This window comes from Rouxiella sp. Mn2063 (genome assembly GCF_049319665.1).
Taxonomy (GTDB): Bacteria; Pseudomonadota; Gammaproteobacteria; order Enterobacterales; family Enterobacteriaceae; genus JBMOUD01.
Window position 1 is genome coordinate 115,344 of the sequence record NZ_JBMOUD010000005.1, and the last position, 115,343, is coordinate 230,686.

The 115,343-nt window shown below is 49.1% G+C and carries 95 protein-coding genes, 1 riboswitch and 1 other annotated feature (2 of these 97 cut by a window edge); of the genes, 34 read left to right on the plus strand and 61 right to left on the minus strand.

The features are described from left to right. The 3 genes from aceF to pdhR all read right to left on the minus strand — a co-directional run. Positions 1 to 612: the beginning of a pyruvate dehydrogenase complex dihydrolipoyllysine-residue acetyltransferase gene (aceF, locus tag ACL9RG_RS09930; RefSeq protein WP_422792436.1), read on the minus strand. The gene continues 1,281 nt to the left of window position 1, outside the view; the window shows 612 of its 1,893 coding nt (coding positions 1-612); its start codon is at positions 610 to 612; its stop codon lies beyond the left edge, outside the window. A 13-nt stretch (positions 613 to 625) separates the two neighbouring features. Beyond that, positions 626 to 3,289, minus strand: coding sequence for a pyruvate dehydrogenase (acetyl-transferring), homodimeric type (gene aceE / locus ACL9RG_RS09935; RefSeq protein ID WP_422792437.1), 2,664 nt, complete (start codon positions 3,287 to 3,289; stop codon positions 626 to 628). Positions 3,290 to 3,438: 149 nt separating this feature from the next. Continuing rightward, the gene (pdhR, locus tag ACL9RG_RS09940) at positions 3,439 to 4,209 is read right to left on the minus strand and encodes a pyruvate dehydrogenase complex transcriptional repressor PdhR (RefSeq protein ID WP_422792438.1); all 771 of its coding nucleotides are present in this window, start codon (positions 4,207 to 4,209) and stop codon (positions 3,439 to 3,441) included. Positions 4,210 to 4,638: 429 nt separating this feature from the next. On the opposite strand from pdhR, the gene ACL9RG_RS09945 reads away from it, so the two are divergent. Further along, on the plus strand, positions 4,639 to 5,994 hold the full coding sequence (locus ACL9RG_RS09945; RefSeq protein ID WP_422792439.1) for an amino acid permease: 1,356 nt from the start codon (positions 4,639 to 4,641) through the stop codon (positions 5,992 to 5,994). Between the two features lie 222 nt (positions 5,995 to 6,216). Continuing rightward, complete coding sequence (locus ACL9RG_RS09950; RefSeq protein ID WP_422792440.1) at positions 6,217 to 6,990, plus strand: HNH endonuclease; 774 nt, start codon at positions 6,217 to 6,219, stop codon at positions 6,988 to 6,990. Between the two features lie 74 nt (positions 6,991 to 7,064). Here ACL9RG_RS09950 and ampE read toward each other — a convergent pair whose 3' ends face one another. Then, entirely contained in the window at positions 7,065 to 7,919 is an 855-nt protein-coding gene (gene ampE / locus ACL9RG_RS09955; RefSeq protein WP_422792441.1) for a beta-lactamase regulator AmpE, read from the minus strand. 100 nt (positions 7,920 to 8,019) lie between these two features. Continuing rightward, positions 8,020 to 8,592 (minus strand): 1,6-anhydro-N-acetylmuramyl-L-alanine amidase AmpD, encoded by a 573-nt coding sequence (gene ampD / locus ACL9RG_RS09960; RefSeq protein WP_422792442.1) that lies wholly within the window; start codon positions 8,590 to 8,592, stop codon positions 8,020 to 8,022. A gap of 301 nt (positions 8,593 to 8,893) precedes the next feature. On the opposite strand from ampD, the gene ppdD reads away from it, so the two are divergent. Genes ppdD through hofC form a run of 3 tightly spaced genes read left to right on the plus strand, consistent with a single transcriptional unit; the run spans position 8,894 to position 12,038 of the window. After that, positions 8,894 to 9,343 carry a prepilin peptidase-dependent pilin gene (ppdD, locus tag ACL9RG_RS09965; RefSeq protein ID WP_422792603.1) on the plus strand — a complete coding sequence of 150 codons (450 nt, stop codon included), beginning with the start codon at positions 8,894 to 8,896 and terminating at the stop codon, positions 9,341 to 9,343. Then, positions 9,340 to 10,830 (plus strand): type II secretion system protein GspE, encoded by a 1,491-nt coding sequence (gene gspE / locus ACL9RG_RS09970; RefSeq protein ID WP_422792443.1) that lies wholly within the window; start codon positions 9,340 to 9,342, stop codon positions 10,828 to 10,830. Before ppdD ends, gspE begins: the two co-directional genes overlap by 4 nt. Then, positions 10,827 to 12,038 (plus strand): protein transport protein HofC, encoded by a 1,212-nt coding sequence (gene hofC, locus ACL9RG_RS09975; protein WP_422792444.1) that lies wholly within the window; start codon positions 10,827 to 10,829, stop codon positions 12,036 to 12,038. Before gspE ends, hofC begins: the two co-directional genes overlap by 4 nt. A 51-nt stretch (positions 12,039 to 12,089) precedes the next feature. On the opposite strand, the gene ACL9RG_RS09980 is transcribed toward hofC, so the two are convergent. Continuing rightward, on the minus strand, positions 12,090 to 13,133 hold the full coding sequence (locus tag ACL9RG_RS09980) for a GMP reductase (protein ID WP_422792445.1): 1,044 nt from the start codon (positions 13,131 to 13,133) through the stop codon (positions 12,090 to 12,092). 306 nt (positions 13,134 to 13,439) lie between these two features. Between ACL9RG_RS09980 and coaE the strand changes: the two genes are divergently transcribed. Genes coaE through yacG form a run of 3 tightly spaced genes read left to right on the plus strand, consistent with a single transcriptional unit; the run spans position 13,440 to position 15,024 of the window. Continuing rightward, entirely contained in the window at positions 13,440 to 14,048 is a 609-nt protein-coding gene (coaE, locus tag ACL9RG_RS09985) for a dephospho-CoA kinase (protein ID WP_422792446.1), read from the plus strand. Positions 14,049 to 14,061: 13 nt separating this feature from the next. Continuing rightward, on the plus strand, positions 14,062 to 14,814 hold the full coding sequence (gene zapD / locus ACL9RG_RS09990) for a cell division protein ZapD (RefSeq protein ID WP_422792447.1): 753 nt from the start codon (positions 14,062 to 14,064) through the stop codon (positions 14,812 to 14,814). A gap of 9 nt (positions 14,815 to 14,823) precedes the next feature. After that, a complete protein-coding gene (yacG, locus tag ACL9RG_RS09995) occupies positions 14,824 to 15,024 on the plus strand; it encodes a DNA gyrase inhibitor YacG (RefSeq protein WP_422792448.1) in 201 nt (66 codons plus the stop codon). A gap of 53 nt (positions 15,025 to 15,077) precedes the next feature. On the opposite strand, the gene mutT is transcribed toward yacG, so the two are convergent. The 3 genes from mutT to secM form a co-directional block, all read right to left on the minus strand. Continuing rightward, a complete protein-coding gene (mutT, locus tag ACL9RG_RS10000) occupies positions 15,078 to 15,479 on the minus strand; it encodes an 8-oxo-dGTP diphosphatase MutT (protein ID WP_422792449.1) in 402 nt (133 codons plus the stop codon). 69 nt (positions 15,480 to 15,548) lie between these two features. Next, a complete protein-coding gene (gene secA, locus ACL9RG_RS10005; protein WP_422792450.1) occupies positions 15,549 to 18,263 on the minus strand; it encodes a preprotein translocase subunit SecA in 2,715 nt (904 codons plus the stop codon). Positions 18,264 to 18,355: 92 nt separating this feature from the next. After that, positions 18,356 to 18,880, minus strand: coding sequence for a secA translation cis-regulator SecM (gene secM, locus ACL9RG_RS10010; RefSeq protein ID WP_422792451.1), 525 nt, complete (start codon positions 18,878 to 18,880; stop codon positions 18,356 to 18,358). 27 nt (positions 18,881 to 18,907) lie between these two features. On the opposite strand from secM, the gene ACL9RG_RS10015 reads away from it, so the two are divergent. Then, on the plus strand, positions 18,908 to 19,432 hold the full coding sequence (locus tag ACL9RG_RS10015) for a DUF721 domain-containing protein (protein WP_422792452.1): 525 nt from the start codon (positions 18,908 to 18,910) through the stop codon (positions 19,430 to 19,432). A gap of 12 nt (positions 19,433 to 19,444) precedes the next feature. On the opposite strand, the gene lpxC is transcribed toward ACL9RG_RS10015, so the two are convergent. From lpxC to ilvI, 19 genes are all read right to left on the minus strand, one after another. Beyond that, a complete protein-coding gene (lpxC, locus tag ACL9RG_RS10020; RefSeq protein ID WP_422792453.1) occupies positions 19,445 to 20,362 on the minus strand; it encodes a UDP-3-O-acyl-N-acetylglucosamine deacetylase in 918 nt (305 codons plus the stop codon). A 111-nt stretch (positions 20,363 to 20,473) separates the two neighbouring features. Then, entirely contained in the window at positions 20,474 to 21,631 is a 1,158-nt protein-coding gene (gene ftsZ, locus ACL9RG_RS10025) for a cell division protein FtsZ (protein WP_422792454.1), read from the minus strand. A gap of 72 nt (positions 21,632 to 21,703) precedes the next feature. Next, positions 21,704 to 22,960, minus strand: coding sequence for a cell division protein FtsA (gene ftsA, locus ACL9RG_RS10030; protein ID WP_422792455.1), 1,257 nt, complete (start codon positions 22,958 to 22,960; stop codon positions 21,704 to 21,706). After that, positions 22,957 to 23,793, minus strand: coding sequence for a cell division protein FtsQ (gene ftsQ, locus ACL9RG_RS10035; protein WP_422792456.1), 837 nt, complete (start codon positions 23,791 to 23,793; stop codon positions 22,957 to 22,959). The genes ftsA and ftsQ overlap by 4 nt, the downstream gene beginning before the upstream one ends. Before the next feature lies 1 nt (position 23,794). After that, complete coding sequence (locus tag ACL9RG_RS10040; RefSeq protein WP_422792457.1) at positions 23,795 to 24,715, minus strand: D-alanine--D-alanine ligase; 921 nt, start codon at positions 24,713 to 24,715, stop codon at positions 23,795 to 23,797. Further along, entirely contained in the window at positions 24,708 to 26,183 is a 1,476-nt protein-coding gene (murC, locus tag ACL9RG_RS10045) for a UDP-N-acetylmuramate--L-alanine ligase (protein WP_422792458.1), read from the minus strand. Before murC ends, ACL9RG_RS10040 begins: the two co-directional genes overlap by 8 nt. An 81-nt stretch (positions 26,184 to 26,264) precedes the next feature. Beyond that, positions 26,265 to 27,341, minus strand: a complete 1,077-nt coding sequence (gene murG, locus ACL9RG_RS10050) for an undecaprenyldiphospho-muramoylpentapeptide beta-N-acetylglucosaminyltransferase (RefSeq protein ID WP_422792459.1) — start codon at positions 27,339 to 27,341, stop codon at positions 26,265 to 26,267. Further along, positions 27,341 to 28,552, minus strand: coding sequence for a cell division protein FtsW (gene ftsW / locus ACL9RG_RS10055; RefSeq protein WP_422792460.1), 1,212 nt, complete (start codon positions 28,550 to 28,552; stop codon positions 27,341 to 27,343). Before ftsW ends, murG begins: the two co-directional genes overlap by 1 nt. Beyond that, positions 28,552 to 29,868, minus strand: a complete 1,317-nt coding sequence (murD, locus tag ACL9RG_RS10060) for a UDP-N-acetylmuramoyl-L-alanine--D-glutamate ligase (RefSeq protein WP_422792461.1) — start codon at positions 29,866 to 29,868, stop codon at positions 28,552 to 28,554. The genes ftsW and murD overlap by 1 nt, the downstream gene beginning before the upstream one ends. Before the next feature lie 2 nt (positions 29,869 to 29,870). Next, positions 29,871 to 30,953, minus strand: coding sequence for a phospho-N-acetylmuramoyl-pentapeptide-transferase (gene mraY, locus ACL9RG_RS10065; protein ID WP_422792462.1), 1,083 nt, complete (start codon positions 30,951 to 30,953; stop codon positions 29,871 to 29,873). Continuing rightward, on the minus strand, positions 30,947 to 32,308 hold the full coding sequence (gene murF, locus ACL9RG_RS10070) for a UDP-N-acetylmuramoyl-tripeptide--D-alanyl-D-alanine ligase (RefSeq protein ID WP_422792463.1): 1,362 nt from the start codon (positions 32,306 to 32,308) through the stop codon (positions 30,947 to 30,949). Before murF ends, mraY begins: the two co-directional genes overlap by 7 nt. Next, positions 32,305 to 33,792, minus strand: a complete 1,488-nt coding sequence (gene murE / locus ACL9RG_RS10075) for a UDP-N-acetylmuramoyl-L-alanyl-D-glutamate--2,6-diaminopimelate ligase (RefSeq protein WP_422792464.1) — start codon at positions 33,790 to 33,792, stop codon at positions 32,305 to 32,307. Before murE ends, murF begins: the two co-directional genes overlap by 4 nt. Then, on the minus strand, positions 33,779 to 35,542 hold the full coding sequence (locus ACL9RG_RS10080) for a peptidoglycan glycosyltransferase FtsI (protein WP_422792465.1): 1,764 nt from the start codon (positions 35,540 to 35,542) through the stop codon (positions 33,779 to 33,781). The genes murE and ACL9RG_RS10080 overlap by 14 nt, the downstream gene beginning before the upstream one ends. 40 nt (positions 35,543 to 35,582) lie before the next feature. Next, a complete protein-coding gene (ftsL, locus tag ACL9RG_RS10085) occupies positions 35,583 to 35,903 on the minus strand; it encodes a cell division protein FtsL (RefSeq protein ID WP_422792466.1) in 321 nt (106 codons plus the stop codon). Then, a complete protein-coding gene (rsmH, locus tag ACL9RG_RS10090) occupies positions 35,900 to 36,841 on the minus strand; it encodes a 16S rRNA (cytosine(1402)-N(4))-methyltransferase RsmH (RefSeq protein ID WP_422792467.1) in 942 nt (313 codons plus the stop codon). Before rsmH ends, ftsL begins: the two co-directional genes overlap by 4 nt. Positions 36,842 to 36,843: 2 nt before the next feature. After that, the gene (gene mraZ, locus ACL9RG_RS10095; protein WP_422792468.1) at positions 36,844 to 37,302 is read right to left on the minus strand and encodes a division/cell wall cluster transcriptional repressor MraZ; all 459 of its coding nucleotides are present in this window, start codon (positions 37,300 to 37,302) and stop codon (positions 36,844 to 36,846) included. Positions 37,303 to 38,112: 810 nt separating this feature from the next. Next, complete coding sequence (gene cra, locus ACL9RG_RS10100; RefSeq protein WP_422792469.1) at positions 38,113 to 39,117, minus strand: catabolite repressor/activator; 1,005 nt, start codon at positions 39,115 to 39,117, stop codon at positions 38,113 to 38,115. 208 nt (positions 39,118 to 39,325) lie between these two features. Then, positions 39,326 to 39,805: an acetolactate synthase small subunit gene (ilvN, locus tag ACL9RG_RS10105; protein WP_422792470.1), complete on the minus strand. Its 480-nt coding sequence runs from the start codon at positions 39,803 to 39,805 to the stop codon at positions 39,326 to 39,328. Between the two features lie 2 nt (positions 39,806 to 39,807). After that, positions 39,808 to 41,526, minus strand: a complete 1,719-nt coding sequence (ilvI, locus tag ACL9RG_RS10110; protein WP_422792471.1) for an acetolactate synthase 3 large subunit — start codon at positions 41,524 to 41,526, stop codon at positions 39,808 to 39,810. 1,074 nt (positions 41,527 to 42,600) lie between these two features. Here ilvI and leuA point away from each other — a divergent pair. The 4 genes from leuA to leuD are packed head-to-tail and all read left to right on the plus strand — an operon-like array spanning position 42,601 to position 47,309. Continuing rightward, positions 42,601 to 44,172, plus strand: coding sequence for a 2-isopropylmalate synthase (gene leuA, locus ACL9RG_RS10115; protein ID WP_422792472.1), 1,572 nt, complete (start codon positions 42,601 to 42,603; stop codon positions 44,170 to 44,172). A 28-nt stretch (positions 44,173 to 44,200) separates the two neighbouring features. Beyond that, positions 44,201 to 45,292, plus strand: coding sequence for a 3-isopropylmalate dehydrogenase (gene leuB / locus ACL9RG_RS10120; protein ID WP_422792473.1), 1,092 nt, complete (start codon positions 44,201 to 44,203; stop codon positions 45,290 to 45,292). Position 45,293: 1 nt separating this feature from the next. Beyond that, positions 45,294 to 46,694 (plus strand): 3-isopropylmalate dehydratase large subunit, encoded by a 1,401-nt coding sequence (gene leuC / locus ACL9RG_RS10125; protein WP_422792474.1) that lies wholly within the window; start codon positions 45,294 to 45,296, stop codon positions 46,692 to 46,694. A gap of 12 nt (positions 46,695 to 46,706) precedes the next feature. Then, entirely contained in the window at positions 46,707 to 47,309 is a 603-nt protein-coding gene (leuD, locus tag ACL9RG_RS10130) for a 3-isopropylmalate dehydratase small subunit (RefSeq protein ID WP_422792475.1), read from the plus strand. A gap of 80 nt (positions 47,310 to 47,389) precedes the next feature. Here leuD and ACL9RG_RS10135 read toward each other — a convergent pair whose 3' ends face one another. Further along, positions 47,390 to 47,686 carry an I78 family peptidase inhibitor gene (locus ACL9RG_RS10135; protein ID WP_422792476.1) on the minus strand — a complete coding sequence of 99 codons (297 nt, stop codon included), beginning with the start codon at positions 47,684 to 47,686 and terminating at the stop codon, positions 47,390 to 47,392. Between the two features lie 341 nt (positions 47,687 to 48,027). On the opposite strand from ACL9RG_RS10135, the gene ACL9RG_RS10140 reads away from it, so the two are divergent. After that, positions 48,028 to 48,948, plus strand: coding sequence for a nucleoside hydrolase (locus ACL9RG_RS10140; RefSeq protein WP_422792477.1), 921 nt, complete (start codon positions 48,028 to 48,030; stop codon positions 48,946 to 48,948). 224 nt (positions 48,949 to 49,172) lie between these two features. After that, positions 49,173 to 50,261: a nucleoside transporter C-terminal domain-containing protein gene (locus ACL9RG_RS10145; protein WP_422792478.1), complete on the plus strand. Its 1,089-nt coding sequence runs from the start codon at positions 49,173 to 49,175 to the stop codon at positions 50,259 to 50,261. 67 nt (positions 50,262 to 50,328) lie between these two features. Here ACL9RG_RS10145 and ACL9RG_RS10150 read toward each other — a convergent pair whose 3' ends face one another. Both ACL9RG_RS10150 and ACL9RG_RS10155 read right to left on the minus strand, forming a co-directional pair. Beyond that, the gene (locus tag ACL9RG_RS10150; RefSeq protein WP_422792479.1) at positions 50,329 to 50,550 is read right to left on the minus strand and encodes a hypothetical protein; all 222 of its coding nucleotides are present in this window, start codon (positions 50,548 to 50,550) and stop codon (positions 50,329 to 50,331) included. A 140-nt stretch (positions 50,551 to 50,690) separates the two neighbouring features. After that, positions 50,691 to 51,614, minus strand: a complete 924-nt coding sequence (locus ACL9RG_RS10155) for an aromatic alcohol reductase (RefSeq protein WP_422792480.1) — start codon at positions 51,612 to 51,614, stop codon at positions 50,691 to 50,693. Between the two features lie 84 nt (positions 51,615 to 51,698). Between ACL9RG_RS10155 and ACL9RG_RS10160 the strand changes: the two genes are divergently transcribed. Then, the gene (locus ACL9RG_RS10160) at positions 51,699 to 52,115 is read left to right on the plus strand and encodes a winged helix-turn-helix transcriptional regulator (RefSeq protein WP_422792481.1); all 417 of its coding nucleotides are present in this window, start codon (positions 51,699 to 51,701) and stop codon (positions 52,113 to 52,115) included. Positions 52,116 to 52,253: 138 nt separating this feature from the next. On the opposite strand, the gene ACL9RG_RS10165 is transcribed toward ACL9RG_RS10160, so the two are convergent. Next, a complete protein-coding gene (locus ACL9RG_RS10165; protein WP_422792482.1) occupies positions 52,254 to 52,607 on the minus strand; it encodes a helix-turn-helix domain-containing protein in 354 nt (117 codons plus the stop codon). Between the two features lie 380 nt (positions 52,608 to 52,987). Here ACL9RG_RS10165 and ACL9RG_RS10170 point away from each other — a divergent pair, with 380 nt between their 5' ends. After that, on the plus strand, positions 52,988 to 54,199 hold the full coding sequence (locus ACL9RG_RS10170) for an efflux RND transporter periplasmic adaptor subunit (protein WP_422792483.1): 1,212 nt from the start codon (positions 52,988 to 52,990) through the stop codon (positions 54,197 to 54,199). A 24-nt stretch (positions 54,200 to 54,223) separates the two neighbouring features. After that, positions 54,224 to 57,373: an efflux RND transporter permease subunit gene (locus ACL9RG_RS10175; RefSeq protein ID WP_422792484.1), complete on the plus strand. Its 3,150-nt coding sequence runs from the start codon at positions 54,224 to 54,226 to the stop codon at positions 57,371 to 57,373. Between the two features lie 245 nt (positions 57,374 to 57,618). Here ACL9RG_RS10175 and ACL9RG_RS10180 read toward each other — a convergent pair whose 3' ends face one another. The 3 genes from ACL9RG_RS10180 to sgrT form a co-directional block, all read right to left on the minus strand. Beyond that, positions 57,619 to 58,095 (minus strand): RrF2 family transcriptional regulator, encoded by a 477-nt coding sequence (locus tag ACL9RG_RS10180; protein WP_422792485.1) that lies wholly within the window; start codon positions 58,093 to 58,095, stop codon positions 57,619 to 57,621. Between the two features lie 240 nt (positions 58,096 to 58,335). Continuing rightward, on the minus strand, positions 58,336 to 59,499 hold the full coding sequence (locus ACL9RG_RS10185) for an MFS transporter (RefSeq protein WP_422792486.1): 1,164 nt from the start codon (positions 59,497 to 59,499) through the stop codon (positions 58,336 to 58,338). A gap of 275 nt (positions 59,500 to 59,774) precedes the next feature. Then, a complete protein-coding gene (gene sgrT, locus ACL9RG_RS10190) occupies positions 59,775 to 59,975 on the minus strand; it encodes a glucose uptake inhibitor SgrT (protein WP_422792487.1) in 201 nt (66 codons plus the stop codon). 102 nt (positions 59,976 to 60,077) lie between these two features. On the opposite strand from sgrT, the gene sgrR reads away from it, so the two are divergent. The 4 genes from sgrR (at position 60,078) to thiQ (ending at position 65,301) form a co-directional block, all read left to right on the plus strand. Continuing rightward, entirely contained in the window at positions 60,078 to 61,739 is a 1,662-nt protein-coding gene (gene sgrR / locus ACL9RG_RS10195) for an HTH-type transcriptional regulator SgrR (protein WP_422792488.1), read from the plus strand. Positions 61,740 to 61,777: 38 nt separating this feature from the next. Further along, a riboswitch (TPP riboswitch) is annotated at positions 61,778 to 61,949 on the plus strand. A gap of 46 nt (positions 61,950 to 61,995) precedes the next feature. Continuing rightward, the gene (gene thiB / locus ACL9RG_RS10200; protein ID WP_422792489.1) at positions 61,996 to 62,982 is read left to right on the plus strand and encodes a thiamine ABC transporter substrate binding subunit; all 987 of its coding nucleotides are present in this window, start codon (positions 61,996 to 61,998) and stop codon (positions 62,980 to 62,982) included. Positions 62,983 to 62,993: 11 nt separating this feature from the next. Next, positions 62,994 to 64,610: a thiamine/thiamine pyrophosphate ABC transporter permease ThiP gene (gene thiP, locus ACL9RG_RS10205; protein WP_422792490.1), complete on the plus strand. Its 1,617-nt coding sequence runs from the start codon at positions 62,994 to 62,996 to the stop codon at positions 64,608 to 64,610. Next, positions 64,594 to 65,301 (plus strand): thiamine ABC transporter ATP-binding protein ThiQ, encoded by a 708-nt coding sequence (gene thiQ, locus ACL9RG_RS10210; protein ID WP_422792491.1) that lies wholly within the window; start codon positions 64,594 to 64,596, stop codon positions 65,299 to 65,301. Before thiP ends, thiQ begins: the two co-directional genes overlap by 17 nt. Here thiQ and ACL9RG_RS10215 read toward each other — a convergent pair. Beyond that, complete coding sequence (locus ACL9RG_RS10215; protein ID WP_422792492.1) at positions 65,294 to 66,061, minus strand: DedA family protein; 768 nt, start codon at positions 66,059 to 66,061, stop codon at positions 65,294 to 65,296. The genes thiQ and ACL9RG_RS10215 overlap by 8 nt on opposite strands. A gap of 365 nt (positions 66,062 to 66,426) precedes the next feature. Here ACL9RG_RS10215 and ACL9RG_RS10220 point away from each other — a divergent pair, with 365 nt between their 5' ends. The 3 genes from ACL9RG_RS10220 to rluA all read left to right on the plus strand — a co-directional run bounded on the left by ACL9RG_RS10220 (position 66,427) and on the right by rluA (position 72,779). Next, entirely contained in the window at positions 66,427 to 68,793 is a 2,367-nt protein-coding gene (locus ACL9RG_RS10220; protein ID WP_422792493.1) for a DNA polymerase II, read from the plus strand. A 321-nt stretch (positions 68,794 to 69,114) separates the two neighbouring features. Next, positions 69,115 to 72,012, plus strand: a complete 2,898-nt coding sequence (gene rapA, locus ACL9RG_RS10225; protein WP_422792494.1) for an RNA polymerase-associated protein RapA — start codon at positions 69,115 to 69,117, stop codon at positions 72,010 to 72,012. Positions 72,013 to 72,077: 65 nt separating this feature from the next. After that, the gene (rluA, locus tag ACL9RG_RS10230; RefSeq protein ID WP_422792495.1) at positions 72,078 to 72,779 is read left to right on the plus strand and encodes a bifunctional tRNA pseudouridine(32) synthase/23S rRNA pseudouridine(746) synthase RluA; all 702 of its coding nucleotides are present in this window, start codon (positions 72,078 to 72,080) and stop codon (positions 72,777 to 72,779) included. On the opposite strand, the gene ACL9RG_RS10235 is transcribed toward rluA, so the two are convergent. Together ACL9RG_RS10235 and djlA are read right to left on the minus strand one after the other, a co-directional pair. Then, a complete protein-coding gene (locus ACL9RG_RS10235) occupies positions 72,757 to 73,035 on the minus strand; it encodes a hypothetical protein (RefSeq protein WP_422792496.1) in 279 nt (92 codons plus the stop codon). The genes rluA and ACL9RG_RS10235 overlap by 23 nt on opposite strands. A gap of 540 nt (positions 73,036 to 73,575) precedes the next feature. Next, a complete protein-coding gene (gene djlA, locus ACL9RG_RS10240; RefSeq protein ID WP_422792497.1) occupies positions 73,576 to 74,391 on the minus strand; it encodes a co-chaperone DjlA in 816 nt (271 codons plus the stop codon). A gap of 198 nt (positions 74,392 to 74,589) precedes the next feature. On the opposite strand from djlA, the gene lptD reads away from it, so the two are divergent. The 6 genes from lptD (at position 74,590) to apaH (ending at position 81,389) form a co-directional block, all read left to right on the plus strand. Beyond that, entirely contained in the window at positions 74,590 to 76,947 is a 2,358-nt protein-coding gene (gene lptD, locus ACL9RG_RS10245) for an LPS assembly protein LptD (protein ID WP_422792498.1), read from the plus strand. Between the two features lie 73 nt (positions 76,948 to 77,020). Further along, a complete protein-coding gene (gene surA, locus ACL9RG_RS10250) occupies positions 77,021 to 78,316 on the plus strand; it encodes a peptidylprolyl isomerase SurA (protein WP_422792499.1) in 1,296 nt (431 codons plus the stop codon). Between the two features lie 6 nt (positions 78,317 to 78,322). Beyond that, positions 78,323 to 79,315: a 4-hydroxythreonine-4-phosphate dehydrogenase PdxA gene (gene pdxA, locus ACL9RG_RS10255; RefSeq protein WP_422792500.1), complete on the plus strand. Its 993-nt coding sequence runs from the start codon at positions 78,323 to 78,325 to the stop codon at positions 79,313 to 79,315. A 2-nt stretch (positions 79,316 to 79,317) separates the two neighbouring features. Next, positions 79,318 to 80,181, plus strand: a complete 864-nt coding sequence (rsmA, locus tag ACL9RG_RS10260) for a 16S rRNA (adenine(1518)-N(6)/adenine(1519)-N(6))-dimethyltransferase RsmA (protein ID WP_422792501.1) — start codon at positions 79,318 to 79,320, stop codon at positions 80,179 to 80,181. Between the two features lie 3 nt (positions 80,182 to 80,184). Beyond that, positions 80,185 to 80,562 (plus strand): Co2+/Mg2+ efflux protein ApaG, encoded by a 378-nt coding sequence (apaG, locus tag ACL9RG_RS10265; RefSeq protein WP_422792502.1) that lies wholly within the window; start codon positions 80,185 to 80,187, stop codon positions 80,560 to 80,562. Between the two features lie 5 nt (positions 80,563 to 80,567). Beyond that, positions 80,568 to 81,389 carry a bis(5'-nucleosyl)-tetraphosphatase (symmetrical) ApaH gene (gene apaH, locus ACL9RG_RS10270; protein WP_422792503.1) on the plus strand — a complete coding sequence of 274 codons (822 nt, stop codon included), beginning with the start codon at positions 80,568 to 80,570 and terminating at the stop codon, positions 81,387 to 81,389. 712 nt (positions 81,390 to 82,101) lie between these two features. Here apaH and folA read toward each other — a convergent pair. From folA to ACL9RG_RS10305, 7 genes are all read right to left on the minus strand, one after another. Then, positions 82,102 to 82,584, minus strand: a complete 483-nt coding sequence (gene folA / locus ACL9RG_RS10275; protein ID WP_422792504.1) for a type 3 dihydrofolate reductase — start codon at positions 82,582 to 82,584, stop codon at positions 82,102 to 82,104. A gap of 426 nt (positions 82,585 to 83,010) precedes the next feature. Beyond that, complete coding sequence (gene kefC, locus ACL9RG_RS10280; protein WP_422792505.1) at positions 83,011 to 84,846, minus strand: glutathione-regulated potassium-efflux system protein KefC; 1,836 nt, start codon at positions 84,844 to 84,846, stop codon at positions 83,011 to 83,013. Next, positions 84,839 to 85,390, minus strand: a complete 552-nt coding sequence (gene kefF, locus ACL9RG_RS10285) for a glutathione-regulated potassium-efflux system oxidoreductase KefF (RefSeq protein WP_422792506.1) — start codon at positions 85,388 to 85,390, stop codon at positions 84,839 to 84,841. Before kefF ends, kefC begins: the two co-directional genes overlap by 8 nt. A gap of 135 nt (positions 85,391 to 85,525) precedes the next feature. Continuing rightward, positions 85,526 to 88,750, minus strand: a complete 3,225-nt coding sequence (carB, locus tag ACL9RG_RS10290) for a carbamoyl-phosphate synthase large subunit (RefSeq protein WP_422792507.1) — start codon at positions 88,748 to 88,750, stop codon at positions 85,526 to 85,528. 20 nt (positions 88,751 to 88,770) lie between these two features. Further along, entirely contained in the window at positions 88,771 to 89,919 is a 1,149-nt protein-coding gene (carA, locus tag ACL9RG_RS10295) for a glutamine-hydrolyzing carbamoyl-phosphate synthase small subunit (protein ID WP_422792508.1), read from the minus strand. A 477-nt stretch (positions 89,920 to 90,396) separates the two neighbouring features. Next, on the minus strand, positions 90,397 to 91,218 hold the full coding sequence (dapB, locus tag ACL9RG_RS10300) for a 4-hydroxy-tetrahydrodipicolinate reductase (RefSeq protein WP_422792509.1): 822 nt from the start codon (positions 91,216 to 91,218) through the stop codon (positions 90,397 to 90,399). A 407-nt stretch (positions 91,219 to 91,625) separates the two neighbouring features. Next, entirely contained in the window at positions 91,626 to 91,751 is a 126-nt protein-coding gene (locus ACL9RG_RS10305) for a hypothetical protein (RefSeq protein WP_422792510.1), read from the minus strand. 79 nt (positions 91,752 to 91,830) lie between these two features. Between ACL9RG_RS10305 and ACL9RG_RS10310 the strand changes: the two genes are divergently transcribed. Further along, on the plus strand, positions 91,831 to 92,982 hold the full coding sequence (locus ACL9RG_RS10310) for a porin (protein WP_422792511.1): 1,152 nt from the start codon (positions 91,831 to 91,833) through the stop codon (positions 92,980 to 92,982). 79 nt (positions 92,983 to 93,061) lie between these two features. On the opposite strand, the gene ispH is transcribed toward ACL9RG_RS10310, so the two are convergent. The 5 genes from ispH to ribF form a co-directional block, all read right to left on the minus strand. Next, positions 93,062 to 94,012 (minus strand): 4-hydroxy-3-methylbut-2-enyl diphosphate reductase, encoded by a 951-nt coding sequence (gene ispH, locus ACL9RG_RS10315; protein ID WP_422792512.1) that lies wholly within the window; start codon positions 94,010 to 94,012, stop codon positions 93,062 to 93,064. After that, on the minus strand, positions 93,993 to 94,463 hold the full coding sequence (gene fkpB, locus ACL9RG_RS10320) for an FKBP-type peptidyl-prolyl cis-trans isomerase (protein WP_422792513.1): 471 nt from the start codon (positions 94,461 to 94,463) through the stop codon (positions 93,993 to 93,995). The genes ispH and fkpB overlap by 20 nt, the downstream gene beginning before the upstream one ends. 5 nt (positions 94,464 to 94,468) lie before the next feature. Then, complete coding sequence (lspA, locus tag ACL9RG_RS10325) at positions 94,469 to 94,975, minus strand: signal peptidase II (protein ID WP_422792514.1); 507 nt, start codon at positions 94,973 to 94,975, stop codon at positions 94,469 to 94,471. After that, positions 94,975 to 97,791, minus strand: coding sequence for an isoleucine--tRNA ligase (gene ileS, locus ACL9RG_RS10330; protein ID WP_422792515.1), 2,817 nt, complete (start codon positions 97,789 to 97,791; stop codon positions 94,975 to 94,977). Before ileS ends, lspA begins: the two co-directional genes overlap by 1 nt. A 72-nt stretch (positions 97,792 to 97,863) precedes the next feature. Beyond that, complete coding sequence (gene ribF / locus ACL9RG_RS10335; protein WP_422792516.1) at positions 97,864 to 98,802, minus strand: bifunctional riboflavin kinase/FAD synthetase; 939 nt, start codon at positions 98,800 to 98,802, stop codon at positions 97,864 to 97,866. Between the two features lie 565 nt (positions 98,803 to 99,367). Between ribF and rpsT the strand changes: the two genes are divergently transcribed. Then, entirely contained in the window at positions 99,368 to 99,631 is a 264-nt protein-coding gene (rpsT, locus tag ACL9RG_RS10340; protein ID WP_422792517.1) for a 30S ribosomal protein S20, read from the plus strand. Positions 99,632 to 99,750: 119 nt separating this feature from the next. Here rpsT and nhaA read toward each other — a convergent pair whose 3' ends face one another. From nhaA to tal, 6 genes are all read right to left on the minus strand, one after another. Beyond that, positions 99,751 to 100,935, minus strand: coding sequence for a Na+/H+ antiporter NhaA (nhaA, locus tag ACL9RG_RS10345; protein ID WP_422792518.1), 1,185 nt, complete (start codon positions 100,933 to 100,935; stop codon positions 99,751 to 99,753). Between the two features lie 230 nt (positions 100,936 to 101,165). Beyond that, positions 101,166 to 102,299, minus strand: a complete 1,134-nt coding sequence (dnaJ, locus tag ACL9RG_RS10350) for a molecular chaperone DnaJ (protein ID WP_422792519.1) — start codon at positions 102,297 to 102,299, stop codon at positions 101,166 to 101,168. 100 nt (positions 102,300 to 102,399) lie between these two features. Further along, entirely contained in the window at positions 102,400 to 104,301 is a 1,902-nt protein-coding gene (gene dnaK / locus ACL9RG_RS10355) for a molecular chaperone DnaK (RefSeq protein WP_422792520.1), read from the minus strand. Between the two features lie 227 nt (positions 104,302 to 104,528). Then, complete coding sequence (locus tag ACL9RG_RS10360) at positions 104,529 to 105,854, minus strand: MFS transporter (protein ID WP_422792521.1); 1,326 nt, start codon at positions 105,852 to 105,854, stop codon at positions 104,529 to 104,531. 123 nt (positions 105,855 to 105,977) lie between these two features. Then, on the minus strand, positions 105,978 to 106,565 hold the full coding sequence (gene mog, locus ACL9RG_RS10365; RefSeq protein ID WP_422792522.1) for a molybdopterin adenylyltransferase: 588 nt from the start codon (positions 106,563 to 106,565) through the stop codon (positions 105,978 to 105,980). Positions 106,566 to 106,716: 151 nt separating this feature from the next. After that, positions 106,717 to 107,670 carry a transaldolase gene (tal, locus tag ACL9RG_RS10370; protein WP_422792523.1) on the minus strand — a complete coding sequence of 318 codons (954 nt, stop codon included), beginning with the start codon at positions 107,668 to 107,670 and terminating at the stop codon, positions 106,717 to 106,719. Between the two features lie 411 nt (positions 107,671 to 108,081). On the opposite strand from tal, the gene yaaA reads away from it, so the two are divergent. Next, the gene (yaaA, locus tag ACL9RG_RS10375; RefSeq protein ID WP_422792524.1) at positions 108,082 to 108,858 is read left to right on the plus strand and encodes a peroxide stress protein YaaA; all 777 of its coding nucleotides are present in this window, start codon (positions 108,082 to 108,084) and stop codon (positions 108,856 to 108,858) included. Between the two features lie 755 nt (positions 108,859 to 109,613). Here yaaA and thrC read toward each other — a convergent pair. From thrC to ACL9RG_RS10400, 5 genes are all read right to left on the minus strand, one after another. Beyond that, complete coding sequence (gene thrC / locus ACL9RG_RS10380; protein ID WP_422792525.1) at positions 109,614 to 110,903, minus strand: threonine synthase; 1,290 nt, start codon at positions 110,901 to 110,903, stop codon at positions 109,614 to 109,616. A 3-nt stretch (positions 110,904 to 110,906) separates the two neighbouring features. Beyond that, complete coding sequence (gene thrB / locus ACL9RG_RS10385; protein WP_422792526.1) at positions 110,907 to 111,836, minus strand: homoserine kinase; 930 nt, start codon at positions 111,834 to 111,836, stop codon at positions 110,907 to 110,909. A gap of 1 nt (position 111,837) precedes the next feature. Then, positions 111,838 to 114,297, minus strand: a complete 2,460-nt coding sequence (gene thrA / locus ACL9RG_RS10390; RefSeq protein ID WP_422792527.1) for a bifunctional aspartate kinase/homoserine dehydrogenase I — start codon at positions 114,295 to 114,297, stop codon at positions 111,838 to 111,840. Positions 114,298 to 114,337: 40 nt separating this feature from the next. Next, positions 114,338 to 114,458 (minus strand) — a sequence feature (Thr leader region). Beyond that, positions 114,394 to 114,465 (minus strand): thr operon leader peptide, encoded by a 72-nt coding sequence (gene thrL / locus ACL9RG_RS10395; protein ID WP_422792604.1) that lies wholly within the window; start codon positions 114,463 to 114,465, stop codon positions 114,394 to 114,396. Its footprint overlaps the feature before it by 65 nt. A gap of 215 nt (positions 114,466 to 114,680) precedes the next feature. Next, positions 114,681 to 115,343 carry the 3' portion of a tRNA/rRNA methyltransferase gene (locus ACL9RG_RS10400; RefSeq protein WP_422792528.1) on the minus strand. 45 nt of this gene lie beyond the right edge of the window, so only the last 663 of its 708 coding nucleotides appear in the window; the start codon falls outside the window, past its right edge; the stop codon is at positions 114,681 to 114,683.

Below are 115,343 nucleotides of genomic sequence, written 5' to 3' on the forward strand. Positions count from 1 at the left end.
ACCAGAAGCCGCTGGTGCTGGTGCCGCTGCAGGTTGTGCTGGCGCCGCGCTTGCTGCAGCCGCTGGAGCCGCAGAACCTGCAACTTCGAAGACCATGATCAGAGAACCGGTGCTGACTTTGTCGCCCGCGTTCACTTTAATCTCTTTAACCACACCAGCGAAAGGCGCTGGTACTTCCATTGACGCTTTGTCGCCTTCAACAGTCAGCAGTGACTGTTCAGCCGCAACGGTGTCGCCAACTTTAACCATGATCTCGGTAACTTCTACTTCATCACCGCCGATATCTGGTACTTGAACGTCTTTGCTTGCGCTAGCCGCTGCAGCAGCAGGTGCCGGAGCAGCCGCTTTCTCTTCAGCTTTAGCTGGAGCCGCAGCCCCCTCAGCAGATTCAAATACCATGATCAGTTTGCCAGTCTCGACTGTGTCGCCAACCGCAACTTTAATCTCTTTAATCACACCAGCTTGTGGTGAAGGCACTTCCATAGAAGCTTTGTCGCCTTCGACAACGATCAGCGATTGCTCAGCGTCAACTTTGTCGCCCACTTTCACCAGGATCTCGGTGACTTCTACTGCATCTGCGCCGATATCCGGTACATTAATTTCAATAGCCATCTGTCTTTACCTCTTACGCCAGACGCGGGTTAACTTTGTCAGCATCGATGCCAAACTTGGTGATGGCTTCAGCCACAACCTTCACATCGATCTCGCCACGTTTAGCCAATTCGCCCAGAGCTGCAACAACCACATAAGAAGCATCAATTTCAAAGTGGTGACGCAGGTTTTCACGGCTGTCAGAACGACCGAAGCCGTCAGTACCCAGCACGCGGAAATCGCTAGCAGGAACGAAGTTACGAATCTGCTCAGCGAACAGCTTCATGTAGTCGGTTGAAGCAACAACCGGCGCATCGTTCATCACTTGAGCAACGTAAGGTACGCGTGGTGCTTCAGTTGGGTGCAGCATGTTCCAACGCTCACAATCCTGACCATCACGAGCCAGTTCGGTGAACGAGGTTACGCTGTACACGTCAGAACCTACGCCGTAATCGTTAGCCAGGATCTGAGCCGCTTCACGTACGTGACGCAAGATTGAGCCAGAGCTCATCAACTGCACTTTACCTTTGCTACCAGACAGGGTTTCTAACTTGTAGATACCTTTACGGATGCCTTCTTCCGCGCCTTCTGGCATGGCTGGCATGTGGTAGTTTTCGTTCAGTGTCGTGATGTAGTAATAGATGTTTTCTTGTGCATCACCATACATGCGACGCAGACCGTCTTGCATGATAACCGCAACTTCATAAGCGTAAGCTGGATCGTAAGAGATACAGTTAGGGATAGTCAGAGACTGAATATGGCTATGACCATCTTCGTGCTGCAGACCTTCACCGTTCAATGTAGTACGACCAGAAGTACCACCGATCAGGAAGCCACGAGCCTGTTGGTCACCCGCTGCCCAGCACAGGTCGCCGATACGTTGGAAACCGAACATTGAGTAGTAGATGTAGAACGGGATCATTGGCAGATCGTTGGTGCTGTAAGACGTTGCAGCAGCCAGCCATGAAGAACCTGCGCCCAGTTCGTTGATCCCTTCTTGCAGGATCTGGCCTTTTTCGTCTTCTTTGTAGTAAGCAACTTGCTCACGGTCTTGCGGAGTATATTGCTGACCGTTCGGGCTGTAGATACCAATCTGACGGAACAGACCTTCCATACCGAAGGTACGTGCTTCATCGGCGATAATTGGCACAACGCGCTCTTTGATAGAGTCGTTCTTCAACATCACGTTCAGGGCACGAACGAAAGCGATAGTGGTAGAGATTTCTTTCTTCTGCTCTTCCAGCAGCTGAGAGAACTCAGCCAGCTCTGGGATTTCCAGTTTCTGAGTGAAGTTAGGCAGACGAGTCGGCACATAACCTTTCAGTGCAGCACGACGCTCATGCAGGTATTTGTACTCTGCAGAATCTTTGTCCAACTGGATGAAAGGCAGTTTTTCCAGATTTTCATCGCTGACAGGTACATTGAAACGGTCACGGATGTAACGCACGCCGTCCAGGTTCATTTTCTTAACCTGGTGAGCGATGTTTTTACCTTCCGCCGTTTCACCCATGCCATAACCTTTAATGGTATGTGCCAGGATTACAGTTGGTTGGCCTTTGGTTTCCTGCGCTTTTTTCAGTGCAGCAAAGACTTTCTTAGGATCATGACCGCCACGGTTCAGGGCCCAGATCTGCTCATCAGACCAATCTTTCACCAGCTCAGCGGTTTCTGGGAAGCGACCGAAGAAGTGCTCACGCACATAAGCGCCATTTTTAGACTTGAAGGTCTGGTAGTCGCCGTCAACGGTTTCGTTCATCAGTTGGATCAGTTTACCGCTGGTATCTTTACGCAGCAGTTCATCCCAACGATCGCCCCAGATAACTTTAATCACGTTCCAGCCAGCACCTGCAAAGATACCTTCCAGTTCGTTGATAATTTTGCCATTACCAGTAACCGGGCCATCAAGGCGCTGCAAGTTACAGTTAATCACGAAGCACAGGTTGTCCAGTTTCTCACGGGTAGCAATGGTGATTGCACCTTTAGATTCTGGCTCATCCATCTCACCGTCACCCAGGAACGCATAAACGCGCTGAGCAGAGGTTTCTTTCAGGCCACGGTGTTCCAGGTATTTCAGGAACTTAGCTTGATAGATAGCACCGATTGGACCCAGACCCATTGAAACGGTAGGGAACTGCCAGAATTCAGGCATCAGTTTAGGGTGCGGGTAAGATGACAGACCTTTACCGTGAACTTCCTGGCGGAAGTTGTTCATTTGCTCTTCGGTCAGACGGCCTTCAAGGAAAGCACGTGCGTACACACCAGGAGAGATATGGCCTTGGAAATAAACCAAGTCGCCGCCATCTTTCTCGTTGCGCGCACGGAAGAAGTGGTTGAAGCACACTTCGTAGAAGGTCGCAGAAGACTGGAAGGATGACATGTGGCCACCGAGTTCCAAATCTTTCTTCGAGCCGCGCAGAACGGTCATGATTGCGTTCCAGCGGATCGCAGAACGAATGTTACGTTCAAGCTCCAGGTTACCCGGATATTCTGGTTCTTCTTCAACAGGAATAGAGTTGATGTAGTCACGGTTTGCTGCACCAGCAGCAACTTTGACGCCACCTTTACGTGCTTCACCCAGTACCTGGTCGATCAGGTATTGTGCACGTTCAACGCCCTCTTCACGGATGACCGATTCGATCGCTTGTAGCCAGTCGCGAGTTTCGATCGGATCCACGTCATTATTTACACGTTCTGACATGGTACTTTTCCTTATCTGTCTCTAATACTTAGGTTTATCTGGAGCCTGTCTTCCTGTGCTGTCATAGATATATCAACACACGAAGACAGGCCCGCCAGTTTAGATGCTGCGCACTCTCAATCAATAAGAGCTAAAATTTAACCCAAAGGTTAGATTTCATCCCTACGCTGCTGCAGACGCCTTAATGATCGATCCCGGCGACTGTGTTCTCTGGTGAGATCCAGCAAAACTTCTTCAATAAATGCCAAGTGGCGATGTGATGCTTCGCGTGCCTTCTCAGGCTCACGCGCAACAATTGCCTCAAAAATCCTGGCGCGGTGACTGCTCACCATTGCCAACATTTCACGGCGTGAATAAAGCAGTTCAAAGTTTTGTCGAACATTCTTTTCAAGCATCGGCCCCATACAGCGGAGCAGATGCAGTAGAACCACATTATGTGTTGCTTCTGTTACAGCGACTTGATACTGCATAACCGCATCGGCTTCTGCATCAAGGTCGCCGCTATCTTGTGCCTGCTGAATCACTACATGGCAATCACGGATACGTTGAATATCCTCATCGGTGCCTCGTAGCGCAGCATAATAAGCAGCAATCCCCTCGAGCGCATGACGCGTCTCCAGCAGATCAAATTGTGATTCAGGATGGTCGGCGAGTAACTCAGTTAGCGGATCGCTAACGCTCTGCCATAGATTAGTTTGCACAAATGTGCCCCCGCCTTGGCGGCGCAACAGCAATCCTTTCGCCTCTAGGCTCTGGATAGCTTCACGTAACGAAGGCCGCGAAACATCGAACTGCTTCGCCAGCTCACGTTCAGGCAATAGCTTTTCGCCGGGGCGCAATGTCCCTTCAAGGATCAAAGATTCAAGCTGTTTCTCGATCACATCGGATAGCTTTGGCTGTCGAATTTTGCTGTAGGCCATGTACCTATTGCGCCTGCCTTTTTTTTGCGTTTTACCGGGCGGAGTAAATTGGTAATACCAATTTAATAAATCGTGGCCGTAAAGTAACAAAGTATTTACCGAGTGTCCATATCATGCCTTTCTAAAACCCCTTTGCCGGGCACCTTTTAACAAAAAATTATCATCTCTATTTTTGCTGTGCTAACCCTCACATTTTGAAGATATCATCACAATTTCGCATGATTTGTTTATTAGTTAGACAATTAGCGAATAAAGCAGATGCAAACTTCGCCGCTTATCATTATTCTTGGCAAAACGGTAGGCCGTGCTAATTTTTTTACCTATGGCAACCGTAAATAATTGGATACATCAGGTGTAATCATTGCCTTACATCATAAAAATAGCCCTGTAGGGTTTCCTGCTCGGCGTATTAGAAACAGAGGATAGAAAATGGATGATCGGCAAAAAGGCGATGAACTGAAGCGCGGCCTCAAGAACCGACATATTCAGCTAATTGCTTTAGGCGGTGCCATCGGTACCGGACTTTTTCTGGGTATTGCTCAGACCATTAAAATGGCCGGGCCTTCGGTTATTTTGGGTTATGCCATTGGTGGATTGATTGCTTTTTTAATCATGCGCCAACTTGGAGAAATGGTTGTAGAAGAGCCGGTTGCCGGTTCCTTTAGTCATTTTGCTTTTAAATACTGGGGTAATTTTGCAGGCTTCGCATCTGGCTGGAATTACTGGGTACTTTACGTTCTGGTGGCAATGGCAGAACTGTCAGCCGTCGGGATTTACGTACAATATTGGTGGCCAGAGATCCCAACCTGGGTCTCTGCACTCGCTTTCTTCGTGCTAATCAATGTCATCAATCTTAGCAACGTCAAGATGTACGGTGAGATGGAGTTTTGGTTTGCGATTATCAAAGTGGTCGCTATTGTCGGCATGATAGTCTTTGGTGCCTGGTTACTCGCCAGCGGCCACGGCGGCCCAGAAGCAACCGTCACCAATCTGTGGGCGCAAGGTGGCTTCTTCCCGAACGGTGTTCAGGGATTAGTTATGGCAATGGCCGTAATTATGTTCTCCTTTGGTGGCTTGGAATTAGTCGGTATCACCGCAGCAGAAGCGGCCGATCCTGAACGCAGTATTCCAAAAGCGACCAATCAGGTTATTTATCGTATTCTGATTTTCTATATTGGTTCTTTGGCTATCCTGCTTTCTCTCTATCCATGGGGTAAAGTCGTCGAAGGCGGCAGTCCGTTCGTCCTGATTTTCCATGCGTTAGATAGCAATGTTGTCGCGACCATCCTAAATATCGTGGTACTAACAGCGGCGCTGTCGGTTTATAACAGCTGTGTTTATAGCAATAGCCGCATGTTATTCGGTCTTGCTAAGCAAGGTAACGGGCCAAAATCGCTATTAAAAGTCGACCGTCGCGGTGTGCCAATTGTGGCGATTGGCATTTCAGCCTTGGCCACAGCGCTGTGCGTATTGATTAACTACGTAATGCCGGGCAAAGCCTTTGAGCTGTTGATGGCGTTGGTAGTCTCTGCGCTGGTTATCAACTGGGCGATGATAAGTTTAGCTCACTTGAAATTTCGTCAGGCCAAAGAGCGTGAAGGCGTTACCACCAAGTTCAAAGCATTACTTTATCCATTGGGTAACTATATTTGCCTGGCGTTTGTCTGCTTTATCTTGATTATCATGTATATGACGCCGGGCATTCGTATCTCGGTGATTATTCTTCCGGTATGGCTGCTGATATTGGCAGTCGGTTATTGGTTCAAAGGCAAAGCCAATAAATAAAACGACCAGCGTGAAAAATCTATAGCGGATGTATTTACTCAATACTCTGCGCGCATGAATCAAACGCCCGGTAAGCAATTATCGGGCGTTTTGTTTGTTAGCAACTCACCCAATACCGATAAATATAAGAGACATAGAGAGACACAGTAGGTTTTCTTAAGCTAGCCTGGCATAGTTAGCTAAATCGATAACATGATGCGCTAACATCTGGATGATATTCGCATGGCTGCTGTCAACCGCTGGACACACGAGCAATTACTGGTCGCTTTTACTTTGTATAGCCAAATCCCTTTTGGCAAACTCCACGCCAGAAACCCCGATATTATCCACTACGCCAATCTGATTGGGAGAACCCCCTCAGCACTCGCTATGAAACTGGTCAATATAGCTAGCCTGGACCCGTTTATTATTGAATCGGGGAGAAGCGGATTAAAAGGGGCATCCAATGCAGACCGTGAACTCTGGATAGAAATGGATCAAAATGCCGACGTTTTTACCCAAAAGTGTCAACAGGCAATGCAGTATTTCGAAAAACCTGCTCCAGAATTAACATTGCATGACAGTGAGATAAAAGATTTTAGCGGCAGAGAAAGAACAACAATTATCAGAGCACGCGTCGATCAACAATTATTCCGCAAACACGTGTTGGAAGCCTACGAGCATCGCTGCTGCCTGACTGAATTAGAAGAACCCGCGTTATTAATTGCCAGCCACATTCGTCCGTGGAGTCACAGCGTTGAACATCGCTTAAACCCAAGTAATGGGCTGTGCCTATCCAGCCTGCATGACAAAGCCTTCGACCGCGGCTTAATGACCTTCAACGAACATCTTGAAATGGTGTTATCACCGCAGATCAAGAAGTTAAAAAGTTCTATCAGCGAAGAAAACTTCGCCAAATATGAAGGAAAGCGACTGCGTTTACCCGTGCGGTATTTGCCAGATGATAAGCAACTGGCCTACCACAGAGAAAACATTTTCTTGAGCGGTAATGAATAAGCACAGAGACAAAAAAGGCGCAGTCATACAATATTCTGCGCCCTCTTCTCATTATGATTGTCTAAACATAGTCACTACATCAACGTGCCATAAATCGTCAGTAATGCGACTACCACCAAACTAATGATGGTCACTTTGCGCGCCATGCTGACCGCTAAACGTGGGGTCTGCACCGGGTCGATATGAGTATCTCGCGCCAGTGAGAACTGCGCTAATCGAGTCAGTACCTGATATTGCGAAGAGTGGATATCGCCCAAAGAGGCAAACCAGGCTGGCAAGGCTCTTTCACCATGCCCAATCAAAGCATAAGCCACGCCGACCAAGCGTACAGGCACCCAATCGAGAATATGCAGGATGCTGTCTACACCAGACTTCGCACGTTTTAGCGGTGTCGAATGGCGTGCTAACCAGGTCTGGTAGCCACGCAATGCCGCGTATCCTCCTAGCGCAATCGGGCCATAAGGACCTGCTACCATCAGCCAAAATATCGGGGCGATATAATAGCGGAAGTTAATCCACAACAACGCATTCTGTAACTCGCGTAAGCGGTCTTCTTGTGTACAGTCAATCGGCAAACCGTGTATCAAAGCCAGTTCTTCAGCCATCTGTGAGCAGGCATCAACGTCGTTTTGGCGGGCAGACTTAAGATAAGCACGATAATGTTTGCGCATAATCCCTGCACCGATACATAACAGGCCAATAACCACCCATAACACCAGATGTGGTACACCAAACATTATCCCGTCTACCGTACGCAATAATGCCCAAATGATCGCCATCCAAATAATGATTATTGCCAGGGTTTTAGCCAGAGACGTCTGATGCCCCCAACGAAATACTCGTTCAAAACGATGATCCAGTTGCCAATGTTCACCGAGCTTAAACAAACGCTCCCAGGCCAAGACCAGCAATAAAGTAAATAACGTCATGTGATCGCCACTCTCTCTTATGACTGCTTACCAAGTAAAAACCAGGCTTAATGCGCTGAAAATTTACGACTTATTAATTCATAACAAATTGATTGATAGACTATTTATCCAGAACATTGAATGTATTGTTCACAACATTCAATGTCGCACGATAACGAAGCCAATCGAACTCCGGGCCAGGATCGGTTTTACGTCCCGGAGCGATATCACTGTGCCCCGTAATCTGGTCAAGTGTAATCGGATAGTTATCGATCAACAAATCAGTCACTTCGCTCAGGCATTGATATTGCGCATCAGTAAAGGGCCGATCGTCAGTCCCTTCCAGTTCAATACCTATCGAAAAATCATTGCAGCGCTCACGGCCTTGCCAGTTCGATACCCCCGCATGCCAGGCACGTTTATCGAAGGCGACATACTGCACCAGTTCACCATCTCGACGGATGAGACAATGTGCCGCGACACGCAGATGTTTAATTTGCTCAAAGAAAGGATCATCATCCGGGTTTAGCGTACCGGTAAATAGCTGATCAATGTAAGGCCCACCAAATTTACCCGGCGGCAAACTTATATTGTGGATAACGAGTAATGAAGGGATTTCATCTTCAGGACGAGAGTCGTAATGAGGAGAGATAACTCGCCTGGCACCGATAATCCATCCTTGTTCTAACTGCATCACTGACCTCACTACAGACTCATTTTATTATTAGGTAATAGTAATCCTAACCACAGGTTAGCATGTTTTCCAACTCGTCCAATCTGCCATTTCAACGTTTTAGCCCTTCATCTTGAGTAACCGCATTGAAGGTTCAATTTTCCAAACCTCTCGCAATTTTTCTGTATCACTTGTCGACCCACTTTTTATTTTGCGTGATGTCGCGCAACGCCAAAACCTCAGTCTGGTGGTTGGCTGACGACTAGGCTAACTTTCCTGAGCCATCACCAGGGCAATTATCTATCTCAAGGAAAGGAGACATATCATGCAACAACAGGGATTCTCGCTGATCGAATTAATGGTCGTGATTGGCATTATTGGTATCCTCAGCGCAATTGGCATTCCTGCCTACCAAACCTACACCCAAAAAGCGGCGCTCACCGATATGCTGCAAACGATGGTGCCTTATAAAACCGCCGTCGAACTTTGTAGCATTGATCGCGGTACATTGAGCGTGTGTGAAAATGGCGTACAAAGCATCCCAGACAATAAGTCATCGCGCTACACCAGTTCTGTGGCAGTAAAAGCTGGGGTTATCTCACTTATCGGGCAACAGACGCTAAATGGATTAACCGTGGTCATGACGCCAAAGGTCAATACCAAAAGCGGCGAACTTAGCTGGCAGCGCAGCTGTAGCAACGCGACCAACGAAGGAATGGCCGACGCGTGCAAACAAGTCTTCCACTTCGGTGATACCGGTGACAGCAAATGAACGCGCCATCAATAAGCCCCAAAATAGCCCCCGCCAGTAAACGAAATGTACAGGCACAACGCGAACTCCAGGCAACGCTATCTGAAGTCTGTCATCGTTATCGCGCCATCTTTTTAACCAACGACTCATATCGAGTACGAATCGCCTGTCCTGAGGATATGCCTGAGATTAGCCAACTGGCGGAAGCTTTGCGCTTTGCAAGCGGGTTGAAAGTTGATATTGAGCAATGGCCACCAGCCCGAATAGAACAAGCCATGCAACAAGCCGGTTCTTCCGCTGAAGCATCAGCTAGCGCCGAGCCACAAGCGCATGAAGGGTTGGAAAATGATAATGAAACGCCGGTCGTCACCTTTATCAACCAAACATTGAAGATGGCTATTATGCGGCGAGCTTCGGATGTTCACATTGAAAGTTATGAAAATCACATTCGGATAAGAGTCCGTATTGATGGAGTATTACAGGTTCTACCGAGCCCCGACTTTTCACTGGCGGCGAGCCTATGTGCGCGACTGAAGATTATGGGGCAACTCAATGTGGCGGAGCGCCGTTTGCCGCAAGATGGTCAACTCTCGGTTGCCTTGGATAACCAGCGCTATTCCATGCGTATCGCCACCCTGCCAACGCAACACGGTGAAAAAATTGTACTGAGGATCCTGCATATGACTCAGCAGGATTTATCAATGGAACAGTTGGGGCTATCGACGGAGGATCTTAAAAACTATCTCAATGCGCTGAATACACCACAAGGCTTAATTTTAGTTACCGGGCCGACCGGTAGTGGCAAAACGGTTACGCTGTACAGCGGGTTAAGGTATCTCAATACCCCAGAGCGTAATATTTGTAGTGTCGAAGATCCGATTGAAATCCCGGTTAGCGGGATCAACCAAACGCAGATCAACATCAAAACCGATCTCAACTTTGCCAAAGTACTACGTGCTCTTCTACGCCAAGATCCTGATGTGATCATGGTTGGTGAGATACGCGACAGCGAAACGGCCGATATTGCGGTGAAAGCCGCACAAACCGGGCATTTAGTTTTATCCACGCTGCATACCAACTCGACTATTGATACTTTAAGCCGTCTGGGGCAGATGGGCGTTGAGGGTTACCACATCGCCGCCAGTCTGCGATTAGTCATTGCCCAAAGGCTGGTTCGTAAACTTTGCCCACATTGCCGCCAACCACACCAACATATCGTCGGTATTGAATCCAATGGCCAACCGCGCCAGCAAGAAGTGTGGCAGGCAGTAGGATGTGATCGCTGCTTTTCTGGTTATTACGGAAGAGTGGGGATTTACGAAATATTGCAAATTAGCACAGAGCTACAAAATGCGTTGGTATCCGGCAGTAATAGTAAGCAACTGCGAGACATTGCGCGCCAGCAACACCAAATTAGTTTATTTGATGCAGGAATGGCGTTAGTTGAACAAGGAGTCACCTCGTTAGAGGAGCTATATCGAGTGATCGGGGAAAATAGCGAATCATGAACCGGGCTTCTCAACGTCTACGCTTATTTCACTGGCAGGCGATAGATGGGCCAGGCAATCTGCACTTTGGTGACAGCATTGCCGAAAATCCACAACGCGTATTGCAACAGCTCACGCTTGCCGGGATGCAACCCATCTCGGTAAAAAGTAGACAAAAGCTGAATCGACAATATTGGCAAGGTACAGAACGCATCGCCTTTATCAGACAGCTTGCCACTCTGCTACAAACCGGTTTACCGTTGGTCAATAGCCTGGAGCTGCTGGCAAAAGATCATCCTAAACCAGCGTGGGCATGTGTACTCATTGAAATATCCAAAGCAGTAAAGCAAGGCCAACCGCTATCACAGGTGCTTAAGGAATATCCTCAGGTCTTCCCCAATATCTTTCGCCAGGTTATTTCTATTGGCGAACTGACCGGCCAGCTAGAAAACTGCTGCTTACAGCTGGCGTTACAGCAAGAACAACAAAGCAGGCTACAAGCCAAAGTCAAAAAGGCGTTGCGCTATCCGCTGATCGTAAGCGTTATTGCCTTGCTGGTAACCTTGCTGATGCTAACTATGGTGCTGCCAGAATTTGCTAAAATCTACGCCTCTTTTGGTGCAAAACTCCCTTGGTTTACTCAGGCTTTGATTACCTTGTCCGGCATACTCATTCATTACGGGCCTTATCTCGGCTTACTGCTCGGCCTGCTATGTAGCGGCTATTTACGCTATTGGCATCCACAGAAACAGTGGCAATGGCGCGAACAACAGCTGATGCTGCGCTTACCCGTCCTCGGTAGATTAATCAGTCATAGCAACCTATCGCAGTTGTTTCAAACCTTGGTGCTGACACAGCACGCAGGTATGACGCTGAGTGCAGGGCTGACTGCCGCTGCACAATCTGCCTCCAACCTACATTTTCAGCAGGCTATTGATGCTGCGAAAACGCAGTTAATGCAAGGTATCGCGCTACATATTGCGTTAAGAGATTCACCGCTCTTCCCACCGCTATGCCAGCAGCTAGTGCGCATTGGTGAAGAGTCAGGGTCGCTAGATGTGCTGCTAGAAAAACTGGCCCAGTGGCATAATCAACAGGCTAACGAACTGACAGATAATCTGGCCGAGATGCTCGAACCAATGATGATGGTGATAATGGGGGTCATTGTCGGTGGGCTGGTTATTGCGATGTATTTGCCGATCTTTCATATGGGGTCGGCAATGGGATAGCGGTAGCAGAATTTGCTACCGCATGATGTTCATAGACGATTTCGCAGACGATCAGTTACTGCCGAACAGACGGTTTTCCTGCTCTGCTACACGAATAAAGGTGGTGCGTTTAGTCAGCTCTTTCAACCGTTCTGCGCCGACATAGGTGCATGCTGAACGCAGCCCACCGAGAATATCCCGCACGGTATTGTCAACCGGGCCTCGCAACGGCAGCTTAACGGTTTTACCTTCCGCCGCTCGATATTCGGCAACACCGCCAACGTGGCGTTTCATCGCAGACTCTGAGCTCATCCCGTAGAACAACATAAATTTGTCGCCGTTCTCTTCAACAACGGTACCTTCACACTCTTCATGCGCTGCCAGCATACCGCCAAGCATCACAAAATCTGCTCCGCCACCGAATGCTTTGGCAACGTCACCAGGAACCGCGCAACCGCCATCACTAACAATTTGTCCGCCCAGACCATGCGCCGCATCAGCACATTCGATCACCGCAGACAGCTGAGGATAACCTACGCCGGTTTTCACTCTGGTCGTACAAACTGAGCCAGGGCCAATACCCACTTTTACCACATCAGCACCGGAGAGGATCAGCTCCTCGACCATTTCACCAGTCACGACATTACCCGCACAGATCACTTTATTTGGATAGGCTTCACGCACGCGTTGCAGGAACGCAACGAAATGTTCGGAGTAGCCGTTAGCGACATCGAGACAGATAAATTTTAACAATGGCGATAAAGCCAAAATCTGCTGCAATTTAACGAAGTCAGCATCAGATGTCCCGGTTGAGACCATAACATGGCGCAACACGGGTTCGTCATGTGTCGTAATAAAGGCCTGCCATTGTTCGACGCTGTAATGTTTATGGACTGCCGTCAATAAACCGAAGCTTGCCAGCACTTCCGCCATACGGAACGTCCCCACCGTATCCATATTAGCTGCGATAATGGGCGTGCCAGTCCAGCTATAGCCAGAGTGTTTGAAGGTAAAGGTACGTTCTAATTCAACTTCAGAACGGCTTTTGAGGGTTGAGCGCTTAGGGCGGATTAAAACATCTTTGAAACCGAGCTTCAGATCTTCTTCAATACGCATGGCTTGATTTGTCCTGGTTTGGGCTAAGACGATGTGAAAATATCGCCAGTGGGTTTAAAAATTGCACCATTTCCAGTGGTTTTATCATACTCAAGAATGGCTACACGGCAAGGGGCATTTTCTTACTTTGCTTTTGTGTAGCGCTGTAGCACAACATAAGAAAAGCGCGACTGTCGCGGCTTGCACTTATCGTCGATCTCTTTATCATTTAATCAGGCGACGTTGAGATCCCGGCATTAACCAGCTCACATCGGCGCATCTTGGACTATGATGGACACATTTAATGAATCATTTCAGAGCTAAACTATGAGCTATATCGTTGCGTTGACCGGAGGTATTGGCAGCGGCAAAAGTACTGTCGCCAACGCTTTTGCGACGAGAGGAGCCGCTATTGTCGATGCTGATGTTATTGCTCGCGAAGTCGTACAACCAGGCGAACCGGCATTGGAGGCATTAGCTCAACGATTTGGTAAACAAATTATTCATTCTGACGGCTCATTGAACCGTCCGTTACTGCGTGAAAAAATATTCAACAATAGCGAAGATAAACAATGGGTTAATAATCTTCTACATCCATTAATTCACGCAAGAACGCAGCAAATTTTCCGCGAAGCATCGGCCCCCTATATACTTTGGGTTGTGCCGCTACTGGTAGAAAATGGATTACAATCCAAGGCTAATCGGGTACTTGTGGTAGATGTTACGCCTGAAATTCAGCTATCACGAACCACGAAAAGAGATAACGTGAGCTTACAACAAGCTCAACAAATTATTAGTGCGCAGGTTTCAAGGCCACAGCGACTGGCCTATGCCGACGACATAATCGATAACAATAGTACTCCTGACACGATCGAACCCCGTGTTAAGGCATTACATAATTGTTATCTGAAATTAGCGGCTTCAGTGCCACGATAGGATATTGCCAACAATGAGTGATGTGGTTTCTACCGTTCTCTTTGAACATCCTTTAAATGAAAAAATGCGCACCTGGCTGCGGATTGAATTCTTATTGCAACAGTTACATGCCAACAATCAAATAAGCTCAATATCTTCCGCGCTGATTTTTTTCCGCACCGCGTCAGATCTACTCGATGTACTTGAGCGTGGCGAGATGCGTACCGAGCTTCTAAAAGAGCTGGAACGCCAACAACAGAAGTTATTGTCATGGGCTGACCTACCTGGTGTAGATATGTCAGTCGTCGATGGCTTGCGCCAGGAACTCAAACAGACAGCTACCACGTTGATGGCGGCACCACGTATCGGTCAGGCATTAAGAGAAGACCGACTTATCGCCCTGGTGCGTCAGCGTTTGGGTATCCCTGGTGGCTGCTGTAGTTTTGATTTGCCTACCCTGCATATCTGGCTACATCAGCCACAATTGCAGCGCGATCGTGATGTTCAGGAATGGTTAAATGGCTTACAACCGCTCAATAAAGCCTTAACCAGCGTGCTGGACTTGATTCGCCAGGCTGCACCGTTCCGCCAACACATCAGCCTGAATGGTTTTTTCCAAGATAATGCGGAAGGTGCTGACCTGCTTCGATTACGCTTGTCTTTGGATAATCAGCTTTACCCGCAAGTTTCTGGTCACAAAACCCGTTACGCCATTCGCTTCTTGCCACTCGATAGCGAAAAGGGCCAGGTTCCAGCCAGACTTACTTTTGAACTTGCCTGCTGCTAGGAGCTGCACATGAGTACCGACATCGTAGAAGTGAACTGTCCAACTTGTAGTAAACAGGTTGTTTGGGGTGAACAGAGTCCCTATCGTCCTTTCTGTAGCAAACGCTGCCAGTTGATCGATCTGGGAGAATGGGCGGATGAAGAAAAACGTATCCCTAGCAAAGGCGATATCAACGAACTCGACGAGTGGAGCGAGGACGATATTAAGTAAGGTGCTAAAGGGCAAGTAAAAGGGCCGTAAGGCCCTTATTGTTATGTAACTTTTTAAATTTCATTATTTTTCAGAGCACGAACCATTGGCACATTGGCTTCTGGGAAATCTTCATCTTTCAGTTCGAACTGACTCACCCAACGCATAGGTTGTCCCTCTTTACCGTAAGGCTCTCCTGCCCAGTTCTCCACCAAGAAAAAGTGTAGGTTAACAACACGATCTGGATAGTGGTGCGATAAGGTATGGAGAAATTGCGGCTCACTGACTTCAATACCCGTCTCTTCAAACAATTCTCTAATCAGAGCTTCGGCCGGCGTTTCTCCCGCTTCAATTTTGCCGCCTGGGAATTCCCAAAAACCGGCCATATGTGAAGAACCACCGCGCTGAGTGATAAAGATTTCATTTTTATCGTTACGAATAACGCCAACGGAGATATTCAGCTGTTTGACTGACACGTTACTTCCCCTTAAAGAATATGCGTAAAAAAGGGCGGTGATTAGCCGCCCTGCTTGCCTTACGTTTGCTTACTTCTGCAAACGTCCGTGGCACTGTTTGTATTTTTTGCCTGAACCACAAGGACATGGATCGTTACGGCCAACTTTGCGCTCACCAGAAGCCGCTGAACTTTCGCTTTCATCTTCGAGCAGCGACACTTCCTGATGGCTCAAAAATTGACGCTGCGCCAAACGTTCAGCTTCTTCACGACGTTGCTCTTCCATCGCTTCCACTTCTTCTGGCATACGTACCTGAACTTTGCTCAACACGCTGACTACTTCGTACTTCAGCGACTCAAGCATTGAGGCGAACATAGCGAAAGATTCGCGCTTATATTCCTGCTTTGGATCTTTCTGCGCGTAGCCACGTAAATGGATACCTTGACGCAGATAGTCCATCGCCGCCAGATGCTCTTTCCACAAAGAATCCAGCGTTTGCAACATCACGCCTTTTTCAAAGTTACGCATCATCTCAACGCCAACCACTTCTTCTTTGGCAGCATAAGACTCTTTAGCCAGTTGCAGAATACGTTCACGCAACGTCTCTTCATGCAATTCAGGCTCTTTTTCCAGCCATTCTGAAATTGGCATCTCGAGCTCAAAGTCGTTTTTCAGACGCTGTTCCAGACCTTCGATATCCCACATTTCTTCCAGAGATTGTGGAGGAATGCAGCTATCGATTGTCGCCTTAAACACATCCTCACGAATGCTAGTAATAGTTTCGCTTACATCAGATACGTCGAGCAGTTCATTACGTTGGCTGTAGATAGCACGACGTTGATCGTTGGCAACATCATCATATTCCAGCAACTGCTTACGAATATCGAAGTTACGGCTTTCAACTTTACGCTGTGCGTTACCGATGGCCTTAGTAACCCAAGGATGCTCAATTGCTTCGCCTGGCTTCATCCCCAGTTTACGCATCATGCCCGCAACGCGGTCAGAAGCGAAGATACGCATCAATTGGTCTTCCATTGACAGGTAGAAGCGTGAAGAACCCGCATCACCCTGACGACCCGCACGGCCGCGCAACTGATTATCGATACGGCGAGATTCGTGGCGCTCAGTACCAATGATATGCAAACCACCTGATGCCAATACGGCTTCATGGCGAATCTTCCATGCTTCTTTGATACTGGCGATTTGTTCTTCAGTCACTGCTTCGCCCAGGTTTTCAATCTCAACCTGCCAGCTGCCACCCAATACAATGTCAGTACCACGGCCAGCCATGTTAGTCGCGATGGTTACACGGCTTGGTTGGCCTGCCTGTGCAACGATATCTGCTTCTTTAGCATGGAATTTGGCGTTCAAGACGCTGTGTGCAATCCCAGCTTTGGTCAGCTCAGCAGAGACAACTTCAGATTTTTCAATCGACGCAGTACCAACCAGAATCGGCTGCCCTTTGCTCGAACGCTCTTTGATGTCTTCAATAATCGCACCAATTTTTTCCATTTCAGTCATGTAGACCAAATCAGGCAGGTCTTTACGCTGCATTGGGCGGTTAGTTGGCACAACAATAGTATCCAGCTTATAGATTGAGCTGAATTCAAAGGCTTCGGTGTCCGCAGTACCGGTCATACCGGCCAGTTTTTCGTACAGGCGGAAGTAGTTCTGGAAGGTGATGGAAGCCAGCGTTTGGTTCTCGTTCTGAATTTCCACGCCTTCTTTTGCTTCCACAGCCTGGTGCAGACCATCGGACCAGCGGCGACCTTGCATGGTACGGCCGGTGTGTTCATCAACGATGATCACTTCGCCATCTTTCACAATGTAGTCAACATCACGGGTAAACAGCACGTGCGCACGCAGCGCCGCTGTCACGTGGTGCATCAGCATAATATTGGACGGGGAATACAGTGATTCGCCCTCATCCATAATGCCCGCTTCCATCATCAGTTCTTCAATCAGGATCAGGCCGCGTTCAGTCAGGTGAACCTGACGCGCTTTTTCATCAACAGAAAAGTGGCCTTCACCCTGGAAGGTGTCTGAATCTTCTTTTTCCTGACGAATCAGTTGCGGGATCAGTTTATTGACTCGGATATACATATCAGAGCTATCTTCAGCCGGGCCGGAGATAATCAAAGGGGTACGAGCTTCATCGATCAAGATGGAGTCAACCTCATCCACCAGCGCGTAGTGCAGTTTACGCTGGACGCGCTCTTCCGGGCTGAAAGCCATGTTGTCACGCAGGTAGTCGAAACCGTATTCGTTGTTGGTACCATAGGTAATATCAGCAGCATAAGCTTCACGCTTAGCCGGTGCCGGCATACCTGGCAGGTTGATACCGATGCTCAGACCTAGGAATTCAAACAGTGGGCGGTTGTTTTCCGCATCACGCTGGGCCAGATAGTCATTGACGGTAACAACGTGAACACCTTTACCGCTCAGCGCATTCAGATACGCTGGCAGAGTTGCGGTCAGCGTTTTACCTTCACCGGTACGCATCTCAGCGATACAACGCTCGTTGAGCACCATGCCGCCTAGCAATTGTACGTCAAAGTGACGCATACCAAACACGCGCTTACTTGACTCACGTACGACAGCAAAGGCTTCAGGAATCAGGCTTTCCAACGCTTCGCCTTTTTCCAGACGCGCGCGGAATTCATTGGTTTTCGCTTTTAACTGATCGTCAGTCAGTTTTTGAACTTCAGGTTCCAGACGGTTGACTTGATCAACCACTTTACGCATACGACGCAATGTACGGTCGTTACGGCTACCAAAAACTTTGGTCAAAATTTTAGTTAACATAATTCTAATATCTCTTGGAGGCTGCTGGCGCAGCCACTATTTATTAATCATTTTAGCTGGATCGAATCGGTGACCCAAAAGGAAAATATATTTTAAATCAGAGAGAAAGGCCCGGCACGAATGCCTTTCTTCTGCGCCAGCCATAAGCCCGGCTGATATGTTTGCGAAGACGGGATGACGTAATGCGGCCCAGAAGAGGCAATAGTTACCGGACGAGATTCGTGAGTAAGCAGCGCATTAAGCGTATGGAGTAGCGCTAGCTGCTGTACGTGTAATGGTTCAACTTCAGCAGCAACAGCTAAAGGCGCAACGGTATAATTTACCGGTGGAGCCATAGCAAAAGAGAGGTGGCGAATAACCGTGCGCAGCGCATGCTGCTGCCAATAATCAACGCCATAACCTGGGCGGCGATGCGCCTGAAGCAGAGCAAGGTTACTTAGCCCTGTACTCCCAATGTTAAGACGGTTTAGACTGCACGACGTACTTGATGTGGTCGCTAGCTCAGAAGCTGACAAACTTGTCGAGACGCCAAGGCTCGCCGCGACCATCCCCAATAGGAGATGCGGCCAGAAATACCTTCTGCCAAATTGTCGCCAACGATTTAGAATACCAATCACAAGTTTAGAATCCGCCGGAGCTCGTCAATGCGTAATAGCCGCCCACAATTATTAGATATCCTGTTCGACGACGCCAGTGCAGCAGACAAAAGTCCACTACGAGTTGTTCAGCAACGCGCGGCCGCTCTACTCAAGCTCAATCGCGCTGTGAAAAGTCTTTTACCTGCGCCTATGCAAAGCTGTTGCCGCGTAGCAAATTATCGTCAGGGTGTATTAGTGCTAGAGGTGGCTAATGCTAGCTGGATGATGCGGTTACGTTATGAACAACCGGCATTGCTCTCTGCACTTCGAGGGCAAATATTACCATCATTGTCTTCAATCGACATCAGGATTAATCCCTCGCTGATGGCGAAAATGGAAAACATTTCGCAAAACACCTCAAAAAGTAACCAATCAGCCAGTGAAAAAACGCCGGTTAGACAGTTAAGTGAGCAAAGTGCGGAAGAATTACGAGGTCTTGCGAGCAGAAGTCCGGAAAAACTAAGAAAGGCATTAGAACGACTGGCTAACTTGGCCGGAGAGAGTACCAAACCAGCCAGTCGTAATAAGTAATATCAGTACCGATTAAGCCAATACTGTGGAAGGCGCTTTGAATGCCACAGGCATTTCAGCTTCATCCTGGAAGGTGACATATTCCCAGGCTTCCTGCTTAGCTAATACAGCTTGCAATAACTTGTTGTTCAGTGCATGACCAGATTTGAACGCGGTGAACGCGCCAATGATATTGTGGCCACAAATAAACAGGTCACCGATAGCATCCAACATTTTGTGACGAACGAATTCATCTTCAAAACGCAGGCCATCGTCGTTAAGCACGCGGTAATCATCCACAACAATGGCACAATCAAAGCTGCCACCCAGGCACAAACCACGTGACTGCAGATACTCGATATCACGCATAAATCCGAAAGTTCGGGCTCGGCTAATTTGGCGAACAAAGGACTCCGCAGAGAATTCCATTTTGTAACGTTGCGAACTGCCATCAATTGCCGGGTGATTGAAGTCGATAGTAAAGTCGAGATTAAAACCGTTGTAAGGTTTAAATTCAGCCCACTTATCACCGTCTTCAACACGAACCGTTTCTTTGATGCGCAGGAATTTCTTCGCGCAGTTCAATTCTTCAATCCCTGCATCCATCAACAGATAGACGAAAGGTGCGGCACTCCCATCCATAATCGGCACTTCAGGTGCGTCAACTTCGATAATAATGTTATCGATGCCTAAACCTGCCAATGCAGCATTAAGGTGCTCTACCGTCGAAATACGTACGTCATGCTCATTGACCAGGCAGGTACAGAGCATGGTATCACGCACGGATTTGGCATCTGCCGGAAAATCGACCGGTGGATTCAAGTCAGTGCGACGATAGATGACCCCGGTATTAGCCGCAGCAGGTCGCAAAGTCAAGGTGACTTTCTTACCGGTATGTAAACCGACACCTGTCGCCTGAACGATACGTTTTAATGTACGTTGTTTGATCATCGTTTTAATCTCGCAATGTTATCCATCCAACCGACCAAAGAATACACCAAGGTCGGCGGAGCAGTTTAGCACAAAGAGCGAAGAAGCCCAAATTTCAGAATATTCGGGCTATCAGTCCGCCTGCTTACGCAGGAAGGCTGGAATATCCAGATAATCAGGCTCTTTATTCGATTGCGTACTCTGATCGTTCACCACTTTGGCAGCAGGTTTGTTTTCCTGCGGCAATGGCGTCATACCGTGTTGCTGGTAGCGATGGTCCATAACTGGCTGGCTGCTCGCCTGCTTATTAGTGACCAAAGTGATCTCAGGACGCTTATCCATGCCGATGCCGGTTGCGACGACAGTAACACGCAACTCATCGTTCATTTCTGGGTCAAGAGAGGTACCGATAACCACGGTGGCATTATCAGAAGCAAATGCACGAATGGTGTTACCTACAGTCTCGAACTCATCCAAACGCAGGTCGAAGCCCGCGGTGATGTTAACCAGCACGCCACGTGCGCCAGACAGGTCGATATCTTCCAGCAGTGGGCTGGAGATCGCCATTTCAGCCGCTTCTTCTGCACGGTCTTCGCCAGAAGCAACGCCTGAGCCCATCATGGCATAACCCATTTCAGACATCACAGTGCGCACGTCAGCAAAGTCGACGTTCATCAGACCAGGACGTGTGATCAGCTCGGCGATACCTTGTACTGCGCCTTTCAGAACGTCATTAGCTGCACCGAATGCATCAAGCAGAGAAATACCACGGCCCAGAACTTTAAGTAATTTATCGTTCGGGATGGTGATCAGTGAGTCAACATGCTTGGACAGTTCAGCGATACCCTGTTCAGCGAATGCCATACGCTTCTTGCCTTCAAAGTTGAAAGGCTTAGTAACGACAGCAACGGTCAGGATACCTAAATCTTTTGCAACTTCTGCAACAACAGGAGCAGCACCCGTACCGGTACCGCCGCCCATGCCTGCGGCGATAAAGACCATATCTGCGCCTTCAAGCGCTGCGCGCAGGGCTTCACGGTCTTCTTCTGCAGAATTGCGACCAACTTCAGGGTTAGCGCCAGCACCCAAACCTTTGGTAATACCGCTACCAATTTGGATAGTCTGGCCTACAGCCGTTTTACGCAACGCCTGAGCATCGGTGTTAACGGCAAAGAATTCAACACCTTCGATGCGCTCACGCACCATGTGTTCTACGGCGTTACCGCCGCCGCCGCCGACGCCGATGACTTTAATCACCGCGTCATTGGTAAGTTCCATAGGTTCAAACATAGTTTCTCTCCGTTTTGTGCCTGTCGCTTCGGGATCATTAATAAGTAACAGCATGATCCCGTTGTTAAAACATTAAAACTCTTTTCTCAGCCAGCTGTTGATTTTTTTGAACCAAGTGCTCACTGAGGCGCGTTTTTCCACTTCTGACTCACCGCTAAGGTGAGATTCTTTACCATAGTGCAGTAGCCCTACAGCAGTAGAGTAGTAAGGTTCCTGCGCATAATCTGTCAGCCCGGTGATGTTCAAAGGTTGACCGATGCGCACCTGGGTATGAAATACCCGTTGCGCACAAGCTGCCAGACCATCAATTTGCGCTGCGCCGCCCGTTAATACGATGCCAGCGGCCAGATGATGTTTTACGCCCTGCTGGCGTAACTGCTCCTGCAATTGCAAAATTTCATCATTCACTAAATTCAGCAACTCGGTATAACGTGGTTCTATTACTTCCGCTAACGTCTGGCGTTGCAGGCTGCGAGGAGGACGTCCCCCAACGCTTGGCACTTCAACATTTTCATCTTTGCCGACGATGGAACCTAATGCACAACCGTGACGCACTTTAATCGCTTCTGCGTCCGTTGGAGGTGTTCCAAAGGCGTAAGCAATATCGCTCGTCACTACGTTACCCGCATAAGGAATAACTTTAGTATGACGCAATGCACCGCCGGTATAAACGGCTATATCCATTGTGCCACCACCAACGTCAACGACACAGACGCCCAGCTCGCGCTCATCTTCGGTAAGTACGGCATAACTGGAAGCCAAACCAGCAAAAATTAACTGATCGACTTTCAATCCACAGCGCTCTACCGCTTTAACAATGTTCTTAGCCATATCATTATGGCAAGTAATCAGATGAACCTTGGCCTGCATACGCACGCCAGATAAACCCACCGGATTTTTGATACCTTCCTGATAATCAATGGCATATTCCTGCGGAATAACATGCAATACGCGGTGTTCGTCACGAACACGTACCGATTTAGCGGTATGTACGACATTCTCCACATCTTCCTGCGTCACTTCCTCTTCAGAAATAGGAACCATCCCTATCTCATTCTGGCAACTAATATGCTTGCCAGACAAGGCCAGATAAACGGAAGAGATTTGGCAATCAGCCATCAATTCGGCCTGATCTATAGCACGCTGTACGCATTTAACTACAGATTCCAGGTCATTGACGCCGCCTTTATCCATGCCGCGTGAAGGGCAACTGCCCACACCGATAATATTGACCATGCCATCAGGCAGAACTTCCCCTACCAGTGCAGCAACTTTCGCTGTACCGATCTCCAGCCCAACTACCAGTTTTCTGTCCGTTGACTTGATCATTGTTGTTTAGCCTGTGCCTGATTCTGATTACTGTTTTGCTGATCGATAAACTCTGGAACCCAACCTACTGCAGCGCCGGAGTCATAACGTAAGTCGACATAACTGACGCGCTTTTTATCGGCTTCACCCTGTTGCTGGAATCTTGGATAAAGCTCGATAAAGCGTTGCAAACGTGCCGTACGATCGTCGCGCCCAAGATCAAGGCGGGTATCGTCATCCAAGGTTACCTGCCAAGAGTGTCGTGCCGTCATCGAGACAGATTTCACCGTGAACTTACCTGCAGCCAGCACCTGACTAATTTCTTGATAACCTTGTAAAACATCTTGCTCGCTACCTTCTGGACCATAAAGCAGCGGCATTTTCTGTTTGGCAACTCTTTCCAGCGGCAGGCTGAATGATTCACCTTCAGCATCAACCATATGCACATCATTCCAATGTGCGACTGGAACATACTCCACCAAATGAATCTTCAACTCATTTGGCCATTGTTTGCGAACGCTGACCTGTTTAATCCACGGCAGACGTTCAATCTGCTGCTGGATAACATTGACATCCTGAGTCATGAACGTGCCCGGTTCACCTAATGACAGTATCGCCTGACGGATATCATCATTGGTGGTGTAGTGACGATCGCCGGTCACCACCAACTGCGATAGCGGTAAACGCTTGGCATCATCCATCCAACTCAGCACCGCTATGGTGCTCCAGATGATAGTTGCCACTACCAGCAGAAGGAAAACAATCCCCGCCAGTTGCACACCGTTACTGCGACGTCCATTGCTAGACGTTGCCTCGGATTCACGCTCACGAGCATTCAGGGCCGCTTGAGACATATCAGTCGGCTAGCTCCAAAATACGCGCCACCAGCTGAGAGAAGCTCAGTCCGGCATGTTTAGCGGCCATCGGCACTAAACTGTGGCTGGTCATGCCCGGGGAGGTATTAACCTCCAGTAAATTGAATCCACCGTCGCTGTCTTGCATCACATCAACGCGTCCCCAGCCGCTGCAATCGAGCGCCTGATAGGCCTGTAACGCAATTTCTGACAATTGTTTTTCTTGCTCAGCGCTTAACCCACTTGGGCAGAAATATTGGGTCTCATCAGAGATATATTTCGCCTGATAGTCATAAAAAACACCGGCTGGCTGAATACGAATAGAGGGCATAACATTGTCACCAATAATTGCCACCGTATATTCTGGGCCACTCAACCATTTTTCGATCAACACATTGTCGTCGTGACGGAAGCCTTCTTCTAATGCCGGGAGCAACTCCTCAGCACTCGATACTTTGCTCATACCGACGCTCGAACCTTCACGGCTCGGCTTAACAATCAACGGTAAACCCAGTTTAGCGATGTTCTCCGCGATTGGGCCTTGCTCAATCAGGGCAAGTTGCTTACGGTTCAACGCCACGAAAGGTGCTACCGGTAAGCCCAGCGCCTGCCAAACCAGCTTGGTACGGAATTTATCCATAGTCAGCGCAGAGGCCATCACACCACTGCCTGTATACGGCAGACCAATCTGCTCTAACGTGCCTTGCAGCGTGCCGTCTTCGCCACCGCGTCCGTGCAAGGCGATAAAGACTTTCTCAAAACCCTGCTGTTTTAACTGCGTAACATCAAAAGTTTTAGTATCAATGGCGTGCGCATCAATACCCGCCTCTTTCAGTCCAGCCAACACAGCAGCGCCAGAATTCAGGGAAACGTCACGCTCAGCAGAGGTTCCGCCAAATAATACGGCGACTTTCTCAGACATGATGTTCCTCCCCTTTTTTCAACGGCTGTAATTTTTGATCCGCTAACTTGCGCGCGACTTTACCGACATTACCTGCCCCCTGAACCAAGACCAGGTCATCGGCATTCAACACCTGCGCCAGGCTCTCAGGCACGGTATCAATATCAGAAACCAGAATCGGGTCTAGCTTGCCTCGTGCGCGTATGGTGCGGCATAGCGAACGGCTATCTGCTCCTGGGATTGCAGCTTCACCGGCAGGATAAACATCGAGCATGATCAGCAAATCCACCTGCGACAACACATTAGCGAAATCATCATAGAGATCGCGGGTACGCGTATAACGGTGCGGCTGGAAAATCATCACCAGACGCTTATCTTGCCAACCAGCACGTGCCGCCTTAATAGTGGCGTCAACTTCAGTCGGGTGGTGGCCATAATCGTCAACCAGCATCGCTTTACCCGCTTTACCGTTAACCTGCTCCAGCGGGAATTCACCGAGGAAGTCAAAGCGGCGGCCAGTGCCCTGGAAGCCTGCCAATGCACTCAAAATCGCGTCGTCGTCAATGCCTTCATCCGTCGCCACAGCAATCGCAGCGGCAGCATTCAGCGCGTTATGACGACCCGGTGCATTCAGCACCACTTCAATCGGCATTTTGTCCTGACGGCGCACGGTAAAACGACCTTGAGAGCCGGTCTGGCTATATTCTTCAATAAATACGTCAGCATCTTCGCTGAAACCGTAAGTGGTGATATGACGCCCAACGCGTGGCAGCAGCTCACGGATCACCGGGTCATCAATGCACATCACGGCACGGCCGTAGAACGGCAAATTGTGCAAGAAATTAATAAACGTCTGCTTAAGTACCTCAAAGTCACCTTGATAGGTGTCCATGTGGTCAGCTTCAATATTCGTCACAATCGCAACCATCGGCTGCAAATGCAGGAACGATGCGTCGCTTTCATCAGCTTCAGCAATCAGGAAACGGCTTGAACCCAAACGAGCATGAGTGCCCGCGGCCTTCACCAATCCACCGTTAACAAAAGTCGGATCTAATCCGGCCTCAGCATAAATACTGGTTACCATTGCCGTAGTAGTGGTCTTACCGTGCGTACCGGCAACGGCGATGCCGTGACGGAAACGCATCAACTCAGCCAACATCTCGGCACGGCGTATCACCGGGATACGCGCTTCACGAGCGGCAACAATCTCAGGGTTGTCAGCAGAGATAGCGGTTGAGACCACAACAACGCTGGCATCCAATACGTTTTCTGGGCGGTGATTAAAATAGATTTGAGCGCCCAACGCAGACAATTGCTGCGTCACAGGGTTCGGAGCCAGGTCCGAACCGCTAATTTGATACCCTTCATTTGCCAACACTTCGGCGATACCACCCATGCCGGCACCACCGATGCCAACAAAGTGTATGTGCCGGACGCGATGCATCTCGGGCACGAAGGTACGCAGTTTCGCCAATTGTTGTGTATTCACGTTTTTCTTCACTATTCTCTGGTTACGAATTATTACTCACGCTCGGTGCCTTCTGGCACCAGCCTTTGCTTCATGTACTCTTTACTGCTTTTTCTTTATTGCGGCGGCAACCACTTCTGCTGCCACGCGCTCTGTCGCATCTGGAATAGCAGCGGCACGCGCATTACCCGCCATTTTCAGCAGCGTCTGGCGGTCCCAGCTCGCTAATAGCGTGGAGATAGCCTCAGCGGTAACATCCTGCTGTTCAATAATTTTCGCGGCACCGGCCTTCTCAAGCGGCAACGCATTCCAATACTGTTGGCGATCTTTATGCTGGAAAGGCACAAAGATAGCAGGTAATCCAGCGGCAGCAATTTCGCTGACGGTTAATGCGCCGGAGCGGCAAACTACCACATCTGCCCACGCGTAGGCCTGCGCCATATCATCAATAAACTCGGTGACGCGATGTTGGGTTTGACCAACGCTCTGATACGCCTGATTGACCGACTCCAACGCGCCTTTACCTACCTGGTGCCAAAGGGTGGCTTTATCGCCCAGCAACGCGGCAACCTGCGGCATTGTCTGGTTAAGCACCCGAGCGCCCTGACTGCCACCCACAACCAGAACGCGAGTCGGCCCTTCACGTCCATTCAAACGCTCTTCGGGTAACGGCAGTGCTAACACATCGGTACGCACCGGGTTGCCCACAACATCGGCGTGAGGAAAAGCACCGGGAAACGCCTGTAACACTTTTTTGGCAATTCGCGATAACCAGCGGTTGGTTAATCCGGCAATGCCGTTTTGCTCATGCAATACTACCGGGATACCACAAGACCAGGCAGCTAAACCGCCCGGACCGGAAACGTACCCGCCCATGCCTAAAACCACATCAGGCTGAAAACGGCGCATGATGGTTTTCGCTTGGCGCCACGCATGATATATGCGAATTGGGGCGGTGAGTTGCGCTTTCAGACCTTTCCCACGTAATCCAGAGATATTAATAAAATCAATCTCAATACCATTCTTTGGTACTAGGTCCGCTTCCATGCGATCGGCAGTACCCAACCAGCGGACTTCCCAGCCTTGCGCTATCAAATGATGGGCGACAGCGAGACCGGGAAATACATGCCCGCCAGTTCCGCCAGCCATCACCATTAAACGCTTGGTCTTGCCACTCATCAGGCGCTCCTTACAAACGCCTGAGCTTTAGCCAGACGCGTTTCAAAATCAATACGTAACAGTAATACCAGCGCCGTTGACATAATTAACAAGCTGGAACCACCATAACTAATAAGAGGTAATGTCAGACCTTTGGTCGGCAACATGCCGGCTGCCGCACCTACGTTAACTAATGCCTGGAAACTGAACCACACTCCGATAGAGCAGGCCAAAAACCCGGAAAAACGCTGGTCAAGTTCTAACGCACGGCGTCCGATGGACATCGCGCGAAAAGCGACGAAGAATACCATTAACAATGATAAAACCACACCGAAATAGCCTAACTCCTCGCCTAAAATAGAGAAGATAAAGTCGGTATGTGCCTCGGGTAAATATTCAAGTTTTTGTACTGAGTTTCCAAGCCCTTGTCCCCAAAACTCACCGCGACCAAAGGCCATCAATGATTGGGTCAACTGGTAGCCACTGCCAAAAGGATCGGCCCATGGATTCCAGAACGATGTTACGCGGCGCATACGATAAGGTTCAGCAACGATAAGCAGACAAACTGCGAAAATACCTGAGCCGATAATCGCCAGGAACTGCCACAATTTAGCCCCCGCTAAGAACAACATCGCCAGCGTTGTGACAAACAGTACAACTACGGTTCCAAGGTCAGGCTGTGCCAGCAGTAATACCGCCAGTACGACCATCACGCCCATTGGCTTACAAAAACCCCAGAAGTTACTGCGCACTTCATCGACTTTACGCACCAAATAGCTGGCCAGATAACAAAACAGCGACAACTTGGAGAACTCGGCTGGCTGAATGCGCAACGGTCCAAAAGCAATCCAGCGCGATGCCCCGTTGATTGAGCTGCCCACCACCAATACCACCAGCAGCATCACCACCGAGATCAACAACAGCACGTTGCTATAACGCTGCCAGAATGCCATTGGCACTCGTAATGTGACCATCGATAATCCAAAGGCCAATCCCAGGTAGATAGCGTCACGCTTTGCGAACATAAAAGGATCGTCAGCCATACGCTGACCGATAGGCATTGAGGCTGATGTCACCATCACAAAACCGATAATCGCCAATCCCATCGTCAGCCAAAGTAATGTCCGGTCATACAGCACCATTGTGGCGCTGTCATTGTCGCGGGAACCCATCACCCAATCATTACTTTTGCCAATCAATCGCCCGATAAGGCCTAACCCTGGAATGCGCATCAGCCAAGCTCCTTAGCCAGAGCGGTGAATATATCGCCACGCTGTTCAAAATTACGGAACTGGTCAAGGCTGGCGCAGGCTGGTGACAACAACACCATATCGCCCGGTGCTGTGCGTGTCGCAATAGCACGCATAGCTTGTTCTAACGTCTCATAGAGCGAAGATGCATCAGCACGTAATTCTGCCAACTCAGCGCCGTCGCGACCAAAGCAGTAAACATGGACATTATCGCCCTGTAGATAGCGCGTCAGCGGGCTGAAATCAGCTGATTTGCCATCGCCGCCAAGCAACAAATGCAATTGGCCTTCCACTTGCAGGCCGTTCAGTGCAGCTTCAGTGCTGCCAACATTAGTTGCTTTAGAATCATTAATCCAACGCACGCCATTGTTAGCCCACGCCAGTTGGAAGCGATGTGCTAAGCCACCAAAAGTCGTTAATGCTTTCAGACAAGAAGCACGCGGTATTCCTACCGCTTCAGCTAACGCCAATGCCGCCAACGCATTGGTGTAGTTATGTTGGCCGCTTAACTGCATCTCTTTGGTATTCAATACTTTTTCGCCACGCACCCGCAGCCAGATTTCATTTTGTTGACGGCTAAGATGATAGTCACCCACATCAACACCAAAACTGACACAGCGGCTATCAGCGCCGCGAATTGGCATAGTTAAGCCATCATCTGCGTTAACCACACAGGTTTTAGCATTTTCGTAAATTTTCAGCTTGGCGGCGCGGTATTGCTGTAAACCAAATGGATAGCGATCCATATGATCTTCGGTAATATTTAAGATCGTTGCCGCCGCCGCATGCAGGCTATAGGTGGTTTCCAATTGGAAACTGGAGAGCTCCAATACAAACAGTTGGTACTCTTGTCCCAGCATGCTCAACACCGGAAGACCAATGTTGCCGCCAACGCCGACTTGCCAACCTGCTGTTTTAGCCATTTCGCCTAGCAGCATGGTCGCGGTGCTTTTACCGTTTGAACCGGTAATGGCCACGATAGGAACCTGCACTTCGCGGCAAAACAGCTCAATGTCACCAACAATTTCTATGCCCGCATCAGCCGCTGCGCTCAACGCTGGCGTCGCCAGCGCGACACCAGGACTGGCAACAATCAAGTCGGCATCAAGTAGCCAGGCTTCATTCATTGAACCAAGATGACGCTCGATGTTATCCGCCAGCTTATCCAAGCCAGGAGGACTCACACGGGTATCTATTACGCGCGGCGTAACGCCACGCGCAACAAAGAAATCAACACAGGAGAGACCGGTTAGCCCCAACCCGATAATGACCACCTTTTTACCCAAATAGTCAGCCATCGTTAGCGCACCTTCAGCGTCGCCAGGCCAATCAGCACCAGCATCAGCGAAATAATCCAGAAGCGCACGATAACGCGCGGCTCCGGCCAGCCTTTAAGTTCGTAGTGATGATGAATCGGCGCCATACGGAAAATACGCTGACCACGTAACTTAAAGGACCCAACCTGTAAAATTACCGACAGGGTTTCAACGACGAACACACCGCCCATAATCAGCAACAAGAACTCTTGACGCAGCAGCACAGCGATAGTACCCAACGCGCCGCCCAGAGCCAATGAACCCACGTCACCCATAAAGACTTGCGCTGGATAAGTGTTAAACCACAAGAATCCAAGGCCTGCGCCGACAATAGCGGTACAGACAATCACCAATTCCCCTGCATGACGCAGGTAAGGAATATGCAGATAGTTAGCAAAGTTCATGTTACCAGTCGCCCACGCCACCAGACCGAAACCTGCGGCGACGAAAACCGTTGGCATAATTGCCAGGCCGTCTAAACCATCGGTCAAGTTAACGGCGTTGCTGGTTCCCACAATGACAAAGTAGCTGAGCAGGATATACAGCAGGCCCAGTTGCGGCATGATGTCTTTAAAGAACGGCACCACCAGTTCGGTTGCCGGCGTATCTTTACCGACAGCGTACATAGTGAAGGCCACCGCCAGCGCGATCACCGACTGCCAGAAGTATTTCCAACGCGCAATCAGGCCCTTGGTGTCTTTACGTACGACTTTGCGGTAGTCATCAACAAAGCCAACGATGCCATAACCCACCAGCACGAACAGCACGCACCACACGTAAGGATTCGAAGGATAAGCCCACATCAACACCGAAATCGTGATGGAGGTGAGGATCATCAACCCGCCCATGGTTGGCGTACCACGTTTGCTAAAGTGCGATTCAGGGCCATCGCTACGAACAACCTGCCCGAAAGACATTTTCTGCAGGCGGGCAATAACACGTGGGCCCATCCACAGGGAGAGGAACAGAGCGGTCAGCAGGCTGACAATGGCGCGAAACGTCAGGTAAGAAAAGACGTTAAAGCCGGAATAGTATTTGACCAAATGTTCGGCCAGCCAAACTAACATGTTGTATTCTCCTGTAATGCCCGTACTACCTGCTCCATCGCGGCACTACGTGAACCTTTAATTAATACGGTAATGACTGGGTGTTCAGACAGTAAACTCGTTAAACGAGCTGTCAGAGCCGCCTTATCCTGAAGATGTTCACCGCAGCCGCTGGCATCGCTTAATGCCCGGCTGAAGTGACCAATGCTTAATACTTTATCAATGCCAGCAAGGCGAATCGCATCGCCTACCTGGCGGTGACAAGCTTCGCTCTCATCGCCAAGCTCTGCCATATCGCCCACCGCCATCACACGATAACCAGGCATTTCCGCTAGCACTTGCGCACCCGCAGTCATTGAGCCAACGTTGGCGTTATAGCTGTCATCAAGAATAATTTTGTTTTTACTCAACGCTATCGGGAACAACCGTCCCTTCACCGCTTGCAGCGTTGCTAATCCATCACGTACCGCCTCAAGCGACGCGCCGACGGAAAGCGCCAGTGCCGTTGCGGCCAAGGCATTGGCAATATTATGGCGGCCAGGCAACGGCAAATTAATCGCGATATCACCTTGTGGAGAATGCAGCGTAAAACGCGTGTTAAGCGGGCTGACTTCAACCCCGGAGGCATAAAAATCGATGCCATCAGCGGCTTCTGGCGAGAAACGCCAGACCTTTTTATTCACCAGTATTGATTGCCAGTGTGGCCAATCGTTACTGTCGGCATTCAAAATCGCGACGCCGTCAGCAGGCAGGCCTTGGAAAATTTCACCTTTGGCCTTGGCGACACCGGCCAGCGAGCCAAAACCTTCCAGGTGCGCGGCAGACAGATTGTTAACTAACGCCGTTTGTGGCCGTGCTAAATCCGTGGTGTAAGCAATCTCACCCAGGTGATTAGCCCCCAGCTCAATCACAGCAAAATCGTGTTCTGGCGTCAGGCGCAGTAAAGTCAGCGGCGCGCCAATGTCATTATTGAAGTTACCGGCGGTATAGAGCACATTGCCGCATTGACGCAAAATAGCGGCGGTCATCTCTTTTACGGAAGTTTTGCCCGAGGAACCGGTCAGCGCAACCACGCGAGCGGGTACCTGTTGACGCACCCAGGCGCCAAGCTGACCTAACGCAATACGCGTATCCGCAACAATTAACTGTGGCGCATCAACATTAACGGGTTTACTCACTACCAGCGCGGCCGCACCGGCTTTTACTGCGTCAGCAGTAAAATCATGCGCATCAAAGTTTTCGCCTTTCAGAGCGATAAATAGACAACCGGCGGTGATCTGGCGAGTATCAGTCGTGACGCTATCGATGTGAGCATCGTTACCGACTAATTGCGCATTGAGTACATCGCGTAACGTTTGCAGAGAGACAGAGATCATGCGATCACCCCCAGCAAACGTGCAGCAGTGACGCGATCCGAATAATCGAGACGTTGATTGCCAACAATTTGATAATCTTCATGGCCTTTACCGGCAATCAGTACCACATCATCAGGTTTAGCCTGCATGATAGCGCTGGTTACGGCTTCAGCACGGCCATGAATCGCCTGCGCACGGCCTGCATCAAGCAGACCGGCAAGAATATCAGCAACAATAGCGCGAGGTTCTTCGCTACGCGGGTTATCGTCAGTCACGACCAGACGGTCAGCGTATTGTTCCGCGACACTGCCCATAAGTGGGCGCTTACCTTTGTCGCGATCGCCGCCACAGCCAAAGACACACCAAAGCTGCCCTTTACAGTGTAAGCGTGCCGCCGCTAAGGCTTTTTCTAATGCGTCTGGCGTGTGCGCATAGTCAACCACTACCGTAGGCTTGCCCGGAGCACTGAATACTTCCATGCGCCCACAAACCGGTTGCAGTTGGCTGGCGGTTGCCAGTAATTCTTGCAAGGAATAGCCTAATGACAGCAACGTAGCCAGTGCTACCAACAAGTTGCTAACGTTGAACGCCCCCATTAATGGGCTTTCAAGCAGGCCTTCGCCCCAGCTTGAATCGATATTGATGCTTGCTCCGCGGTCGTGATAATTCACGCTACGAGCCAGCAACCACTGCCCTGCCCTGCCGGCCGGAATATTATCTTCCATGCTCACTGCAACAGCATCAGGCAGTTTTGCTAACCAGCGCAGGCCAGTAGCATCATCAACATTAATAATTTTCTGACCGCTGCTATGGGTGGAAAACAGCTGCCATTTGGCCTGCTCATAGTTTTCCATATCGCCGTGATAGTCCAAATGGTCGCGGCTGAGGTTGGTGAATGCAGCTGCAGCAAAGGGTAAAGCGGCAACGCGGTGCTGAACCAAGCCGTGGGAAGAGACTTCCATCGCGGCAAAGGTTGCGCCTTGTTTTAGCAGATCGCGTAAAACCTGCTGCACCTGAACGGCAGAACCGGTGGTGTTCTCCGCTGGCACAACATGATTAAGCAGTCCGTTACCAACTGTGCCCATTACTGCACTGGTTTCGCCTAACAATTGGCTCCACTGCGCCAATAATTGCGTAGTTGTTGTTTTACCGTTGGTCCCCGTCACACCAACCAAACGCAGCGCTGCACCTGGCTGCGCATAAAAGCGTCCTGCCAGTTGCGACAGCTGAACGCTAACATTATCGAGGTAAATCACCGGTACACCGTGCATCGTTGTCACAGTGCCCGAGACAGATTTTCCTTCAGCCTCAGCGATTACCGCAGCAACACCTTGAGCAATTGCCTGTGGGATAAAGTCGCGCCCGTCGCTGTTGTGCCCTAAAATCGCGACGAACAGATCTCCGGCAGCCGCAATACGGCTGTCTAAAACCATCTCTTTTAGCTCAACCTGTGGGGCATCACTCACCCAAGGTGCTAGAAGGTCGCGTAAATTACGATCTGTCACCAGAAGCCTCTTTGTTGTTATTGGCCGTTACGTCATTTTCAGGGGATGGCAATGCATCCGGTTCAATGTTCATTGTTCTCAACACGCCGCCCATAATGGCGCCGAATACCGGTGCAGAAATCGCACCCCCATAGTATTTCCCGCCTTGAGGGTCGTTTATAACCACCACCAAGGCAAAGCGTGGATTACTCGCAGGCGCTACGCCGGCGGTATAAGCAATGTAGCGATTGACATATTTGCCATCTGGGCCGACTTTCTTCGCGGTACCGGTTTTAATCGCAATCCGGTATCCCTTGATTGCCGCTTTAACGCCGCCGCCGCCCGGCAGTGCCACGCTTTCCATCATGCGCACTACGCTGCGAACAAGAGGTTCAGAGAAGACGCGCTCACCAGAAACAGGTGGGTCAACCTTAGTAATGGAAAGTGGGCGGTAAATGCCCAAACTGCCGATCGTTGCATAGACTCGCGCTAACTGAAGTGGTGTCACCATTAGCCCGTAGCCGAAAGAGAAGGTGGCCCTCTCTATGTCAGACCACCGTTGTTTTTTGGGATATAAGCCACTGCTTTCTCCGACCAGCCCCAAATTGGTCGCTTTCCCCAACCCGAATCGCGAGTAAGTTTCTACTAACTCCGAGGAGGGCATCGCTAACGCCATTTTTGATACACCGACGTTACTCGACTTCTGTAAGACACCCGTGACTGAAAGCTCAGGGTATCTCGCCACATCTTTGATTTCGTGGCCATTAATATAGTAAGGCAACGTATTAAGTACGCTGTTTTCCTTCACTACGCCTTGTCTAAGCGCCGTCATCACCACCATAGGTTTAACCGTTGAACCCGGCTCAAAAATATCGGTAATGGCGCGGTTACGCATCGCTTCTTGTGGCGTATTAGCTAAGTTATTTGGGTTATACGATGGGCTGTTGGCCATCGCCAGTACTTCGCCAGTGTTAACATCCACTAGCACTGCAGTACCAGATTCGGCTTTGTTAAATGCCACAGCATTGTTTAGCTCGCGGTAAACCAGCGCCTGTAAACGCTCATCAATGCTTAATGCCAAATTGTGTGCAGCCTGGCTGTCCACTGAGGAGATATCCTCGATAACACGGCCCCAGCGGTCTTTACGGACGGTGCGTTCACCAGGCTGGCCGGTTAGCCAACGGTCAAAACTTTTTTCAACGCCTTCAATACCTTGCCCATCAATGTTAGTGACACCAATCACATGTGAGGTCACTTGCCCTGCCGGATAATAACGACGCGACTCTTGGCGCAGGAAAATCCCAGGCAGTTTTAATTTATGGACGTATTCACCAATCGCGGGGTCAATCTGGCGAGCCAGATAAACAAAACGCCCGCGAGGATTAGCATTGATACGGCTAGAAAGTTGGTCCAAAGGCATTTTCAAGGCGTCGGCCAAGGCTTTCCACTTTGGATCCAGCGTGATACCACCGCGATCGTTAACTTCTTTAGGATCAGCCCAAATCGCATTGACCGGCACACTTACCGCCAACGGCCGCCCGGCGCGATCGGTAATCATCCCGCGGGAAGTTGGTACGGTTTGTACGCGCAAAGAGCGCATGTCGCCCTCTTTGACCAGCCGGTCTGGATTGATTACCTGTAAGTAAGCCATTCGCAGCATCAATCCAAGCAGAGCAAGCAGAATACAGCCGCATAGCAACGCAAAACGCCAGCTTACAAAGCTGGCTTGATTTTCCTGGCGCTTATATTTCGCGGCACGTTTGGCTTTCATCTGGCGCTTATCATCTCCATGAGCGTGATGGTTTTATCTTTTATTGTTGAACCACAATTATTTCCTGAGATGGATCAACATGTTGCATATGTAATTTATCATTGGCGATACGTTCGACTCGACTGTGATCTCCAAGAGCATTCTCTTCCAAAATCAAGTTACGCCATTCAATATCTAGCGCATCTCGCTCCAGCACGAGCTGTTCACGCTGCGCCGTGAGTAAGCGAGTTTTGTGCGATATGGTCACTACCGCCAGGGCGCTGCCTAATACGGAGATCAGCAGCAACATCGGCAATTTGCCATGGCGAAAGATATCGCCAAAGATGACACCGACTAAACCATGGCGCTCGTTACCAATCACTGCGCGGTCCTCGCTGCAAAGCGTAATACTGAGCTACGTGCTCGGGTGTTTTCAGAAACTTCAGCTTCTGAAGGCATCATCTTGCCCAATGCTTTCAAGCTACGGCCACCTAAGCTAGAAATCTGCGCTTCCGTCATCGGGATACCAGCGGGAACCTGTGGGCCACGGCTGTGTTGGCGAATAAAGCGCTTCACAATGCGGTCTTCTAACGAGTGGAAGCTAATCACAGACAAGCGACCATCTTCCGCTAACACTTCAAGAGCACCATCAAGCGCGCGTTCGATCTCTTCCAACTCACTGTTGATGTAGATACGAATAGCCTGGAAGCTACGCGTTGCCGGATGTTTATGTTTCTCTCTGACTGGCGAGGCGTTAGCAATCAAATCAGCCAGTTCTTTGGTGCGTGTCATCGGCAATTCACGATTACGTTCCACAATGGCGCGAGCAATACGCTTAGCAAAACGCTCTTCACCAAAGGTTTTTAGCACCCAGGCAATGTCATCAGCTTCGGCTTTCATTAGCCATTCAGCTGCGGAATAACCTCGGGTCGGATCCATACGCATATCCAAGGGTCCATCGCGCATAAACGAGAAACCGCGTTCTGGATCATCAAGCTGCGGCGAAGACACACCAAGATCGAGTAATACGCCGTCAATACGCCCAACCAGTTCAAGATCGTGTACGTATTGTGAAAGATCGGAAAAAGGTCCGTGAATGATCGAAAAACGCGGATCGTCGATCGCTTCTGCTGCTTTGATCGCCTGAGGGTCACGATCGATTGCCAGCAAGCGTCCGGCCGGCCCAAGTTGGGACAGAATCAGACGCGAATGGCCACCTCGGCCAAAAGTTCCATCGATGTAAATCCCGTCTTGACGGATGTTGAGGCCGTTAACGGCCTCATCGAGCAACACGGTAGTATGTTTATAATTTTCTGACATGCTTATAGCGACAAGTCCTGTAATCGTTCAGAAAGCGGTTCCTGAGACGATTGTTCAGTGTCAATGTCTTCCTTAACTTGTTGATACCAGGTCTGTTCATCCCACAGTTCAAACTTATTGAACTGTCCAACCAGCATCACTTCTTTGGCAAGCCCGGCGTGTTGCCTCAACGTGGTAGCAATCAATAACCGGCCTGCGTTATCCATCTGACATTCACTGGCATGGCCCAAAAGCAGGCGTTGAATACGACGCTCAACTGGATTCATGCTCGACAGACGGGACAATTTTTGTTCGATAACTTCCCATTCAGGGAGGGTATAAAGCAGAAGGCAAGGGTGATGGAGGTCTATGGTACAAACCATTTGACCTTGTGATTCCTCGTTCAGTAAATCCCGGTATCGGGTGGGCACCGCAAGACGCCCTTTACTGTCGAGATTAACCATCGTTGCACCACGAAACATCGTCGTGTTACCCCTTAATGACCTTTTTCACCACTTTACTCCACAAATTCCCACTTAAAAGAGTTTACGGATGGTTTTAAAACCTTGTCAAGCCAGACCGACAGCGGTTTGATAATATTTACAGGGCCTGACGATGAGTTTGCACAGTGATAAGGGGGAGTGAGGTGAAAGAATAAAAAATAACGTCATGATAAGTTGAGGAAATTTCTTTAAACCTATTACTTTCGATTAAAAAAAAACCAAACTGAACATTATTTATCTATTTATATTCTGCCGCTACCGCTTTCTCAATTCTTAGCCAAGAAGTTTAAAGACGGTTGATTTTTCGCACCGCCTCCTTCTCTTACCCCCCTAACAATGGTTAGTTTCACTTTATAACGTGAGTTTTCTGCGCCTTAGAGTGGCAGCCACACTTACTTAGCAAAAAAGCCATACAAAGCGGGGGCGGAATTCTACAGCAGAATATTCATCGGCATTAACGTATTTTGAAAATTAATATTACTTAATTAAGTAGCAAAAATTGTTGCTGACAATTAACTCATTAAGATTATTCTCAAACTTTCAATAACAACAATATTACAAAGGGATTAAGAATAGCTTTACGTTAGAAAGCAGAGAAATAATCAACATGAATCGAGAGATGATGAAATAAGAGTGACAATAGCGGCGGGGATAAGAACAAGATAACGCGAGTTTTTAGCCCTCAATAACGGAAAAATGGGGCTCAAGGAACTGCGCTGAGGCAGGCAAATCTACAGCGGAATTAGGGGACATCAAAGGCGGCACATTGATATCCCCAATATCAGAAAACTAATTGCGACTCAGGCGGCCACGATGGAACAAGTTACGACGGATACGCGTCAAACCTGACTTCGGTTTTTTCGGCTCATCAAGGCAAGCCAATACCAGTTCTAACACCCTTTCAGCGACATCCCGATGGCGTTGTGCGACCGCCAACACTGGGCATTCGAGAAAATCGAGCAGCTCATTATCACCAAAAGTGGCAATTGCCAAATCAAGCGGTAAACGCCCTTGCTGTTTTAATGTGACATCCATTACGCCTTGCAGCAGTGCAAACGAAGTCGTAAACAAGGCATTAGGCATCTCATGAGTTTTCAACCATTCGGCGAAAACCAGTGACGCTGATTCTCGATCATAGGCGTTGGCATAAAGATAATTTGGCTGACGCTTATCTCCTTCCCAAGCTTGGCGGAATCCTTGTTCACGCAAAAAGCTAACCGATAGTTCTGGCAGCGCGCCCAAGTAAAGCACCGATTCGGCTGGGAATTCACGCAGTTCTTTAGCCAGCATATGCGCATCGTCCTGGTCGGCACCCACCACGCTAATGAAATGCTCCGGGTCTAATGCGCGATCGAGCGCAATTATCGGGAACGGATCGTTAGCCCAACGCTGATAGAATGGATGTTCAGGCGGTAATGATGTCGAAATAATAATCGCATCAACCTGACGCTGTAACAGATGTTCAACGCAGCGCATTTCGTTATCAGGCTGATCTTCAGAACAGGCAATCAGCAATTGATAGCCGCGCTGACGAGCTTGTCTTTCGAGGTAATTGGCTATTCGTGTGTAGCTGGTATTTTCAAGATCCGGGATCACCAACCCAATTGAGCGAGTCCGCCCGGCACGCAGCCCAGCAGCGACAGCATTAGGGTGATAGTTATGCTCCTTCACGACGGCCATGACTTTCTCGACCGTTTTATCGCTGACACGATACTGCTTCGCCTTGCCGTTAATAACATAACTGGCCGTTGTGCGCGAAACACCCGCTAACCTCGCGATTTCATCCAGTTTCACCGGAAAACCTCTTAGTGAATGAAAAATTATTTAGGATATGTAACCTGATAAAACCTTGCTGAGCAAGGTGTTTTAGAGAATCGAGTCAACAGTAAGTAATAAAAAAGCCCAACTCAAGGTTGGGCTTAATAGCAGTTATGATTGTAGATATAAGGCTTTAGGAATAATACGTAAGTAATAATATTCCTCTAGGCCGCCTCTCACATCATTACGCGCCGCGCGATACGCCAACGACACCAGAACGAGCCACTTCAACAATTTCAGCAACTTCACGCATTGTTTTCAAGAATGCATCGAGTTTATCGCTAGTACCAGCAAGCTGAACCGTATAAAGCGTTGGTGTGACGTCAACAATCTGGCCACGGAAAATCTCAGTGGTACGTTTAATTTCTTCACGCCCCTGACCCGATGCCTGCAATTTGACCAACATAATCTCACGTTCAACGTGAGCATCTTGCAGCAGCTCATTAACACGCAGAACATCCACGAGTTTATGTAATTGTTTTTCGATTTGTTCCAACACCTTGGCATCACCGACAGTTTGAATTGTCATGCGCGATAAGGTTGGATCATCGGTTGGCGCAACCGTCAGACTCTCGATGTTGTAACCACGTTGTGAGAACAGGCCGACAACACGCGACAGAGCGCCTGATTCGTTTTCTAATAAGACTGATAAAATCCGGCGCATGATTAGGTCCTCTCCGTTTTGCTTAACCACATATCGTCCATACCACCGCCACGGATTAACATTGGGTATACGTGTTCGGTTCCATCAACGCTGATATCAACAAATACCAGACGATTTTTCTCTGCTAACGCTTGCTCAAGTTTGCTTTCCAGTTCGTCAGGATGACGAATAGCAATCCCGACATGGCCATAAGCTTCTGCCAGCTTGACGAAATCAGGCAGTGATTCCATGTAGGATTGCGAGTGACGGCCAGAATAAATCATGTCCTGCCACTGCTTAACCATGCCCAGATAACCGTTATTGAGGTTAATGACCACCACCGGCAGATTATATTGCAGCGCAGTAGACAGCTCCTGAATGTTCATCTGGATACTGCCATCACCGGTAATACAGATGACGGTTTCATCCGGCAATGCCAGTTTCACGCCTAGCGCCGCAGGCAAGCCAAAGCCCATGGTGCCCAAGCCGCCAGAGTTAATCCAACGACGTGGTTTATCAAATTGATAATGCAGCGCAGCAAACATCTGATGCTGGCCTACATCGGAGGTAACATACGCATCACCGTGAGTCAGACGATGCAATGTCTCAAGCACCGCCTGCGGTTTGATGGTGCCACTATTTTTATCAAAGCTCAGGCAGTTGCGCGCACGCCACTGCTCAATGCTTTGCCACCAATCGCGCAGCGCATCAAATTCTTGCTTATCATCAGATTGCTCTAACAGCTCAAGCATTTGAACCAGTGTTTGCTTGGCATCACCAACGATCGGAATATCAGCATTGACGGTTTTAGAAATTGACGTTGGGTCAATATCGATATGCATCACGGTAGCATTTGGACAGTACTTAGCCAGATTATTGGTCGTACGATCGTCAAAACGCACGCCGATGCCGAAAATCAGATCGGCATTATGCATGGTCATATTGGCTTCATAAGTACCGTGCATCCCCAACATACCGACGCTTTGGCGATGCGTACCAGGGAAAGCGCCCAGCCCCATCAACGTGCAGGTCACCGGCAGGTTCAGTTTCTCGGCCAGTTGCAAGATTTCAGCGTGGCATTCTGAGTTAATGGCACCACCACCAACGTACAACACAGGTTTTTTCGCTGCGAGCAGGGTTTGCAAACCACGTTTAATCTGACCGCGGTGCCCTTGTACCGTTGGGTTATATGAGCGCAGGCTAACCTGTTCTGGATAGGTGTATGGCAGTTTAATTTGTGGATTGACCACATCCTTTGGCAAATCGATCACCACCGGACCTGGACGCCCGGTTGCCGCAAGATAAAACGCCTTTTTAATGGTGGCAGGAATATCTTCAGCGCGTTTTACCAAGAAGCTGTGTTTCACCACTGGGCGGGAAATCCCCACCATGTCACATTCCTGGAAAGCATCAGAACCGATCAATGCGCTATGCACTTGGCCTGATAGCACCACCATCGGGATAGAATCCATGTAAGCGGTAGCAATGCCGGTAATCGCGTTAGTCGCACCCGGACCAGAGGTGACGAGTACTACGCCGACTTCTCCGGTTGCGCGTGTATAGCCATCGGCCATATGCACCGCGCCCTGCTCGTGTCGGACCAACACATGATCAATCCCGCCGACGGTATGTAGCGCATCGTAAATATCCAATACCGCGCCGCCGGGATAACCGAATACATGCTTAACGCCCTGATCGATCAACGATCGGACGACCATCTCCGCTCCTGATAACATCTCCATGGGTTTGCCTCCAGGCTTTTGCTTCTCATTTAACTAGTATGATTTGTTTTTATGTGAGGGTGGAAATCGTTTCCACGCGCTCTAAGGTAAGTGGGCAATGCCCCGATGTTCTTACACCCGATATGGTTATGTACCTTAACGTGAGACATTAAGGCAGGCAAACAGCAAAAAGGAATAAAATTGGCCAACTTTCATTCGGCGACTGTTAAAAATGAAACAATCCAGATAAACCACTGAATAGCGGCGTGACCATCTCACAAAAATCAGGGGTAAATAAGAAAGAACAGGATTAAATTATTCTTACTGCATGGCACCACAATAAAGTGACACAGATCACATTTAGCTATTCCACAGCAATAATCAGCCATCGTGCAGATTAAGGTTGATAGAAAAATACCCGGCAATTCCATTCAACACTCAGCTCGCTTTTCTGTGAGATTTTACAAAATGTCATACTCTATCTTTTTTTAATCCCCAAAAAACACAGCAGTTAAAAGCTCCAAAAAACAAAACAAAAGCAGTCAAACAAACCAGAATTCACGATCCACGAGTGCTGAAATCAGAGTTATTCAATAGCAACGTTCTCACAATGACATATTGATAAAATGCGTAGTTATCTCCTGATATAAAAGAATTTTTTTACCCATCCATTTGTAGAACTTCGCCAGTTGTCGCAAATTCATTTCTGAGCTTAATTTTTCTCATCGATGTTAATGAGCGAAATTTTTAAAGAATATTGCTCTAAATGATAACTACTTTCATTTATGGTAATTAGGGACTTATTTCCTGCCGTGCGGTTGACATAACAGACGCATTCACGTATCAATTTAAGCCAACGGCAAATACCAACCGCTTTTCCTAAGATGAAAAGCCAAACAAACAAGCGAGAATCTGAATCCAATGTCAATGACTACCCTCCTCCTAGGCCTACTACTCAACGCAGAAACTTTGCGCGGTATGCCAGTGGGCGGAAATCAGAACTGATTCAGGCTCCACAGACAACAAACCCGCGCTAATGCGCGGGTTTTTTTTTATCCGCAAAGCGCGAAAGTAAACGAGACAAGGAAACAAACCATGAGCGATCAAGTCATTATTTTCGATACCACGCTGCGTGATGGTGAACAGGCTTTGCAAGCCAGCCTGAGCGTTAAAGACAAAATTCAAATAGCGATGGCGCTGGAAAGAATGGGCGTTGACGTAATGGAAGTCGGCTTCCCAGTATCTTCTCCTGGCGATTTCGAGTCGGTGCAAACCATCGCTCGCCAGATTAAAAACAGCCGCGTCTGTGGTTTGGCTCGCTGTGTTGACGGCGATATCGACGCGGCAGCAGAAGCATTGCGCGTCGCAGAAGCCTTCCGTATTCACGTGTTCTTGGCAACGTCAACGCTGCATATCGAATCGAAATTAAAGCGTTCGTTTGATCAGGTATTGGACATGGCGGTGCACTCTGTCAAACGTGCGCGTAATTACACTGATGACGTTGAATTCTCTTGTGAAGATGCGGGCCGTACGCCATTAGATAACCTGTGCCGCGTAGTAGAAGCGGCTATCAAGGCCGGTGCCACCACTATCAATATTCCTGATACCGTCGGTTACACCACGCCGCACCAGTTCAGCGGGATTATTACCAATCTGTATGAGCGCGTGCCAAACATCGATAAAGCCATTATTTCCGTACACTGCCATGACGATTTAGGGATGGCTGTCGGTAACTCCATCGCCGCTATTCAGGCTGGTGCTCGTCAGGTTGAAGGCACATTGAACGGTATCGGTGAACGTGCAGGTAACACCGCACTGGAAGAAGTGATCATGGCTATCCGCACCCGCTCGGAATTCATGAATGTGCACACCAACATCAATCACAAAGAAATCTATCGTACTAGCCAAATCGTTAGCCAGATTACCAACATGCCAATACCTGGCAACAAGGCTATCGTCGGCTCTAACGCTTTCGCGCACTCTTCAGGTATCCACCAAGACGGCGTGCTGAAAAATCGCGAAAACTACGAGATCATGACCCCAGAATCTATCGGTCTGAATCAAGTACAGTTGAACCTGACTTCGCGCTCAGGCCGTGCGGCGGTAAAACACCGCATGGAAGAAATGGGGTATAAAGAATCCGACTATAATATGGATCACCTGTACACAGCCTTCTTGAAGCTGGCGGACAAGAAAGGTCAGGTCTTTGATTACGATTTGGAAGCCTTGGTCTTCATCAACAAACAGCAAGAAGAGCCAGAGTTCTATCGTCTGGACAACTTCACCGTACAGTCTGGTTCTAACATCACCGCGACCGCTTCAGTCAATCTGGCCTGTGGCGAAGAGATTAAAACCGAAGCAGCAACCGGCAATGGCCCAGTCGATGCAGTATATCAAGCCATTAACCGCATCACGGGTTACCAAATTGAGTTGGTGAAATATCAGCTGACCGCCAAAGGCCAAGGCCGCGATGCGCTGGGTCAGGTTGATATTGTGGTCTCTTACGAAGGTCGCCGCTTCCACGGCGTCGGTTTAGCAACAGACATTGTTGAATCCTCGGCGAAAGCGATGGTTCACGTACTGAACTGCATCTGGCGCAGTAAGCAGGTCGAAAAAGAGAAACAACGCCTGCATAACGATCAACAGCAAAAATTTACCACAGTATAAATAATTAGAGACAGGAAACGGTGTGAACATGAGCAAGACCTATCATATTGCCGTCTTACCCGGAGACGGAATCGGCCCTGAAGTAATGGCACAAGCTTATAAAGTATTGGACGCTGTGCGTCAGCGCTTTGGCCTGAAAATTACCACAAGCGAATACGATGTTGGTGGCGCAGCCATCGATAAACATGGCAGCCCATTGCCACAGGCAACCGTTGCAGGCTGTGAACAAGCCGATGCTATCCTGTTTGGCTCCGTTGGCGGTCCAAAATGGGAACATTTGCCACCAAACGATCAGCCAGAGCGTGGTGCGCTGCTGCCACTGCGTAAACACTTTAAGCTGTTCAGCAACTTGCGCCCTGCTCGCCTGTATCAAGGTCTGGAAGCGTTCTGTCCGCTACGTAGCGATATCGCCGCCAAAGGCTTTGATATCCTGTGTGTACGTGAATTAACTGGCGGTATCTACTTCGGTCAGCCTAAAGGTCGTGAAGGCCAAGGCATGCACGAAAAAGCTTTCGATACCGAAGTGTATTACCGCTTCGAAATTGAACGTATTGCGCGTATCGCCTTCGAGTCAGCACGCAAACGTCGCAGCATCGTGACCTCTATCGATAAAGCTAACGTATTACAGACGTCGATCATGTGGCGTCAAATCGTCAACGAGATCGCCAAAGAATACCCAGACGTTACGCTGAGCCACATGTACATCGATAACGCCACCATGCAGCTGATCAAAGACCCATCGCAATTTGACGTGTTGCTGTGCTCTAACTTGTTCGGCGACATCCTGTCTGACGAATGCGCCATGATCACCGGTTCAATGGGGATGTTGCCTTCTGCCAGCATGAACGAACAATCATTTGGTCTGTTTGAACCAGCAGGCGGTTCTGCACCAGATATCGCGGGCAAAGATATCGCAAACCCAATCGCTCAGATCCTGTCTGCTGCCCTGCTGTTGCGTTACAGCCTGGGTGAAGATGAGGCAGCTAATGCTATCGAGCAGGCCGTGAATACTGCATTAGAACAAGGTCATCGTACCGGTGATTTGTCTAACGGCGGCAGTGCAGTTGGTACCAGTGAAATGGGTGATATTATCGCCCGCTTTGTGACTCAAGGGGCATAACATGGCCAAGACCTTATATCAGAAATTATACGATGCGCACGTGGTGTTCGAAGCACAAAACGAAACGCCGCTGTTGTATATCGACCGCCACTTGGTACATGAAGTGACCTCGCCACAGGCCTTTGATGGTCTGCGCGCGATGAACCGTAAAGTGCGTCAGCCGGGCAAAACCTTTGCCACCATGGATCACAACGTTTCAACGCAGACCAAAGATATCAATGCCAGCGGTGAAATGGCGCGTATTCAGATGCAGGAGCTGATCAAGAACTGTGCTGAATTCGGCGTACAACTGTATGACTTGAATCACCCGTTCCAAGGTATCGTGCACGTTATCGGTCCAGAACAAGGTATGACCTTACCGGGTATGACCATCGTTTGTGGTGACTCGCATACTGCGACTCACGGTGCGTTTGGTTCACTGGCTTTCGGTATCGGCACCTCCGAAGTAGAACACGTTCTGGCGACGCAAACCCTGAAACAGGGCCGCGCTAAAACCATGAAAATCGAAGTCACTGGCGATGCGCCAGCGGGCATCACGGCTAAAGATATCGTATTGGCAATTATCGGAAAAACCGGTAGCGCTGGCGGTACCGGCCACGTTGTAGAATTCTGCGGCAAGGCAATTGAAGCCTTGAGCATGGAAGGCCGCATGACCTTATGCAATATGGCCATCGAGATGGGTGCCAAAGCGGGCCTGGTTGCACCGGATGAAACCACTTTTGCTTATCTGAAAGGCCGCCAGTTTGCGCCTAAAGATCAAAATTGGGACGAAGCGGTTGCTTACTGGAACACCCTGAAAACCGATGCTGATGCTAAGTTTGACAGCGTAGTCACTTTGAATGCTGCGGATATCGCGCCACAAGTGACCTGGGGAACCAACCCAGGCCAGGTAATGGCAGTGAATCAGGTTATCCCTAATCCAGAATCCTTCAGCGATCCAGTTGAACGCGCTTCAGCTGAGAAAGCCTTGGCTTATATGGATTTGCAGCCAGGTATCCGTCTGACTGACGTGTCTATCGACAAAGTGTTTATCGGTTCTTGTACCAACTCACGTATCGAAGATTTACGTGCAGCCGCGGCGATTGCCAAAGGCCGTAAAGTCGCGAATGGCGTACAGGCTATCGTCGTACCTGGTTCAGGCCCGGTGAAAGCACAGGCTGAAGAAGAAGGGTTGGATAAAATCTTTATCGATGCCGGTTTTGAATGGCGTCTGCCGGGTTGCTCAATGTGTCTGGCGATGAACAATGACCGCCTGAACCCAGGCGAGCGCTGTGCCTCTACCAGCAACCGTAACTTTGAAGGTCGTCAAGGCCGCGGTGGTCGTACTCACTTGGTGAGCCCGGCAATGGCAGCAGCGGCAGCGGTTACTGGTCGTTTCGCCGATATCCGTGAATTGAACTAAGAGGGAAATACCATGGCTAAATTTACTCAACACATCGGTCTGGTGGTTCCTTTAGACGCAGCAAACGTCGATACCGATGCGATTATCCCAAAACAGTTTCTGCAAAAAGTGACCCGCACTGGTTTTGGTCAGCACCTGTTTAACGACTGGCGTTTTCTGGATGATGCAGGCAAGCAGCCTAACCCAGATTTCGTGCTGAACAAACCACGCTACAAAGGTGCGAGTATTTTGTTAGCGCGTGAAAACTTTGGCTGTGGCTCATCGCGCGAACATGCGCCTTGGGCGCTGACTGACTACGGTTTCCACGCGGTGATCGCTCCAAGCTTTGCCGATATCTTCTACGGTAACTCATTCAACAACCAACTGCTGCCGATCACCCTGAGCGAAGCGCAGATTGATGAGCTGTTCCAACTGGTAGAAGCCAACGAAGGCATTACCTTCACGGTGGATCTGGAAGCACAGACCGTGCAAGCTGGAGATAAAAGCTATCCGTTTGAGATCGACGCCTTCCGCCGCCATTGCATGATCAATGGCTTGGATAGCATCGGTTTGAGCTTGCAGCATGAAGAGAACATCTCAGCTTACGAGCAGAAACAACCGGCGTTTATGCGCTAAGTAACAACATAGCCTTTATGTGCTGCGGGGTGATAAACACCGCAGCACATTATCAACACTCCCTTTCCCCATTTTCGCTATCAGCCGCAATAAACCTGGCTAATCACGCCTTGCTGGTCAGAAACAATATTCAAACGTTCAGCGTTGAAATCCATCGTTACCCCGGTATTCGGTACAATATGGCGCATGGGTTTGGCAAAACGCATACCATCTAATATCGATGCAGGTTTGCCGACTAGATAATGGAAAGAAGCGGCCTGACACATATCCGGCGGCTGTGAATTATCGATATTTTTCACGCTATCAGCGTGATTTTGACAGCCAGCGAGTGATAAGAAAGCCAGAGAGGTAAGGAGAATAATTTTCTTATTGATCATAGAAATACTCACGCTTCAAATGGAAAAAGATGACATTGTGACATAGTCATATGCATTGTTGTCGCGTAATAGAATAGCAGCCAAACTTAAAGTATGACCGCGATAGCATCGATACTTCCTGTCTGAGGTGTGATGTAAAAAGAGTAAACAGACATGGATCTGGGTAAGAAAAGACACCATCGCCATGATATTATTCCCTCTCATAGGGTAATTTTTTACTTTCTCCCCTGCCTCGTTTAATCCTATGCACTAAGCAGTTTTTTACATCCCAACGCTCTCTGTTCAGTAAACACTCTCCGTGATAGAACTAGTTTATATAAAACAGTTGCTGAGAGAGACCGATGAGAAAAATCATCATAGATACAGATATTGGTGTGGATGATGCATTTGCCATCGCGTACGCAGCAAAGCATTTTGACCTGCTCGGTTTGACTACCATTTTTGGTAATGTTCAGGTCGGACAGGCTGTGAAGAATGCTAAATTCTTCAGCCAGAAAATGCATATCGATGTGCCCATTTTCCGCGGCTGCTCCCGTCCACTGGCATTACCCCCCGATCACCCCAATGTCGCAGTACATGGCGCAGATGGCTTGGGAGATGCATACGATAACCCTTGTGACGACCACGCGGGCGATGCTATCCGATTTATCATCGACACAGTAAAAGCCTTTCCCGGCGAGGTGACACTTGTCGCTATCGGCCCGCTGACCAACCTTGCTACGGCCATTAACCTAGCGCCGGAAATTATCCCATTAGTCAATGGCGTGGTGATTATGGGAGGTGCGTTCGGCACCGATGGCAATAGTGGTAACGTAACGCCTCATTGCGAATTCAATATATGGAAAGATCCACACGCTGCTGATCAAGTGCTGACAGCCAACTGGTCTGTCACCTTATTGCCATTAGATGTCACTCATAAAGTATTACTGCTCGGCGATGAAGTTCGTCAAATCAACCAACAAGTGTTGAGCGACATCTCGCGTAATTATATGAATTACAGCCTAAAGCGTGAAGGCTTTGAAGGCATGGCGCTGCATGACACATTAACGATTTCTTGGCTGATTAATCCGCAGTGGTATACCACCGTAGAATCACCGGTACGGGTGGTGACTGAAGGTATTACTCGCGGCCAGACACTTTATCGCCAAACACATCTGGGTTCTCGTTTTAATCCTTTTGATGGATTAAAAGCGCAGCGCCTGTGCATAGGCGTAGATTCTGAAGCAGTGAAAGCTCACTTTATTCAATCTATGTCGGCATAGCCTCCGACAATATACCAGCACCCAATACAGGATTATTTTTATACGGTTAACCATAACCGTATAAAAGCTTACTGTTGCTATAAAAATAAAATAATAAATTAACATTCGACACCAGAGGAGTACCGCATGAAGTATCTCATCGCTATTTTAGGAATTATTGCCTTTCTTTTATTGGCATGGGCCGTAAGTTTCGACAGGCAAGCTATTAAAAAAAGGCCATCCCATTGCTAACTTGTTTGATTATTCAAGTTTTACTGGCCGCATTTTTAATTAACACTTCTCTTGGTGTATCTATTATCAGTTCGATCGTATTTGTCTTCACCCAAATAATGACCAGCGCCTCAGTTGGCATAGATTTTGTGTTTGGTGGACTACTCAACAAAGGCGAATGGAGCTTCTTGCTGAGCGCATTAATGCCCGTTGTTTTTATCTGTGCACTCATCGGTATTTTAAAATACTTTAAAATCATCCAGTATGCGATGGCAGGCCTTGGCTCGGTACTCAACTATGTCACGCGGGTTGGCAAGATGGAGTCTTTTAGCATCCTGTGTTCTACCTCGCTAGGCATGGCCGCACCTTTTATTACTGTTCGGGAATACTTCGACAGCCTGAACCGCAAACAAGTTTATGCTTTAGCGGCTGCATCGATCTCCTCAATCGATTTGAGCATTTTGGCTTCTTATATGAAGATCATTAATCCAACTTATGTTGTGTTGGCATTATTCCTCAATGTATTTAGCTTCTTTATTATCTTAACGCTTATTGCTCCAGCAAATGAAGATACTGCACCTAATTTCGATATTATGCACACTGAAGAAGGCATTGGATTTTTTGAAACACTGACAGAGCATATTTGGGATGATTTTAAAATTGTTGGTGCTTGCGTAGCAATGTTAATTGCCTTTATTGCATTAATTGATTTATTCAATGTTATTTTCAATGGAATATTTGGCGTCTCTTTCCAGAATATCCTTGGCTATGTTTTCTCTCCATTAGCATTCCTGATGGGGATTCCATGGCATGACTGTGTTAAAGTCGGCGGTATTATTGCGACCAAGCTGATAGCAAATGAATTCGTCGCGATGATGAGTCTGAAAGATATAACCGCACAGTTATCCCCAAGAAGCCTGGCAATTACCTCGGTATTTCTGATTTCATTCGCTAATTTCGGCTCTATTGGCATCATTGTTGGTATCGTCAAAGGGCTGAGCCAGGCGCAAGCGAAAGTAGTGGCAGGATTTAGCCTGCGTTTGATTTACGGTGCGTCATTGGTCAGTTTACTAACGGCAACTGTCACCAGTTTGGTGCTGTAAGCGATAACAACAGAGGAGGCATGATGCCTCCTCTAATGAATAAAACCTGATGAGTGATGTAGCGCTTTTATTTCGTTAACGCAACAATGCCCATAGTTACCGCGGCAACGGCGGCAGCACCACCAGCTATCGCACCTGCAGTTTCCCAGTTATCCTGCGTTGTGCCTTTCATGCAGGTATTCGTATGCACTAAACGGCCTTGATCATCGTAGACCGGCACGCATGGCGAGTTAGTTGCACACCCAGCAAGTAGAGTAGTTAAAAGCCCAGCGATAATTAATTTGCTCATGGTATTACCTTTATGGTTTCACCCTCTGCAATGGCAGTTTGAGTGATTATCGTTCGATTTTATCATCAAAAAATCGAGCCCATTAATGGTGAATATTTACAAATTATGTTTGATGTAAAGATACGAGAAAAACGGTGAAGTTACTTATGGTTGCGTTGCAACCACTGCTCAACATTGGTCAGTGGGATATTGTGCTGCACATTAAAGCTCTGTTCCATAGGCCATGAAACACCTTTCCCTTTCGCAAAAGCAACGCGGTATTTCGCCACAATGTCCTCTGGAGAATTAGCCAGATCCTGACTTAATTTAGCCAGGCTCCATGCAATACGCTTCACCTTTTTCCCCAGTACCTTGTCTAATAAATCCGCCAGTTGTTGATAAGTAATGGTCTCACCAGCGGTATAAACCACCTGATTCACCAACCGTGGCTGAACAAGTAAAATTTCCCGGGTGAGCACACCAATATCATCAGGCGTTGTCAGTGTCACCGCATTATCCCAAGCGCCTAATGCGTTAACGCTGTTATCGGAAAAGTTGACGATGCCAAAGGCCGGATCAAACAGATAGCTGGTAAACATCCCGGTGGATACAATCACCCATTCAGTTGAATTTTGCCCACGCAACATAGCGCGTACATCGAGTTGTTCGTCCCACGTTGTTTGGCCGCTGCCTTTTCCCACCAGGTCGTAGTCCACACCAAATTGCCAAGGGACATAGCGCTTAACTCTAGCTTCCAATACGGCTTGCGTAATTTTGATCTGCGTTCCGCTCCCTGCAATAAAACCAGTACAACAGATCACCGTATCAAACGGTGCAAAACAGTTAGCCAATGTACCAATCGATTCATCTACCAAATCGCCCGCGACCAGGCCAATACCCAAATCACGTATCTGCTGAATATGGGCGACTTTTTCCGGATTTGAACTCTCAATCGTCGATGAGCGTAATAATACGGATACCCTTGTCCCAGTCGTATTGGCCAGGCTGCGTAACATGGCCATACCAAGCTCTCCCGCGCCAAGTACCAGAATAGAATGAAGATTGTTTTTAGCGTTGACGTTCATGGGCTTCTCCTGTGTAGTTGCCGATAGCGTTACATCTCTAAAAACTAAGAACAAGAAGGCACACCGATGATACCGGGGAGTAAAATGGACCGAAAAAGTTTGATCGCCAGCTCGCAGGCCGCGTGCGACGCGCTCAGCGCCGATGATGATGGTTTGAAACGAGAAGTGCTATCGCACGCAGGGAACCGCTGGTCATTAGGCATTGTTTACGCACTCGGCGTCAGCGGTAGATTACGTCATGCAGAAATTGGCAGAAGGATGGAAGGCGTCACACAACGTATGCTGACCCGTACTTTACGCCAGTTGGAACGAGATGGCCTGATTCTTCGTTATGACTACCAAGAGAAAGCTCCGCGCGTCGAATATGAACTCTCGGAGGTTGGTTTCGGGCTGTTGGAGCAGATGATCCCGCTATGGGGCTGGGTTATCGACAATGCGAATGAATTTCGTCAGGCGCGAACGGCTTTTGACAAAATCAATCCACAGCAACGCGTTGAGTAGTAACAACTATTATGCTAATTGCTGTCGCTAAATAACACGCCCGGCTAAAACGGCCAGGCATTGCTATAACGCGACAAGGTATGACGATATGCAGAGCAGCAATATTCACTGTTCATCAATACAAATCAGTCATCAGTATTAGCTATGCGCCGCACATTCCGTTTGACGATGTAAAGCCTTACGCCAATCTCCCGGTGTCTGACCAAACTGACGCTTGAAACTGCGGTTAAAAGATTGCTTTGACTCATAGCCTAATGCAATCGCCACATTGGCAATCGGCTCACCGCTGTTAACCAATCTTTGCGCAGAAATATTCAGCTTTTTGGCGCGGATATATTCACCAAGCGTTGAGCCAGTATGTTGTTTAAACATCCTTTGCAGATACCATTTTGAGTAGCCAGCTCGTTCGGCAACCGTATTAATGTCTAGTCGCCCTTCCAGATTTTTATCAATCCAGCTAGTTAAATCATGAATAAAATCAGTCGTGTTCATGCTCTTTCTCCCGTTTAGGGACGCCAGTGTATGTCCCGCTCTTTTTTTAGACTGCGGTGATCTGAAGATAAATGCAAGTATTATTGTTGCATTAAATTTAGCAATCTGTAGAGTCATCGTCCTCGCCAGAACGTCGTAACGAAAAAGAGCACTTAAAGTGTAACAATAATTCTTGCACTTTATTACACGCCTCCCTACAATCCCTCGCAGTTAATGTATCAACAATTGATACTTTAATCTTATTGACCTTCATTTCTCGCTGCAAAGTTGCATCTCTGAAAGATGCAAATCGGACCAAGCCCATTCAGGAAAAGGACATCACTCGGATAACAGGGCCGAGTGGATTACCTGACTGCGCATACTCATTGGAAATAAAAATAATGCTAAGCCTGCAACGTTACCTGCTTAATCAGAACCGTCGTGTTCCTGGAACGCGCATTGCACTGCAATTTTCTGCCGTGGCGCTGTTTGTTACCTTGCTCAGTGGTTGCGACAACAGCGTGGCGCAAAATGCCCCACCTCCGCCCCCTGCGGTGAGCGTCGCTGACGTGATAATTAAGCCTATTAGCCAATGGGATAACTTTAATGGCCGCATAGAAGCGGTACAGAGCGTGCAGCTGCGACCACGGGTTTCAGGTTATATCGATAAAGTGAATTACACCGAAGGCCAGGAAGTGAAGAAAGGTCAGGTGCTGTTTACCATTGATGACCGTACCTATCGCGCTGCGCTTGAGCAGGCACAAGCTGAGCTAGCGCGCGCTCGTAACCAGGCGAATCTGACCCACAGCGAGTCTGGACGTACCGAGAAACTGATTGGTACACAAGCGGTATCAACCGAAGTATGGGAACAGCGTAAAGCTGCCGCAGCACAGGCACAATCCGATGTATTGGCAGCACAGGCTCAGTTGGATGTTGCCCAGTTAAATCTGGATTTTACCCGTGTAACCGCCCCAATTGACGGTCGCGCCAGCCGTGCACTGATCACCGCCGGTAATCTGGTGACCGCCGGTGACAGCGCCAGCGTATTAACCACGCTGGTATCGCTGAACACCGTTTACGTCTACTTCGATGTTGATGAAGAAACCTTCTTACGTTATCAAGCTCAAGCTCGTAATGGGCAACCCGTTGCCACGCCGGGTAGCAAATTACCGGTACAAGTTGGGTTAGCTGGAGAAACAGGGTATCCGCACAGTGGTTATGTTGATTTTACCGACAACCAGTTAAACGCGGGCACCGGCACAATTCGCATGCGCGCCGTACTCGATAACAGCCAACGTCTGTTTACGCCGGGACTATTTGCCCGCGTCCAGATGCCAGGCAGCGCGCAGTTTGATGCCACGCTAATCAACGACAAGGCTGTATTGACCGATCAGGATCGTAAATACGTTTATGTCGTAGATAAAGACGGTAAAGCCCAGCGCCGCGATGTTGAGTTAGGTCGACTGTATTCCGGTCTGCGCATTGTGAAAAAGGGCTTGGTCAGCGGAGACAAAGTGATTGTTGATGGCGTACAGAAAGTCTTTATGCCGGGTATGCCAGTTAGCGCGAAACCCGTTGCTATGCTTGCTGCCGCTCCTGCTGCTTCCAACTAAGTCATAACCAGAGAATCCTGAATCATGGACTTTTCCCGCTTTTTCATCGACAGACCGATTTTTGCGGCGGTGCTGTCGATACTGATTTTTGTTGGTGGTGCGATCTCCATCCCACTGCTGCCGATTAGCGAATACCCGAACGTGGTACCGCCGAGCGTGCAGGTGCGTGCTACCTATCCGGGCGCCAACCCGAAAGTGATCGCTGAAACCGTGGCTACGCCGCTGGAAGAGTCGATCAACGGCGTCGAAAACATGATGTACATGAAATCCGTTGCCGGTTCTGATGGCGTGCTGGTGCTGACCGTAACCTTCCGCCCGGGGACTGACCCGGATCAGGCACAGGTTCAGGTACAAAACCGCGTGTCTCAGGCGCAAGCAAGGCTGCCGGAGGACGTGGTTCGCCAAGGGATCACAACCCAGAAGCAGTCTCCGACGCTGACGCTGGTCGTTCATCTGGCTTCCCCTTCCGGCAAATACGATTCGCTGTATTTAAGTAACTACGCGACGTTGAAGGTAAAAGACGAGTTGGCTCGTCTGCCGGGCGTGGGTCAAGTACAGATTTTCGGTGCTGGCGAGTACGCTATGCGCGTGTGGTTAGATCCGAATAAAGTCGCCGCTCGTGGGCTGACCGCCTCGGATGTGGTTGCCGCGATGCGCGAGCAGAACGTGCAGGTTTCTGCCGGTCAGCTCGGTGCCGAACCGATGCCAACCAAAAGTGACTATCTGCTGTCAATCAACGCACAAGGTCGCCTGAAAAACGAAGAAGAGTTCGGCAATATCATTCTGAAAACCAGCGACGATGGTACCATTGTGCGTCTGCACGATGTGGCACGTATCGAAATGGGTTCAGGCAGTTACGCGTTACGTTCACAACTTAACAATAAAGATGCGGTCGGGATTGGTATCTTCCAATCACCGGGTGCTAACGCCATTGATTTATCTGATGCCGTACGTGCCAAAATGACCGAGCTGGCAACCCGTTTCCCAGATGGCATGACCTGGCAAGCGCCGTATGACCCAACCGTATTCGTACGCGACTCCATAAGCGCGGTTATCCATACGCTGCTAGAAGCCGTGTTACTGGTTGTACTGGTCGTTATTCTGTTCCTGCAAACCTGGCGCGCCTCGATTATCCCACTGCTGGCTGTGCCAGTATCGGTAATCGGTACCTTTAGCATCTTGTATTTGCTTGGTTTTTCACTCAACACGTTAAGTCTATTCGGGTTAGTGCTGGCGATAGGGATAGTGGTCGATGACGCCATCGTGGTGGTGGAAAACGTCGAGCGAAACATCGAGGAAGGACTGGCACCGCTAGCGGCGGCGCATCAGGCCATGCGTGAAGTTTCAGGGCCAATCATCGCTATCGCGTTGGTACTGTGCGCCGTCTTCGTCCCGATGGCTTTCTTGTCCGGCGTAACCGGCCAGTTCTACAAACAATTTGCGGTAACTATCGCCATCTCCACGGTGATTTCAGCCATTAACTCACTGACGCTCTCCCCGGCGTTGGCGGCACTGTTGCTGAAACCACACGGCGCGAAAAAGGATATTCCGACTCGTATTATCGATCGTTTATTCGGTTGGCTATTCCGTCCGTTCAACCGCTTCTTCAATAAAAGCTCCGAACGCTATCAGAATGCGGTATCTCGTGCGCTGAGTCGTCGTGGTGCGGTATTTGTGGTCTATATCCTGCTGTTATGTGGCGCAGGCTTTATGTTCAACAAAGTACCGGGCGGCTTTATTCCCACTCAGGATAAACTGTACCTGATTGGCGGCGTGAAGATGCCGGAAGGCGCATCGCTGGAACGTACCGATGCGGTGATCCGAAAAATGAGCGCCATTGGTCTTAGCGTTGATGGTGTCAGTGATGCCGTTGCCTTCCCAGGCTTGAATGCGTTGCAGTTTACCAATACGCCAAATACCGGTACGGTGTTCTTTACTCTGAAACCTCTGAGCGAACGGACCCGCAGCGCGGTGGCGATCAACGCCGAAATCAACGCCAAGATCTCGCAAATTCAAGAAGGTTTCGCCTTCTCGATTATGCCACCGCCAATACTGGGGTTAGGTCAGGGTTCAGGGTATTCGCTGTATATTCAGGACCGGGCTGGTTTAGGTTATGGTGCATTGCAGACGGCAATAAACACCATGTCAGGCGCCATCATGCAAACGCCGGGAATGGGCTTCCCGATCTCCTCTTATCAGGCCAACGTTCCACAGCTTGATGCGCAGATCGACCGCGATAAAGCCAAGGCGCAGGGCGTTTCGCTTGATGAGTTGTTCGGTACGTTGCAAACCTATCTCGGTTCAACCTACGTCAATGACTTCAACCGTTATGGCCGTACCTGGAAAGTCATTGCCCAAGCCGATGGCCCTTACCGCCAAAGCGTAGAGGACATTGCTAACCTGCGTACTCGCAACGATAAAGGCGAAATGGTGCCAATCGGCAGTATGGTTAACATTACCACGACGTATGGACCAGACCCGGTGCTGCGTTACAACGGCTATCCGGCAGCTGATTTAATTGGTGATGCCGATCCTCGCGTGCTTTCATCTGCACAGGCAATGAGCGAAGTTAGCGCGCTGGCACAGAAAGTTCTGCCAAACGGTATGAACATTCAATGGACTGACTTGAGTTATCAGCAATCCACTCAAGGGCATGCGTCATTGATCGTCTTCCCGGTGGCTATCTTGTTAGCCTTCCTGGTACTGGCTGCCTTGTATGAGAGTTGGACGCTGCCGCTAGCGGTTATCTTGATTGTCCCGATGACCATGCTCTCCGCTCTGTTCGGCGTGTGGCTAACCGGTGGCGACAATAACGTCTTCGTGCAGGTTGGATTAGTCGTATTAATGGGGCTAGCTTGTAAGAATGCCATCTTGATCGTCGAATTTGCTCGCGAGTTGGAAATGCAAGGTCGCGGCATTGTTGAAGCCGCATTGGAAGCTTGTCGCCTGCGTCTGCGTCCGATTGTGATGACCTCCATTGCCTTTATCGCCGGGACAATCCCGCTGATCCTTGGTCATGGTGCCGGTGCAGAAGTGCGTGGCGTAACCGGGATCACGGTGTTCTCCGGGATGCTTGGCGTCACACTGTTTGGCCTGTTCCTGACGCCGGTGTTCTACGTCGCACTGCGCCGTCTGGTGACGCGCAAGCAATCAGCAGCGAGTGTCGAAGCCTAATAGAGAGTGTAAAGCAAAAAGGTCGAGCACTAGCTCGACCTTCAGACTACTGACAAAGCTGGTTATTAGGGAGAGTACGCCGTTGGGGTCGGAGCGGCTTGTCCGTCGAAGCGCCCCTAGGCGAACTATGCCCGGGTATCTCGGTACACCAGACAACTTTGTCATCAAACTCAGGTCGAGCATCAGCTCGACCTTTTTTATACGCGGAATTTAGAAAGGGAAAAGAGATGCGGAAGCAAACGCCATTAATTGGACTTTGCTAACCCTTTAGATTTTATGTCGTCACAGCCAGCCGGCGTGCCATTCTTCTCAAACTCTTCTAGCGCTTCAGCTACCGTGTGGCGAGACAGCACATCCAGCGAGGCTTCTTCCGCTTCACTCACAATAGATTTGAAATACCAGCAGGCGTTGGCACTCACCAAGCAGCGCGGCTCACCTTCGGGGCGTGCTGCCCAGATATGTTTATCATCAATCACCGCGCAATAAATATCACGCAAGGTAATCTCGTGAGCAGGACGACTAAGGGAAATAGAACCGGTACGCCCCAACGTTGAGACGATAATACCGTTACGTGTCAGTGGAACCATCAGTTTGCGAATAAAGCTCGGATTAGCTTCCAGACATGTCGCCAGTGTGGCACTGGTCGAGCGTATCCCTGCCTTTTCAGCCAAAGCAACGCTGAATACTATTTGCATAGCTGTCGGAAAGCGAAAATCTAACATGTCATTGTCCTGAGAGACGAGGTTCTTAGGGCTAAACTGGCGAACGTCTATCGCCAGAACCATGAACACCAATTGCGCAATAATATAACAAACATAGTTGCATTTTTGAAGTTTTGCGCTGGTTGACCACACAGATTGACCACCGCTGCTAACCTATTTGCTACAGCAATCGCAAATACGCCCTTCTTATTCTCATCAGACAATCAGGCTCGCGAATCATTACAGCCACATATAAAAAAACTACACGTCCTTCACCCGGAACATCATCACCAAGGAGAGTGAACACAACGCCAGCGCCGCCCAATACACTTGATAATGGCTAAAATACTGCACGATGCTGCCCTGTAGTACGCCAGCCAGAATCACGCCGGTCGAGATACTATTAGTAAATAAAGTGGTAGCGGAACCGGCACGCCCCGGCATTAAATCCTGAAAATAGAGCATACCAATAGCAGCAACAATACCGATAAACATCGCGTTAAACAGCTGCATCAACAACAAAGCCGTTTTGAATTGGAAAGCGATAATACCGGCATAAAACAGCACGCCGCTGAAAACAGCGAACAGCATCAAACGTTTTTTACCCAGGCGCTTTACCAGATAACCAGCAATCAGCATCGCCGGAATCTCAATTCCCGCCGCCGTCCCCATCAAGATCCCAGCCAAACCTTCTGGTAATCCCATATCATGGACAATATGCAACGGCATATCGATCAGATACATGGTGTTGGCCGTCCACATCAGTAAAGAGGCGAAGAACAGCAGGCGAACGTTCTTATTCTTCCAGGCACTTACCGGCGGCACCGCGTTATCAAGAGGTTGTTCAACACGCGCCACTGAAGGCAGGAAGAACCACACCATCAATGCACTAAGGACAAAGACGCCCATCGCGCTGAGATACATAAAAGTAAAACCATATTGCGTGGCTAAAACAAACGCCAGCGGCGGGCCTAATACCCATGCCAGTGATAATGTGGCACGCATCATCGAGCTGAACATCACCACTTCTTTAGCCGAGCGATCCGCATACTCACGCGCCAAAGCGAACAATTGCGGCATCGCGGCACTGGCCATCGCGGCTAACAATACGCCTAAGGTAATCAGCACCAAATAATCGCGGCTAAAGGCGAAGACTACACTGTTGCCAATTGCCATCAATGTACAAAAAACTAACAGCTTACGCCGATCGCCCCGGTTATCAGAACGTTTGGCAAGTAAAAAGCTTACCGCAATCCCTGCAACGGCATTGACGGTATAAAACAGTCCAACCCATATCGGTTTGGCATGAACCTCATTGGTCAGAAACAAACTCAAGGTTGGGTTTTGCAAAGCACCAGCGATGCCCGTCAAAAAAGAACACAGCAGGAAAACGACAAACACAGAATTAAAACGGGGCTTATGCATGATTCCTTCCCAGAAAGCGCTAGCGCCAATAAATAAAGCCAACAGTGTAGAGATTTTTTATTCAGATGACAGAGCAATAATGGCAGATAAGTATCCACCAATAGAATTAAAAAAAACCAGTGAGTTGCCCCACTGGTTGGCGAATTGCACCATTACTCAGAAAATTTCACGATACCCAAAATAATTGGCGTTGCATCAAGGCGGCAAGGAACCCCATCCCGAAACTTACTTAAGTAAGTTTCGGGTAAGTCACCATGGCCAACGCAGAAACGACGTTAAGTATGACGGGTATAGGTATGTTGGCAGCACTGCTCGTCATCAAGAGACTCAATATTCCACTGCATCAAATGTTCCAGTGTCTGCATGCGGAAGTTTTCAGGAATAATCGACAGACAATTAGCTTTGCTTTGGCTCTCCTGCGCAGCTATCGCAGCAAAATAACGCTGATAGAAACGGGCAATCAATGTGCTATTCATCTTTCTCTCCCGGGTTTCACTCGCCTGCTTACATAGCGCAAATTATCAGCGTATTATGAGGAAAAATAAATTGAACACTTGCTCTTACGGAGTTCCTCTTTTATGCCTTCATCTCGTCTACAGCAGCAATTTATTCGGTTATGGAAAAGTTGCCAGGGTCAGCAAATTGATACCACATTGCAGGCACTATCAGAGGTACTCAGCTGCTCGCGTCGCCACGTGCGCTCACTGCTAAGCAGCATGCAGGAAGAGGGTTGGCTCACTTGGCAAGCCGAGGCTGGGCGAGGAAAACGCTCGCGGCTGACTTTCCTGTTCACTGGGCTTTCTCTGCAACAACAGCGGGCTGAGGAGCTATTGGATCAGGATCGCATCGAGCAGTTAGTACAATTGGTTGGCGATAAAAAACTGGTGCGCCAAATGCTGTTATCACAAGTGGGGCGCAGTTTCCGCCAAGGCAAGCATATCCTGCGGGTACTCTATTACCGTTCATTACTTAATCTCCAGCCCGGCACCATGCTACGCCGTTCTGAAACTCACTTAGCTCGGCAGATATTTAACGGTCTGATTCGAATAAATGAGGAAAATGGGGAAATAGAAGGCGACCTCGCTCACCACTGGCAGCAAATCAGCCCGCTACATTGGCGCTTTTATTTACGCCCGGCGATCCATTTTCATCACGGCCGAGAGTTGGCAATGGCCGATATCACCAGCACCTTTGCTGAATTGCGCGAACATCGACTGTTTACTCACCTCAAGCGCGTGGAATCCACCATCGCAAATGTGATTGATATCCATCTCCATCACCCCGATCGCTGGCTGCCGTGGTTACTCGGTAACGCTCATGCCATGATCCTACCGCAAGAGTGGCGCACCTTGCCGGACTTCGCCCGGCAGCCTATCGGCACCGGCCCTTATTCGGTGATCCGTAACCAACAGACCCAACTAAAAATTCGCGCCTTCGATGAATATTTTGGTTACCGGGCATTGATTGATGAAGTGAACATTTGGGTGCTGCCAGAACTCACAGAAGAGCTGGTACATTCCGGCGTACAGCTTCAGGCCGACGAATCAGATAACGACGAATTGGAGAGCCGTTTGGAAGAAGGTTGCTATTGTTTGATGTTCGATCGCCGCTCAGAAATTGGCAACGATCCGGAAATCCGCGAATGGCTATGCGAATTGATTAACCCGATAGCCCTGCTTAATGCCGCCTCACCGACCTATCAACGCTATTGGTCTCCGGCTTTTGGCCTGTTGCCACGTTGGCATCACCGCCGCTTGCGCCCCAGCAAATCAAAACCAGAACATTTACGCGAAGTAACCTTAACCTTCTATGGCGATCACGCTGAATGCGACTCTTTGTGCCAGACAATTACCCCGCTGCTAGCGGCGGAAGGAATCACCTTACATAAGCAAGTTATCAACTATGATCAATGGCATAAAGGCGAAGCAAAAAGTGATTTATGGCTGGGCAGCGTCAATTTCACCCTGCCGATTGAGTTCTCACTATTTACTACTTTGCTTGAGGTTCCTTTAATTCAACATTGCCTCGACCATGATTTGCAGCAAGATGCCATGAAATGGCGCGCCGGCGAGCTGCAACTCGCGGAGTGGGCACAAGGATTAGTTAACGACAACCATCTTCATCCCCTATTCCACCACTGGCTAGTTCTGCAAGGACAGCGCAGCATGCGCGGGGTCAGAATGAATACCCTCGGGTGGTTTGACTTCAAATCCGCCTGGTTTGTACCACCGGATGCATAGCCTACTTTCACCCAAGGCTATTAACCTCTAGAATAAGCACGTTCTCAACGGGGTGCTAATAAGACTCACATTGTTGCCAATAGACCGATTCGCGTAAAGATCAAGCATCGCGACCCCGCGTTTAAGGCACAACTGATTTTATCGGCTGAGATAGACCCGTCGAACCTGAACCGGTTAACACCGGCGGAGGGATTTGAGACTCTGCTCCTCGCTGACTCAAAATCCTTTGCCTCGCCTATTTTCTTTGGAGTGCAAAGTGTTGAAAAAATTACTGCCCTGCCTGTTATTGGTTGCCGCTCCGGCATTTGCAGCCAAACCTGTTTTAACCGTCTATACCTATGATTCCTTCTCAGCTGATTGGGGCCCAGGCCCGGCAATCAAAAAAGCCTTTGAGGCGCAGTGCGGTTGTGAGCTGAAATATGTGGCGCTGGAAGATGGCGTGTCGCTGCTTAATCGCCTGCGTATGGAAGGGAAAAATAGCCCGGCAGATGTGGTGGTAGGATTAGATAACAATTTGCTGCAATCGGCAGAACAAACCGGCCTGTTTGCTGAGCCGACCGCCACTCAAGCCACGCTGGATATTCCCGGTGGTTGGAGTGACAAAACCTTTGTGCCTTATGATTATGGCTACTTCGCCTTTGTGTATAACAAAGATAAGCTGAAAAACCCGCCAAAAAGCCTCGACGAGCTGATCAATAGCAAGCAACCGTGGAAGATCATTTATGAAGATCCGCGCACCAGTACGCCTGGACTCGGATTACTGCTGTGGATGCAGAAAGTCTATGGCGATAAAGCACCTGAAGCTTGGCAGAAGCTGGCCGCCAAAACGGTCACCGTGACCAAAGGCTGGAGCGAAGCTTATGGCCTGTTCCTTAAAGGGGAAAGCGATCTGGTACTGAGTTACACCACATCTCCGGCCTACCATATTATTGAAGAGAAGAAAGACAGCTACGCAGCGGCGAAGTTTAGCGAAGGCCATTATATGCAAGTTGAGGTTGCCGGGCAGTTGAAAGCCAGTAAACAGCCGCAACTGGCCGCCGAGTTTATGAAGTTTGTGGTAAGCCCAGGCTTCCAGAACGCGATCCCAACTGGCAACTGGATGTATCCATCGGTTAGCACCTCACTGCCAGCCGCCTATAGCCAACTGGTTGTGCCTGCGGTTGCGCTGCGATACAGCGCCAAAGAGGTAGCTGAAAATCGTGGCAAGTGGATTGCACAGTGGCAGAACGCCGTTAGCCATTGATTAATCGACTCATGAATCAATCTACAACCCGTCAGCCAGCGATCCCTCGCTGGCTGTGGCCCGGCGTTATCGCCGGGCTGATGATCCTGCTGGTCGCGCTGCTCACATTAGGGTCACTGTATCGCCATGCGCCGACGCTTTCGATAGCATCGATATGGCAAGACGCCTATCTGTTACACGTGATCCGCTTTACCTTTTGGCAGGCGCTGCTTTCCGCGCTGTGTTCTGTACTCCCGGCAATATTTTTAGCCCGCGCGCTTTATCGTCGCCGTTTTCCAGGTCGTCAGATATTGCTGCGGCTATGTGCCATGACCTTGGTACTGCCAGTTCTGGTGGCGGTGTTCGGTATTCTTAGTGTCTATGGCAGGCAAGGATGGTTGGCGCAACTTTTCGGCTGGCTGGGCGTGGATTATCATTTTTCCCCTTATGGGCTACAGGGCATCTTGTTAGCCCATGTGTTCTTCAATTTGCCTCTCGCCAGCCGCCTATTACTGCAATCTTTAGAAAACATCGCCGTTGAGCAGCGTCAGCTTGCGGCGCAATTAGGCATGAACGGTTGGCAACAGTTTCGCTTTGTCGAGTGGCCCGCACTGCGCAGACAAATTCTACCGGCAGGTGCGCTGATTTTCATGCTGTGCTTCGCCAGTTTCGCCACCGTGCTATCACTTGGCGGCGGCCCAAAAGCGACGACTATCGAACTGGCTATCTATCAGGCGTTGAGCTATGACTATGATCTTGGACGCGCTGCGCTGCTGGCCATCATCCAGTTGGTTTGCTGCCTCGGACTGGTGTTATTAAGCCAAAAACTCAGCCAGGCGTTGCCGGTTGGCCATACCCACGCTCAGCGCTGGCGTAATCCGCAGGATAACCTCTGGCAACGAGGCAGTGATGCGCTGCTGATCCTCTTCGCACTATTATTAATTCTACCGCCGCTCTTGGCGGTGATCGTTGACGGCGCTAACCGCGCCATGCTGGAAGTATTGCAACAACCCGCCTTGTGGCACGCCTTTTGGACCTCATTACGCATTGCAACAGGCAGCGGGTTACTTTGTCTGCTATTGACCATGATGCTGCTATGGAGCAGTCGTGAGTTACGTTTGCGCCAGCGCAAAGGCTACGCGCTGAGTCTGGAACTGTCTGGAATGCTTATTCTGGCGATGCCGGGGATTGTATTAGCGACAGGCTTCTTTTTACTGCTTAGCGATACCCTTGGCATTCCGCACTCGCCTTGGGTGGTGGTGATCCTGACGAATGCATTAATGGCTATCCCTTATGCGTTAAAGGTGTTGGATAACCCAATGCGCGACGTGGCAGAACGTTATAACCAGCTTTGTGTATCACTCGACATGCGCGGCTGGTCACGCTTACGCTGGGTGGAACTAAGCGCTTTAAAACGCCCGCTGACTCAGGCACTGGCCTTTGCCTGTATCTTATCCTTGGGTGATTTTGGAGTGATTGCCCTGTTTGGTAACGAACATTTTCGCACGCTGCCTTTTTATCTCTACCAACAAATTGGCGCTTATCGCAACCAGGATGGTGCCGTGACGGCGATGCTGCTGCTGGTACTTTGTTTTGTGTTGTTTACGCTTATTGAACGTATATCGGGGCGACATGCTGACGCTAAATAATCTGACTTATCTGTACCAAAATGCGCCGATGCGCTTCGATTTAAGCCTAAGCGTCGGTGAGCGCGTCGCGATTCTCGGGCCGAGCGGTGCGGGGAAAAGTACGCTGCTAAACCTGATCGCCGGTTTTCTTCCGGCCAATAGCGGGCAGCTTCTGGTCAATCAACAAGATTGTACGTTTCTGCCCCCGGCTAAGCGCCCGGTCTCGATGCTGTTTCAAGAGAACAATTTATTCGCTCATTTAACCGTGCGCCAAAATATGGGATTAGGGCTGCATCCTGGGCTAAAGCTTAATGCCGGGCAGCAAAGAGCCTTAGAGGATTTAGCGAGCCAAGTTGGGTTGGAGGCGTGCTTAGATCGCCTGCCCTCCCAACTCTCTGGCGGTCAACGTCAACGTGTCGCGTTAGCCCGCTGCCTGCTTCGTAGCCAACCGATTTTGTTGTTAGATGAGCCCTTTTCGGCGCTGGACCCCGCGCTGCGCAGCGAAATGCTCACACTACTTGATAAAGTATGTCGCGAACGCCAACTGGCGCTATTGATGGTGTCACATAATCTCGACGATGCCGCGCGAATCGCCGAACGCACGCTATTGGTCGTCGATGGGCAAGTGTTTTACGATGGACCGACTCAGGCACTCATTAACGGCAGCGCACCTGAGGCGGCAATATTGGGCATTGCTACCCAATCTATCTGAAGATGACTTTGCGCAGCAGATGGAAATAGATTGGCATCAATGGCATTTCACTGAGTCGGACGATGACGTAAATAGTCAGCATGATGCTGATACAGCTCACGCCGCGTAAACGCTGTAACGGCAACCAGCGTGAAACTACATCATCACCGGCTTTATCGATGCGAACCCAGCGCCAAATCAACCAACCACTGAGCCAAATCAGCAATACGGCAGCCAGCAATGTCCATTTGAAGATAGTGCTGTTATGACCCGCAGGAATATCAATTGCCACACCGGCCAAAATCCCCGGCAGGAAATAGACCGGCGGCCAGGTAATACAGCCGACAATATTCGGCGGAGCAAATTTGGTTGGCGGAAGGTTTAACATTCCCGCCACCAGCGGTACCAGAGGGCGCGTTGGACCAATAAAACGTCCTAGAATCACCGTAGCAAAACTGTGTCGCTGTAATGCATCGCCGGTTTTATCTAGCAAGGCCTGATAACGTTGTAAAAACGACCAACGATGCAACGGCTCTTTAAATCCGCGGCCAATAAAATAAGAGACCCAATCACCGACGAAACAGCCTAGTCCTGCTGCCAACCAAGCCGCATACAAACTAACCTGTCCGCTACCAATCAGCGTGCCCAGCGTTGCCATCATCACCGTACCGGGTAGCAATAATCCCACCAAGGCCAACGATTCGAAAAAAGCGACAACAGCGACAATAATAAGAGCGAAAGCCACCGACTGCGCGACCAAATGTTGTAGATAGGCTTCCATAAAATTCCAGTATTAAGGCACGATACCCATGCCGAATTCAGTATACCTGCGCTGATGTGATTAAATAATCAAGCGAATGGAAACCTCTCATTCGCAGCACAATAGATAAGAGTAGAAGAATTCAGCCAATTTGGTTTATCAGCAGAACTACCACATAAATGTTAGGAGGCAGGATTGTCGGTAAATGTGTCATATGAGTCAACCCGGTAATTGTATTCACATTTCACAAATCTCTCATCTCCTCAGAAACAATCCGAAACCACGAAGATAGACATAGACTGTATAAATACACATACTAGCCATCACGTTATACCTATCCTTGTGAGGCCGTTATTTCGCTCAATGCCGCTAATACTCAGGTGCTAATGCCAGAACCACGCCAAGGCTTTGTACTCAGCCGCCACTGGCGGGATACGTCTAAAGGCACCGAAATTGAACTGTGGCTGGCAACCGACCAAGGCCCGCAGCGGGTAAGTTTGCCTGCACAAGAATCCGTGGCATTTATCCCGCAGGTACAGCGCGCAGAAGCGGAAAAACTCCTGGTCGGGCTAACGGGCTACAGCCTGCGTGACCTTCCGTTACAAGACTTCCACTCTCGCCCGGTCATGGGGCTGTACTGTCACCAGCATCGCCAGCTGATGCGCTTAGAAAAAGTGCTTAAAGAGGGTGGCGTTGCCGTCTATGAAGCCGATATTCGCCCACCAGAACGTTACCTGATGGAGCGTTATATCACTGCTCCACTCTGGTTTACCGGCAAACCTGGTGCGAAAAACAGCCTGATTGAAGGCAAAGTAAAACCCGCTGAAAATTATCGCCCCACGCTAAAACTGTGCTCGCTGGATATTGAAACCAGTGGCAATGGCGAGCTGTATTGTATTGGGCTCGAAGGCTGTGGTCAGCGCCATGTTTATATGCTCGGCCCACCTAATGGCACGCCGGATGTTAATCCTGACTTTACTCTTGAATATGTCGATAGCCGCCCGCTGTTACTGGAAAAGCTCAATCAATGGCTGGCCGATCACGATCCCGATGCGATTATCGGCTGGAATCTGGTGCAGTTTGATCTGCGGGTTTTACAAAAACACGCCGAGCGTTACCGTATCCCGCTGCGCTTTGGCCGTGATGGCGGCGAACTCGAATGGCGAGAGCACGGTTTTAAACAGGGGCATTTTTTTGCCGCTGCCGCCGGACGGTTGATTATTGACGGTATTGAAGCATTGAAGTCCGCCTTCTGGAACTTCCCATCGTTTAGTTTGGAAAATGTCTCGCAAACTTTATTAGGCGAAGGCAAGGACAGCGATAGCCCTTATCAGCGCTTAGCCGAAATTGAGCAACGTTTTCGTGAAGATAAACCGGCATTGGCGCGTTATAACCTGAAAGATTGCGAATTGGTAACGCGTATTTTTGCTAAAACCGAGTTAATGCCCTTCTTGCTTGAGCGTGCCTCAGTCACCGGATTAGCCGTTGATCGCAGCGGAGGATCGGTGGCTGCGTTTACTCACCTTTATGTGCCAAGAATGCATCGGGTGGGTTATGTCGCCCCAAATCTGGGAGAGTTACAAGGCGAAATGAGCCCCGGCGGCTTTGTCATGGATTCGCGCCCCGGTTTGTATGATTCCGTCTTGGTACTGGATTATAAAAGCCTGTATCCGTCGATCATTCGTACTTTTTTAATCGATCCCGTTGGCTTAGTCGCTGGATTACAGCAACCGGATGATGTTCATTCGGTGCCCGGCTACCGTCACGCACGCTTCTCAAGAGAGAAACATTGCTTACCAGAAATTGTCCGCCAGATTTGGCAAGGCCGCGAAGAAGCCAAACGCCAGAACAACAAGCCGCTATCACAGGCGCTAAAGATCATCATGAACGCGTTTTATGGCGTGCTGGGATCGAGCGGCTGTCGTTTCTTCGATCCTCGCTTAGCCTCGTCGATCACATTACGTGGCCACGATATTATGCGAAAAACCCGTGAGCTAATTGAAGCCCAGGGTTATCAAGTGATCTACGGCGATACCGACTCCACCTTTGTCTGGCTTAATCACGCGCACAATCAGGAAGAGGCTAATGCCATTGGTCGTCGTTTAGTTGAGCTGGTTAACGCCTGGTGGCAACAGCATTTACAGCAAGAATATGGCCTGGAAAGCGCATTAGAACTAGAATTTGAAACCCATTTTCAACGTTTCCTGATGCCAACTATTCGCGGTTCAGAGCAAGGCAGCAAAAAGCGCTATGCCGGTTTAGTGATCGATGGTGATAGCGAACATATTATCTATAAAGGGCTTGAGACGGTGCGTACCGACTGGACGCCGCTGGCACAAGAATTTCAACAAGTCCTCTATCAGCGCATTTTCCGCCGCGAGCCCTATCAAGATTATGTGCGAGACTACGTCAGTCGTACCTCTAATGGGGAGTTGGATCATCTGTTGGTCTATCGCAAACGCCTGCGCCGCAAGCTTAGCGAATATGAACGCAACGTACCGCCACATGTGAGAGCTGCCCGCTTAGCCGATGAATATAATCAGGCTCAAGGGCGAGCAATGCAGTATCAAAATGGCGGTTGGATTAGCTATGTGATGACTGTCGCCGGACCAGAACCGCTGGAAAATCTGCACTCTGCCATCGATTATGATCATTACATCGAACGCCAGCTAGAACCTGTTGCCGACGGTATTCTTCCTTTCCTCAATGATGATTTTGCTACACTTATCACCGGTCAGATGGGATTATTTTAACGAAAAGGCAGAGAGAAGAACTTATTGGCAGGTGACGTGACGCTCACCTTCTATTACCATAGCGCCCTTTGCCAATTCTGAACCATCCTCACAGACTCATTTATGATTCCGCACCATCAGGTGAGGGAAGCAATGCTATTGCCCGATGATTCAAATTTATAATGAGGCAAGGTGTTGAGTTATAGCCAGACAGGTATTTGCTGTTATCACAATAAGCTTGGTTTTTACCGCAAAAAACGGGCCTTTATTGCAACAAATAGCATGTTGGGCTGGTTTTAGAACTGTAGTAGTCGCCGTACATAACAAACACAGAGAGAATTTATGCCGTTTACATTAGGTCAACGCTGGATAAGCGATACGGAAAGCGAACTAGGGTTAGGAACCGTCGTAGCATTGGATGTGCGTATGGTAACTTTGCTTTTCCCCGCCACCGGTGAAAACCGCCTGTATGCCAGAAATGATTCACCAATCACCCGGGTAATGTTTAATCCAGGCGATACCATCAGTTGCCATGAAGGCTGGCAGTTGAAAGTTGAGGAAGTCATTGAGGATAAAGGACTATTGACCTATGTCGGTACCAGACTTGATACCGAAGAAACTGGCGTCAGCATGCGCGAAGTGTTGCTGGACAGTAAACTGACCTTCAGCAAGCCGCAAGACCGCCTGTTTGCGGGCCAAATTGACCGCATGGACCGCTTCGCTTTGCGTCTGCGCGCCCGCAAATATCAGCGTGAACAGTTTCGCCTGGAATTCGGCGGTCTGCGCGGCATGCGTGCCAGCCTGATCCCGCATCAGCTACACATTGCTTATGAAGTCGGTCAACGTCACGCGCCTCGCGTTTTGCTGGCGGACGAAGTCGGTCTGGGTAAAACCATCGAAGCTGGCATGATCATTCACCAGCAATTGCTATCAGGCCGCGCTGAACGCGTGCTGATCGTGGTGCCGGAAACCTTGCAGCACCAGTGGCTGGTCGAAATGCTGCGTCGTTTCAACCTGCGTTTCTCTCTGTTTGATGACGATCGTTATGCAGAATCCCTGCACGATGCTACCAATCCATTTGAAAGCGAGCAGCTGGTTATTTGTTCGCTAGACTTCGTGCGCCGCAATAAACAACGTTTAGAGCAACTCGCTGATGCATCATGGGACATGTTAGTCGTCGATGAAGCACACCACTTAGTGTGGAGCGAAGAGGCGCCAAGCCGCGAATATCTGGTGATTGAACAATTGGCACAGAGCACGCCAAGCGTGCTGTTGTTGACGGCAACCCCAGAACAGTTGGGCCAGGAGAGCCACTTTGCTCGTCTGCGTCTGCTGGACCCGGATCGCTTCCACGATTACGAAGAGTTTATGCAGGAACAGCAGCAATATCAGCCGGTGGCTGATGCGGTAACACTGTTGCTCAATAAACAGCCTCTGACACCAGAAGCGCTAGCGCTGCTGGGTGAACGTGTTGATGATGCCAATACCGACACGCTGCTCAAAGCCGCCAACGCCGGCGATGAAGCCGCGGCAAAACAGTTAGTTGCAATGTTGATGGACCGCCACGGCACCAGCCGCGTACTGTTCCGTAATACCCGTAACGGTGTGAAAGGCTTCCCGGAACGTCATTTGAATGCGGTGAAATTGCCACTGCCAACACAGTATCAGACGGCAATTAAAGTCTCCGGCATCATGGGCAGCAAGAAGAGTCTGGAAGCTCGCGCTCATGACATGCTCTATCCAGAGCAAATCTATCAGGAGTTTGAAGGCGATAACGCCACCTGGTGGAACTTCGACCCACGCGTCGAGTGGCTGCTGGGTTATTTGACTGCTAACCGCGATGATAAAGTGCTGGTGATCTGCGCTAAAGCGGCCACCGCATTACAGCTGGAACAAGTGTTGCGCGAACGTGAAGCTATCCGTTCTGCCGTGTTCCATGAAGGTCTGTCCATTATTGAACGTGACCGTGCTGCCGCTTACTTCGCTTCACAAGAAGAAGGCGCACAGGTGCTGCTGTGTTCTGAAATCGGCTCTGAAGGTCGTAACTTCCAGTTTGCGAGTAAAATGGTGATGTTCGACCTGCCGTTCAACCCAGACCTACTGGAGCAACGTATTGGTCGTCTGGATCGTATCGGTCAGCAAAACAATATCGAAATTATGGTGCCTTATCTGGAGCAAACCGCGCAATCTGTACTGGTGCGTTGGTTCCATGAGGGTCTGGACGCGTTCGAGCACACCTGCCCGACCGGCCGCACCATTTACGACAAAGGCTACCAGCAGCTGATTAGCTTCTTAGCCGTGCCAGCCGAGCAAGAAGGCTTGGACGAGTTTATTGTGGAATGCCGCGCCGAGCATGATGCGCTGAAACTTCAGCTTGAAAACGGTCGTGACCGCCTGCTAGAGATGCATTCCAACGGCGGTGAACCCGCACAGCAACTGGCGCAATCGATCGGCGAACAAGATAACGACGTGCAGTTGGTTAATTTTGCGCTGAACCTGTTTGATATCGTCGGTATCAACCAGGAAGATCGCAGCGATAACTTGATCGTCCTGACGCCGTCTGATCATATGCTGGTGCCAGATTTCCCAGGACTGCAGCAAGACGGTTGCACGGTGACTTTTGACCGTGAACAGGCGTTGTCGCGTGAAGATGCGCAGTTTATCAGTTGGGAACACCCGATCGTGCGCAACGGTCTGGACTTGATTCTCTCCGGCGATACCGGCAGTTGTGCGGTGTCTCTGCTGAAAAACAAAGCATTACCGGTTGGTACCCTGCTGGTTGAGTTGGTTTACGTTGTCGAGTGTCAGGCGCCGAAACACCTGCAACTGACTCGCTTCTTGCCGCCAACGCCAATACGTATGTTGATGGACCGTAAAGGCACTAATTTGGCACCGCAGGTTGAATTCGAGAGCTTTAACCGCCAGCTCAACGCGGTAAATCGCCATACTTCCAGCAAACTGGTCAATGCCGTACAACAAGACGTCCACGCAATGTTGCAGCAGGCAGAACCTTTAGTTGAAGCAGAAGCGAAAACGTTGATCGACGCGGCTAAAGTTGAAGCCAACGAACAGCTGACCGTTGAATTGGAACGTTTACAGGCGTTGAAACAAGTCAACCCGAACATCCGTGACGATGAACTGGAAGCGCTGGAGTTCAACCGCAAACAAGTACTGACTAGCCTCAATGATGCCAGCTGGCGTTTGGATGCTATTCGCCTGGTGGTGGTCAGCCATCAGTAACCGACAGGGGCGCGGTTAACGCCGCGCCTGCTTTATCACCGCTTTACCAAGATGACGAAACTGCTATGAGTGCAAGTCAACAGATGCCACATCAGCCCTCGAATACCAAACCGTTGGAGGATTACCATCCGCCAACCGATCCTTGGCTACAGATCCTATTTCAGGATGAACACCTGATGGTGGTCAACAAGCCAAGCGGACTGCTATCTGTTCCGGGTAAAGCGGCTGAACACCAAGACAGCCTGATGACTCGCATTCAACGCGATTACCCGCTGGCAGAATCGGTACATCGTTTGGATATGTCCACCAGCGGTGTCATTGCTGTTGCCTTGACCAAAGAAGCGGAACGCGAGCTCAAGCGCCAATTCCGCGATCGCGAAACCAAGAAAACCTATATCGCCCGCGTCTGGGGTCATATGGCGGAAGATTACGGCATTATTGATTTACCACTGATTTGCGACTGGCCAAACCGCCCAAAACAGATGGTATGCCATGAAACGGGACGTAAAGCCCTGACCCAATATGAAGTGATCTCGTGGGATGCCGATGGCACGACTCGCGTAAGACTACGACCAATTACCGGGCGATCGCACCAATTGCGGGTACATCTTCTGGCATTGGGACATCCCATCCTAGGGGATAAGTTTTATGCACATGACGAAGCGCGCACGATGGTTAATCGTCTGCAGCTGCATGCGCAGGAATTATCGTTTTATCATCCGATTACGGATGTGCCAGTGACATTTAGTTGTGAGCCGGATTTTTAAAGCCTTCGGCTTTAGAACGGTTTTTTAAAACCGGGAAAGGTGTAATTTTCGGTTCTTCAAGCCTGAAGGGCTTCCCAAGGCATGTATCCGTGAATTTTTCGGTTTCCAAAGTATAGCGTTCAATGCGGCCTTGCAGCCGAAACCGAGTAAAGGGTGGTTGGCGCCACCCTTTACAATCCTGCGCCCTTTCCCACTTTGATAACCAGCCTAGCGGAGGCCATATTTCAGAATATTCTGTGACAGGCGCAAATTTCATGGCTCCGCCATGCCTTCCTCGGGTTCGAGCCTGCTTCGCCGTCTCTCCACCACTCGTCTGTGAAATTTTGAGTGCGCCTCGCACGCTTTTTTAAAGTCAAAAGCGAGTTATATCTTTGTTTTTGCCATTGATTTAAGAGCCACTAAGCGCACTCAAAATGCCACCGATGGAGTGGTGAAAGACAATAGTTTTATCGTTGGCTTGAACCCGAAGGCGGGAAGCCTGGAAGGCTGGCATTTGCGCGATAACGGAAGCCGCTGAAACATGGCCTCCACTAGATCGAATGCTAATGCATTGAAAGGGCTGGGGATCCCGAAGGGGAAGCCCACTTTTCCCCTTCGGTCGGTTCGGTCAATGGAGCTACATTAAACACTACATTTGAAGAACCGAAACATTCACTGTTCCGGTTTTTAGAAAAAACCAAATCTAAACCTTTTCGCGGTTTTGCTAAAACCGTCCCACCTTTGTCAGAGCTTTCACAAAGCCGCCTTTACGCCTTTCTGACGCAGAAGAAATCGCCCAAAGCCCGATCCGGCCAAACTATTTAAATCCCTTTTCGCGCTTAATCAAATCGTAGGCTGCTTGAATTGATTGCGCTTTTTGCTTGGCCATCTCCATCATTTCAGGGGGAAGCCCCTTAGCGACCAGTTTATCCGGATGATGTTCGCCCATCAGTTTGCGGTAAGCACGCTTAATGGTGGTGACATCATCAGTCTGTTTTACACCGAGAACTTTACAAGCATCTGCCAACGTTGGGCCTTGGCTACGTTGATAGTTACCCTGAGAGTAATTACCCTGCTGACCGCCACCAAAGTGCTGACCGCCTTCCATCATGCTGAGAAATTGATCGAACTGCCCGCGGGAAATCCCCAACTCTTCAGCAATCACATACAACACCTGACGCTCATTAGGATGCAACGAACCATCAGCATAAGCCGATTGGATTTGGATCTCTAAAAATGAACGAATCAAATCGAAACGCCCAAAACAGACGCTACGCAGTTCGCGCATTTTGTCGCGCAATGGGTAGTTAGACTGCTTACCGTCACGAAACGCGCGTTGTGCCGCTTCTCGCTGCTCACCGTGCAACTGCATCCGATCCATAAAGAGGCTGGCAATCTGAATATCTGCTTCGGTGACTCTCCCCTTAGATTTGGTTAAATGCCCCATCACCTCAAAGGTGGTGCGGAAAAATAGCGTTTGTCTTGTCTGCTGATCGGAAAAATAGCCGCGTCTTTTCGTGGCCCGCGTCTTGTCTACCATATGGCCGATCAACAGCCCTAATACGATTCCCCAGAAGCCCATACCGGACATTAATCCAAATATAAGTCCGAGCAGCTTTCCCCAATACTGCATATACTCCTCAATTCATTATGCCGTTGCGTAAAAATTGCTTTATCATAACCGGCAATTAGCGATGTACCTAACGACGACAGCATTACACCGTTGGATTTAACACTAGCGCGACGATGATGAGTAAGATAGTCTCTGACCGTTTGCCGGCATGACGCCTCTGATGACGGAACACACACTGCCCGTATGAAAAATAGACGTATGATAAAAAGCCTCCCAACACTGCTGACCACCATGATTGGGGCAGCACTGTATAGCCAGAGCGCCTTCGCCGACTTAGCTGAGCAATGTATGCTCGGCGTGCCGACCTATGACCAGCCGCTGGTGACTGGCGATCCAAATCAGTTGCCGGTAAATATCGAAGCTAATCAGTTGCAGGGAAATTATCCTGACAGTGCTCTTTATAGTGGCGACGTTCGCGTAAAGCAAGGCAACAGCACGCTAACAGCGGATCAAGTTCAGCTAAATCAGATTTCTAAACCAGGCGATGCCCAGCCAACCCGTACTGTTACCGCCACTGGCGACGTTCACTACGGCGATAATCAGATTTTGCTGAAAGGTCCAAAAGCGTTTTCGAATCTAACCACTAAAGACACTGACGTCGAAAAAGGCAACTACCAAATGGTCGGCCGACAAGGCCGCGGTACCGCAGACAAAATGAAGCTGCGCGATTCGAACCGCTATACCATTATGGATAACGGTACCTTTACCTCCTGCCTGCCTGGTGACAATAGCTGGAGCGTTGTTGGCTCGCAAGTCATCGAAGACCGTCAGGAAGAAGTGGCTGAAATCTGGAACGCACGTTTCCATATCGGCCCAGTACCGGTGTTCTATAGCCCTTATATGCAATTGCCGATCGGCGATCGCCGTCGTTCAGGCTTCTTAATTCCTAACGCGAAATTCGGTAATACGGACGGCTTTGAGTTCATGCTGCCGTTTTACTGGAATATTGCGCCCAACTACGATGCCACCATCACTCCGCACTATATGCAGAAACGTGGTACACAGTTGCAGAATGAATTCCGCTATCTGACCGTTGCCGGCAGCGGCCTGATGGAGTTTGACTTCCTCAATAACGATAGGCTGGTTGAAGATAAATATCCTGGTGTCGATAGCACCAAACGCTGGATGTACTACTGGCAACACTCCGGCGTGATGGATAAGTATTGGCGCTTTAACGTTGACTATACCAAGGTAAGCGATCCTAATTACTTTAGTGATTTCACCTCGCAGTATGGTTCAAGTACCGACGGCTATGCGACGCAAAAATTCAGCGTTGGTTACGCCGATGAGAACTGGGACGCGACGCTGGCCAGCAAGCAGTTCCAGGTCTTCGCCAATCAATTAAACAATTACGTTAACGTATATCGCGCGCAACCACAGTTCGATATTAACTATTATAAGAATGACCTAGGCCCATTTGACTTCCACGCCTATGGACAGTTCGTCAACTTTACCAACGTAAATAACGCCATGCCTTCGGCAACACGCTGGCATTTTGAGCCAACGTTAGATTTGCCGTTAAGTAACCGTTGGGGCAGTATCGATAACGAAATCAAACTGTTGGCTACTCATTACCAGCAGTCAATTCCTAACAGTTATTATACCAATACTTATCAACCGAACCCGGATCTGAAAAGCTCGGTCAACCGCGTGATGCCTGAATTTAAAACCGATGGCAAAATGGTGTTTGACCGCGATATGGATTGGAACTCGGCTTATACGCAGACGTTGGAGCCGCGGGTACAGTACCTCTATATCCCGTATCGTAATCAAAGCTCGATTAATACCTACGACTCCACGCTGCTACAGACTGACTACACAGGGCTGTTCCGCGACCGTAGCTACAGCGGCTTGGACCGTATCGCCTCTGCAAATCAGGTGGCTAGTGGTTTAACCAGCCGTATTTATGACGAAGATTCGGTCGAACGCTTTAACGTCTCTGCCGGCCAGATTTACTATTTCAGCCGCCCACGTACTGGTGATAACAATAGTGCGCTGGACGAAAGTAAGAACACCGGCAGCCTAGTGTGGGCTGGTGATACTTACTATAAAATCAATAATTTCTGGGCCGCTCGCGGTGGCTTACAGTACGATACTCGCCTGGATGCGCTGGCAATCGGTGATGCAGTATTAGAATACCGCGCCGATTCAGAAAGAATGGTGCAGTTGAACTACCGCTACGCCAGTCCGGAATATATTCAAGCGACCTTGCCTCAAGTGACCAACCCAGGTTATCAGCAGGGGATTTCGCAAGCTGGGGTTATTGCAAGCTGGCCAATCGCCGATCGTTGGGCAATTGTTGGCGCGTATTATTATGATACCAAGGCCAACCAATCCGCCGATCAGCTGTTAGGCGTGCAGTACAGTACCTGCTGCTGGGCTGTCAACTTTGGCTACGAGCGTAAAATTACCAACTGGAATCCAGTTAATAACACTAGCGTTTTCGACAACAGAGTCTCATTTAATATTGAACTTCGTGGCTTAAGTAGCAATCATAGCTTGGGCACCAGAGAAATGCTGGGCAGCGGCATATTGCCTTATCAACGCGCGTTCTGATTTTTGACGACATGTTGAATTCAGTAAACTTGAAACTTGAACCCGCAATTGCGGTTAAATATATGGAAAAAGTATGAAGAACTGGAGAACACTTCTCCTCGGCGCGGTACTTTGTGCTAACACCGCGTTCGCAGCACCACAACCTATTGATCAGGTTGCCGCCGTCGTTGATAACGGTGTTGTATTACAGAGTGACGTTGATAGTTTGCTGAACTCAGTAAAACAGCAGGCGAAAGAAGCTAATCAGCAGGTACCTGATGACGCAACATTACGTCACCAGATCCTTGAGCGTCTGATCATGGATAACATTCAGCTACAGATGGCCAGCAAAATGGGTATCCAGTTGAGCGATGATGACGTGAGTAAAGCGATTGCCAATATCGCGGCTCAGAACAATATCAGCGTCGATCAATTGCGTAGCCGTTTAGCTTACGATGGTCTGAACTACAATACTTATCGTGCCCAGATCCGCAAAGAAATGCTGATTTCTGAAGTACGTAATAGCGAAGTACGCCGTCGAGTGACTATCTTGCCGCAAGAAGTCGATCAATTGGCTAAACAGATCGCTGCCCAAAACGGCAACGGTGCTGAATTTAACCTGAGCCACATTTTACTGCCACTGCCAGAAAACCCAACGCAGGATCAAGTTGATCAGGCTGAAGCGCTAGCGAAAAAACTGGTCGGTGAATTAAACAACGGTGCAGATTTTGGCAAGCTGGCAATCACCTATTCTGGGGATTCGCAGGCGCTGAAAGGCGGCAATATGGGCTGGGGTAAACTCCAAGAGTTACCTTCTCTGTTTGCTCAAGCGCTAAGTACAGCGAAAAAAGGTCAAATCATCGGCCCAATCCGTTCAGGCGTTGGCTTCCATATCCTGAAAGTGAATGACATCCGCGGCGATAGCAAAGTGGTCTCCGTCACCGAAGTTCATGCACGCCATATTCTGCTGAGAACATCAGTGGTAATGACCGACGCGCAGGCACAGGCTAAGTTGCGTCAGATAGCCGCTGATATCAAGAGTGGTAAAACTACTTTTGCTGCCGCAGCCAAAGAGTACTCGCAAGACCCTGGTTCAGCTAATCAGGGTGGCGACTTAGGCTGGGCTTCACCAGATATGTACGACCCGGCATTCCGTGGCGCACTAATGTCTATGACTAAAGGCCAACTCAGTGAGCCAGTACACTCTTCTTACGGCTGGCACCTGATTGAACTGCTCGATACTCGCCAGGTAGATAAAACTGACGCTGCGCAGAAAAACCAGGCTTATCAGATGCTGTTCAACCGTAAGTTTGCAGAAGAAGCACAGACTTGGATGCAAGAACAACGCGCCCAAGCTTACGTTAAAATCATTAACGAGAATGGACAATAAGACTCCGTGACTAAATCTGTGGTCATCACCCCCGGCGAACCAGCCGGGGTTGGGCCGGATCTGGTTCTCGCTCTCGCTCAACAGGAGTGGCCTGTTCAGCTAGTAGTGTGTGCCGATCCGGCCCTGTTGCTTGCTAGAGCGAAATCTCTGGGAATAGCGATCACCCTGCGGGATTACCAGCCGGGCGTAGCTGCACAGCCTCAAGCAGCAGGCACACTCACCGTATTACCTATAGCGACTTCAGCACCGGTTGTTGCCGGTAAACTGGATGTGGCTAACGGTAGTTACGTTGTCGAAACGTTAGCACGCGCTTGTGACGGTGCCATAAACGGCGAATTTGCCGCGCTTATCACCGGTCCGGTACAGAAAAGCATTATCAACGATGCCGGTATTCCCTTTATTGGACACACCGAGTTCTTTGCCGATCGCAGTCATTGCGAGCGCGTGGTAATGATGTTGGCAACCGAAGAATTGCGTGTTGCTCTGGCAACCACGCATCTGCCTTTATCCGAGGTACCTGCGGCCATTACCCAGCAAAGCCTGCACGAAGTGATTAGCATTCTTCACCATGATTTAAAGACTAAGTTTGGCATTAACGAACCGCAAATTTATGTCTGTGGCCTGAATCCTCACGCAGGTGAAGGCGGCCATATGGGGCATGAAGAAATAGATACCATTATTCCGGCACTGGAAAGTCTGCGGGCACAAGGCATTAAGTTGATTGGCCCATTGCCTGCCGACACCTTATTCCAGCCTAAGTATCTGCAACATGCTGATGCGGTGTTATCTATGTACCACGATCAGGGCCTGCCCGTGTTAAAATACCAAGGATTCGGTCGCGCCGTGAATATCACGCTCGGCCTGCCTTTTATTCGGACTTCCGTTGATCACGGAACCGCCCTTGAACTGGCTGCAACCGGTACCGCCGATGCAGGGAGTTTCAAGACCGCATTAAATCTCGCCATTAACCTGGCGCATAATAGTAATGAAAAACAATAGCAATGAATAATCGAGTCCACCAAGGCCACTTTGCCCGCAAACGCTTTGGACAAAACTTCTTAAAAGATCAATTCGTGATCGACAGCATCGTTTCGGCAATTCATCCCCTCAAAGGGCAAGCCGTAGTAGAAATCGGCCCTGGCCTTGCGGCATTGACCGAACCTGTTGCCGCGCGTCTTGATAATATGACCGTCATCGAGCTGGACCGTGACTTGGCTGCGCGCCTAGAAGTGAACCCGAAGCTTGCCAACAAGCTGCGCATCATCCAGAACGATGCCATGAAAGTAAACTTTGGCGAGTTGTCTGCTGAAATTGGCCAGCCGCTGCGTGTCTTCGGCAACCTGCCATACAATATCTCTACGCCGCTAATGTTCCACCTTTTCACCTACACAAACGCTATCAGCGACATGCATTTTATGTTGCAAAAAGAAGTGGTGAATCGTCTGGTTGCCGGACCGAACAGTAAAGCGTATGGTCGTCTAAGTGTGATGGCGCAGTATTACTGTCAGGTGATCCCGGTATTAGAAGTTCCGCCGGAATCCTTTACACCAGCGCCTAAAGTTGATTCTGCCGTGGTACGTTTAACGCCGCACGCCAGTATCCCTTACCCAGTTTCAGACATCCGTATTTTGTCTCGTTTGACGACCGATGCCTTTAACCAGCGCCGTAAGACGGTACGTAACAGCCTCGGCCATCTGTTTACACCAGAACAGATGCAGGAATTGGGCCTGGATTTAAGCATGCGTGCAGAAAACATTTCGGTTGAACAGTACTGTAAGTTAGCTAACTGGCTTTCAACTCGCCCGAAAGCTGCTGATGCCGTTGAACTCGACTTGGATCTACAAGACAACGATCCTCTGGAGTAAATTATGCTTGATGCGCCCCGCGTATGTGTTCAGGTACAAAGTGTTTACGTTGAATCTCAATCGATACCGGAAGAGCAACGTTATATTTTCGCCTACACCATTACTATTCGGAATCTGGGGCGTTTCAACGTACAACTCCTGCGCCGTTATTGGCTGATAACCAACAGTAACGGTCAAAGAACAGAGGTTCAGGGCGAAGGCGTCGTCGGTGAACAACCGTTGATCCAGCCCGGCAATGAATTCCATTATACCAGCGGCGCGGTGCTTGAAACGCCGCTGGGTACCATGGAAGGCCACTATGAAATGGTCGCCGAAGACGGAGAAGTTTTCCGCGTCCCAATCCCCGTATTTCGCCTTGCGATCCCAACCCTGATTAACTAAACCTCATGTCGACATATCTTATCGGTGATGTTCACGGCTGCCTTGTTGAACTCAAGGCGCTATTAGCACAAGTTAACTTCGATCCTTTACAAGACTGCCTATGGCTCACCGGCGATTTAGTCGCTCGAGGCCCAGATTCGCTGGATGTGCTGCGTTTTGTCAAAGGCTTAGGCGATAGTGTTCGCATCGTGTTAGGTAACCATGACTTGCATCTACTGGCAGTATTTGCCGGTATTAGCTTTAACAAGCCTAAAGACAAAATCTCCCCCTTGTTGGAAGCCGAAGATGCGGATGAGTTGATCAATTGGTTACGCCGCCAACCGGTATTACAGATTGATGAAGAGCTAAAAATTGTGATGGCTCACGCCGGTATCTCACCACAATGGGATATCGATACCGCCAAACTCTGCGCGCGCGAAGTTGAAGCGGTACTGAGCAGCGACAGTTATCCGCTGTTCCTTGATGCAATGTACGGCGATATGCCTAACAATTGGTCGCCAGAATTAAGCGGCCTTCCCCGCCTGCGTTTTAGTACCAATGTATTAACCCGCATGCGTTACTGCTTCCCTAATGGGCAGCTGGATATGATTTGCAAAGACTCACCGGATAGCGCGCCACGTCCTCTAAAGCCGTGGTTTGATCTGCCAAGTCAGGTTATCAATGCCGGATATAGCATTATTTTTGGGCATTGGGCCTCTTTAGAAGGCAAAGGCACGCCTGAAGGGGTTTATGGCTTGGATACTGGCTGCTGCTGGGGTGGAGATCTCACTATGTTAAGGTGGGAAGATAAGGCTGTCTTTAGTCAGCCTTCTAGCAAGAAAAAGTAAATCTTGACCGAGATTTGGGCGGTTTCTTTAAAGCAATGACCGTGCTTTAAAGCGGTTTTTTAAAACCTAAACGGTGTAATTTTCGGTTTTTCAAATGCAGTAATCAATGCTACGCCACAGCCGAAACCGATAAAAGGGGAAAAATCGTTCCCCTTTTAAATCCCGCGATTTTTCCAATCTTAATATCCGATCCAGTGGAGGCCATGTTTTAGAGCCTTCCGTTATTGCGCAAATTTCACTGACGAGTGGTGAAAGACAATGGATCTATCGTTGGCTTGAACCCGCAAGCGGGAAGCCCGGAGGGCTGGCATTTGCGCTATCACAGAAGCGTCTGAAACATGGCCGCCGTTAGACTGGATATTAAGGTTGGAAAAAAGCGCAGGATTCTTAAGGGGAGCGCGCTACCCTTAAGGCGGCTTAGGCTGCTATGTCAAATTTAACACTACATTTGATAAGCCGAAAAATTCGCGTTGCTACCATTTTCTAAATCTTGGCGTTGATTTGAACACCGCTGAAAGGGCTGGGGATTCATAAGGGGAAAGCCCACTTTTCCCCTTATGTCGGTTCGGTCAATGGTGCTAGATTGAACAGCACATTTAAAGAACCGAAATTTACACTATTCTACGTTTTGGAAACTGACCAAAGCCCAGTCTTGGCTTTAATAGCCCTTCTGGCTAAAAGAAACCGCCCCAAAGCGCGGTCTCGCTTTTACCTAACGTCTTTCCAAGATCTCAAAACAATAGCAATGTGAATTGTCTTCATCAGCATCGTGGAATTCACTGAAGGTGCTTTCCCACTCATCCGGTTCGTAGTCTGGGAAATGTGTATCCCCTTCGACTTCCGCATCAATATGCGTCAGGTAAAGACGGTTCGCGCGCGCTAAACACTGTTCATAGATAGTGCCGCCGCCGATCACCATGACTTCCTCCACTTCGCCCGCAGCTTGCAATGCAGCATCAATGGAATTTACCCAGATCACGCCTTCTTGGCTGCCTGCCTGGCTGCTGATAATGATATTTTGCCGGCCTGGCAATGGGCGTCCGATAGACTCGAAAGTCTTGCGCCCCATAATGACCGGTTTGTTCAGCGTATTACGCTTAAACCAAGCCAGGTCAGCCGGTAAATGCCAAGGCATAGCGTTTTCCATACCAATAACGCGATCCGTCGCCAGTGCGGCGATCAGGCTGATAATCATGGTGAAACCTTTAGTAAAAGTGCAAATAGGGGAGCATTCAGGCGCACTAAAAACGCACGAGAACCTTTGCTCCAGGGCATGACTGAAAAGATGCCACACTATACGGAAAGGCCATTCAGTCGTCGATAGGGAGACACGCCACATATAAAGATATAAGAGTGCTCCTACCTAACACCGGATAAAACAAACGAAATCGCTATGAAATACGCTTAAAGGCGGGGGAAAAACATATAAAGCACTATTTTTTGAGAATAGATGATGGCGGCAATTTTCTGCACAATTAAATATGTACACATTTAGTTACATGCGTACACATGCCAGAATTAATATGCAAAATCGGCCGATATCCCACGATCCTGACAGTAAAACAGGCGAGGTATTGCCTGTTTTACTGTCCATAAACCATCACCCTTAGTGGCGATATCCTTACTCAGCATCCGGCGCTTTGCCATCAATACTACCGCGCCAACCTTGTTGCTGCGCGCCGGTAAGCCGCCTCTGATCTTGATCGATCGCATCAGACAGAATATTTCTGGCGCGTCTCAAATTAGCCAACCGGAACTCGGTATCTTCGAAGTTTTCTAGCGTCGCTTCCAGCATGTTCAGGTTATAACGTTTGAAGAGATCGGCCTTTTCCCGGGCTTCGTAAGGATCGAATCCAAGATGCTCTAATGTCTCGCGTCCAACGCGTAATGAACCTTCAAACAGCTCACGCTCAGGTGCTTCAACGCCAAGTTGGCGCAATTGGAACCAGTGTTCTACATCTCGGGCACGAGCAATAATATGCAAATTAGGGAAATGCTCTTGCGCCAGTTTGGTTAACTCGAGATTGGCATTCACATCATCAATGGCGTTGATCAACACTTTAGCCTGTGCAGCACCTGCTGATTCCAATAAATCCACCCGCGTGGCATCACCATAAAACACTTTGGCATCAAACTTACGTAGCGTTTCTACATGATCAGGATCGTGGTCCAAAATAACGGTATGCACATTGTTGGCTAACAACAGACGTCCGGCGATTTGGCCAAAGCGGCCAAACCCAGCAATAATGACGCTGGCGTTTTCATCGTCGATAGTGTCATGTGGACGTGTATCCTGTGGGGCGGCTTTCTCTAATCGTGCAGCCAGCACCAATAACAACGGTGTTACCGCCATCGAAAGCGCAACGGCTAAGGTTAAAGCTTTAGACCAATCATCTGCTAATACCCCGGCCATATGTGCCGCACTGAATATCACGAAAGCAAACTCACTTCCCTGACCAATCAAAATAGCGAACAATCCGCGCTGGCGCTTTGGTACCCCCAGCCAAGGTGCGATCAACCATAATAGAGCAGCTTTGAGCAGCATGAAGCCAATCAGCAATGTGGCGATCAGTAGTGGATGATGGAACAAGGTACCAAAGTCAATCGACATGCCAACGCCGATGAAAAATAGCCCAAGTAATAATCCTTTGAAGGGCTGAATATCGCTTTCCAACGCATGACGATATTCGGAGCTTGCCAGCAGAACGCCGGCCAGAAACGCCCCCATTGCCATTGATAGCCCGGCCATCTCCAATAAGATACCGAAACCAAATACCAAGAATAGTGCCACGGCACTGAACACTTCGCGCATGCCGGAGCGAGCAACAAAATGCAATAGTGGGCGAGTCACATAACGCCCCAGCAGCACGACAACCGCCAGCGCTGCCACCACTTTAGCCGCGGAAATCCCAAAGCTCATCAGGGTGGTAACCTGGCCAGTGCTGGTTAATAGCGGGATCATCGCCACCAGCGGGATAGCCGCAATATCTTGGAATAACAGCGCAGCGAACGCACTGCGGCCAATCGGCGCACTGGTCAAGCTACGCTCGCTCATCGCCTGCATCGCGATAGCGGTAGAAGACAGCGCCAACGTCAATCCAATCAATAGTGCGACTTTCCAATCCAGGCCAAGCACATAGCAAAATAGGCTAAGCACGGCACCGCACCCCAACATTTGGATGCCGCCGCCGCCAAATACCGAGGCGCGTAAGGTCCACAATCTTTTGGGGTCTAACTCCAATCCGATGATGAACAGCATCAGCACGACGCCAATTTCGGCGAAAGTCAGGATCGATTCTGCATCAGAAACCAGTTTTAATCCCCACGGCCCAATAATGCAGCCTGCTATCAGATAGCCCAGTACGGAACCTAACCCTAATCTGACAGCAATAGGCACAAATAACGCGGCTGACCCTAAGTAGATCAAACCTTCAATCATTAAGTTGTGATTATCCACGTTCAACCTCCTGATTGATGCCAGAAGCCATCTGCCAGTCAACTAACCGGCGACGATACTCTTCTGCGCCAACATACAACGCGGTTTTATCGCAGGTGTAGGTATTGTGGATGGCAAAATAGGGTAACCAGTTCATGCCACAATAGAGTGCGGTTGCCTGAACGGGTTGAGCCAAGGCAGCAAAATCAGGGTAATCACCTATGGAAAAGTGGTGTTCATCCCCACCACTGGTCACCGCCCACATGCAGGATTTACCTTGTAGCGCATGAGTGTCGTGGCCATAAGCCCAGCCGTGCTCAAGCACTTTATCCAGCCACAATTTAAGCAGCGGCGGCATGCTATACCATTGCAATGGGTGTTGTAATACCACCAAGTCAGCGCGGGATAACGCGTCCTGCTCGGCTTTAACATCGATGCTGAAATCAGGATAAAGATCGTAAAGCGAACGTACTTCGACGTCGGGTAAATTCTCTATAGCCTGTAATAACATCCGGTTGGCATGAGAATGCCGTGGATAAGGGTGGGCGTAAATAATCAGGATCATACTGCTCTCAACCAATAATCTATTGTGCAAGCATACTCAAATTTAGTCATGCACGTGAAGATTCCCAGAAAAATCCGAAAGAAAAAAGAAAGGCGCAGCTTGCGCTACGCCTTCTGGATACAGCAGAGGAAATGCTTAGCCTTTAATTTTGGCGTGCAATTCTTGAACCGAGGTAACTTGCTCTGTCGGGTCTGAAGACAGCGCCATCGCGGTAGCAAAACCACCGTTCAGCGTGGTGTCATAATGCACTTTGTATTGCAGCGCACTGCGGCGAATCAGTTTAGAGTCTTCAATCGCCTGACGACCTGCCGTGGTGTTAACGATATAAACGTATTCACCATTTTTGATGCGGTCCTGAATATGTGGACGGCCTTCATGCACCTTGTTGACCAAGCGTGGATTAATACCCGCCTCGCCCAGAATCACAGCAGTACCGTGAGTGGCATCTAACTCGAAGCCACGTTTAAGCAGCTTAGCGGCTAAATCTACTACGCGTGCTTTATCGCCTTCGCGTACTGATAACAGCGCACGTCCGGCTTTTTTCATTCCAGACTGGCTACCCAGTTGTGCTTTAGCAAAGGCCTCGGCAAAGGTACGTCCCACGCCCATCACTTCACCAGTAGAACGCATTTCTGGCCCTAAAATCGGGTCAACGCCTGGGAATTTGTTGAACGGCAACACCACTTCTTTCACGGAGTAGTATGGCGGGATAATTTCTTTGGTGACGCCTTGCTGTGCCAGAGTCTGGCCTGCCATCACACGAGCAGCCACTTTCGCCAGCGGAATGCCCGTTGCTTTAGAAACAAACGGAACGGTACGCGCAGCACGTGGGTTGACTTCAATCAGGTACACTTCGTTGTTCTTCACGGCGAATTGTACGTTCATCAAACCACGAACACAGAGCTCAAAGGCCAGTTTCTCAACCTGTTGGCGCATGACATCCTGAATTTCTTTGCTCAGGGTGTAAGCCGGCAGAGAACAGGCTGAGTCGCCAGAGTGAACGCCCGCTTGCTCGATGTGCTCCATAATGCCGCCAATCAGCACGCGCTCGCCGTCACAAATGGCATCAACATCAACTTCGACGGCATCATCGAGGAAGCGATCCAGCAATACTGGTGCATCGTTGGAAACGCTAACCGCGTTTTGGAAGTAACGACGCAGGTCAACTTCGTCGTATACGATTTCCATCGCACGTCCGCCCAGGACATAAGATGGGCGCACGACCAGCGGATAGCCGATACCAGATGCTTTCTCAACCGCTTGTTCAATCGTTGCAACGGTGGCGTTTGCCGGTTGTTTCAGGCCCAGGCGATTTACCGCCTGCTGGAAACGTTCGCGGTCTTCAGCACGGTCGATAGCATCAGGGCTAGTACCAATAATTGGTACACCTTGCGCTTCCAGCTCGCGAGCCAGTTTCAGCGGGGTTTGCCCGCCGTACTGAACAATCACGCCTTTCGGCTGTTCGATACGCACGATTTCCAACACGTCTTCTAGCGTGACAGATTCGAAGTATAGGCGGTCAGAGGTATCGTAATCGGTCGATACGGTTTCTGGGTTGCAGTTGACCATGATGGTTTCATAGCCATCTTCGCGCAGCGCCAATGAGGCGTGAACGCAGCAGTAATCGAACTCAATCCCTTGACCGATACGGTTTGGCCCGCCACCCAACACCATAATTTTTGGCTTATCGTTGGTTGGATTAGATTCGCACTCTTCTTCATAGGTGGAGTACATGTAGGCAGTATCGGTTGAGAACTCTGCCGCACAAGTATCCACGCGCTTATAAACTGGGTGCAGGTTATGCTTATGGCGCAGTTTACGCACTTCGCCTTCAGACACACCAACCAACGTTGCCAGACGGGAGTCAGCAAAGCCTTTACGCTTAAGGGTACGCAGGAAGTCATAGTTCAGCGAGTTAACGCCGCCTTCAGCCACTTGCCCTTCCAGCTTGATCAACTCTTCGATTTGTACCAAGAACCAGCGGTCAATATTGGTCAGGTTGAAGATACCGTCAACCGACATCCCGGCTCGGAAGGCATCAGCCACGTACCAGATACGATCCGAACCGGCATCTTTCAGCTCACGACGGATCTTGGTCAGTGCTTCTGCGTCATCCAGGCTCACTTTCGGGTCAAAACCGCTCGCGCCAACTTCCAGACCACGTAAAGCTTTCTGCATGGACTCTTGGAAAGTACGGCCAATGGCCATTACTTCACCTACAGATTTCATCTGGGTGGTCAGACGGTCGTTAGCACCAGCAAATTTCTCAAAGTTAAAACGAGGGATCTTAGTCACAACGTAGTCGATAGACGGCTCGAACGACGCAGGGGTTTTGCCACCGGTGATATCGTTCATCAGCTCGTCTAGCGTGTAACCTACCGCCAGTTTGGCCGCGACTTTCGCAATCGGGAAGCCGGTCGCTTTTGATGCCAGCGCAGAAGAACGTGAAACGCGCGGGTTCATTTCAATAACGATTAGGCGACCATCTTTCGGGTTGACCGAGAACTGCACGTTAGAACCACCGGTTTCTACGCCGATTTCACGCAGTACCGCCAACGAGGCGTTACGCATGATTTGGTATTCTTTGTCAGTCAGCGTTTGCGCAGGTGCCACGGTGATCGAGTCACCAGTGTGAATGCCCATCGCATCAAAGTTTTCAATGGAGCAGACGATAATGCAGTTATCATTCTTATCGCGTACTACTTCCATTTCATACTCTTTCCAACCAATCAGCGACTCATCAATCAGCAGCTCTTTGGTTGGCGACAAATCCAGACCGCGTTCGCAAATCTCTTCAAACTCCTCGCGGTTGTAAGCGATACCGCCGCCGGTGCCACCCATCGTAAAGGAAGGACGGATAATACAAGGGAAACCAACGTCAGCGGCAACCGCCAGCGCTTCTTCCATGGTGTGCGCGATACCAGAACGCGCGGTGCCCAGGCCGATTTTCTTCATCGCTTGGTCAAAACGGCGACGGTCTTCGGCTTTGTCGATGGCGTCGGCCGTCGCACCAATCATAGTGACGCCGAACTCTTCCAGCACACCTTGACGCTCAAGTTCCAGCGCACAGTTCAGTGCCGTTTGGCCACCCATAGTTGGCAGTACCGCGTCAGGGCGCTCTTTTTCAATAATTTTGCGGACCACTTCCCAGTGGATTGGCTCGATGTAGGTTGCATCGGCCATTTCCGGGTCGGTCATGATTGTGGCGGGGTTGGAGTTAACCAAAATAACGCGATAACCCTCTTCACGCAGCGCTTTACAAGCCTGAGCACCGGAATAGTCGAACTCACAAGCCTGACCGATAACTATCGGGCCAGCGCCCAGAATCAGGATGCTTTTTATGTCTGTACGTTTTGGCATTTTTACTCGCTCCTGTTCTTTTACTTGTCGATGTTGCGGTAGGTTTTAATTAGCTCGATAAAGTGATCGAACAACGGCGCAGCATCGTGTGGACCCGGGCTGGCTTCAGGGTGACCCTGGAAGCTAAATGCCGGTTTGTCAGTACGGTGGATCCCTTGCAGAGAGCCATCAAACAGTGATTTATGCGTAGTACGCAGATTCGCAGGAAGGGTCGTTTCATCAACCGCAAAACCGTGGTTTTGAGCGGTGATCATCACACGATTACCATCGAGATCTTTCACTGGGTGGTTGCCACCGTGGTGACCGAATTTCATCTTCAGTGTTTTTGCACCGCTTGCTAACGCCAGCAGTTGGTGTCCCAGGCAGATGCCGAACACCGGGATGTCAGTTTCCAGGAAGGCTTTAATCGCTTCGATTGCGTAATCGCAAGGCTCTGGGTCTCCTGGTCCATTGGACAGGAAAATACCGTCTGGATTAAGCTTCATAACATCAGCAGCAGAGGTTTTTGCCGGTACGACGGTCAAACGACAGCCACGGTCAACCAACATACGCAAGATATTGCGTTTCACGCCATAGTCGTAAGCGACAACATGGAAAGGCAGTTCCTCGGCATTTTTTGCCGCCGGCAGGTCACCTTCCAGTGTCCAGCTCCCTTGCTGCCAGCTGTAAGATTCCGCCGTCGTCACTTCTTTCGCCAAATCCATCCCTTTCAGGCCTGGGAATGCCTGCGCTTTTTCCAGCGCCAGCGCCGCATCAGCGATATCACCGGTAATGATGCATCCGTTCTGAGCCCCTTTTTCGCGCAGCAAACGAGTCAGCTTACGCGTATCAATATCCGCAATAGCAACAATGTTGTGGCGTTTGAGGTAATCAGAGAGGTTTTCTTCATTACGGTAGTTGCTGGCAATCAGAGGAAGATCGCGAATAACCAGGCCTTGGGCGTGTACTGCAGAGGATTCTTCATCAGCGGCGTTAGTGCCGACATTACCGATATGGGGATAAGTAAGAGTAACAATTTGGCGAGAGTAGGAAGGATCAGTGAGGATTTCTTGATAACCGGTCATTGACGTATTAAAGACCACTTCCCCCACTGCCGACCCTTCTGCCCCAATGGCACGACCGTGGAATTGGGTTCCGTCTTCCAGAACCAATAACGCTGACTTTATCAAAGCATCCTCCAGGAATAATCAATCACAATATTTGCATATTAATTCAGATAAGAAGATCTAAATCAATGCAAAAATCGCCCGCAGAGCTGATTTTTGGCAAATTGCGCGCATTCTAATGATGAGCGATCGGTTTGTCTATCAAAAGCACCAATATTTTACTGACTTTCGCTCAACTCAACTCAATCTACTAGTAATCAGCATGAAAACATAGAATAAGTAGGGGGTGGTAAACGTTTGCGAAGAGATTTACCTGAAATACTCGGGTGAATAGGGGGTAAAAAGGATATTACGAAATGAGGCGGTTACTTTACATACAATAACACAATGAAAAACAGATAAAATACAACAAAATAGCGGTTATAGAAAAAATAATAATATTATCGTCTATTTTTACAATAAAAAAATTGGGAGTTAAAATTACCCCCAATTTATCAAAACATTATGACAAAATGAGCACACCACAAAAATTAATAAAAACTATAAATCATCTAATCCAAGCACATCACGCATATCATAAAGACCACTTTTATGTAGCTCCAACCATTTTGCCGCTTTAACTGCTCCTTTAGCGAAGGTCATACGGCTAGAAGCCTTGTGCGTAATCTCAACACGCTCACCAATATCTGCAAACATCGCCGTATGCTCACCAACGATGTCACCAGCTCGTACGGTAGCGAAACCAATACTTTTAGGGTCGCGTTCACCGGTATAGCCTTCTCGGGCATAGACTGCGCAATCTTTAAGGTCGCGACCTAATGCCCCAGCGATAGCTTCTCCCATTGCCAATGCAGTACCGGAAGGAGCATCAACTTTATGGCGATGGTGAGCCTCAACAATTTCAATATCTGTGTAATCACCCATGATTTGAGCCGCTTTTTCTAACAGTTTGAGGACTAAATTGACCCCAACACTGAAATTAGCGGCAAATACGACAGGAATGCTCTCAGCGGCTTGCTTAATCGCGGCTTTACCTGCGTCATCAAAGCCCGTGGTACCAATAACGATGCCTTTACCGTGTTGACGGCAAAACGCCAAATAGTCGAGCGTGCCTTCAGGGCGGGTGAAATCAATCAGGATATCAAAATCATCGACAACAGCCTCAAGACTGTCAGCTACGCGTACATTCAGCTTACCAACACCCGCCAACTCACCGGCATCCGTTCCCACCAGAGATGAGCCAGAACGTTGTACCGCGGCACCTAACACTATGCCCTCGCCTTCAACGACGGCCTGAATCAGCTGCCGGCCCATGCGGCCACTCGAACCGACGATCGCGATACGGAGATCAGCGTTACTCATAATTTCTCTCTTTATTAATAAGGTCTGTCGTAAACAGAATCAGGTTAAACGACCTGGGTTTATCCAAGCCAGTGATATTGCCGCATAATTAGAAAATTATGATATAGCGGCGCTGGTATCAATAAAATCTATCCTCGTTCAGTTGCTATCAACAGAAGATCACATCATCAACCCATTGTTTTTCTCTGCATAATCATTCACTCAGGTGAATAACTCAAACAACCAGCGTATCGTCGTTTTTTTGAACGCCTTGATTGAGTGCTTTTCAACCAAGTTTTATGAATAATTTATGACTTGGGTTGATTAAAAAAATAATTATGCTAATAAATAGCAAGCTAATATTAAGAATGAGAGCGTCTGGTCATAAATAGAAATAAAATGACACGACAAAAATTGCTGGCTTATAATTAGCCAGTTAAGCAATCAATCGGTTTCTTATGAACGCTTAATGTTGGTGAAGCCGCTACATCATTTTCACCTGAATACATCTGCAACTGTTCCTGCTCGTCATCGAGGTTCGGTTGCACTGGCATTCCTTCCATCTCTGATTGCCAGCAGGGAAATAATAAAAAACTGGATGCCAAAAAATATAATTGGCACAGGGGATTTTCTATGAAATTCAGACTTAACACACTGACTCGCGCCACAACGGCCAGCCTGTTACTGGGTTGCGCTTCTTTCGCAGCAAATGCTGAAATCACCCTGATCAAACAAGATCCTCAGCCATATGACTTGCTGAGCCGCCTGGACTTTAAAGTCGGCGGTAGTATTCGTCCTCAGTTCATGAATACCATGGGCAGTTCGGATAAAGGTTCTTATAAAAATAACGGCTATGATGGCGGTACCCGCTTCCGTTTCACTGCTGATTACTATCTGTTTGATGATATTCACTGGGTTAACTATTACGAGCTAGGCGTCAATATCCCAGCTCTGTTTAACTGGTCACCTCACTATGCTGATGGCGCCCACGATACGACCCGCCGCCAGCTATACACCGGTTTCAAAAGCAAGACTTACGGTCAGTTGACCTTCGGCCAGCAAAACAGCGTCTATTACGATGTTGTCGGGGTGAAAACTGATATCTGGGATGACGATATGTTAGCTCAGGCACCGGGTAACGGTGTAAACGGTGATTACGATGGTTCTTATCGTTCGCGCAAGATGATCAAATACAAAAATACCTTTGATCAGGTTGATGTGTATGCATCTTACTTGCTGCCAGATAATGATCTGCATACCGGGCACGATCTGGTCTATAAACGCAAAGGTGGCGGCTCTATCGGCGCCGACTATCACATTACCAATGATTTGACCTTAGGCGCGGCGTATAACTACACCAGCGCAGAAGTGAAAAACCGCAAAACCAGTGATAACAAAGATTATGACCAGCATATTCTGGGCTCAGCCATATCTTGGACACCAGACAACTGGACGCTGTCTTTAGGCGGGGGCTGGTATCATAACTTCCTGATGACCAAAGTGAATAATGATCAGGACTTCTTTGCTGGCAATGCTTACGGCGTAGAATATTACCTTGGTTATACCGTACCTGTTGAACAGTATGCAGTGAAAAGCATTCAGCCTTACTTCATGGGCGATCGCCTGAAATATGTCAGCGGGCGTAATTACCAGCGTAATGACAATGGTGTAGGCGTTGCCGTGAAACTCGATTATGGCTTCCGTGTTGACTTCGAACACGTGTTCACTAACTCTACCGATAACATCGGTGATATCAACCTGGTTCGTCTGTACTACAACTTCTAATATCACTGTTTTCTGTGATAAAAAAAGCCGGTCTTCTGACCGGCTTTTTCACTCTTCATCGTGCTTTGCGCGACAATCATTAATCGATTTGCTTCACATCGACCCGCAACTCTTTCGGCACTTCAAACACGATATTCTCTTCACGCCCTTCCAGGTTAATCACCTCTGCTCCACCAAGAGCTTTCAGGCGAGCAATGACATCTTGAACCAGTACATCTGGTGCAGAAGCCCCGGCAGTAACGCCAATATTCTTGGCATCTTTCAACCAATCTTCCTGAATATCTGCCGCGGAGTCGATAAGGTATGACGCCTTACCTACCCGTTGCGCCAGTTCAGCCAGGCGGTTGGAGTTAGAAGAGTTTTTCGAGCCAACAACCAACACTACATCAGCGCCATCGGCAAGATTACGCACCGCTTCTTGGCGGTTGGTGGTGGCATAACAGATATCGTCTTTACGCGGCCCGATGATTTTAGGGAAACGCTGACGCAGTGCATCAATGACTTCAGACGTGTCATCCACAGATAGCGTGGTTTGCGTCATAAAACACAGATTTGCTTCGTCTTTTACTTCCAGCTTAAACACATCAGCGGGCGACTCAACCAAGTACATTCCCCCTTTCGGGTTGTTGTACTGGCCCATTGTGCCTTCGACTTCCGGGTGACCGGCATGGCCAATCAGAATAGCTTCGGTACCTTTACGGCTGGCGCGAGCGACTTCCATATGGACTTTAGTCACTAATGGGCACGTGGCATCAAACACCGTTAAATCACGACATTTTGCTTCGGCACGAACCGCTTGCGACACACCATGAGCAGAAAAAATCAGGATCGAGCCGTCAGGCACTTCGCTAATTTGCTCGATAAATACCGCGCCGCGTTTACGCAAACTGTCGACCACATAGCGGTTGTGCACGACTTCATGACGCACATAAATAGGGGCGTCATAAAGCTCAAGCGCGCGTTCAACAATGCTGATCGCACGATCAACGCCCGCACAGAAACCACGTGGGTTAGCCAGCAATATTTGCATCGGTTGCCTCCCGTTGAGGATCGATTTCCAGCACGTCGATGTCAAAATCAATATGCTGTCCGGCAAGCGGGTGGTTGAAGTCAACGGTAATCGAATCTTCAGTCACATCGCGCACCACTCCGGGCATTTCACTGCCGTCTCTGGCGGTAAACATCATGATGGTTCCAACGTCTGGCACACCGGTTTCCATAAAATCACGGCGAGAAAAGTATTGCACCAGATCCGGCATTTTCGTCCCGAAAGCCGACTCAGGCGAGAGCGTGAACGCTTTTTTATCGCCTACTTTCAGCCCGAGCAACTGATTTTCCAACGCGTCTGACAGGCTTCCATCCCCCAGACAAAATAACGCAGGTTTACCGTTGGCACGAGTCGACTCTGCAGTCGACCCATCTTCGAGCTTCAGCGTGAAATGTACCAATACTGCGCTGTCGTTTTTCACCTGTTCGGCCATCTTGCTTATCCTTTACTTTTTGCTGCTTTGTCTGGGGAAGAGATAAAGCCTTCCAACACAACTAACACTGCACCCACGCAGATAAAACTATCTGCCAGATTGAAAATCGGGTAGTGCCAGTCGTTGACATAAAAATCAATAAAGTCGATGACAAAGCCATGCACCATGCGATCGAATAAATTACCTAACGCACCGCCGATAATCATCGCAAAGGCAATATTGTTAAGACGCTGCTTGGCGCTGGCGCGATACATCAATACCAGAAGCACTACGCAAATTGCCAAAGCAATAGCAGCAAAGAACCAACGCTGCCATCCCCCTTTGTCAGCCAGGAAGCTAAAGGCGGCACCAGGGTTATGCGCATAAGTCAGATTGAAAAAAGGAATAAGGGGGAGAGACTCCCCCAGCATAAAGTGGTCCATGACCCACAGCTTACTGCCGAGATCTAAGGCCAGAACCACTACCGCCAGCCACAGCCAGCGGAGTCCAGTCGAACAAATAGGTTTAGCCATTATGCAAACTTACGCTCTTCGCCATCGCCTGCAATATTGGTCACACAGCGACCACAGATTTCGCTGTGTTCGGCGTTGTGTCCAACATCGGTGGTGTAATGCCAGCAACGTGGGCATTTGTCGCCTTCTGCTTTCTCTACGCCAATTTTCAGGCCTTTCAGCAATTCGCTAGCCTGCGCATCGGCACCAGCGTCGCTCAATGGCGCAACGCGAGCGCCAGAAGTCAGCAGTACGAAGCGAAGTTCGTTACCCAAACTACGCAGATCGTTTGCCAATGCATCGTCAGCATAAAGCGTTACTGCCGCTTCAAGAGAACCGCCTAAACGCTTATCAGCACGTGCCTGCTCAAGCACCTTATTAACTTCGCCACGGACTTTCAGCAGCTCAGCCCAGAACTCATCGTTCATGGTTTCACTAGCATCTAAGCCAAACAGGCCGTCAAACCACTCTTCGGTGAAGACAAATTTCTCACGGCTGCCCGGCAGGAAGCCCCAGATTTCGTCTGCGGTGAAGGACATGATCGGCGCCATCCAGCGGACCAATGCTTCTGAGATATAGTACAGCGCAGTCTGGCAGCTACGACGCGCCAAGCCATCGCTCTTCGCGGTGTACTGACGGTCTTTGATGATATCCAGATAGAAAGAACCCATTTCCACAGAGCAGAACTGCATCAAACGTTGCACCACACCGTGGAAATCATAGCGCTCATAAGCGGCAATGATCTCTTCCTGTGCAGCTTTGGCACGGCCAACAGCCCAACGGTCTAGCACCACCATGTCTTCTGGTTTCACCATGTGCTGTGCCGGATCAAAACCGTTAAGGTTCGCCAGCAGGAAACGCGCGGTGTTACGAATACGGCGATAAGAGTCCGCGGCACGCTTAAGGATTTCGTCCGATACCGCAATCTCGCCGGTGTAATCGGTAGAAGCAACCCACAGGCGCAGAATATCGCCGCCCAGCGTGTTCATCACAGTTTGAGGACTCACGGTGTTGCCGATAGATTTCGACATCTTACGGCCCTGGCCATCAACGGTGAAACCGTGGGTCAGCACTTGCTTATAAGGCGCTTTGCCTTTCATGGCGGTGGAAATCATCAATGAAGACATGAACCAACCGCGATGTTGGTCAGAGCCTTCCAGATACATATCTGCACTGTGGCCGCCAAACTCAGGGCGCACGTCAACCACTGAAGAGTGGGTCGATCCAGAGTCAAACCACACATCCAGAGTATCTGGGACTTTGACATAATCGTCAGCATCCGCCCCCAAGATGTCAGCCGGGTTGAGATCCCACCAAGCCTGAATACCATCAACTTCTACACGCTTGGCCACTTCTTCCATCAGTTCTAGCGTGCGTGGGTGCAGTTGCTCCGTCTCTTTATGGACGAACAACGACATTGGCACACCCCAGGTACGCTGACGCGAGATACACCAGTCTGGACGCGTCGCCACCATGTTTTCGATACGCGCCTGGCCCCAGTCAGGGATCCACTGCACGCCTTTGATCTCTTCTAAAGATTTTGCACGCAACCCTTTCTGATCCATGCTGACGAACCATTGTGGCGTCGCGCGGAAGATGATCGGGGTTTTGTGACGCCAGCAGCACGGGTAGCTGTGATTAAGCTTTTCAACATGCAGCAATGCGCCTTTATCGCGCAGCAATTCAACAATCAGATCATTGGCCTTGAAGACAAATTTGCCATCCAACGTTGGATAAGTACCAGGCAGGTAGCAACCGTTCGGTCCTACCGGGTTTGCCACTTCTAAATCGTATTTCTTACCGATAACGAAGTCATCTGGACCGTGACCAGGCGCAGTATGCACCGCACCGGTACCTGCATCTAAGGTAACGTGATCGCCAAGGATTGCCGGCACATCAAAATCGAGGAACGGATGCTGGAAACGCATCAGTTCGAGATCTGCGCCTTTCGCTTCACCCAGCACGGTCCATTCTGTGACACCAATGCGCTTCATTACGCTATCGACCAAATCAGTCGCAAGGATCAGATATTGATCGCCAACCTGTACTAATTGGTAGCTAAATTCTGCATTCAGTGAGATGGCACGGTTAGCCGGTAATGTCCACGGGGTGGTAGTCCAGATAACAAGTGAAACCGGACCATTGACCGTAGGTACGCCAAACTTAGCAGCAACGGCCGCCGCATCAACCGCATGGAAAGCCACGTCAATTGATGGTGAAACCTTGTCGTAATATTCAACTTCAGCTTCTGCCAGAGACGAGCCACAATCGGTACACCAGTGCACAGGCTTAGCGCCTTTGTGCAGATGACCATTACCGATGATTTTTCCTAAGGCACGGATAATGTTGGCTTCAGTGCCAAAATCCATTGTCAGGTAAGGGCGATCCCAATCACCTAACACACCAAGACGAATGAAATCGCTTTTTTGGCCTTCGATCTGTTCTGCTGCATATTTACGGCAGGCTTCACGGAATTCAGCCGCAGTCACTTTCTCACCTGGTTTGCCGATCAGCTGTTCTACTTTCAGTTCGATAGGCAGACCGTGGCAGTCCCAGCCTGGAACATAAGGTGAGTCATAGCCTGCGAAGCCTTTAGACTTCACAATAATATCTTTAAGAATCTTGTTAACTGAGTGACCAATATGAATGCTGCCGTTCGCGTACGGAGGGCCATCGTGCAAAATAAAGGTTTTTTTGCCCTTTTTGGCGGCACGAATAATCCCGTACAGATCCTGCTTGTACCAATTATCCAACATAGCAGGTTCACGCTTGGCCAAATCACCACGCATCGGGAACCCTGTTTCCGGCAAGTTCAGGGTGTTCTTATAGTCACTCATTAGATTCTCAGTTCCGTTTTCGGCTAAATGCAAAGAGGATTCAGTAATGCTTAATCCCCCTGTCAGTACATGTTAATGCGATGCCTGCAATCCAAAAAATTCTCGGGCAGCCAACTCATCATTAGCGATTTGCTGTTTTAACGCATCGAGCGAAGCAAAACGTTGTTCGTTACGCAATTTCGCGCGGAGCACCACTTCGATGTGACGCCCATATAAATCCATCTTGGTATCGAGCAGGTGAACTTCAACCTGTTTACGCACGCCCGATACTGTAGGACGCGTACCAATATTGGCAACACCTGGGATCGGTTTAGGGCCAAGTCCCAATACTTCAACGGCATAAACGCCTTTCACCGGGCTGACTACACGCTTTAACGGCAAGTTAGCGGTAGGGAAACCGATGGTACGCCCAAGTTTATCACCGTGCACTACACGCCCAGAAATACTGAACGGGTGGCCCAACAGTTTTTCAGCCTGCGCTAAATCATCATCACGTAACGCATCGCGAATGGCAGTACTGCTAATACGATTATCGCCTTCACGGAACGTTTGGGTGCTGATCACTTCAAACCCATATTCCTGACCGGCTTTTTGCAGCAGAGCAAAATCCCCAAGACGCCCGGCGCCAAAGCGGAAATCGTCACCAACGGTCAGGAATTTTACGCCCAGCTTATCGACCAACAGTTCAGAGACAAATGCCTGAGCAATATTAGCCGCAAAGCGCGGGTCAAATCGTACACATAACAGATAATCAATTCCGCATTCGGCCAGGTACTTGGCCTTATCACGCAAGCTGGTTAAACGAGCAGGTGCCTTGTCGGCGGAGAAAAGCTCCAGCGGCTGAGGCTCAAATATCATCACCATGACAGGCAACCCCAAACGTTGACCTTCCAGTTTTAACTGTTCGATCAATGCCTGATGGCCACGGTGAACGCCGTCAAAATTACCAATAGTCAATACGCACCCATGATGGCGCGCTTTGATATTGTGTATCTCGCGAATTAGCTCCATAACTGGCTCAAATCCATAGCTGGCTTTATACGGTGGAAATCGACGGATTATACCTTGTACAGCCTCCAAGGTTAACCAGCGATTAGTTGCTATAGCCAAAATAATTGGCGTTGCCTCAAGGCGGCAAGGGAGAGTATCCCGATGAGCTTACGCGGGTAAGTGATTCGGGTAAGCAACCACAACCAACACAGAAGCAACGTCAAGTATGACGGATATAAACGGTATTCTCTTATGGATTGCACAAAAATTTAGCACTAACAACAGATTTAGTGACGACATTTCTTTATTGAGCATTCTAAATTTACGACATCCGCCATAAACAAGCCCTTAACAGCCGTTGTCTGCAAAATTCTCTCTTCACGAGCGAATTTTATTGCGTTGGGCTGTATTCCGAGACCGGAAGCTGTTAAAATCCTGCCCCATCACAACGTAACAAGCGCTAATTGAAGTTCAGACTGATAAACGGCGCTTATTTGCACAAATCCATTGACAAGCGAAGCCCGAAAAGGCATATTCCTCGACCTTCGAATTGTCCTCAATAGAAAATATATTTGGGAGTTGTACCTTGGCTAACATCAAATCAGCTAAGAAACGCGCCGTACAGTCAGAAAAACGCCGCAAGCACAACGCAAGCCGTCGTTCTATGATGCGTACCTTTATCAAGAAGGTATACGCGGCTATTGCAGCTGGTGACAAAGACGCTGCACAAAATGCATTCAACGAAATGCAACCAATCGTGGACCGTCAGTCTTGCAAAGGCCTGATCCACAAAAACAAAGCTGCGCGTCATAAGTCAAACTTGACTGCGCAAATCAACGCAATGCAATAATCGTATTACGCTGAAAAGCTTGATAAAAAAACCGGCTTTGCCGGTTTTTTTATGCCTGAAATTTGGCTTATTGCTACCAACCTGTCTCTTTGCTGGTAGCAATAACGCCCAACGTTAATTTAGACCACTGCTTTTTTGGCTGCCTTAGCAGGTAAAGCCAGGCTAAGCAGTAAATATCCTAACAATGCCGAGAGTGTCGAGCCCAGCAAGATGCCAATCTTCGAGTAGGTCAGCATCGATTCATGTGCACCAGCAAAGGCCAGGGATGCGATAAATATCGACATCGTAAAGCCAATACCGCACAGCACCGACACCGCAGCAATATGTTTAAAGCTGATCCCCTCTGGTAGCCGCGCAATACCCAGCTTGGTCGCCAGTAGACAAGAGAGCATAATGCCAATCGGTTTACCCAACAGTAAGCCTGCGGCAATCCCCATCGGTAGCAGAGATGCCAAACTTTCTGCCGAGACACCTTGCAACGATACGCCCGCATTGGCAAAAGCAAACAGCGGCAGGATAAGCCAAGCAACCCAAGGATGAACGCTATGCTCCACCGTGCGCGCTGGCGTCTGTTTATTTTTTGTTTGCAGCGGGATTAAGAAGCCAAGAATCACCCCAGCCAGCGTAGCGTGGATCCCTGATTTCAAGACAAATACCCAGAGGACGGCACCGATCACCAGATAAGGCAAAGGCTTACCCACTCCGCGCCAGTTCATCAATGCCAGCAACGCAATGCATAACGCCGCCCCGCCTAATGCCATATAAGAAATATTGTGGCTATAGAACAAGGCAATAATCACAATCGCGCCTAAATCATCGATTATTGCCAGCGCCAACAAGAATACTTTAAGCCCGGTTGGTACACGTGAGCCCAACAACGCCATTACACCCAAAGCAAAAGCAATATCCGTCGCAGCTGGAATTGCCCAGCCTTGACGAGCCACCTCGTCACTGCCGTTAAACAGCAGGAAAATTAGTGCAGGTGCGATCATCCCGCCTAGTGCGGCAATAGCTGGGAACATCGCCTGTTCCCGTTTTGCCAGCGCGCCCTCTACCAATTCGCGCTTCACTTCCAGCCCAATCATCAGGAAAAAGATCGCCATCAACGCATCGTTGATAAATAGCAGCATCGGCTGCTCAACACCAAAGGGAGCAACACCTGCGGATAGCGGTAAATCAAGAAAACCCAGATAAATACCACTTAACGATGTATTAGCCATCACGAGGGCGATAAGCGCTGCGACGATCAGCACAATTCCGCCGGAGGCTTCTAGGCGTACAAATTGGCGAATTAAATTAGTCACGCTAACCACTCCTTTTTAAATTGACACGTACACGGCCTGTACGTCATGAAAAACAGACAATTTTTAAAACAGGTTGTTTTTTAATGAACCTTATTACGGATGAATTATTGCACTGAGGATTATAACTTACCAAGAAGGGGTTATTTGCGCGTTTACCCGGTATTTACCATCAAAAAAATCCCCAGCACTTTTAGGCCGGGGATTTTTAAACACGATATTAACTCAATGAATTATCGGGTTAAATCGTCAAAGAATTTCTTCACACCGTCTAAAAAGCTTTTAGAACGCGGGCTGTTTTTTTCGCCAGATGCACCGCCAAAGCTCTCTTCCAGATCGCGTAACAGCTGTTTCTGTTTCTCATTCAGAGACACAGGCGTCTCAACGACAACGCGACACAGCAAATCTCCCTGTGCACCGCCACGAACGGATTTAACGCCGCGCGCGCGCATACGGAACAGCTTGCCGGTTTGCGTTTCTGCCGGGATCTTCAGCTTAACGCGGCCATCGAGGGTTGGCACTTCAATCTCGCCACCCAATGCTGCCATCGCGAAGTTGATAGGCACTTCACAATACAGATTGTTGCCTTCACGCTCGAAAATCTTGTGCGCTTTAACCTGTACCTGAACGTACAAATCGCCCGCTGGTGCACCGTGCTCGCCAGCTTCACCTTCGCCTTCCAGACGAATACGGTCGCCGGTATCCACACCAGCCGGGATTTTAACCGACAGAGTTTTGGTACGTTCTACGCGACCGTGACCATGACATTTCGAGCAAGGATCTTTGATGATGTTGCCGCGACCGTGACAGGTCGGACAGGCTTGCTGTACGGTGAAGAAGCCTTGGCGCATCTGCACTTGTCCTGCACCGTGACAGGTTGGACAAGTCACCGGCTTGCTGCCAGCTTTCGCTCCGCTGCCGTGGCACAGGTCACACTCTTCAAGCGCAGGAATACGAATTTCTTTGGTTACGCCACGAACGGCCTCTTCGAGAGTCAGGTCCATGTTGTAACGCAGGTCAGAACCACGGCTGGCGCGTTGACGGCGGCCACCACCGAAGATATCACCAAAGACGTCACCAAAGATGTCGCTGAAGTCAGCACCGCCGCCGCCGCCATAACCACCACCGCCCATGCCACCTTGTTCGAAGGCTGCATGACCGTATTGGTCATAGGCCGCACGTTTTTGTCCGTCGGTAAGAATTTCGTAGGCTTCTTTGATTTCTTTAAATTTGCTTTCGGCTTCTTTATCACCCTGGTTACGGTCCGGGTGATATTTCATTGCCAGGCGCTTATAAGCCTTTTTGATTTCACGCTCTTCCGCTGTTTTGGAAACGCCCAAAATCTCGTAATAATCCTGCTTCGCCATGTTTTTACAACCCTCAACATGCGTGCACGGGCGTAGAGTTTCCTCGACGCCCGTGCTGGTTATCAATAATAGGAACTATTATTGTGCCCGCTAAGGGCGATTATTTTTTGTCTTTAACTTCTTCGAATTCAGCATCAACAACGTCGTCATCTTTCTGCGCGCTGTGATCGGCACCTTCAGCCTGACCCGCTTGCTGAGCTTGTTCTGCCAGCTTACCGGAAACTTGTACCAGCGCCTGGATTTTAGCTTCGATGTCAGCTTTGTCTTCGCCTTTAGCCGCAACTTCCAGCGCTTTCAGAGCCTCTTCGATAGCCGCTTTGTCTTCAGCAGGCAGTTTGTCGCCGCCTTCTTCCAGTTGCTTACGAGTACCGTGGATCAGGTGGTCCGCTTGGTTGCGAGTCTGAACCAGTTCTTCGAACTTACGGTCAGATTCAGCGTTAGCTTCTGCGTCGTTCACCATTTTCTGGATTTCTTCTTCGCTCAGACCAGAAGAAGCCTTGATGGTGATCTTCTGCTCACGGCCGGTATTTTTGTCTTTAGCAGACACATGCAAAATACCATCGGCATCCAGGTCGAAGGTCACTTCGATCTGCGCCATACCGCGTGGTGCTGCCTGAATACCGTCCAGGTTGAACTGACCCAGAGATTTGTTTTCGCTAGAACGTTTACGCTCACCCTGCACAACGTGGATGGTCACGGCTGACTGGTTATCTTCAGCAGTCGAGAACACTTGGCTGTGTTTAGTTGGGATAGTGGTGTTTTTAGTGATCAGCGCAGTCATCACGCCGCCCATGGTTTCGATACCCAGGGACAGAGGCGTAACGTCCAACAGCAGAACGTCTTTAACATCACCCGACAGAACGCCACCTTGAACCGCTGCACCAATTGCAACTGCTTCATCTGGGTTCACGTCTTTACGTGGTTCTTTACCGAAGAACTCAGCAACTTTCTTCTGAACCATTGGCATACGAGTCTGACCACCAACCAGGATAACGTCCTGGATTTCGGATACAGACAGGCCAGCATCTTTCAGAGCAACTTTCAGTGGCTCGATAGAACGGTTAACCAAATCTTCAACCAGTGATTCCAGTTTGGCGCGAGTCACTTTGATGTTCATGTGTTTCGGGCCGCTAGCATCAGCAGTGATATAAGGCAGGTTTACATCGGTCTGTTGCGCAGAAGACAGTTCAATTTTTGCCTTCTCAGCGGCTTCTTTCAGACGTTGCATCGCCAGAGGATCGTTACGCAGATCCATGCCTTGTTCTTTCTTAAATTCTTCAACCAGGTAGTTGATCATACGGCTGTCGAAGTCTTCACCACCCAGGTGGGTATCACCGTTGGTTGCCAGAACTTCGAAGGTTTTTTCGCCGTCAACTTCGTCGATTTCAATAATAGAGATATCGAAAGTACCGCCGCCTAAATCGTAAACCGCGATAGTACGGTTACCCACTTCGCGATCCAAGCCGTAAGCCAGCGCAGCAGCAGTTGGTTCGTTGATAATACGTTTTACTTCCAGACCTGCGATACGGCCAGCATCTTTAGTTGCCTGACGCTGTGCATCGTTGAAGTATGCAGGTACGGTGATAACCGCTTCAGTTACTGGTTCACCCAGGTAATCTTCTGCAGTTTTCTTCATTTTCTTCAACACTTCAGCAGAGATCTGCGGAGGTGCAATTTTTTGACCTTTTACGTCGATCCACGCATCACCGTTGTCAGCGCCAACGATCTGGTAAGGCATGATGCCTTTATCGCGCTGCACTTCTTCATCTTGGAAACGGCGACCAATCAGACGCTTAATAGCGAACAGAGTATTCTGTGGGTTTGTCACAGCCTGACGTTTAGCAGGTTGGCCAACCAGAGTTTCCCCGTCCTGAGCATAAGCAATGATTGAAGGTGTGGTACGATCCCCTTCGGCGTTTTCAAGCACACGAGCTGTGGTGCCATCCATGATCGCTACACAAGAGTTGGTCGTACCCAGGTCGATACCAATAATTTTACCCATCTAAAACATCTCCACTAAAAATTCATATTCGTTCAAGTTGCTACTGTATATGCGGACGTTTTTTAAATTTTCAACTGTCCACTATTTTGCAAGTCTTCAGCCAGCAACTGCGGTTGAGAATAAGATGGGGCCACCTCACCCAGCATCAAGGGGTAGCCACAAAAAAAATCCACATTTTTATCAAAAATGGCAAATATCTTGCTCGTCGAGTTTTATACAGCGGTGAATTAACTGCCGGTAGAAACAGATTCAGCCATACGAGGCTCAATAGAAGCACTATTATTCATCGCGTCATTTCGCAAATAGATGCCCAAAACCAAACCAATGGCGGATAACGCTAATACATAATAAGCAGGAGCCATTGGCGTGACGCTCATCATCAACGTCACAAAAATAGGCGTCAGACCGCCAAAGACGGCATAGGAGACATTGTAAGAGAAGGAGATACCGGTAAATCGTAGAGCGGCTGGAAACGCCCGCACCAATACATAAGGTACCGCGCCAACCACCGCAACGCTGAATCCGACCAGCGGATACATCACCAGTAACAGACTGCTATCTTTGGCGACTAAATGATAAAACGCCCAACTGCAGACACCGAGCAATACGCTGCCGAAGATAAAGGTTTTGCTGGCCCCAATGCGATCAACAATCCAACCTGCGAAAATACAGCCAAACGCTAAAGCAATAGTCGCCAAACTATTGGCCTGCAAGGCCAATGCGGCAGGAATAGCAAACTGCTTTTGTAGATAGGTTGGCGTCATCAGGATCACCACTACCACGCCAGCGGATAACAGCCATGTCATCAACATCGAGACCACAATCTCTTTTTTATGTTTAGCGATAACCGCTTTTAACGGCATCTCTTGTGCCAGCGCTTTGCGGGCTTTCATTTCAACAAAAATAGGCGTCTCTTGCAGCCAACGGCGTAAGTACATAGCAAACAGGCCAAAAACACCGCCGAGGAAGAAAGGAATTCGCCACCCGCCGTTAGCAATGCTCGAGGCAGGAAGGAAAGTATGGACTAACGTTGCCACCAGAGAACCCAGTAAGATACCGACCGTCAAGCCCGCGGTTAACGTGCCGCAGGCAAATCCAATGCGTTTGTTTGGAACATGTTCAGCGACAAAAACCCAAGCCCCTGGCACTTCGCCACCAATAGCGGCACCTTGTAGCATACGCATGAGTAGCAGTAACAACGGTGCGGTAATACCAATCGAAGAGTAAGTTGGCAGTAAACCAATGGCTAATGTAGGCAGCGCCATCAGCAATATGCTCAAACTGAACATACGCTTACGTCCGACCAAATCGCCAAAATGCGCCATGATAATCCCGCCTAATGGACGCACCAGATAGCCGGCGGCAAAGATACCAAAGGTTTGTACCTGACGCAGCCAGTCCGGCATATGAGATGGGAAAAACAAATCGCCCATTACGCTGGCAAAAAAGACAAAAATAATGAAATCGTAAAATTCCAGGGCGCCCCCCAGTCCTGCCAACATGAGCGTTTTATAGTCTTGGCGATTTAACCGACGGTTGTTTTGTTGTTGCATAAGAGTCTCGGCAGAACGGGATGAGGAAAAATGATCGGAACATTACGTAAACTATTTATTACTATAATGACTGTCATTTTACACTCCAGATCCAACAGATCTTATGTTGCATAAAAGTTAACTTCAGTTTTTTATATCGCGCAAAGCACTCTTCGGTCTGAAAGACGCTACAACATTGGCATGTGTTTCGATATAAGGACCATCGAGTAGCTGTACACAATAGGGTACGCTTGCAAAGATCCCGCTAACGATTATTTTTCCCTCGGCATCCTTGAGACCTTCCAGCGTTTCCTGAATAGATTTTGGCTGTCCTGGTAGATTGAGAATCAGAGCCTGTTTGCGGATCACGCCAACCTGACGAGACAAAATTGCCGTTGGGACAAAATGAAGGCTAATTTGGCGCATTTGTTCGCCGAAACCTGGCATAACACGGTCGGCAACAGCCAATGTGGCATCAGGCGTAACGTCTCGGCGCGCAGGTCCTGTGCCCCCGGTGGTTAACACCAAATGGCAACCAAACTCATCCACTAACTCGCAAATCACCTGTTCAATCAACGTCTGTTCATCAGGAACCAATCGGGTTTCCAGCTCGAACGGGGTAATCAATGCACTTTCTAACCAGGCTTCAAGAGCGGGGATCCCTTTATCCTGATAAATGCCGTTTGATGCTCGGTCGGATACCGAAACTAAACCAATACGTAATGTATTCATGTGTTCTCCTGCGGGATATATACCCAATAAATCGCTCGGGTAAAGGCTAAGTATATCCAGAACCCTTTCTAAGAAGGAGCAACATTATGATTTCAGGCTATTAAGACATAAAAAAAGGCGACCTAGGTCGCCTTTCTCTTACCGTTACTGATTACAGCAAATCAGCAATCATTTTTTCCAGTTTACCCTGGTCGATAGCAAACTTACGGATACCATCCGCCAGTTTGTCGATAGCCATTGGGTCCTGGTTGTGATCCCAGTAGAACTGAGCTTCGGTCAGAGCAGCTGGACGTGCTTTCACTTCGCCAGTGTAAGACAGTTTACGCTCCAAAGTACCTTCGCTTTCTGCCAGCTCTTTGAGCAAAGCAGGTCCGATGGTCAGACGGTCACAACCAGCCAATTCGATGATTTCATCAACGTTACGGAAGCTCGCACCCATCACGACGGTTTGGAAGCCATGTTGTTTGTAGTATTCGTAGATTTCGGTCACAGACACAACGCCTGGATCTTCGTGCGGCGCGTACTCTTTCTTATCAGTGTTAGCTTTGTACCAGTCAAGAATACGGCCAACGAATGGAGAAATCAGGTAAACGCCAGCTTCAGCACAAGCGCGAGCCTGAGCGAAGGAGAACAGCAGAGTCAGGTTACAGTTGATGCCTTCTTTTTCCAGCTTCTCAGCAGCACGGATACCCTGCCAGGTTGAAGCCAGTTTAATCAGGATACGATCGTTGCTGATGCCTGCATCGTTATACAGTTTGATCAAACGATGAGCTTTAGCGATGCTGGCTTCGGTGTCGTAAGACAGGCGAGCATCAACTTCAGTCGAGATACGGCCAGGAACCAGTTTAAGGATTTCCAGACCGATATTTACCGCCAATTTGTCAGCAGTATCGATGATCTGCTGATCGCGGTCGCTGCTTTGCTCACGAGCCCAAGCGATAGCGTCATCAATCAACTTACGATATTCAGGAATTTGCGCGGCGTTGAGGATCAAAGAAGGGTTGGTGGTAGCATCTTGCGGCTGATACAGCTTCATTGCCGCGATATCCCCGGTATCTGCAACTACTTTAGTCAGTTGACGTAGGGAAGTAAGTTTATCGGTCATGTTGGCATATCTCATCGTTTGTACATTATCGTTGAGGCATTTTCATGCCTTGCCTTTAACTGATGATAACATGCGCCAAGCCATGCGCAAGGCAGTTGTGAGGCTCGATGGTCTGACAAAGATTTTTCGCACTTTTCATGTAAAAATCACAGCGATTACCCTATAAAAACTATCAAAACCCCCTGTCAACACAGCATGATATTTCCCTAAAATAACGAGGGAAAACAGCCTATAAGCTTTTTCTTTGTCATAGAAGTATCAATTTTGACCTGACATATCGGCCCGAAAAATCGATTTGCCTATTACTGTGATTTGGCTTCTCTACCCAATAAACAACAATTTTTTGCTACAGTGAGCCTATTATTTATCTCGTTTTATAGTGCCCCTCTTTTTGACTAATCGGACCCAACTATGCTGACAATTATTTCTCCCGCTAAAACGCTCGATTATGAAAGCAAGCTGGCTACGCAACGTTATACCCAGCCAGAGTTGCTGGATAAATCGAGCCAGTTAATTGATATCGCGAAAAAGCTGACCCCCGCAGAGATATCCAGCCTGATGAGTATCAGCGATAAACTGGCCTTACTCAATGCCGAACGTTTTAACGATTGGAAAGCTGATTTCACGCCAGACAATGCGCGCCAGGCTATTCTGGCTTTTAAAGGTGATGTCTACACCGGATTGCAGGCCGAAGATTTCAGCGAGCAGGATTTCGACTTCGCCCAGCAACATTTGCGCATGTTGTCCGGTTTATATGGCCTATTGCGACCACTGGATTTGATGCGTCCTTATCGTTTAGAGATGGGCATCCGCTTAGCCAATCCACAAGGCGCTAATCTGTACAGTTTCTGGGGCGATCTGCTGACTGAAAAACTGAACACACTGCTGGCAGAGCAAGGCGACAAAGTCTTAGTAAATCTCGCCTCCGACGAATACTTCAAAGCAGTCAAACCTGCCAAGCTGCAGGCTGAAATCATCAAGCCAGTATTCCTTGATGAGAAAAATGGCAAATATAAAGTGATCAGTTTCTACGCCAAGAAAGCGCGGGGCTTGATGAGCCGTTTTATCATTAAAGAACGTCTTAACAAGGCTGAGCAATTACAAGACTTTAACCTGGAAGGTTATCAGTTTGATGTTGCGCGTTCGCAAGGGAATGAACTGGTTTTCACCAGGAAGGAGCAAGGCTAGATCAAACCTTGGGGTGATTTCTTTGAGCCAGAAGGTCTTCAAGCAAACCGTGCTTGAGGCGGTTTTCTAAAACCTAGAAATGTGTAGATTTCGGTTCTTTGAATACTGTGTTCGATGTCACGCCATCGACCGAACCGACCGAAGGGGAAAATGGGCTTTCCCCTTCGGGATCCCCAGCCCTTTCAAACATTTATACCCAGTCCAGTGGAGGCCATGTTTCAGCAGCTTCCGCGACAGGCGCAAATTTCATGGCTTCGCCATCCCTTCCTCGGGTTCAAGCCAGCTCAATAAATCCCTCGCCGTCTCTCCACCACTCGTCAGTGAAATTTTGAGTGCGCCACTCACCTTTTACTTCAAAAGCTAAATTGCCTCTGCTTTTTTGTTTGTGTTGCTGCTGTTGCTGGTTTTAAAGCCGCCAAGCGCACTCAAAATGCCACCGGTGGAGTGGTGAGAGACAATGGATTTATCGTTGGCTTGAACCCGCAAGCGGGAAGCCCGGAGGGCTGGCATTTGCGCTATAACGGAAGCCTCTGAAACATGGCCTCCACTGGACTGAATAATGAGGTTGGAAAAAAGGCGCGGGATGCCGAAGGGTTCCGCCTTGAACCCTTCGGTCGGTTTCGGCTATGAAGCGGCATTGAACACCGCACTTCGAAAACCGAAAAAATCACAAAACTACTCTTTAAACCGCATCAAACGCAGTTTGTTTTAAGCCCTTCTGGCTTAAAGAAACCGCAAAAAGCTCGGTCAAGCGCCTACTTTGGTAAGGCCATCAGGAATGCACGCAAGCCACCAAAATCTGCCGCTAAGTCATGTGACAGCAACGGCAAGTCAGCGCGATCCGCCAACTCTTTCGGTAATGGCAGTTCCTGATCGAGGATAGATTCTACGCTTTCTTTGAATTTAGCTGGATGCGCAGTACCAATGAACAGACCAAACTCACCTTCTTGCAACTGGTCACGCAGAACGCGGTAAGCGATAGCCGCGTGAGGTTCAGAAATGTAGCCGATGTCTGCCAGCTCACGCATAGAGTCTTCAGTCGTTTCATCACTGACGGCGCCAAAGCCCAGATCCTTCAACTGCCAGATTTTACGACGGAACAGCTCTTCCACGCGCGGCCAGTTGTTCGGTTGGCTCACATCCATCGCATTAGACAAGGTTGCTACGGTTTTATGTGGTGCCCACTCGCCGCTTTGCAAGAAGCGTGGAACGGTGTCATTAGCGTTGGTCGCCGCGATAAAGCGTTTGATTGGCAAACCTAAAGATTTCGCCAACAACCCTGCGGTCAAATCGCCAAAGTTACCGCTTGGCACGGAAACCACCAGCTGATTACGTGCTTCTTGCGGCAATTGGGCAACCGCTTCAAAGTAGTAGCAGATTTGCGCCAACAGGCGGCTGATGTTGATGGAGTTAGCTGAGTTCAGGCTCAGAGCAGCTTTCAACTCTTCATCATCAAAGGCTTGCTTCACCAATGCCTGGCACTGGTCGAAATCACCATCAATTGCCACAGTATGAATATTGCCACCAAGAGTACAGAACAGCTTCTCTTGCAGAGGGCTAATTTTGCCGCGTGGATAAAGGATCACGACGCGAACATTTTTCAAACCATAGAAGGCGTGAGCAACAGCGGCACCGGTATCACCAGACGTCGCGGTTAAAATAGTCACCGGCTCATCACCAGAAATTTCGGTGAGGATCTGCGCCATAAAGCGGCCGCCAAAGTCTTTAAATGCCAGCGTTGGGCCGTGGAACAGCTCCAGACAAGCGACATCAGACTCAACTTGTGCAACAGGTGCCGGGAAAGCAAAGGCATTTTTCACGCGCTGATGCAGTTGCTCTTCCGGAATTTCGTCACCGATAAAAGCAGAAAGAATACGGCTGCTGCGGGTAACGAAATCCAGCGCCAGCAGACGGTCAACTTCTGTCAGTTCAAACTCAGGCAGCTCCAACGGGAAAAATAGGCCTTGTTGTTTGCCCAGTCCTTGCTTAACGGCTTGTGCAAAGCTGACCTGCTCGTTGTGATCTTTCAGGTTATACAGTTTCATTGATTATCCCAATAGTCTCGCGCCTGCGGTATCCAGACGACAAATATGAACAAAGCCTTCATCATTTTGCAGATAGTGCTGCTGCAGCCAATTCGCCATGCGTTGTGCGGTCTCAGTGTCATTACAGACGGCAAACAAGGTTGGTCCTGACCCGGAAATACCACAGGCCAAAGCACCAATTTCGCTGGCGGCTGCGCGTGCTTCTGCAAAACCAGGCAGCAAGCGAGTGCGATAAGGCTCGGCGATAACATCTTTCATCAGTTTGGCAGCCAATAGCGGTTGCTGCGCGTAGCAGGCATGAATAAAGCCTGAAAGATGGCGACCATGGCTGACACAATCCTGACGACGATACTGCGCAGGCAAGATAGCTCGCGCTTCGGCCGTAGAAACCTTGATACCCGGATACGCCATCACCCACAACCAGTCATCAAAGCATGGCACCCGTTGCGAGATAATATCCAATTCTTCCAGAATCAGCTGCAACCCGCCTAAATAGCAAGGGGCCACATTATCGTAATGCACGCTACCGGAGATACGCCCCTCTAACTCCCCCATCAGTCTTAATATGGCGGTGTCGTTAAATGGTTTGTCGCAAAATTCGTTCATGGCGACCAATCCCGCGACGATTGAACAGGCGCTGGAACCCAGCCCTGAACCAACCGGCATATTTTTTTCCAGCGTCATAGTGACCGGTACTTCGCGCCCCAATTCCTGGCAGAAAAGCTGCCAGCATTGGTAAACGATATTGTCTTCCATGCGATCAGGCAGCTTGGACACAAAGCTCCCTGATGTTTTCAGACTAAATTCACTGGCAGCTTCAACGCTAACGCAGTCACCTAATAATGTGCCATCAATTGGCGAAACAGCGGCACCCAGCACGTCAAAACCCACGCTGACGTTAGCAATCGAGGCCGGAGCATATACTTTAATCATTTTAAACCCCTAACTTCCATGACAGCGTTCGCAACAGGTCAGCAAACACGCCAGCAGCAGTCACATCATTACCGGCACCATAGCCGCGTAATACTAACGGTAGTGGCTGATAATAACGGCTATAGAAAGCCAATGCATTTTCGCCATTCTTCACTTTATAAAGCGGATCGTTACCATCAACAGCATCGATCTTCACTTTACAACGCCCTTCTTCAATGACGCCAACATAACGCAACACTTTACCTTCTGCGGTTGCCTTAGCCACGCGCTGCGTAAATTCAGCATCGAGTTCTGGCAGGCGGCTGACGAATTCATCGACGCTACCTTGTGCATTGAAAGATGGCGGCAGAACTGATTCGACATCGATATCAGACAGCTCAAGTGAATAACCTGCTTCACGAGCCAAAATCAACAGCTTACGAGCAACATCCATTCCTGAAAGATCATCGCGAGGATCTGGCTCGGTATAACCCATATCACGCGCTTGCAGGGTTGCTGCTGACAACGATAATCCTTCCTCTAGCTTGCCAAAGATAAAGGACAGTGACCCGGATAAGATACCGGAGAAACGCAGCAATTCATCACCCGCATTAAGTAAGTTTTGCAGGTTCTCAATAACCGGCAAGCCTGCACCAACGTTAGTGTCATACAGGAACTTGCGACGGGAACCAGCCGCGGCTTTACGCAACTGATGGTAATAGTTCATCGACAAGGTGTTGGCTTTTTTGTTCGGCGTCACGATATGGAAGCCATCAGCCAGGAAATCAGCATATTGGCTGGCAACCTCTTCACTCGAGGTGCAATCGACAATGGCCGGATTAAGCAAGTGATACTCTTTCACCAAGCGAATCAGACGGCCCAGATTAAACGGCTCTTTAGCCGCCGCTAGCTCGTCTTGCCAGTTCTCTAGCGCAATGCCGTGTACGTTAGTCAGCATCGCGCGTGAATTAGCAATACCGCATACGCGCAGGTCAATATGTCGGGCTTTTAGCCAAGCTTGCTGACGACGGATCTGTTCGATCAATGCGCCGCCAACACCGCCAACGCCGATCAAGAAGACTTCAATGACTTGATCCGTATTGAACAGGATCTGATGGCTAACACGCACGCCGGTCGTTACATCGTCATTATTCACTACCACAGAAATTGAGCGCTCAGATGAGCCTTGAGCAATGGCGACGATATTAATATTGGCACGAGCAAGCGCGGAGAAGAACTTGGCAGAAACGCCGCGCATTGTGCGCATTCCGTCACCAACAACCGAGATAACCGCCAGATTTTCTATGATATCTAACGGCTCAAGCAGACCATCTTTCAGCTCCAGATAGAATTCATCTTTCAACGCCTGACGAGCGCGGTTGAGTTCATTCTGAGGCACACAGAAACTAATACTGTATTCGGATGATGACTGGGTGATAAGAACGACTGAAATACCGGCACGCGACATCACGGCAAAAACGCGTGCAGCCATGCCAACCATGCCTTTCATGCCCGGACCAGACACGTTAACCATCGCCATATTGTTTAAATTGGTGATGCCTTTAACGGGCGTGTTGTCATCCACACTTTCATGGCTAATCAGTGTGCCAGGAGCCTGAGGATTAGAGGTATTCTTGATAAGGCAAGGGATCTGGAACTGGGCGATAGGCGTAATAGTGCGTGGATGCAATACTTTCGCACCAAAATACGATAGCTCCATCGCTTCCTGATAGGACATCGATTTCAATAAGCGTGCATCTGGCACAGTACGCGGGTCACAGGTGTAAACCCCGTCAACATCAGTCCAAATTTCACAACAATCCGCCCGCAGGCAGGCGGCGAGTACCGCAGCTGAGTAGTCGGATCCATTGCGGCCTAATACGACCAATTCACCTTTATCATTACCGGCGGTGAAACCCGCCATCAGAATAATGTGATCTGCCGGGATCTTACTGGCGACAATACGCAACGTCGATTCGTTGATATCAACGGTAGATTCAAGATAATGGCCAACGGCCAGCAATTTCTCTACAGGATTGATCACCGTAACGCCATAGCCTTTAGCCAGGAATAGCGCCTCCATTATAGCGATAGAGAGTTTCTCTCCGCGACAGATGATTGACGCGTTTACGCTGTCAGGACATTGTCCAAGCAGTGCAATACCGTGTAAGACTTGCTTGAGTTGGGCAAATTCGTGCTCAACAACGCTCTTCATGCGAGCAAGATCAAAGCCTGGTTGTGCTTGAGCAAGGCCAGTCAGCAAATCGGCAAAAATGCGTTCTGCATCGCTCATCATTGGTACAATATCTTGTCCGGCAACGGTTCTATCGATCATCGCCACCAAATGATTGGTTATTTTGGCCGGAGCTGATAACACCGTAGCAACCTGTCCCTGACCTGCATTACTTTCCATGATTTCTGCAACACGCATAAAGCGTTCTGCATTTGCTACTGAGGTCCCGCCAAATTTCAGCACTCGCATTTCTGATTTCTCCAGCGTTGATTACGCATAAAGCTTCTCGAAAAAAAAAGCCCGCACTGGTTAGGTGCGGGCTTTTTTCTGTTTTTCCTGTACGCGTCAGCCCGCCCCGTTACCAGTGGTAATGGTGGTGGTAATAATAATTGTGATATTCAGGCTGATGTGTCGCATTTTTTGTGTCTGTCTTGTCTATTTTTACTCTGTCTGCCCTATTAGCTAAAGCATAAAGGCTTATAAGTCAATTTTTTTCTCTTTTTCACCAGAGAAATCGCTGTCTTTATCATCAGATAAAACTCTAGAGAAAAAGCATATTTAAAGCGGAATAAACTGCAAACTTAGCAAAAAATTAGAATATGAAGCCGTAAAAATCTTGCGGATTTATCACATCATTCATCACATTTTTTTTCGCTTTCATGCAGCTTTTTTTCGATGTCATGCAAAAATGTGTGCAACATTGCGGCATCGCGCTGCTGTAAAATTCCCAAGCGTTGATGTAGCCAATCGGTCAATTTTTGGTCTTCCTTTGCCCCGACTTTATCCACTAAACGATCGATGCGTTCTCCTAACGCAGCAAGTTGCCCAGGCTGAGCATTAGCCGCTATTTTTTGCGCCGATTGGTTGAAAGATGAAAGTTGATAGCAGAACACCATCACAGCTTGCCCTAAATTGAGCGAAGGGTAATCAGCCACCATTGGCACGCCGGTTAGCACATCAGCAAGTTCTAACTCTTCATTAGTTAAACCAGAATCTTCACGCCCAAAAACCAAGGCAACATGATTCACCCACTGCTGTTTCTCTTGCAGCTGGCTTTCAAGTTCTTGTGGCGTGTAATAGTAATGATAACGCGCACGGCTGCGAGCGGTAGTCGCTACAGTAAAATCGATATCAACCAACGCATCGGCAAGCGACTCATAATGTTGCGCATTCTGCAGAATGTCGCCAGAACCATGAGCTACCCATCCGGCTTCAGGTTGAAGATGCGCGTTACTGGCGACAATACGTAGTGAGGCAAATCCCATGGTTTTCATCGCCCGGGCTGCTGCACCTAC

What these genes read in the sequence shown, in the direction of transcription:
- aceE (WP_422792437.1), bottom strand. Translation starts at nt 3,289, where the DNA reads ATGTCAGAACGTGTAAATAATGACGTGGATCCGATCGAAACTCGCGAC.
- pdhR (WP_422792438.1), bottom strand. Translation starts at nt 4,209, where the DNA reads ATGGCCTACAGCAAAATTCGACAGCCAAAGCTATCCGATGTGATCGAG.
- ACL9RG_RS09945 (WP_422792439.1), top strand. Translation starts at nt 4,639, where the DNA reads ATGGATGATCGGCAAAAAGGCGATGAACTGAAGCGCGGCCTCAAGAAC.
- ACL9RG_RS09950 (WP_422792440.1), top strand. Translation starts at nt 6,217, where the DNA reads ATGGCTGCTGTCAACCGCTGGACACACGAGCAATTACTGGTCGCTTTT.
- ampE (WP_422792441.1), bottom strand. Translation starts at nt 7,919, where the DNA reads ATGACGTTATTTACTTTATTGCTGGTCTTGGCCTGGGAGCGTTTGTTT.
- ampD (WP_422792442.1), bottom strand. Translation starts at nt 8,592, where the DNA reads ATGCAGTTAGAACAAGGATGGATTATCGGTGCCAGGCGAGTTATCTCT.
- gspE (WP_422792443.1), top strand. Translation starts at nt 9,340, where the DNA reads ATGAACGCGCCATCAATAAGCCCCAAAATAGCCCCCGCCAGTAAACGA.
- hofC (WP_422792444.1), top strand. Translation starts at nt 10,827, where the DNA reads ATGAACCGGGCTTCTCAACGTCTACGCTTATTTCACTGGCAGGCGATA.
- ACL9RG_RS09980 (WP_422792445.1), bottom strand. Translation starts at nt 13,133, where the DNA reads ATGCGTATTGAAGAAGATCTGAAGCTCGGTTTCAAAGATGTTTTAATC.
- coaE (WP_422792446.1), top strand. Translation starts at nt 13,440, where the DNA reads ATGAGCTATATCGTTGCGTTGACCGGAGGTATTGGCAGCGGCAAAAGT.
- zapD (WP_422792447.1), top strand. Translation starts at nt 14,062, where the DNA reads ATGAGTGATGTGGTTTCTACCGTTCTCTTTGAACATCCTTTAAATGAA.
- yacG (WP_422792448.1), top strand. Translation starts at nt 14,824, where the DNA reads ATGAGTACCGACATCGTAGAAGTGAACTGTCCAACTTGTAGTAAACAG.
- secA (WP_422792450.1), bottom strand. Translation starts at nt 18,263, where the DNA reads ATGTTAACTAAAATTTTGACCAAAGTTTTTGGTAGCCGTAACGACCGT.
- ACL9RG_RS10015 (WP_422792452.1), top strand. Translation starts at nt 18,908, where the DNA reads ATGCGTAATAGCCGCCCACAATTATTAGATATCCTGTTCGACGACGCC.
- lpxC (WP_422792453.1), bottom strand. Translation starts at nt 20,362, where the DNA reads ATGATCAAACAACGTACATTAAAACGTATCGTTCAGGCGACAGGTGTC.
- ftsZ (WP_422792454.1), bottom strand. Translation starts at nt 21,631, where the DNA reads ATGTTTGAACCTATGGAACTTACCAATGACGCGGTGATTAAAGTCATC.
- ftsA (WP_422792455.1), bottom strand. Translation starts at nt 22,960, where the DNA reads ATGATCAAGTCAACGGACAGAAAACTGGTAGTTGGGCTGGAGATCGGT.
- ftsQ (WP_422792456.1), bottom strand. Translation starts at nt 23,793, where the DNA reads ATGTCTCAAGCGGCCCTGAATGCTCGTGAGCGTGAATCCGAGGCAACG.
- ACL9RG_RS10040 (WP_422792457.1), bottom strand. Translation starts at nt 24,715, where the DNA reads ATGTCTGAGAAAGTCGCCGTATTATTTGGCGGAACCTCTGCTGAGCGT.
- murG (WP_422792459.1), bottom strand. Translation starts at nt 27,341, where the DNA reads ATGAGTGGCAAGACCAAGCGTTTAATGGTGATGGCTGGCGGAACTGGC.
- ftsW (WP_422792460.1), bottom strand. Translation starts at nt 28,552, where the DNA reads ATGCGCATTCCAGGGTTAGGCCTTATCGGGCGATTGATTGGCAAAAGT.
- murD (WP_422792461.1), bottom strand. Translation starts at nt 29,868, where the DNA reads ATGGCTGACTATTTGGGTAAAAAGGTGGTCATTATCGGGTTGGGGCTA.
- mraY (WP_422792462.1), bottom strand. Translation starts at nt 30,953, where the DNA reads ATGTTAGTTTGGCTGGCCGAACATTTGGTCAAATACTATTCCGGCTTT.
- murF (WP_422792463.1), bottom strand. Translation starts at nt 32,308, where the DNA reads ATGATCTCTGTCTCTCTGCAAACGTTACGCGATGTACTCAATGCGCAA.
- ACL9RG_RS10080 (WP_422792465.1), bottom strand. Translation starts at nt 35,542, where the DNA reads ATGAAAGCCAAACGTGCCGCGAAATATAAGCGCCAGGAAAATCAAGCC.
- rsmH (WP_422792467.1), bottom strand. Translation starts at nt 36,841, where the DNA reads ATGTCAGAAAATTATAAACATACTACCGTGTTGCTCGATGAGGCCGTT.
- mraZ (WP_422792468.1), bottom strand. Translation starts at nt 37,302, where the DNA reads ATGTTTCGTGGTGCAACGATGGTTAATCTCGACAGTAAAGGGCGTCTT.
- ilvN (WP_422792470.1), bottom strand. Translation starts at nt 39,805, where the DNA reads ATGCGCCGGATTTTATCAGTCTTATTAGAAAACGAATCAGGCGCTCTG.
- ilvI (WP_422792471.1), bottom strand. Translation starts at nt 41,526, where the DNA reads ATGGAGATGTTATCAGGAGCGGAGATGGTCGTCCGATCGTTGATCGAT.
- leuA (WP_422792472.1), top strand. Translation starts at nt 42,601, where the DNA reads ATGAGCGATCAAGTCATTATTTTCGATACCACGCTGCGTGATGGTGAA.
- leuB (WP_422792473.1), top strand. Translation starts at nt 44,201, where the DNA reads ATGAGCAAGACCTATCATATTGCCGTCTTACCCGGAGACGGAATCGGC.
- leuC (WP_422792474.1), top strand. Translation starts at nt 45,294, where the DNA reads ATGGCCAAGACCTTATATCAGAAATTATACGATGCGCACGTGGTGTTC.
- leuD (WP_422792475.1), top strand. Translation starts at nt 46,707, where the DNA reads ATGGCTAAATTTACTCAACACATCGGTCTGGTGGTTCCTTTAGACGCA.
- ACL9RG_RS10135 (WP_422792476.1), bottom strand. Translation starts at nt 47,686, where the DNA reads ATGATCAATAAGAAAATTATTCTCCTTACCTCTCTGGCTTTCTTATCA.
- ACL9RG_RS10140 (WP_422792477.1), top strand. Translation starts at nt 48,028, where the DNA reads ATGAGAAAAATCATCATAGATACAGATATTGGTGTGGATGATGCATTT.
- ACL9RG_RS10150 (WP_422792479.1), bottom strand. Translation starts at nt 50,550, where the DNA reads ATGAGCAAATTAATTATCGCTGGGCTTTTAACTACTCTACTTGCTGGG.
- ACL9RG_RS10155 (WP_422792480.1), bottom strand. Translation starts at nt 51,614, where the DNA reads ATGAACGTCAACGCTAAAAACAATCTTCATTCTATTCTGGTACTTGGC.
- ACL9RG_RS10160 (WP_422792481.1), top strand. Translation starts at nt 51,699, where the DNA reads ATGGACCGAAAAAGTTTGATCGCCAGCTCGCAGGCCGCGTGCGACGCG.
- ACL9RG_RS10165 (WP_422792482.1), bottom strand. Translation starts at nt 52,607, where the DNA reads ATGAACACGACTGATTTTATTCATGATTTAACTAGCTGGATTGATAAA.
- ACL9RG_RS10170 (WP_422792483.1), top strand. Translation starts at nt 52,988, where the DNA reads ATGCTAAGCCTGCAACGTTACCTGCTTAATCAGAACCGTCGTGTTCCT.
- ACL9RG_RS10175 (WP_422792484.1), top strand. Translation starts at nt 54,224, where the DNA reads ATGGACTTTTCCCGCTTTTTCATCGACAGACCGATTTTTGCGGCGGTG.
- ACL9RG_RS10180 (WP_422792485.1), bottom strand. Translation starts at nt 58,095, where the DNA reads ATGTTAGATTTTCGCTTTCCGACAGCTATGCAAATAGTATTCAGCGTT.
- ACL9RG_RS10185 (WP_422792486.1), bottom strand. Translation starts at nt 59,499, where the DNA reads ATGCATAAGCCCCGTTTTAATTCTGTGTTTGTCGTTTTCCTGCTGTGT.
- sgrT (WP_422792487.1), bottom strand. Translation starts at nt 59,975, where the DNA reads ATGAATAGCACATTGATTGCCCGTTTCTATCAGCGTTATTTTGCTGCG.
- sgrR (WP_422792488.1), top strand. Translation starts at nt 60,078, where the DNA reads ATGCCTTCATCTCGTCTACAGCAGCAATTTATTCGGTTATGGAAAAGT.
- thiP (WP_422792490.1), top strand. Translation starts at nt 62,994, where the DNA reads ATGAATCAATCTACAACCCGTCAGCCAGCGATCCCTCGCTGGCTGTGG.
- thiQ (WP_422792491.1), top strand. Translation starts at nt 64,594, where the DNA reads ATGCTGACGCTAAATAATCTGACTTATCTGTACCAAAATGCGCCGATG.
- ACL9RG_RS10215 (WP_422792492.1), bottom strand. Translation starts at nt 66,061, where the DNA reads ATGGAAGCCTATCTACAACATTTGGTCGCGCAGTCGGTGGCTTTCGCT.
- ACL9RG_RS10220 (WP_422792493.1), top strand. Translation starts at nt 66,427, where the DNA reads ATGCCAGAACCACGCCAAGGCTTTGTACTCAGCCGCCACTGGCGGGAT.
- rapA (WP_422792494.1), top strand. Translation starts at nt 69,115, where the DNA reads ATGCCGTTTACATTAGGTCAACGCTGGATAAGCGATACGGAAAGCGAA.
- rluA (WP_422792495.1), top strand. Translation starts at nt 72,078, where the DNA reads ATGAGTGCAAGTCAACAGATGCCACATCAGCCCTCGAATACCAAACCG.
- ACL9RG_RS10235 (WP_422792496.1), bottom strand. Translation starts at nt 73,035, where the DNA reads ATGAAATTTGCGCCTGTCACAGAATATTCTGAAATATGGCCTCCGCTA.
- djlA (WP_422792497.1), bottom strand. Translation starts at nt 74,391, where the DNA reads ATGCAGTATTGGGGAAAGCTGCTCGGACTTATATTTGGATTAATGTCC.
- lptD (WP_422792498.1), top strand. Translation starts at nt 74,590, where the DNA reads ATGATAAAAAGCCTCCCAACACTGCTGACCACCATGATTGGGGCAGCA.
- surA (WP_422792499.1), top strand. Translation starts at nt 77,021, where the DNA reads ATGAAGAACTGGAGAACACTTCTCCTCGGCGCGGTACTTTGTGCTAAC.
- rsmA (WP_422792501.1), top strand. Translation starts at nt 79,318, where the DNA reads ATGAATAATCGAGTCCACCAAGGCCACTTTGCCCGCAAACGCTTTGGA.
- apaG (WP_422792502.1), top strand. Translation starts at nt 80,185, where the DNA reads ATGCTTGATGCGCCCCGCGTATGTGTTCAGGTACAAAGTGTTTACGTT.
- apaH (WP_422792503.1), top strand. Translation starts at nt 80,568, where the DNA reads ATGTCGACATATCTTATCGGTGATGTTCACGGCTGCCTTGTTGAACTC.
- folA (WP_422792504.1), bottom strand. Translation starts at nt 82,584, where the DNA reads ATGATTATCAGCCTGATCGCCGCACTGGCGACGGATCGCGTTATTGGT.
- kefF (WP_422792506.1), bottom strand. Translation starts at nt 85,390, where the DNA reads ATGATCCTGATTATTTACGCCCACCCTTATCCACGGCATTCTCATGCC.
- carB (WP_422792507.1), bottom strand. Translation starts at nt 88,750, where the DNA reads ATGCCAAAACGTACAGACATAAAAAGCATCCTGATTCTGGGCGCTGGC.
- dapB (WP_422792509.1), bottom strand. Translation starts at nt 91,218, where the DNA reads ATGAGTAACGCTGATCTCCGTATCGCGATCGTCGGTTCGAGTGGCCGC.
- ACL9RG_RS10305 (WP_422792510.1), bottom strand. Translation starts at nt 91,751, where the DNA reads ATGCCAGTGCAACCGAACCTCGATGACGAGCAGGAACAGTTGCAGATG.
- ACL9RG_RS10310 (WP_422792511.1), top strand. Translation starts at nt 91,831, where the DNA reads ATGAAATTCAGACTTAACACACTGACTCGCGCCACAACGGCCAGCCTG.
- ispH (WP_422792512.1), bottom strand. Translation starts at nt 94,012, where the DNA reads ATGCAAATATTGCTGGCTAACCCACGTGGTTTCTGTGCGGGCGTTGAT.
- fkpB (WP_422792513.1), bottom strand. Translation starts at nt 94,463, where the DNA reads ATGGCCGAACAGGTGAAAAACGACAGCGCAGTATTGGTACATTTCACG.
- lspA (WP_422792514.1), bottom strand. Translation starts at nt 94,975, where the DNA reads ATGGCTAAACCTATTTGTTCGACTGGACTCCGCTGGCTGTGGCTGGCG.
- ileS (WP_422792515.1), bottom strand. Translation starts at nt 97,791, where the DNA reads ATGAGTGACTATAAGAACACCCTGAACTTGCCGGAAACAGGGTTCCCG.
- ribF (WP_422792516.1), bottom strand. Translation starts at nt 98,802, where the DNA reads ATGGAGCTAATTCGCGAGATACACAATATCAAAGCGCGCCATCATGGG.
- dnaJ (WP_422792519.1), bottom strand. Translation starts at nt 102,299, where the DNA reads ATGGCGAAGCAGGATTATTACGAGATTTTGGGCGTTTCCAAAACAGCG.
- dnaK (WP_422792520.1), bottom strand. Translation starts at nt 104,301, where the DNA reads ATGGGTAAAATTATTGGTATCGACCTGGGTACGACCAACTCTTGTGTA.
- ACL9RG_RS10360 (WP_422792521.1), bottom strand. Translation starts at nt 105,854, where the DNA reads ATGCAACAACAAAACAACCGTCGGTTAAATCGCCAAGACTATAAAACG.
- mog (WP_422792522.1), bottom strand. Translation starts at nt 106,565, where the DNA reads ATGAATACATTACGTATTGGTTTAGTTTCGGTATCCGACCGAGCATCA.
- tal (WP_422792523.1), bottom strand. Translation starts at nt 107,670, where the DNA reads ATGACCGATAAACTTACTTCCCTACGTCAACTGACTAAAGTAGTTGCA.
- yaaA (WP_422792524.1), top strand. Translation starts at nt 108,082, where the DNA reads ATGCTGACAATTATTTCTCCCGCTAAAACGCTCGATTATGAAAGCAAG.
- thrC (WP_422792525.1), bottom strand. Translation starts at nt 110,903, where the DNA reads ATGAAACTGTATAACCTGAAAGATCACAACGAGCAGGTCAGCTTTGCA.
- thrB (WP_422792526.1), bottom strand. Translation starts at nt 111,836, where the DNA reads ATGATTAAAGTATATGCTCCGGCCTCGATTGCTAACGTCAGCGTGGGT.
- thrA (WP_422792527.1), bottom strand. Translation starts at nt 114,297, where the DNA reads ATGCGAGTGCTGAAATTTGGCGGGACCTCAGTAGCAAATGCAGAACGC.